The 113,222-nt window shown below is 71.9% G+C and carries 99 protein-coding genes, 2 tRNA genes and 3 pseudogenes (1 of these 104 running past the window's edge); 43 read left to right on the top strand and 61 right to left on the bottom strand.

What is annotated here, in order from left to right; translation table 11 throughout:
• The 3 genes from IF61_RS0117465 to IF61_RS0117455 form a co-directional block, all read left to right on the top strand.
• Positions 1–937, top strand: the 3' portion of a protein-coding gene (locus IF61_RS0117465) for a CobW family GTP-binding protein (protein ID WP_245684538.1). The gene continues 257 nt to the left of window position 1, outside the view; 937 of the gene's 1,194 nt are visible here — the last part of the coding sequence; its start codon lies beyond the left edge, outside the window; the stop codon is at positions 935–937.
• Positions 938–972: 35 nt separating this feature from the next.
• Positions 973–1,215, top strand: a complete 243-nt coding sequence (gene rpsR, locus IF61_RS0117460) for a 30S ribosomal protein S18 (RefSeq protein ID WP_030367337.1) — start codon at positions 973–975, stop codon at positions 1,213–1,215.
• 190 nt (positions 1,216–1,405) lie between these two features.
• On the top strand, positions 1,406–1,645 hold the full coding sequence (locus IF61_RS0117455) for a DUF397 domain-containing protein (protein WP_030367336.1): 240 nt from the start codon (positions 1,406–1,408) through the stop codon (positions 1,643–1,645).
• Between the two features lie 52 nt (positions 1,646–1,697).
• On the opposite strand, the gene IF61_RS0117450 is transcribed toward IF61_RS0117455, so the two are convergent.
• Positions 1,698–2,198, bottom strand: coding sequence for an ATP-binding protein (locus IF61_RS0117450; RefSeq protein WP_078660287.1), 501 nt, complete (start codon positions 2,196–2,198; stop codon positions 1,698–1,700).
• Positions 2,199–2,532: 334 nt separating this feature from the next.
• On the opposite strand from IF61_RS0117450, the gene IF61_RS0117445 reads away from it, so the two are divergent.
• The 4 genes from IF61_RS0117445 (at position 2,533) to IF61_RS0117430 (ending at position 6,290) form a co-directional block, all read left to right on the top strand.
• Positions 2,533–3,396 (top strand): helix-turn-helix domain-containing protein, encoded by an 864-nt coding sequence (locus IF61_RS0117445; RefSeq protein ID WP_030367334.1) that lies wholly within the window; start codon positions 2,533–2,535, stop codon positions 3,394–3,396.
• Positions 3,397–3,481: 85 nt separating this feature from the next.
• Complete coding sequence (locus IF61_RS0117440) at positions 3,482–4,939, top strand: aldehyde dehydrogenase family protein (RefSeq protein WP_030367333.1); 1,458 nt, start codon at positions 3,482–3,484, stop codon at positions 4,937–4,939.
• 86 nt (positions 4,940–5,025) lie between these two features.
• The gene (locus IF61_RS0117435) at positions 5,026–5,586 is read left to right on the top strand and encodes a DinB family protein (RefSeq protein ID WP_030367332.1); all 561 of its coding nucleotides are present in this window, start codon (positions 5,026–5,028) and stop codon (positions 5,584–5,586) included.
• A gap of 128 nt (positions 5,587–5,714) precedes the next feature.
• Entirely contained in the window at positions 5,715–6,290 is a 576-nt protein-coding gene (locus IF61_RS0117430) for a PadR family transcriptional regulator (RefSeq protein WP_043189550.1), read from the top strand.
• Here IF61_RS0117430 and IF61_RS0117425 read toward each other — a convergent pair.
• The gene (locus IF61_RS0117425) at positions 6,277–6,861 is read right to left on the bottom strand and encodes a Uma2 family endonuclease (RefSeq protein WP_245684537.1); all 585 of its coding nucleotides are present in this window, start codon (positions 6,859–6,861) and stop codon (positions 6,277–6,279) included. The genes IF61_RS0117430 and IF61_RS0117425 overlap by 14 nt on opposite strands.
• Before the next feature lie 190 nt (positions 6,862–7,051).
• Between IF61_RS0117425 and IF61_RS0117420 the strand changes: the two genes are divergently transcribed.
• The gene (locus IF61_RS0117420; RefSeq protein ID WP_030367329.1) at positions 7,052–7,636 is read left to right on the top strand and encodes a TetR/AcrR family transcriptional regulator; all 585 of its coding nucleotides are present in this window, start codon (positions 7,052–7,054) and stop codon (positions 7,634–7,636) included.
• A complete protein-coding gene (locus tag IF61_RS0117415; protein ID WP_030367328.1) occupies positions 7,636–8,502 on the top strand; it encodes an alpha/beta fold hydrolase in 867 nt (288 codons plus the stop codon). The genes IF61_RS0117420 and IF61_RS0117415 overlap by 1 nt, the downstream gene beginning before the upstream one ends.
• A 12-nt stretch (positions 8,503–8,514) precedes the next feature.
• On the opposite strand, the gene IF61_RS32405 is transcribed toward IF61_RS0117415, so the two are convergent.
• A complete protein-coding gene (locus tag IF61_RS32405) occupies positions 8,515–8,835 on the bottom strand; it encodes a UBP-type zinc finger domain-containing protein (RefSeq protein ID WP_030367327.1) in 321 nt (106 codons plus the stop codon).
• A 164-nt stretch (positions 8,836–8,999) separates the two neighbouring features.
• On the opposite strand from IF61_RS32405, the gene IF61_RS0117405 reads away from it, so the two are divergent.
• The 3 genes from IF61_RS0117405 (at position 9,000) to IF61_RS0117395 (ending at position 12,454) form a co-directional block, all read left to right on the top strand.
• Positions 9,000–10,628, top strand: coding sequence for a bifunctional 3'-5' exonuclease/DNA polymerase (locus tag IF61_RS0117405; protein WP_052392787.1), 1,629 nt, complete (start codon positions 9,000–9,002; stop codon positions 10,626–10,628).
• Positions 10,629–10,863: 235 nt separating this feature from the next.
• Positions 10,864–11,892, top strand: a complete 1,029-nt coding sequence (locus IF61_RS0117400) for a rod shape-determining protein (protein ID WP_030367325.1) — start codon at positions 10,864–10,866, stop codon at positions 11,890–11,892.
• A gap of 106 nt (positions 11,893–11,998) precedes the next feature.
• Positions 11,999–12,454 (top strand): tellurite resistance TerB family protein, encoded by a 456-nt coding sequence (locus IF61_RS0117395; RefSeq protein ID WP_030367324.1) that lies wholly within the window; start codon positions 11,999–12,001, stop codon positions 12,452–12,454.
• Between the two features lie 60 nt (positions 12,455–12,514).
• Here the strand turns inward: IF61_RS0117395 and IF61_RS0117390 are convergent, their stop codons facing one another.
• Together IF61_RS0117390 and IF61_RS0117385 are read right to left on the bottom strand one after the other, a co-directional pair.
• Complete coding sequence (locus IF61_RS0117390; protein ID WP_030367323.1) at positions 12,515–13,624, bottom strand: type III polyketide synthase; 1,110 nt, start codon at positions 13,622–13,624, stop codon at positions 12,515–12,517.
• 129 nt (positions 13,625–13,753) lie between these two features.
• Positions 13,754–15,175, bottom strand: a complete 1,422-nt coding sequence (locus IF61_RS0117385) for a cytochrome P450 (RefSeq protein WP_052392772.1) — start codon at positions 15,173–15,175, stop codon at positions 13,754–13,756.
• Positions 15,176–15,555: 380 nt separating this feature from the next.
• Between IF61_RS0117385 and IF61_RS0117380 the strand changes: the two genes are divergently transcribed.
• The 4 genes from IF61_RS0117380 to IF61_RS0117365 are packed head-to-tail and all read left to right on the top strand — an operon-like array spanning position 15,556 to position 18,576.
• Positions 15,556–15,741: a hypothetical protein gene (locus IF61_RS0117380; protein WP_030367321.1), complete on the top strand. Its 186-nt coding sequence runs from the start codon at positions 15,556–15,558 to the stop codon at positions 15,739–15,741.
• Positions 15,738–16,544: a hypothetical protein gene (locus IF61_RS0117375; RefSeq protein ID WP_052392771.1), complete on the top strand. Its 807-nt coding sequence runs from the start codon at positions 15,738–15,740 to the stop codon at positions 16,542–16,544. The genes IF61_RS0117380 and IF61_RS0117375 overlap by 4 nt, the downstream gene beginning before the upstream one ends.
• On the top strand, positions 16,541–17,488 hold the full coding sequence (locus tag IF61_RS0117370) for a DUF6895 family protein (RefSeq protein ID WP_245684536.1): 948 nt from the start codon (positions 16,541–16,543) through the stop codon (positions 17,486–17,488). Before IF61_RS0117375 ends, IF61_RS0117370 begins: the two co-directional genes overlap by 4 nt.
• Complete coding sequence (locus tag IF61_RS0117365) at positions 17,485–18,576, top strand: serine hydrolase domain-containing protein (RefSeq protein ID WP_245684535.1); 1,092 nt, start codon at positions 17,485–17,487, stop codon at positions 18,574–18,576. Before IF61_RS0117370 ends, IF61_RS0117365 begins: the two co-directional genes overlap by 4 nt.
• Positions 18,577–18,629: 53 nt before the next feature.
• On the opposite strand, the gene IF61_RS0117360 is transcribed toward IF61_RS0117365, so the two are convergent.
• From IF61_RS0117360 to IF61_RS0117340, 5 genes are all read right to left on the bottom strand, one after another.
• Entirely contained in the window at positions 18,630–19,550 is a 921-nt protein-coding gene (locus tag IF61_RS0117360; protein ID WP_030367317.1) for a LysR family transcriptional regulator, read from the bottom strand.
• Between the two features lie 220 nt (positions 19,551–19,770).
• On the bottom strand, positions 19,771–21,366 hold the full coding sequence (locus IF61_RS0117355) for a dipeptide ABC transporter ATP-binding protein (RefSeq protein WP_030367316.1): 1,596 nt from the start codon (positions 21,364–21,366) through the stop codon (positions 19,771–19,773).
• A complete protein-coding gene (locus IF61_RS0117350; protein ID WP_030367315.1) occupies positions 21,363–22,196 on the bottom strand; it encodes an ABC transporter permease in 834 nt (277 codons plus the stop codon). Before IF61_RS0117350 ends, IF61_RS0117355 begins: the two co-directional genes overlap by 4 nt.
• On the bottom strand, positions 22,196–23,137 hold the full coding sequence (locus IF61_RS0117345; RefSeq protein ID WP_030367314.1) for an ABC transporter permease: 942 nt from the start codon (positions 23,135–23,137) through the stop codon (positions 22,196–22,198). The genes IF61_RS0117350 and IF61_RS0117345 overlap by 1 nt, the downstream gene beginning before the upstream one ends.
• Positions 23,138–23,150: 13 nt before the next feature.
• The gene (locus IF61_RS0117340) at positions 23,151–24,692 is read right to left on the bottom strand and encodes an ABC transporter substrate-binding protein (protein WP_245684534.1); all 1,542 of its coding nucleotides are present in this window, start codon (positions 24,690–24,692) and stop codon (positions 23,151–23,153) included.
• 282 nt (positions 24,693–24,974) lie between these two features.
• Between IF61_RS0117340 and IF61_RS0117335 the strand changes: the two genes are divergently transcribed.
• Entirely contained in the window at positions 24,975–25,985 is a 1,011-nt protein-coding gene (locus tag IF61_RS0117335; protein WP_030367312.1) for a TauD/TfdA family dioxygenase, read from the top strand.
• Here the strand turns inward: IF61_RS0117335 and IF61_RS0117330 are convergent.
• Positions 25,957–26,775, bottom strand: a complete 819-nt coding sequence (locus IF61_RS0117330) for a 4'-phosphopantetheinyl transferase family protein (protein ID WP_078660286.1) — start codon at positions 26,773–26,775, stop codon at positions 25,957–25,959. The two genes, IF61_RS0117335 and IF61_RS0117330, sit on opposite strands and share 29 nt — an antisense overlap.
• Entirely contained in the window at positions 26,772–27,656 is an 885-nt protein-coding gene (locus IF61_RS0117325; protein WP_043189547.1) for a metallophosphoesterase family protein, read from the bottom strand. Before IF61_RS0117325 ends, IF61_RS0117330 begins: the two co-directional genes overlap by 4 nt.
• A 282-nt stretch (positions 27,657–27,938) precedes the next feature.
• Here IF61_RS0117325 and IF61_RS0117320 point away from each other — a divergent pair, with 282 nt between their 5' ends.
• Together IF61_RS0117320 and IF61_RS0117315 are read left to right on the top strand one after the other, a co-directional pair.
• Positions 27,939–28,694, top strand: coding sequence for a thioesterase II family protein (locus tag IF61_RS0117320; protein ID WP_030367309.1), 756 nt, complete (start codon positions 27,939–27,941; stop codon positions 28,692–28,694).
• Between the two features lie 43 nt (positions 28,695–28,737).
• Positions 28,738–28,811 (top strand) — tRNA-Thr (locus tag IF61_RS0117315).
• A 54-nt stretch (positions 28,812–28,865) separates the two neighbouring features.
• Here IF61_RS0117315 and IF61_RS0117310 read toward each other — a convergent pair.
• The 4 genes from IF61_RS0117310 to topA form a co-directional block, all read right to left on the bottom strand.
• Positions 28,866–30,554: an alpha/beta hydrolase gene (locus IF61_RS0117310; protein WP_030367308.1), complete on the bottom strand. Its 1,689-nt coding sequence runs from the start codon at positions 30,552–30,554 to the stop codon at positions 28,866–28,868.
• 222 nt (positions 30,555–30,776) lie between these two features.
• The gene (locus IF61_RS0117305) at positions 30,777–31,994 is read right to left on the bottom strand and encodes a DNA polymerase III subunit delta' (protein ID WP_030367307.1); all 1,218 of its coding nucleotides are present in this window, start codon (positions 31,992–31,994) and stop codon (positions 30,777–30,779) included.
• A gap of 349 nt (positions 31,995–32,343) precedes the next feature.
• Positions 32,344–35,760, bottom strand: a complete 3,417-nt coding sequence (gene tmk / locus IF61_RS0117300; protein ID WP_030367306.1) for a dTMP kinase — start codon at positions 35,758–35,760, stop codon at positions 32,344–32,346.
• Positions 35,761–35,894: 134 nt separating this feature from the next.
• Positions 35,895–38,756: a type I DNA topoisomerase gene (topA, locus tag IF61_RS0117295; protein ID WP_030367305.1), complete on the bottom strand. Its 2,862-nt coding sequence runs from the start codon at positions 38,754–38,756 to the stop codon at positions 35,895–35,897.
• Between the two features lie 496 nt (positions 38,757–39,252).
• Between topA and IF61_RS0117290 the strand changes: the two genes are divergently transcribed.
• Entirely contained in the window at positions 39,253–39,963 is a 711-nt protein-coding gene (locus tag IF61_RS0117290) for a hypothetical protein (RefSeq protein WP_030367304.1), read from the top strand.
• A 47-nt stretch (positions 39,964–40,010) separates the two neighbouring features.
• Here the strand turns inward: IF61_RS0117290 and IF61_RS0117285 are convergent, their stop codons facing one another.
• The 5 genes from IF61_RS0117285 to bldG form a co-directional block, all read right to left on the bottom strand.
• Positions 40,011–41,537: a DUF7059 domain-containing protein gene (locus IF61_RS0117285; protein ID WP_030367303.1), complete on the bottom strand. Its 1,527-nt coding sequence runs from the start codon at positions 41,535–41,537 to the stop codon at positions 40,011–40,013.
• A gap of 139 nt (positions 41,538–41,676) precedes the next feature.
• Complete coding sequence (locus tag IF61_RS0117280; RefSeq protein ID WP_052392770.1) at positions 41,677–42,252, bottom strand: hypothetical protein; 576 nt, start codon at positions 42,250–42,252, stop codon at positions 41,677–41,679.
• Positions 42,253–42,478: 226 nt separating this feature from the next.
• Positions 42,479–44,869 (bottom strand): sodium-translocating pyrophosphatase, encoded by a 2,391-nt coding sequence (locus IF61_RS0117275; RefSeq protein ID WP_030367301.1) that lies wholly within the window; start codon positions 44,867–44,869, stop codon positions 42,479–42,481.
• 529 nt (positions 44,870–45,398) lie between these two features.
• A complete protein-coding gene (locus IF61_RS0117270) occupies positions 45,399–45,851 on the bottom strand; it encodes an ATP-binding protein (protein ID WP_030367300.1) in 453 nt (150 codons plus the stop codon).
• A gap of 114 nt (positions 45,852–45,965) precedes the next feature.
• Positions 45,966–46,307, bottom strand: a complete 342-nt coding sequence (bldG, locus tag IF61_RS0117265) for an anti-sigma factor antagonist BldG (protein ID WP_030367299.1) — start codon at positions 46,305–46,307, stop codon at positions 45,966–45,968.
• A gap of 54 nt (positions 46,308–46,361) precedes the next feature.
• Here bldG and IF61_RS0117260 point away from each other — a divergent pair, with 54 nt between their 5' ends.
• Entirely contained in the window at positions 46,362–48,881 is a 2,520-nt protein-coding gene (locus IF61_RS0117260; RefSeq protein ID WP_078660285.1) for a DEAD/DEAH box helicase, read from the top strand.
• On the opposite strand, the gene IF61_RS37585 is transcribed toward IF61_RS0117260, so the two are convergent.
• The 7 genes from IF61_RS37585 to ssd form a co-directional block, all read right to left on the bottom strand.
• Positions 48,781–49,422, bottom strand: a complete 642-nt coding sequence (locus tag IF61_RS37585) for an Rv3654c family TadE-like protein (protein ID WP_078660284.1) — start codon at positions 49,420–49,422, stop codon at positions 48,781–48,783. The genes IF61_RS0117260 and IF61_RS37585 overlap by 101 nt on opposite strands.
• Before the next feature lie 7 nt (positions 49,423–49,429).
• Complete coding sequence (locus IF61_RS37025; RefSeq protein ID WP_030367297.1) at positions 49,430–49,744, bottom strand: TadE family type IV pilus minor pilin; 315 nt, start codon at positions 49,742–49,744, stop codon at positions 49,430–49,432.
• Positions 49,745–49,931: 187 nt separating this feature from the next.
• Positions 49,932–50,069 carry a DUF4244 domain-containing protein gene (locus IF61_RS35295; protein WP_107043061.1) on the bottom strand — a complete coding sequence of 46 codons (138 nt, stop codon included), beginning with the start codon at positions 50,067–50,069 and terminating at the stop codon, positions 49,932–49,934.
• 254 nt (positions 50,070–50,323) lie between these two features.
• On the bottom strand, positions 50,324–51,133 hold the full coding sequence (locus tag IF61_RS0117245; protein WP_030367295.1) for a type II secretion system F family protein: 810 nt from the start codon (positions 51,131–51,133) through the stop codon (positions 50,324–50,326).
• Positions 51,130–52,059: a type II secretion system F family protein gene (locus IF61_RS0117240; protein ID WP_078660300.1), complete on the bottom strand. Its 930-nt coding sequence runs from the start codon at positions 52,057–52,059 to the stop codon at positions 51,130–51,132. Before IF61_RS0117240 ends, IF61_RS0117245 begins: the two co-directional genes overlap by 4 nt.
• Positions 52,060–52,073: 14 nt before the next feature.
• Positions 52,074–53,231, bottom strand: a complete 1,158-nt coding sequence (locus IF61_RS0117235) for a TadA family conjugal transfer-associated ATPase (RefSeq protein WP_030367293.1) — start codon at positions 53,229–53,231, stop codon at positions 52,074–52,076.
• Entirely contained in the window at positions 53,228–54,340 is a 1,113-nt protein-coding gene (ssd, locus tag IF61_RS0117230) for a septum site-determining protein Ssd (protein WP_043189544.1), read from the bottom strand. The genes IF61_RS0117235 and ssd overlap by 4 nt, the downstream gene beginning before the upstream one ends.
• Before the next feature lie 454 nt (positions 54,341–54,794).
• Here ssd and IF61_RS0117225 point away from each other — a divergent pair, with 454 nt between their 5' ends.
• The gene (locus tag IF61_RS0117225) at positions 54,795–55,640 is read left to right on the top strand and encodes an HAD family hydrolase (RefSeq protein ID WP_030367291.1); all 846 of its coding nucleotides are present in this window, start codon (positions 54,795–54,797) and stop codon (positions 55,638–55,640) included.
• A gap of 367 nt (positions 55,641–56,007) precedes the next feature.
• Here the strand turns inward: IF61_RS0117225 and IF61_RS0117220 are convergent, their stop codons facing one another.
• Positions 56,008–56,826 carry a Fic family protein gene (locus IF61_RS0117220; protein WP_030367290.1) on the bottom strand — a complete coding sequence of 273 codons (819 nt, stop codon included), beginning with the start codon at positions 56,824–56,826 and terminating at the stop codon, positions 56,008–56,010.
• A 101-nt stretch (positions 56,827–56,927) separates the two neighbouring features.
• Between IF61_RS0117220 and IF61_RS0117215 the strand changes: the two genes are divergently transcribed.
• Positions 56,928–57,917: an ATP-binding protein gene (locus IF61_RS0117215; RefSeq protein WP_030367289.1), complete on the top strand. Its 990-nt coding sequence runs from the start codon at positions 56,928–56,930 to the stop codon at positions 57,915–57,917.
• Here IF61_RS0117215 and IF61_RS0117210 read toward each other — a convergent pair.
• Positions 57,898–59,127 (bottom strand): polysaccharide deacetylase family protein, encoded by a 1,230-nt coding sequence (locus tag IF61_RS0117210; RefSeq protein WP_052392769.1) that lies wholly within the window; start codon positions 59,125–59,127, stop codon positions 57,898–57,900. The two genes, IF61_RS0117215 and IF61_RS0117210, sit on opposite strands and share 20 nt — an antisense overlap.
• A gap of 285 nt (positions 59,128–59,412) precedes the next feature.
• Between IF61_RS0117210 and IF61_RS0117205 the strand changes: the two genes are divergently transcribed.
• The 6 genes from IF61_RS0117205 to IF61_RS0117180 all read left to right on the top strand — a co-directional run bounded on the left by IF61_RS0117205 (position 59,413) and on the right by IF61_RS0117180 (position 67,315).
• Positions 59,413–61,701 (top strand): SulP family inorganic anion transporter, encoded by a 2,289-nt coding sequence (locus IF61_RS0117205; protein ID WP_052392768.1) that lies wholly within the window; start codon positions 59,413–59,415, stop codon positions 61,699–61,701.
• 145 nt (positions 61,702–61,846) lie between these two features.
• The gene (gene acs, locus IF61_RS0117200; RefSeq protein ID WP_030367286.1) at positions 61,847–63,814 is read left to right on the top strand and encodes an acetate--CoA ligase; all 1,968 of its coding nucleotides are present in this window, start codon (positions 61,847–61,849) and stop codon (positions 63,812–63,814) included.
• A 190-nt stretch (positions 63,815–64,004) separates the two neighbouring features.
• Complete coding sequence (gene nhaA / locus IF61_RS0117195; protein WP_030367285.1) at positions 64,005–65,402, top strand: Na+/H+ antiporter NhaA; 1,398 nt, start codon at positions 64,005–64,007, stop codon at positions 65,400–65,402.
• A 66-nt stretch (positions 65,403–65,468) separates the two neighbouring features.
• The gene (locus IF61_RS0117190) at positions 65,469–65,936 is read left to right on the top strand and encodes a phage holin family protein (RefSeq protein WP_030367284.1); all 468 of its coding nucleotides are present in this window, start codon (positions 65,469–65,471) and stop codon (positions 65,934–65,936) included.
• Entirely contained in the window at positions 65,933–66,940 is a 1,008-nt protein-coding gene (locus IF61_RS0117185; protein ID WP_030367283.1) for an alpha/beta fold hydrolase, read from the top strand. Before IF61_RS0117190 ends, IF61_RS0117185 begins: the two co-directional genes overlap by 4 nt.
• Before the next feature lie 162 nt (positions 66,941–67,102).
• Positions 67,103–67,315, top strand: coding sequence for a hypothetical protein (locus IF61_RS0117180; RefSeq protein WP_030367282.1), 213 nt, complete (start codon positions 67,103–67,105; stop codon positions 67,313–67,315).
• 109 nt (positions 67,316–67,424) lie between these two features.
• On the opposite strand, the gene IF61_RS0117175 is transcribed toward IF61_RS0117180, so the two are convergent.
• The 3 genes from IF61_RS0117175 to nth all read right to left on the bottom strand — a co-directional run bounded on the left by IF61_RS0117175 (position 67,425) and on the right by nth (position 70,321).
• Positions 67,425–68,624, bottom strand: coding sequence for a MarP family serine protease (locus IF61_RS0117175; protein WP_030367281.1), 1,200 nt, complete (start codon positions 68,622–68,624; stop codon positions 67,425–67,427).
• An 81-nt stretch (positions 68,625–68,705) separates the two neighbouring features.
• A complete protein-coding gene (locus IF61_RS0117170; RefSeq protein ID WP_030367280.1) occupies positions 68,706–69,389 on the bottom strand; it encodes an NUDIX hydrolase in 684 nt (227 codons plus the stop codon).
• Complete coding sequence (nth, locus tag IF61_RS0117165) at positions 69,386–70,321, bottom strand: endonuclease III (RefSeq protein WP_397945287.1); 936 nt, start codon at positions 70,319–70,321, stop codon at positions 69,386–69,388. The genes IF61_RS0117170 and nth overlap by 4 nt, the downstream gene beginning before the upstream one ends.
• Positions 70,322–70,547: 226 nt before the next feature.
• Here nth and IF61_RS0117160 point away from each other — a divergent pair, with 226 nt between their 5' ends.
• Entirely contained in the window at positions 70,548–71,222 is a 675-nt protein-coding gene (locus IF61_RS0117160; RefSeq protein WP_030367278.1) for a Crp/Fnr family transcriptional regulator, read from the top strand.
• A 224-nt stretch (positions 71,223–71,446) separates the two neighbouring features.
• On the opposite strand, the gene IF61_RS0117155 is transcribed toward IF61_RS0117160, so the two are convergent.
• The 4 genes from IF61_RS0117155 to sp36 all read right to left on the bottom strand — a co-directional run bounded on the left by IF61_RS0117155 (position 71,447) and on the right by sp36 (position 73,953).
• A complete protein-coding gene (locus tag IF61_RS0117155) occupies positions 71,447–72,280 on the bottom strand; it encodes an MBL fold metallo-hydrolase (RefSeq protein WP_030367277.1) in 834 nt (277 codons plus the stop codon).
• Positions 72,277–73,164 (bottom strand): NUDIX hydrolase, encoded by an 888-nt coding sequence (locus IF61_RS0117150; RefSeq protein WP_030367276.1) that lies wholly within the window; start codon positions 73,162–73,164, stop codon positions 72,277–72,279. The genes IF61_RS0117155 and IF61_RS0117150 overlap by 4 nt, the downstream gene beginning before the upstream one ends.
• A 169-nt stretch (positions 73,165–73,333) precedes the next feature.
• The gene (locus tag IF61_RS0117145) at positions 73,334–73,798 is read right to left on the bottom strand and encodes a RidA family protein (RefSeq protein ID WP_030367275.1); all 465 of its coding nucleotides are present in this window, start codon (positions 73,796–73,798) and stop codon (positions 73,334–73,336) included.
• Positions 73,795–73,953 (bottom strand): Sp36 family protein, encoded by a 159-nt coding sequence (gene sp36, locus IF61_RS35290; RefSeq protein ID WP_086785308.1) that lies wholly within the window; start codon positions 73,951–73,953, stop codon positions 73,795–73,797. Before sp36 ends, IF61_RS0117145 begins: the two co-directional genes overlap by 4 nt.
• 92 nt (positions 73,954–74,045) lie before the next feature.
• Between sp36 and bagA the strand changes: the two genes are divergently transcribed.
• Both bagA and bagB read left to right on the top strand, forming a co-directional pair.
• Entirely contained in the window at positions 74,046–75,038 is a 993-nt protein-coding gene (bagA, locus tag IF61_RS0117135) for an ATPase BagA (protein WP_030367274.1), read from the top strand.
• Positions 75,039–75,076: 38 nt separating this feature from the next.
• Positions 75,077–76,741 carry an ATPase BagB gene (gene bagB, locus IF61_RS0117130; protein ID WP_078660282.1) on the top strand — a complete coding sequence of 555 codons (1,665 nt, stop codon included), beginning with the start codon at positions 75,077–75,079 and terminating at the stop codon, positions 76,739–76,741.
• A gap of 158 nt (positions 76,742–76,899) precedes the next feature.
• On the opposite strand, the gene IF61_RS0117125 is transcribed toward bagB, so the two are convergent.
• Positions 76,900–77,235, bottom strand: coding sequence for a WhiB family transcriptional regulator (locus IF61_RS0117125; protein WP_030367272.1), 336 nt, complete (start codon positions 77,233–77,235; stop codon positions 76,900–76,902).
• A gap of 384 nt (positions 77,236–77,619) precedes the next feature.
• Between IF61_RS0117125 and IF61_RS0117120 the strand changes: the two genes are divergently transcribed.
• Positions 77,620–79,854 (top strand): transglycosylase domain-containing protein, encoded by a 2,235-nt coding sequence (locus IF61_RS0117120; RefSeq protein WP_043189538.1) that lies wholly within the window; start codon positions 77,620–77,622, stop codon positions 79,852–79,854.
• A gap of 99 nt (positions 79,855–79,953) precedes the next feature.
• Here the strand turns inward: IF61_RS0117120 and IF61_RS0117115 are convergent, their stop codons facing one another.
• Positions 79,954–80,418: a GatB/YqeY domain-containing protein gene (locus tag IF61_RS0117115; RefSeq protein ID WP_030367270.1), complete on the bottom strand. Its 465-nt coding sequence runs from the start codon at positions 80,416–80,418 to the stop codon at positions 79,954–79,956.
• 213 nt (positions 80,419–80,631) lie between these two features.
• Between IF61_RS0117115 and IF61_RS0117110 the strand changes: the two genes are divergently transcribed.
• The 5 genes from IF61_RS0117110 to IF61_RS0117090 all read left to right on the top strand — a co-directional run bounded on the left by IF61_RS0117110 (position 80,632) and on the right by IF61_RS0117090 (position 85,585).
• The gene (locus tag IF61_RS0117110; RefSeq protein ID WP_030367269.1) at positions 80,632–81,558 is read left to right on the top strand and encodes a metallophosphoesterase; all 927 of its coding nucleotides are present in this window, start codon (positions 80,632–80,634) and stop codon (positions 81,556–81,558) included.
• A gap of 50 nt (positions 81,559–81,608) precedes the next feature.
• Positions 81,609–82,367 (top strand): Pr6Pr family membrane protein, encoded by a 759-nt coding sequence (locus IF61_RS32400; protein WP_052392766.1) that lies wholly within the window; start codon positions 81,609–81,611, stop codon positions 82,365–82,367.
• A 46-nt stretch (positions 82,368–82,413) separates the two neighbouring features.
• Positions 82,414–82,487 (top strand) — tRNA-Pro (locus IF61_RS0117100).
• A gap of 451 nt (positions 82,488–82,938) precedes the next feature.
• On the top strand, positions 82,939–84,186 hold the full coding sequence (locus IF61_RS0117095) for a ricin-type beta-trefoil lectin domain protein (RefSeq protein ID WP_245684532.1): 1,248 nt from the start codon (positions 82,939–82,941) through the stop codon (positions 84,184–84,186).
• A gap of 400 nt (positions 84,187–84,586) precedes the next feature.
• Positions 84,587–85,585 (top strand): hypothetical protein, encoded by a 999-nt coding sequence (locus IF61_RS0117090; RefSeq protein ID WP_030367267.1) that lies wholly within the window; start codon positions 84,587–84,589, stop codon positions 85,583–85,585.
• A 126-nt stretch (positions 85,586–85,711) separates the two neighbouring features.
• Here the strand turns inward: IF61_RS0117090 and IF61_RS0117085 are convergent.
• From IF61_RS0117085 to IF61_RS0117045, 8 genes and pseudogenes are all read right to left on the bottom strand, one after another.
• Positions 85,712–86,650: pseudogene (locus tag IF61_RS0117085) on the bottom strand (hydroxyacid dehydrogenase); the annotation flags it as partial.
• Positions 86,651–86,740: 90 nt separating this feature from the next.
• Complete coding sequence (locus IF61_RS35905) at positions 86,741–88,276, bottom strand: L-lactate permease (RefSeq protein ID WP_052392764.1); 1,536 nt, start codon at positions 88,274–88,276, stop codon at positions 86,741–86,743.
• Positions 88,273–90,354, bottom strand: a complete 2,082-nt coding sequence (locus IF61_RS0117075; protein WP_169748826.1) for an FAD/NAD(P)-binding protein — start codon at positions 90,352–90,354, stop codon at positions 88,273–88,275. The genes IF61_RS35905 and IF61_RS0117075 overlap by 4 nt, the downstream gene beginning before the upstream one ends.
• 44 nt (positions 90,355–90,398) lie before the next feature.
• Positions 90,399–91,406 carry a 2,3-diaminopropionate biosynthesis protein SbnB gene (sbnB, locus tag IF61_RS0117070; RefSeq protein WP_030367263.1) on the bottom strand — a complete coding sequence of 336 codons (1,008 nt, stop codon included), beginning with the start codon at positions 91,404–91,406 and terminating at the stop codon, positions 90,399–90,401.
• Between the two features lie 85 nt (positions 91,407–91,491).
• Positions 91,492–92,421, bottom strand: a complete 930-nt coding sequence (sbnA, locus tag IF61_RS0117065) for a 2,3-diaminopropionate biosynthesis protein SbnA (protein ID WP_245684531.1) — start codon at positions 92,419–92,421, stop codon at positions 91,492–91,494.
• 350 nt (positions 92,422–92,771) lie between these two features.
• A complete protein-coding gene (locus tag IF61_RS0117060) occupies positions 92,772–94,088 on the bottom strand; it encodes a lactonase family protein (RefSeq protein WP_078660277.1) in 1,317 nt (438 codons plus the stop codon).
• A gap of 11 nt (positions 94,089–94,099) precedes the next feature.
• Complete coding sequence (locus IF61_RS0117055) at positions 94,100–94,363, bottom strand: BBE domain-containing protein (RefSeq protein ID WP_078660276.1); 264 nt, start codon at positions 94,361–94,363, stop codon at positions 94,100–94,102.
• A 259-nt stretch (positions 94,364–94,622) separates the two neighbouring features.
• Positions 94,623–94,901, bottom strand: coding sequence for a dsRBD fold-containing protein (locus tag IF61_RS0117045; RefSeq protein ID WP_030367259.1), 279 nt, complete (start codon positions 94,899–94,901; stop codon positions 94,623–94,625).
• Positions 94,902–95,028: 127 nt separating this feature from the next.
• Here IF61_RS0117045 and IF61_RS0117040 point away from each other — a divergent pair, with 127 nt between their 5' ends.
• Together IF61_RS0117040 and IF61_RS0117035 are read left to right on the top strand one after the other, a co-directional pair.
• Complete coding sequence (locus IF61_RS0117040; protein ID WP_030367258.1) at positions 95,029–95,940, top strand: phenylalanine 4-monooxygenase; 912 nt, start codon at positions 95,029–95,031, stop codon at positions 95,938–95,940.
• 91 nt (positions 95,941–96,031) lie between these two features.
• Entirely contained in the window at positions 96,032–97,942 is a 1,911-nt protein-coding gene (locus IF61_RS0117035) for a S9 family peptidase (protein WP_052392763.1), read from the top strand.
• Positions 97,943–98,075: 133 nt separating this feature from the next.
• On the opposite strand, the pseudogene IF61_RS34240 reads toward IF61_RS0117035, so the two are convergent.
• The 5 genes and pseudogenes from IF61_RS34240 to IF61_RS0117010 all read right to left on the bottom strand — a co-directional run.
• Positions 98,076–98,630 (bottom strand): annotated as a pseudogene (locus tag IF61_RS34240) (SURF1 family protein); the annotation flags it as partial.
• Positions 98,631–99,012: 382 nt separating this feature from the next.
• Positions 99,013–100,131, bottom strand: coding sequence for an anti-sigma factor (locus IF61_RS32395; protein WP_052392762.1), 1,119 nt, complete (start codon positions 100,129–100,131; stop codon positions 99,013–99,015).
• On the bottom strand, positions 100,128–100,706 hold the full coding sequence (locus IF61_RS0117020) for a SigE family RNA polymerase sigma factor (protein WP_030367254.1): 579 nt from the start codon (positions 100,704–100,706) through the stop codon (positions 100,128–100,130). Before IF61_RS0117020 ends, IF61_RS32395 begins: the two co-directional genes overlap by 4 nt.
• Before the next feature lie 363 nt (positions 100,707–101,069).
• Entirely contained in the window at positions 101,070–102,176 is a 1,107-nt protein-coding gene (locus IF61_RS0117015; protein WP_030367253.1) for an aspartate-semialdehyde dehydrogenase, read from the bottom strand.
• Positions 102,173–103,444, bottom strand: a complete 1,272-nt coding sequence (locus IF61_RS0117010; RefSeq protein WP_030367252.1) for an aspartate kinase — start codon at positions 103,442–103,444, stop codon at positions 102,173–102,175. The genes IF61_RS0117015 and IF61_RS0117010 overlap by 4 nt, the downstream gene beginning before the upstream one ends.
• Before the next feature lie 366 nt (positions 103,445–103,810).
• Here IF61_RS0117010 and IF61_RS0117005 point away from each other — a divergent pair, with 366 nt between their 5' ends.
• Complete coding sequence (locus IF61_RS0117005) at positions 103,811–104,347, top strand: VOC family protein (RefSeq protein ID WP_030367251.1); 537 nt, start codon at positions 103,811–103,813, stop codon at positions 104,345–104,347.
• On the opposite strand, the gene IF61_RS0117000 is transcribed toward IF61_RS0117005, so the two are convergent.
• Positions 104,301–104,684 carry a hypothetical protein gene (locus tag IF61_RS0117000; protein WP_030367250.1) on the bottom strand — a complete coding sequence of 128 codons (384 nt, stop codon included), beginning with the start codon at positions 104,682–104,684 and terminating at the stop codon, positions 104,301–104,303. The two genes, IF61_RS0117005 and IF61_RS0117000, sit on opposite strands and share 47 nt — an antisense overlap.
• A 187-nt stretch (positions 104,685–104,871) precedes the next feature.
• Between IF61_RS0117000 and IF61_RS35285 the strand changes: the two genes are divergently transcribed.
• Positions 104,872–105,303: a hypothetical protein gene (locus tag IF61_RS35285; RefSeq protein WP_030367249.1), complete on the top strand. Its 432-nt coding sequence runs from the start codon at positions 104,872–104,874 to the stop codon at positions 105,301–105,303.
• Positions 105,300–107,084 (top strand): ATP-binding protein, encoded by a 1,785-nt coding sequence (locus IF61_RS0116990; protein WP_157848617.1) that lies wholly within the window; start codon positions 105,300–105,302, stop codon positions 107,082–107,084. Before IF61_RS35285 ends, IF61_RS0116990 begins: the two co-directional genes overlap by 4 nt.
• On the opposite strand, the gene IF61_RS0116985 is transcribed toward IF61_RS0116990, so the two are convergent.
• The 8 genes and pseudogenes from IF61_RS0116985 to IF61_RS0116955 all read right to left on the bottom strand — a co-directional run.
• A complete protein-coding gene (locus tag IF61_RS0116985) occupies positions 107,029–108,021 on the bottom strand; it encodes a hypothetical protein (protein ID WP_245684530.1) in 993 nt (330 codons plus the stop codon). The two genes, IF61_RS0116990 and IF61_RS0116985, sit on opposite strands and share 56 nt — an antisense overlap.
• A 302-nt stretch (positions 108,022–108,323) precedes the next feature.
• Positions 108,324–108,518, bottom strand: a complete 195-nt coding sequence (locus IF61_RS34230; protein ID WP_078660275.1) for a DUF397 domain-containing protein — start codon at positions 108,516–108,518, stop codon at positions 108,324–108,326.
• The gene (locus tag IF61_RS0116980; protein WP_030367246.1) at positions 108,515–109,324 is read right to left on the bottom strand and encodes a helix-turn-helix domain-containing protein; all 810 of its coding nucleotides are present in this window, start codon (positions 109,322–109,324) and stop codon (positions 108,515–108,517) included. The genes IF61_RS34230 and IF61_RS0116980 overlap by 4 nt, the downstream gene beginning before the upstream one ends.
• 150 nt (positions 109,325–109,474) lie before the next feature.
• A complete protein-coding gene (locus IF61_RS0116975) occupies positions 109,475–110,533 on the bottom strand; it encodes a methyltransferase (protein WP_030367245.1) in 1,059 nt (352 codons plus the stop codon).
• 122 nt (positions 110,534–110,655) lie between these two features.
• The gene (locus tag IF61_RS0116970; protein ID WP_030367244.1) at positions 110,656–111,312 is read right to left on the bottom strand and encodes a DUF5063 domain-containing protein; all 657 of its coding nucleotides are present in this window, start codon (positions 111,310–111,312) and stop codon (positions 110,656–110,658) included.
• Entirely contained in the window at positions 111,305–111,904 is a 600-nt protein-coding gene (gene recR, locus IF61_RS0116965) for a recombination mediator RecR (protein WP_030367243.1), read from the bottom strand. Before recR ends, IF61_RS0116970 begins: the two co-directional genes overlap by 8 nt.
• 79 nt (positions 111,905–111,983) lie before the next feature.
• Positions 111,984–112,328 carry a YbaB/EbfC family nucleoid-associated protein gene (locus tag IF61_RS0116960; RefSeq protein WP_078660274.1) on the bottom strand — a complete coding sequence of 115 codons (345 nt, stop codon included), beginning with the start codon at positions 112,326–112,328 and terminating at the stop codon, positions 111,984–111,986.
• Positions 112,329–112,537: 209 nt separating this feature from the next.
• Positions 112,538–113,222 (bottom strand): annotated as a pseudogene (locus IF61_RS0116955) (DNA polymerase III subunit gamma and tau); the annotation flags it as partial.

Here is a 113,222-nt window from a genome sequence, read left to right as displayed (position 1 = left end):
GCTCGCCGCGGCGGGCGCCTGCCGGCTCGCCGTCGTCGAGCTCTGGGACTCCGTCGAACCCAAGGCCATGGCCGAGGTCGTGGCCGCCCACGCGGGCGAGGACCTGCGGCTCACCGGCGTGATCACCGCCGTGGACCCCGCCCTCGTCCTGCCCGCCCTCGGCTGCGGCGACGACCTCTCCGAGGCCGGACTGGCCGCCGCGGCCGCCGACCAGCGCACCGTGGCCGACACCTTCGCCCGGCAACTGGAGTACCCGACGGTGCTCGCCCTGGCGGAGAACACGGCCGAGACCGACGACACCGCCTTCGGCGAGCCCGTCGCCCCCGCCGACGACGCCGACCACGCCCTCCTCGCCCAACTCGCGCCCACCGCACGCCGCATCGCCGCCGGCTCCGCCGAGCTCGCGGCCGCCGCGGTCGCCGGGTTCGACGTGGAGGCCGCCGCGGCCCGCCAGCACCCCGCCTGCGCACTGCTGCCGCAGGAGGCCGACGCGGACGGCGTCACCACGATCGTGTGGCGCGCCCGCCGGCCCTTCCACCCGGGCCGGCTGTACGCCGCACTTGAGGACCTGTGCTGCGCCGCCGCGCGCAGCCGCGGCCGGTTCTGGCTCGCCGACCGGCCGGACACGCTGCTCGCGTGGGACGCCGCGGGCGGCGCGCTGTGCGTGGAGAGCGCGGGACCATGGCTCGCCGCACTGCCCGACGCCGCCTGGGACATGGTGCCGCCGGACCGGCGCGTGGCCGCCTCCCTCGACTGGGACCCCGAGCACGGCGACCGCGTCCAGCACCTCGCCTTCACCTCCCCCGGGCTCGACGGCGACGGGTTGCGCGAGCTGCTGGCCTCCTGCCTGCTGACCGACGCCGAATACGCGGGCGGGCCCAGTGCATGGCGGCGGCTTCCGGCCGCATTCGACGCACTGCTCGATCCCGTTTCCTGACGCTCCCCCGCCTCTCCCCTCTTCAAGGACCTTTCATGACGCGCCGTCCCGACCGCCGCAAGGACCTCAAGCCCCGCCCCAATCCCCTGGAAACGGCGGGCATCACGTATATCGACTACAAGGACACCGATCTCCTGCGGAAGTTCATTTCGGACCGGGGGAAGATCCGCAGCCGGCGCGTGACCCGGGTCACCGTGCAGCAGCAGCGCGCCCTGGCCCGGGCGGTCAAGAATGCCCGCGAGATGGCACTCCTGCCGTACGCGAGTACAGGCAAGTAGGCGGCGCATTCATCGAAACACCTGGTCACGATGGTGTAGTCACGCTGAAGAAGTGTGAGAACACCGTAAGTGCACGTGCATTAGCTCATGCAGAAGCATGTGAACGCAGCTATGATCCGGGAGTAGTTGTCAACCCCACCATTCGCCGCCGGGCGGGCCGGGGTGCCCTGCAATTCTCCGGGAGAGTCCTGTGCCTGACGCGTACAACGGCATGGCCGCCGCGGACCTCGACGGCGTCGTCTGGCGGAAGAGCCGGCACTCCAACTCCCAGGGTTCGTGCGTGGAGTTCGCCAGGCTGCCGGGCGGTGGAGTCGCCGTGCGCAATTCCCGTCACCCGGACGGACCGGCGCTCGTCTACACGCCTGCGGAGATCGATGCGATGCTGCGCGGGATCAAGGACGGCGAATTCGACTATCTGGTGACCGACTGATCCGGTAGACGCGGTCCCACGGCCGGTCAAAGCCGCCCTCACTTACCCGCACTTACGCGTGCCGCTCCCGCGGCAACCGGAAGAGCGCCCACACGACCTTGCCGTGCAGCGCTCCCGCCAGCGGGTGCCACCCCCATGTGTCGCTGAAGGACTCCACGAGGAACAGCCCGCGCCCGCACTCCGCCGACGCGTCCGCCTCGCCCGCCGTCGGGCTCTCCTCGCTGGGGTCCCGTACGGCGCACACGAGCCGCGACGTCCACCGCATGAGATGCAGCCGGACCGGGGGCTCGTACGCGCCGCCGGATATCGGCTCAGGAGGAAGGGCGTAGCGCAGGGAGTTGGTGACCAGCTCCGAGACGACCAGCGCCACATCGTCGAAGAGTCCGCCCAGGCCCCACCCCTGAAGGGTCGTTCTGGTGAACGTGCGGGCCGTCCGGACCGCTTCGAAGCGGGGTGGGAGCGCGCAGGATGCCGAGTTGGAGACGGCCGATGGGGCGATCGGTGGCAGCCCTCGCCACAGGGGAGAGAGCACAGTCGATCCTTCGGTACCCATCCGAGGCACTCCTGGCAATCGTGGACGTGACACGCACGTGTGCGTTCCCCATCGTTCCCAATGCGCGTGGCGGATGCAAGGGCAGATGCACGTGCACATGGGGGGTTTGGGGGCGCACGTTCGCGTCCGTCCGCAATTCTTCCTACGCCCTCTTCCGTACGGCCTCCGACCTACTCCCCTCCGGGTAGCCGGATGCACACTCAATGCACACTCAACGAGGCGCGGAGATGGCAGACTTCACCGCCGGGGGTAGCGGGGGCCGCCCCCGGAGAGGGCGAGAGCGGCGAGCAGCGACAAGGCCGGTAACGGAACCGGAAGAGGAGGAGTCGCAAAGATGGCCACGAGCGAGTCGAGCGGTTCTGTGGTGCGCCGCATACTCCTGGGCTCCCAGCTCAGGCGGCTGCGGGAGTCGCGGGGCATCACCCGCGAGGCGGCCGGTTACTCGATCCGCGCCTCCGAGTCGAAGATCAGCCGTATGGAGCTGGGCCGGGTGAGCTTCAAAGCGCGCGACGTGGAAGACCTCCTGACGCTGTACGGAGTCACCGACGAGCTGGAGCGCGAGGCGCTGCTCGGGCTCGCCCGCGAGGCCAATGTCGCCGGGTGGTGGCACAGCTACGGCGATGTGCTGCCGGGCTGGTTCCAGACATACGTCGGACTGGAGGGCGCCGCCTCGCACATCGGGATCTACGAGGTGCAGTTCGTGCACGGGCTGCTGCAGACGGAGGGGTACGCCCAGGCCGTCGTCGTGCGCGGCCAGCCCGCGGCCGACGAGGCGGAGGTCGAGCGCCGCGTCTCGCTGCGCATGGAGCGCCAGAAACTGCTGTTCTCGGAGCGCGCCCCGCACTTCCACGCCGTCCTCGACGAGGCCGCGCTGCACCGCCCGTACGGCGGCGAGACCGTCATGCGCGGCCAGCTGCAGCACCTCATGGACATATCCGAGCAGGCCAACGTGACCCTGCAGGTGATGCCCTTCGCGCACGGCGGGCACGCGGGCGAGAGCGGAGCCTTCACCATGCTCCGCTTCCCCGAGTCGGACCTGTCGGACGTGGTCTACCTGGAGCAGCTCACGAGCGCGCTCTACCTCGACAAGCCCGACGAAGTGGCGCAGTACGGAAGGGTGATGGAGCGGCTGCAGGAGGACAGCCTCCCGCCGTCGGCCACCCGCGACCTGCTGAGGCGGCTGCTCCAACTCATGTGACACATCAGTACGATGACGTCCCATCAGGAGCGCGTTCCGGTTCGGGCGCGACGAGCGCCCCCGTATCTCCAGGCAGGGATGGCACATGTCCTACTTCGAAGAATTGGCCTTCCAGTACATCGACGGCGAGTGGCGGTCCGGCACCGGCTCCTGGGACATCGTCGACTTCAACCCGTACAACGGGGAGAAGCTCGCCTCCATCACCGTCGCCGGCGTCGCCGAGATCGACCAGGCCTACCGGGCCGCCGAACGCGCCCAGGCCGCGTGGGGCGCCACCAATCCGTACACCCGCCGGCTGGTCTTCGAGCGCGCGCTGCGCATCATCGACGACCGGGAGACGGAACTGGCCGCCGCGATCACCGCGGAGTGCGGCGGCACGGCACTGAAGGCGGCTTTCGAGCTGCACCTGGTGCGCGAGTTCCTGCGCGAGGCGCTCCACCTCGCGCTGCGCGCGGAAGGCCGGATCCTGCCGTCGCCGGACGACACCAAGGAGAACCGCCTCTACCGGGTGCCGGTCGGCGTCGTCGGCGTGATCAGCCCGTTCAACTTCCCCTTCCTGCTGTCGGTCAAGTCCGTCGCGCCGGCGATCGCGCTCGGCAACACGGTCGTCCTCAAGCCGCACCAGAACACGCCGATATGCGGCGGCGGGCTGGTCGCCAAGGTCTTCGAGGAGGCCGGGGTGCCGGCCGGCGTCCTCAACGTCGTCGTCACCGACATCGCGGAGATCGGCGACGCGCTCATCGAGCACCCCGTCCCGAAGGTCATCTCCTTCACGGGCTCCGACAAGGTCGGGCGGCACGTGGCCACGGTCGCCGCCGGCCACTTCAAGCGCACGATCCTGGAGCTCGGCGGCAACAGCGCGCTGATCGTCCTCGACGACGCCGACCTCGACTACGCGGTCGACGCGGCGGTCTTCAGCCGGTTCATCCACCAGGGGCAGGTCTGCATGGCCGCCAACCGGGTGCTCGTGGACCGCTCGGTGGAGCAGGAGTTCACCGAGAAGTTCGTCGCCAAGGTCCGCAGCCTCAGGGTCGGCGACCCCGGCGACCCCGCCACCCACATCGGCCCCCTCATCAACGCCGGACAGGCCGAGGCCATCGGCGCGCTCGTCGAGCAGGCCGTCGCGGACGGCGCGACCGCGCTCGTACGGGGCGGGGCCGAGGGCACGCTCGTCTCGCCGTCCGTCCTGACCGGCCTGAAGGCCGACGCGCCCATCCTCGGCCAGGAGATCTTCGGCCCCGTCGCGCTGATCATCCCCTTCGACGGGGAGGAGGAGGCCATCCGGCTGGCGAACGCCACTCCGTACGGGCTGAGCGGCGCCGTCCACACGGGGGACATCGAGCGCGGCGTGCGGGTGGCCAAGCGCATCGACTCCGGGATGATCCACGTCAACGACGGGACCGTCCACGACGAGCCGATCGTGCCCTTCGGCGGGGAGAAGGCGTCGGGGGTCGGGCGGCTGAACGGGGACTCGATGGTGGACGCGTTCACGACGACGAAGTGGATCTCGATCCAGCACGGGCGGACGAAGTTCCCGTTCTAAAGGACGTGTTCTAGGACCGGATCTGACCTCATTCGCTCCTAGCCTGATCCCACCACGACGGACCGAGAAAACAACGGGGGAGCCCCATGCCCACTCACGTGATCGAGAAGAACGTCGCCGACGAACGCGGCACGCTGCTGGACTTCGTGGAGGCCCAGCGGGGCGGCCTGCGCCGCGCGCTGCTCGGGCTGACCGACGAGCAGGCGGCGCTGAAGCCGAGCGCGAGCGAGCTGTCCCTCGGCGGGCTCGTCAAGCACGCGGCGCAGGCCGAGCGGAACTGGCTGCTGATGGCGCAGGGCCGGGGGGAGGAGACCGAGCACGACGAGTCGGCGTGGGCCGACGGCTTCCGCCTCCTGGAGGGCGAGACGGTCGCCGGGGTGCTCGCCCACTGGGAGAAGGTGGCCGCGGAGACGGAGGAGTTCATCCGCTCCGTACCCAGCATGGAGGACACGTTCCCACTGCCGGAAGCCCCGTGGTTCCCGGCGGACAGCCGGGTCTCGATGCGATGGCTGCTCCTGCACCTGGTCGAGGAGTTCGCCCGCCACGCGGGGCACGCGGACGTCATCCGCGAGTCGCTCGACGGGAAGACGGCGTTCGAACTGGTGGCGGAGGCGGCGGAGGCCTCCGGCGGCGGCCACGGCGCCTGACGGGAGCCGGCGAGGGCCTGACGCGGGCCCTGATGGGGGCTCCGACGGGGGTTGACAAGGACGGGGCCCCTCTGCCCGCCTACCCTGAGCATCCGAGCGATATCGGAGCGAGGGGAACGGAAGGCGAGATGTCGGCGATCCGGCTGCTGGTCCTGGGCGCCGTGCGGCAGCACGGGCGGGCGCACGGCTACCAGGTACGCAGCGACCTGGAGCTGTGGGGCGCGCACGAGTGGTCCAACGCCAAGCCGGGGTCGATCTACCACGCGCTCAAGGCGATGGCGAAGCAAGGCCTGCTCATCGCCCACGAGACGGCCCCGAGCGAGGCCGGCGGCCCTCCCCGCACGGAGTACGAACTGACGCCGGACGGCGAGGCGGAGTACTTCCGCCTGCTCCGGCACGCCCTCTCCGCCCACGACGAGAAGACCGACGTCCTCACGGCAGGCGTGGGCTTCCTCACCGACCTCCCGCGCGCGGAGGCCATCGCCCTGTTGCGCCAGCGGATCGCGGCCCTGGAGGAGTGGCGCGAGGAGATCCGCCGCCACTGGACCCCGGCGGAGGGCGAGGACTGGGGCCACATCGCCGAGATCATGGGGCTGTGGATCCACACGGCCGAGACGGGCGGTGAGTGGACCCGCGGCCTGATCGGACGGCTGGAGGCGGGGGCGTACGAGATGGCGGACGAGGCGAAGCTCAGACCTCGATGAGGCTGCGCAGGTCGATCTCGACGGGGAAGGGGACGTCGGTCTTGAGAGTGCTGCCGCGGCACTCGCTGTGAGGCGTGCAAAAGCCCTTCTCGCGGTGCCATCGGTAGAGGTGCGCCTCGGGAAGGCTGTCACCGTCACGCCCGATGCGCCAATAGGCGGCACCCGCCTCGATGTACAGACCAGGCTTGAGGAAGTGATCGCTGGTTCGGGTACCGGGGGACGTGACCTCGACGGCGAGGACGACCCTCTCGACAGGGATGCAGTCCAGCGTGAGCACGTCGAGGCCTTGCTTGTCGAAGACCACGATGCCGGACTTCACGACGTTGCGTTCGTCAATGGCAACGGCCCGGTCGATATTGACGGCGAGAGGCATGGTCCGGGCGTTCATCAGCGCCAGGAAGAGCCTGTCACGCACCTGGTCGTGCCACCAGTCGGTCATTTCCCGCACCGCAATGCCCCCGTCCACCAGCTCCCAGTCGAACTGCAGGACCAGCTCGCTCACCTGGTCGTACGCCCAGCCGTCCGCCGGCGGACACATCCAGTTCTCCGGGGTGGCCCTCACTGCTCCCATGGGCGAAATGGTGTGCGACATCGCGGTCACTTCTCTTGCCTACGACGGTAGTACCCCCCGCAAGGGTGAGGGCCGATCGTTTCCTCATGTCGCGAGCAGAGCACGCGCGCTATCCGCACAGGCGTTCACAAGGATGATCTAGAGGTGTTAGCTTCTTACCTAGAGACCCTAGGAAAGAGGAGGGGCGCCCATGGCCCGCGCAGGGCTCACCACCGCCAAAGTGACGGCCGTCGCCGCCGGCATGGCCGACGAGGCCGGGCTCGACAAGGTCACCGTCTCCGCGCTCGCGCGGCGGCTCGGGGTCAAGGACGCGAGCCTGTACTCGCACGTGAAGAACCTGCGCGACCTGCGCGTCCGCATCGGGCTGCTCGGCTCCGAGGAGATGACCGACCGCATCGGCGCGGCGGTCGCGGGGCGCGCCGGCAAGGACGCGCTCGTCGCCTTCGCCGACGCCTACCGGAGTTACGCCCTCGACCACCCCGGCCGCTACGCGGCGACCCAGATGCGGTTCGAGCCGGAAGAGGTCGCAGGCTCCGTAGGCTTCCGCCGCAGCGTCGAGCTGACCTACGGCATGCTCCGCGCCTACGACCTCGCCGAGCCCGATCTGACCGACGCGGGCCGCCTGCTGCGCAGCACCTTCCACGGCTACATCCACCTCGAACTCGGCGGCGGCTTCAACCACTCCCGCGACGTCGGGGAGTCCTGGGCGCGCACGCTCGACGCGCTCCACCAGGTCCTGGAGAACTGGCCGTCCCGACACGATGGGAGCAAGTGATGAACGAGCCCGCGGACAACCCCGCAATCGGCACCCTCGACGTGCCCGGCGCCACCCTCCGCTACGAGAAGCGCGGCAGCGGGCCGGTCCTGCTGCTGATCCCCGGCGCCGGTGCCGACGCCGGGCTCTACGCGGCCGTGGCCCGGATCCTCGCCGCCCACTACACCGTCGTCTCCTACGACCCTCGCGGCGTGTCCCGCAGCCCGCTGCACGGCCCGCTCACCGACCAGCAGGTGGAGGTGTGGAGCGACGACGCGTACCGCCTGCTCGAGCTGCTCTCACCGGACGCCCCCGCCGCCGTGCTCGGCTGCAGCGCGGGCGCGATCGCCGCGATCGGCCTGCTGGCCCGGCACCCCGAGCGGGTGCACCGCGTCATCGCGCACGAACCGCCGCTCGTGGAGCTCCTGGAGGACCCCGCGCCGCACCGGGCCCTGTTCGCCGAGGTGCGCGAGACGTTCCGCACGGAAGGGGTCGGGCCCGCGATGGCCCGCTTCAACGAAGGGCTCGGGGACGACCGGCCGGCGGAGCAGCACCATGCCGAACTGCCGCCCGAGATCCAGGAGATGGCGCCCCGGATGTACGCCAACCTCCCGGGCTTCCTGGAGCACATCCTGTGCCCGTTCACGTCCTGGGTCCCGGACCTCGACGCCCTCCGGCCGTCCGCCGGCAAGCTGGTTCCGGCGGCGGGTGCGGAGTCGCGCGAGCAGATGCCGCTCTACGGGCCTGCCGCCCGGCTGGCGGAGCTCCTCGGCAGCCCGCCGGCGGAGTTCCCGGGCGGTCACCTGGGCGTCACGACGCACCCGGCGGAGTTCGCCGGACGGCTGCTGGCCGCGCTCGCGAGGGAGCCGCAGCCGGCTGCGGTCTGAGCCGCCGGTGGTCTACCCCGGCACCAGCAGCAGCTCGTCCGCGTAGCACCACGCCCACTCCTCGCCCGGTTCGAACGACCGGGCGAGGTCGTGTCCGGGCACGGTGCGCGCGTGGGCGCTCGCGTGCCGGTTCGGGGAGCTGTCGCAGCAGGAGACGTGGCCGCAGACCAGGCACTCGCGCAGGTGCACCCACGTGCCGCCCGTGCGCAGGCAGTCCTCGCAGCCCTCCGTCGTGCTCGGGGTGACCTCGGCGGCCGCCTCGTCCAGGTGGGCGCAGTCCCGCCGTGTCGGGCGGCCCTCCACGTCCGCTCCCACCTTCCAGGTTCCGGTCATGTCCCCAACGTAGCCCGCGGTGACGCGGCCCGCGACAGCTCGGCCCGCGACACCGATCCCGCAGGTCAGGCCGATTGTCAGTGCCTCCTGGCAGGATCTTTTCCGTGAGGCTGGCGGTGGCGGAGACGGGCGACGGGGGTGTCCGTCTCCGCCCCGTCGACCTCATGGGGGAGCCCGCCGGGCCGGTCGAGTGGGCGGGCAGCCTGGCCGAGGCGGTGCGGGCGCGGCCGGGGGTCGAGCGGTGGGTGTGGCGGTCCACCGCGCACCATTACCCGCAGTTGCTCGCGGCGGGGCTGCGCGTCGAGCGGTGCTACGACGTGGAGGCCGCCGAGAGCCTGCTCATCGGTCATGAGGAGGGGCAGTCCGGGCAGCCCCGGTCGCTCGCCGCGGCGTGGGCGCGGCTGCGCGGGCTGCCCGTGCCCGCCGATCCGCCACCGCGGGCGGCCGGCGGGCAGCCGTCGCTGTTCGAGCCGGGGCCGGTGCCGCTGCCGCCGGGCACGGATCCGCTCGACGCCCTGATCGAGGTCCACGCCGCCCAGCTCGCCCGGGCGCGGGCGACCGAGCACCCCGGCCGGCTCCTGCTGCTCCTCGCCCTGGAGTCGGCGGGCACCCTGGTCGCCGCCGAGCTGAACCGCGCCGGCCTGCCGTGGCGCGCGGACGTCCACCGCGCGCTCCTGGACGAGCTGCTCGGCGAGCACTTCCCGGGCGGCCTGGAGCCCCGGCGGCTTGCCGCGCTGGCGGAGGCCGTCTCCCACGCCTTCAGCAAGGACGGCGAGGAGGTCCGCGTCCGGCCCGATCTGCCCGCCGACATCGTCCGGGCCTTCGCGCGCCGGGGCATCGCCCTGTCCTCCACGCGCGCGTGGGAGCTCAAGGCGATCGACCACCCGGCCGTGGAGCCCCTGCTGGAGTACAAGAAGCTGTACCGGCTGCACACCGCCCACGGCCGCTCCTGGCTGCAGACGTGGGTGCGCGAGGGCCGCTTCCGCGCCGAGTACGTGCCGAGCGGCTCCGTCTCCGGCCGCTGGACCACCAACGGCGGGGGAGCCCTGCAGATCCCCCGCGTCGTGCGGCGCGCCGTCGTCGCCGACCCGGGCCGGCGGCTGGTGGTCGCCGACGCCGACCAGCTGGAGCCCCGCGTCCTGGCCGCCGTCTCCCGCGACCCGGGCCTGATGGAGGCCGCGAGCGGCGAGCGCGACCTGTACGCGGCGCTGTCCGACCGGGCCTTCGCCGGCGACCGCGAGCGGGCCAAGCTCGCGCTGCTCGGCGCGGTCTACGGCCAGACCTCCGGCGACGGCCTGAAGCACCTCGCCGACCTGCGCCGGCGCTTCCCCGCGGCCGTCGCCCTCGTGGACGACGCGGCGCGCGCGGGTGAGGAGGGCCGCATCGTCCGCACTTGGCTCGGGCGCACGTGCCCGCCCGCCACCACGGCCCTGCCCGACGAGGCCGGCATCCCCCAGGCCGCCGGGGAGGACGACCGGCCCGGCTACGGCAGCACCCCGGCGGGCCGCGCCCGCGGCCGTTTCACGCGGAACTTCGTGGTGCAGGGCAGCGCCGCGGACTGGGCCCTGGCCCTGCTCGCCGCCCTGCGCCAGGAGCTCGCGGGGCTCCACGCCGAGCTCGTCTTCTTCCAGCACGACGAGGTCATCGTGCACTGCCCGGACGCCGAGGCGGCCGGCGTCACCGAGGCGATCCGCACCGCCTCGGCCCGCGCCGCGCGCGTCGTCTTCGGCGAGACCCCGGTGCTGTTCCCGTTCACGACGGCCGTGGTGGAGTGCTACAGCGAGGCGAAGTGACCCTGGGGGATGCGAAGCGACCCGGGCGCCGCGAAGTGCCCCCGGGCGACACCACGTGACCCCACGGGCCCTGATGGCCCGTCACCCCGCCCCACCCCGCCCTGGTGATCCGCTTCCCCCATGCGGCCCATTCCAGCGCGCACCCCGGCCTCCCGCCGCGCACGATGGCCCCAGGGGCGCCCGGCGGCAGCGGCCCGACCGTGAACTCCGACCGCCGTTCAGGGGAGGCCCTGCCATGACGTCCTTCAGCCTTGAGCAGCTGCGCCGGTGCACCGTCGCCGTGGACCTCGGAGCCGCCCGCACCCGGGTCTACCTCCGCGACAACGGCCTGATCGTGGACGAGCCGAGCATCGCCGCGATCAACACCCGGACCGGCTCGCTGATCGCGGTCGGGCAGCTCGCCGAAGGCATGGCGGGGCGCACGCCCGCGCACATCAGCGTCGTCCGGCCGGTCTCCGGCGGCACCGTCGTCGACATCGAGATGGCCCAGCGGATGCTCCGCAGCCTCGTCAGCGACAAGGTGCGCCGCGCCTGGCGGCGCAAGCCGATGCTGCGCGCCGCGGTGTGCCTCCCGCACGACGCGGACCCGCTCGCCCGCCGCGCCGCCGTCGAGACCCTGATGGGCCTGGGGACGCGGCGCGTGGAGCTCGTCGACACCCTCATCGCCGCCGCCGTGGGCTGCGGGCTGCCCGTCGAGCAGCCCGAGGCGACGATGATCGTGGTGTGCGGGGCGGCGTCCACGCAGGTCGCCGTCCTGTCGCTGGGGGCGATCGTGGCGGCGGAGAAGGTGCTGGTCGGCGGCGACGCCATGGACTACGCCGTCGTGGAGCACCTGCGCAGCCGCCACGAGCTGATGCTGCCGACCCAGGGCCTGCACCCGCTGCACCTCGCGCTGGCCGCGGACCCCGTGCAGGAGAGCGCCGAGGTTCGCGGCCGGGACGTGGCGACGGGCCTGTCCCGTACGGTCCTGGTGAACACCAGCGAGGTCCGCGAGGTCATGCACACGCCGCTGACCGCCGTCCTGGACGCGATCGGCCGCGTGCTGCGCGCCTGCCCGCCGGACCTCGTGGCGGACCTGGTCGACCGCGGCGTGATGCTCGCGGGCGGCAGCGCGGTGCTGCCCGGCCTGGACCGGATGATCGAGGACGCCACGGGGATGATCGTCCGGATCGCCGCCCATCCCGATGTGTGCGCGGTGCTCGGGCTCGGCGCGATGATGGAGGGCAAGGTGCAGCCGCTGCACCTGGATCCGCTGGCGTCGTAGACCCCGCCGCGCTATTCGGCACTTTGTCACTTTGGGAACTTGCGTACCCCTCTCCCCCGTTCTCCCCGTACACCCCCGTTGTTCTGTGTATGAGGAGAAACAGCAAATGGCGCTCTGGGACCGGCTCAAGGACTCCGCGACGGCGATGCAGGGCCAGCTGGTGGCGAAGAAGAACGACCTGAAGAGCGGTGCGTTCCGGGACGCGAGCATGGCCATGTGCGCCTTGGTGGCGGCCGCCGACGGTTCGATCGACGCCTCGGAGCGGCAGCGCGTCGCCTCGCTGATCGCCACCAACGAGGTGCTGCAGAACTTCCCGGCGGACGACCTGCAGGCCCGCTTCAACGACTACTGCCAGAAGCTCACGGCCGACTTCGACTTCGGCAAGGTCAGCGTGATGCAGACGATCGGCAAGGTGCAGAAGAAGCCGACCGAGGCCCGTGCGGTCATCCAGATCGGCATCGTCATCGGCGGCGCCGACGGCGACTTCGACAAGACCGAGCAGGCCGTTGTCCGCGAGGCCTGCTTCGCGCTGGGCATCAACCCGGCGGAATTCGACCTGTAGTCGGATCTGCGATCGGACCTGTGATCGGACCTGTGAACCGGCGCGTCATCCGGCCGGCGGCTACGCGGGCTGCGGCATCGGGCGGCTCGGCGGCGACGTCTGTTCCTCGCTCTCACCCCGGCCCGACGCGGTCCACGTCCCCAGCGAGATCTCCGCGGTGATGCCGGGGCCGAAGCCGGCGATGATGCCGCGGGCGTCGTGCGGCGCGCCGCCGTCCTGCCAGAGGCGCTCCAGGGCGTCGAAGATGACGGCGCTGGCGATGTTCCCGCGCTCGGTGAGCGTGGCCCGGCTGTAGCGGAACCATTCGGGCGCCAGGTCGAGGTACTTGCACAGGTCGTCGAGGATCCTCGGCCCGCCCGCGTGGACGATGTAGAAGCCCAGGCCGGAGACGTCCCAGTCGTGGGGCTCGGCCATGTCGCGCATGGCCGGGGCGAGCATGGCCATCGTGCCGGGCACGCGCTTGTCCAGCAGGAAGTGGAAACCGGTGTCGCGGACCGCGTAGGAGATCCAGCTCTCGGTGTCGGGCACGAGGTGGGAGCCGTTGCGCTCCAGGCGCACGCCCTCGCCGCCCTCGCCGCGCACCACGGCCGCGGCGAGGGCGTCGCCGAAGAGGCCGTTGGACAGGAGATTGCCGACGCCGAGGTCGGTGGGCTGGTAGAGCAGCGAACAGAACTCGCAGCAGACGATGAGGGCGTTGGCGCCGGGGTAGGCGGTGCAGAAGTCGTGCGCGCGGTTGATGGCCGCGCCGCCGGCCGCGCAGCCGAGCTGGGCGATCGGCAGCTGTCTGGTCGTCACCGGGAAGTCCATGTTGTTGATCAGCCAGGCCGTCATGGACGGCATCATGAATCCGGTGCACGAGGCGTAGACGATCAGGTCGATGTCGCGCGAGGTCAGCTGGGCGTTCTCCAGGGCCCGCCGGACGACGCCGGGGACGCGGGCCTTGGCCTCGGTCTCGTAGAGGTTGTTGCGCCAGGTGAAGCCGGGGTGCTTGAGGGTGTCCTCGATGGGCTGGAGGATGTGCCGGGTCTGCACTCCGGTGTTGCCGATCAGACGCAGCGCGAGCGGCAGCTGAGGGTGGTCGGCGTGCAGCGTCCGGGCCAGGTGCAGGGTCTCCTCCATCGTGATGACGTGCTCGGGTACGGCGATGGCCGGTCGGCAGAGCGTAGCCATGACTGCCTCCTTACCAAGGGACTTACCGGTCCAGGGGACTGACCGGGGGACTTACCGGGCGACGGGGCGTCGCCCTCGTGCGGGCGGCGGGCCGGCACTCCCCCGTCGGGGAGCGCCGGACCCGTCGCGCTACCAGGCCACGGGGAGGGCGAGCGGGAAACGCCAGATGGAGCCGGTGTTCCACCGCACTTCCTCCGCCGGGACGGCCAGGCGCAGTGCGGGAAAGCGGGCGAGCAGCGTGCCGACGGCGACCTGGAGCTCCATGCGCGCCAGCCGGGCGCCGAGGCAGTGGTGCGTGCCGTGGCCGAAGGTGAGGTGGGCGGGTGCGTCCTGCCGTTCGAGGTCCAGCTCGTCGGGACGGTCGTAGACGAGCTCGTCGCGGTTGGCCGCGAGGTACGAGACGTGGACGGTCTCGCCCGCGCGGATGGTGACGCCGTCCAGCTCCACGTCCTCCGTGGCCTGGCGGGGGATGCCCACGCCCTGCCGGTAGGGGATGAAGCGCAGGAGCTCCTCGACGGCGGCCGGCAGCAGCTCGGGGCGGGCCCGCAGGCGGGCCAGCTGCTCCGGATGGGTGAGCAGGGTGTAGACGATGTTGCTGATCTGGTGGGCGCTGGTGTTGTGGCCGGTGACGAGCAGGAGCATGCCCATCACCGCGACCTCGCGGGCGTCCAGGAGCTCGCCGTCCTCGCGGACCGCGGCCAGGGCGCTGAGCAGGTCGCTCCCGGGGTGCCGGCGGCGCGCGGCGGTCAACTCGGCGAAATACGCGCGGAGTCCGGCCTTCCCCTCGGCGGCCGCGGCGCCGTCGGGGGTGCCGGGGGCCATCATCGCCGTCGCCCAGCGGCGCAGCGGGGCACGGTCCGGCTCGGGGACGCCGAGCAGCTCGAAGACCGTGGTGAGCGGGAGGGGGGCGGCCAGCCAGTCGGAGACGTCGGCGGGGGAGCCGTGGTCGGCCATGGCGTCGAGCAGGGAGTCGACCACGCGCCGGGTGCGCGGGCGCAGCTCCTCGACCTGGCGGTCGCCGAACGCCGCGGCCACCAGGCCGCGCAGGCGGCTGTGGGCCGGCGGATCCATGAGGTTGATCGACTCGGCGTGGTCGACGAGGTCGGGCGTGACGCGCGGGAGGTCGCGGCCGATCAGGGCGGCGCGGCTGAAGCGGGGGTCGGAGGTGACGGCGCGGACGTGCTCGTGCCGGGTCACGAGCCAGGCGGTACCGGCGGCCGGGCCGCCGGGGCCTGCGGGGCCGCCGGCGGCCGCCGGGGCACCGGAGCTCCCCGGGATGCCGGCGCCCGATGCCCCGCGCGCGCCCGGAGCCGCCGCGCCGCCGGGACCGGAGCCGCCGAGGCCCGCTTCTCCGGCAGCACCGGCCCCTTCGCGCCCGGGACCTTCCGGATCGCCGGCGCCGGGCGTCACGGAATCCCCCGCGCCGTCCCCGCGGGGCATGGGGATGCGGGTGATCGGCGGCTCGCTGCGCAGCCGGGCCAGGAAGGGGTCGAACTCCAGGGCCTCATCGTGGCGGAACGGACAGGTCCACACCGACTCGGAGGTGGTCATCGAAGACTCCCATCCCAAGGGCCCCGCCCCGGTGGCGTGCCAGCTTATTTTCAGACCATGCCGCACCAGTCACCCCGCCACACCCCAGCCTTCGCAGTTCACCCGAATGGTGGAAATTTCAGAGAATCACCCGTCGCATCCCCCACTTTTCCCTTCTTTCTCACCACTCCCCCAGGCTCCACTCCGACTCCCTTCCACGCGCCCCTGAATTCCCCCTGGGAGCCCCCGGCCCCTCCTTCGCACCGGATGGAATCCCGTCCCCCGACTGACCGGCGTGTCCTGGGCCGGACTTCACGGAGAGCATGCTTAGCCTCATTTATCCGACATCACTGATTAAGTGATGAGAATTCAACCTGCATCGCCTTGAGGAGGCGCCGCACATGCTCACCCAAGAAACCCTCCGACCCCTCGCCTCACCGGCCGGGCCGGATGCGATCGGTTCCCTGATGGTGGAGCCGGAAGCAGCCGTCAGCGGGGCTCCGCTGCCCGCGCCGGAGGCCGCGGGCTTCCTGCTCGCACTCCTCCTGCTGTCGCCCAAGGAGCCGAAGGAGCCGAAGGGCAAGTGAGTTCCCGTGCGGCCTACGCCGCGGCGGCCGACGAGCTGGCCTCCCGCGTCCTCCGCGCCCTCCGGGGCACGGAGGACGCGGGGGACACGGCCCTCGTGGCCCCGCACCTCGACAGCGCCCCCGGCGCCTCCGGCGCCCCGGACTTCCCCGACTCCCTCGACTCCCCCGGCTCCCTCGCGGCCCTGGCCGCCGTGCGGGTGATCGGCGCCGACACCTTCACCCCGCACGTCCTCACCGGCGCCCCCTTCCACGCCTCCGACGCGGCCGCCGTGGCGCGCGCCTTCGAGGCGTTCCCCGTGCCCGGTCACAGCCCCTCCGCTCCCCCCGACGAGCGCACCGCGGCCTGGCGCGACTGGGCGACCGCCCAGCTCCTGGCCCGTACGCGCGGCTACGCGGGCAACCCGGTGCCCGCCACGCTGCCCGAAACGCGCGACGACCTCACGGACACCACCGACTGGCAGCGTTGGTCCGTCCGCATGGCACAGCTTGCGCCGCTCGCCACACCCGTCCTCGAAGGCCCCGTACGGGACGCCGCCCGCGACGCCGCCCTCCCCCTGAGCCGCGGGCTGACCCGCTCCGTGCTGCGCCGCGACTTCCCCACGGCCGTGCGCCTGCTGCGCTGGCTCGCCCTGCTCCGCCACGACGGCGTCGCCCTGCCCCTGGAGCCCGAACCCGTCCTCGACCACATCCGGCTGCTCGGCGGCGCGGGCCCGCGGACCGCGCTCGACCTGGCGGTCGCCGCCCACCTGCTGACGGGCCGGACCGAAGACGCACGCACCCAGCCCACGGAGGCGCCGGCATGACCCCTTCCGCTCCCGCCTCCGCCCCCGCCGCGATCCCCGCGCCCGTGACCGCGGCCGCGCGCTCCATGGCCGACCGCGCGCTGTCCTGGCTGCACGCCCACCGCGCGCTCGGCGCGCTCCCGCCCGGCACCACCGAAGAACTCACCGACCCCGACGGCGTCTACAAGCCCCTCGGGGAGACCACGCTCGCCGCATCCGTCATCCTGCGCGACGGCACGGCCGGACCCGGCCAACTGGCCGCCGCGCAGAACCTGATGGACTTCACCTGGCTGCAGCTGCGCAAGGGCGACATGCTCTACGAGCGCCAGCTGCGCCACACCCTGATGACGGACCCGCTGGAGATGTACGCGCACTTCGTGCGCTGCGGCTACCGGCACGCGAACATGGACCGGCTGCTGGCCCACCGCGTCCGCCTTCGCTCGGTGCACAGCGTCGAGCTGCTGCCCAACCGCCGCCTCGCCGTGGCCAACGCCGCCCGCATCGCCGGCCTCGACCACGGCGACGACTTCGAGGCCCTCGCCCGCGCCACGTGGCTGGGCGCCACCCCCGAGCCCTGGGCGATCAACTGGATCACCGCCTACGCGATGACCCACACCGTCTTCCACCTGACCGACTGGGGCGGCCGCCCCGAGGGCCTCCCCGCCGACCTCACCGCGTACGTCCGCACCTGGCTGCCCGTGTGGATCGACATCTGGCGCGAGGTCCGGCAGTGGGACCTCGTGGCGGAACTCCTCATCGTGGGCGCCTCCTTGTCCGAGCCCTACTGCAGGCCGGACGACTGGGAAGCCATGGCCGCCCTGCAGCACGAGGACGGCCTGATGCCCGCCGACGGCGATCCCGTCGACGACGACCCCGTCCGCAGGTTCAAGGAACACCAGCACACCACCGTCGTGACCGCCGTGGCGGGCTCCATCGCCCTGGCCCGGGCGGCACGAGCGCAGTGACGAATCCCCTGGAGACGCCCGCGCTGACCGCAGCGGCGGCGGAAGCGACGGCGGCGGCGGAAGCCGCGGCCGAAGGCCTCACCGCGCCGCCGCTGAACGCCCTGCTGCTGCCCCTGCCCGACGCGGCCCGGGGCGCGAGCGCCGTCGCGGTCGCCGCCGTGCGCGGCGACGAGCACATCGCCGTCTGCCGCGGGGCCGCCGAGGAGGACACCCGCTTCGAAATCGGCTCGCTGACCAAAACGTTCACCGCGCTGCTCCTCGCCGAGCTGGCCGCCCGCGGCGAGGTCCGCTACGACGACCCCCTCGACCGCTACCTGCCGGCCGGCGCCCGGCGCATCCCCGGCCCGCCCGTCACCCTCCTCCACCTCGCCACGCACACCGCGGGCCTGCCGCGGCTGCCCCCTGGGCTGCTCGCCCGCGCCGCCCGCACGGGATGGTTCCGCAACCCGTACGCCGCCTTCACCACGGACGACGTGCTGGCGGCTCTGCCCCGGACGCGGCTGCACCACCGCCCCGGCACCCACGTGCGCTACTCCAACTACGGCGTGGGCCTGCTCGGCCTCGCCCTGGCCCGCGCGGCCGGCGGCGGGCCCGGCGACTACCCGGCGCTGCTCGGCGAGCGCGTCCTGGACCCGCTCGGCCTGGCCGACACCGACTGCGACCCCACCCGCCCGCAGGTCGTGGGCCACTGGCACGGCCGGCCCCGGCCGCCCTGGCTCGTCCCCGGGCTGCCCGGCGCGGGCGCGCTGCGCTCCAGCGCAAGGGACCTGCTTCGCCTTCTGACGGCGCTGCTCGCGCCCGAGGCGGCCGCCCCGCCGAGCCTGCGCGTCGCGCTCACAGAGGTGCAGCGGCCCCGGCTGGCACTGCGGCGCTCGGGGCGCCGCCTGTGCCTCGTCTGGAACCTCCGCGTGCGGCCCGGCGGGCCGCTGCTGCACCACTCCGGGGGCACCCGGGGCTGCACGGCCTTCGCCGGCTTCCTGCCCGGCTCACGCACCGGCCTGGTGGCCCTGGCCGACACGGCCCCGGCACCGACGGGAACGTTCATCCAGACGGCGTACGAGACGCTGCGCGGGCTGGAGGGCAGGTAGGGAACGCACGGCTGCGGACCGTACCGATTCCGCCGGACCCTCACCGCGGGGCGTCAGCCGGCCCCGCCGGACACTCTCCGCGTGACCGCCGCCGCGAACTCCCGTGCCGCGGGGGACAGGGCCGACCACTGGCGGGCGGCCCAGCCCACCTCCAGGGGCGGGATGCCCGTGACCGGTATCAGGCGGACCGCGCCCGACGGGCCCACGAGGCCCGGCATGGCGGGTATCAGGGCGTGCCCGAGGCCCAGTTCGGCCAGGAGCAGGGCCGTGTCCCAGTCCGTGGCCCGGGTGGTCGCGCGCGAGGAGAGGGCGACCGCGCCGAGCACGTCCTCGACCTGCCGGCCGGAGCTCGTCCCGGCGGGCGGGCGGATGAGGCGCGTACGGGCGAGGTCGGCCGCGCCGAGCGCACTCTCGGCGGCGAGGGGGTCGCCGGGGTGGACGGCCAGCACCCACTCCAGGCTGATGACCGGCCGCAGCTCGACGCCCTGCGCGCCGGAGGCGCTGTGCGCGCCGTGCGCGCCGGGGTCGACGGACACCCAGGCGAGGTCGACGGCCCCCGAGCGCAGGGCGTCGATGCAGCGGTGGCTGGACCGCTCGGTGTGGAACTCCAGGCCGACGTCCGGGTACTGCCTGCTGTACTCCTCGATGGCCGCGCCCATCAGGTGCCGGATGGTGGTGGCGCCGGTAGCGATGACGACGCCGCCGCCCCGGCCGGTGCGCAGCTCCTCCAGCGTGCGCAGGCCCTCGCCGAGGGCGGTGAGCCCGTCGGACGCGGCCCGCTGGAGGATCCGCCCCGCCTCCGTGGGGACCACCCCCCGCGGCTGACGCTCCATCAGCGACAGTCCGACCTCCTTCTCCAGGCGCCGGACATGCTGGCTGACGGCGGACTGACTGCAGTTCATCTCGCGGGCCACGGCACTGAGGTTGCGGGCCTCGCACACCATGACGAACACCTTCAGGTCATCTAGCGTCACACGCCCACGATACAAGCTTTAGCTTGGATGGATCGTCTCAAGTCATAGGATTGACTTGGCAGATGGCCAGCCGCCATGATCTACGTGAAAAGCGGCGGCAACCTGTCCGTGGCTTCACACAGCAGCACAAAACGTTCCGCTGTTGCGCATGCACAGCAGCGGGCCGAGGCGTCGCTGCGGACAGGTGTCGACCAGGGCCCCGCGGGGGCGGTTCCGGTGCTCACCGCAGGACCGGTACGGCGTCCAGCAGCTGCCGCGTGTAGGGGTGCTCGGGCGCCACCCACACCCGCTCGACCGGCCCCCGCTCCACCACTCTTCCCTCGCGCATCACCACCACCTCGTCGCACAGGTAGCGCACGACACCCAGGTCGTGGGTGACGATGCACAGCGCCATGTCCCGCTCGGCGGTGACCCTGCTCAGGACGTCCAGGACCTGGGCCCGTACGGACATGTCCAGGGCGCTGACCGGCTCGTCGGCGAGGAGGACGGACGGGCGGGGGGCCAGGGCCCGCGCGATGGCGATGCGCTGCCGCTGCCCGCCGGAGAACTGGTGCGGGTAGCGTCCGGCCGCCTCCGCCGGCAGGCCCACGTCGGCGAGGAGCTCGGCCACGCGGGCCGCTGCCGCGGGCGAGCGGCGGTCCGGCAGCGGCTCGGCGACGATGTCCCGTACGCGCATCCGGGGGTCGAGGGAGCCCATGGGGTCCTGGAAGACCACCTGGAGGCCGCTGCCCGGCGCGCTGTCGCGCAGGCCGTCACCGGCCGCGTTCTCGACCGTCCCGGACGTGGGCCGGTCCAGCCCGGACAGCAGCCGCAGGAGCGTGGTCTTCCCCGATCCCGACTCGCCGACCACCCCGACCCGGGCGCCCGCGCGCAGCTCCAGGTCCAGGCCCTCCAGCGCCGTGAAGTGCGTCCGCGGGCCGAGGAGGCCGCGGCGGGGGCGGGCGTAGCGGCGGGTGAGGCCGCGGGCCCGGAGCAGCGTCCTCGGCTCGGCGGGGGCCGGGGGCCGCGGGGCCGGGACCGACAGGTCGGAGGCGCTCAGGAGGGCCTGCGTGTACGGGTGCTCGGGCTGCCGCAGCACCTGCTCCACCGGCCCGCTCTCGACGATCCGCCCGTCGTGCATGACGAGGACGCGGTGGCAGACGGAGGCGACGAGCGCGAGGTCGTGGCTGATGTAGAGGACCGCGGTGCCGCGCTCGTCGGAGACGCCCCTGATCAGGTCGACGATCTCCTTCTGGACGGTGACGTCCAGGGCGGTGGTCGGCTCGTCGCAGATCAGCAGGGCGGGGTCGTTGGCGAGGGCCCCGGCGAGGACGGCGCGCTGGCGCTGGCCGCCGGAGAGCTGGTGGGGGTAGGCGCGGGCGGCGCGGGCCGGGTCGGGCAGCCGCAGCCGGCCGAGGAGCTCGACGGCGGTGGCGCGGGCGGCGTCCCGGGCCGGACGCTCGCTCCGGGGCCCGTGCAGCCGCAGCGCCTCGGCGACCTGGGCGCCGGTCCTCATCACAGGGTTGAGGGCCGTCATCGGCTCCTGGAAGACCATGCCCGCGAGCCGCCCCCGTACGGTCGACAGCTCGCGGTCCGTGGCACCCAGCAGGTCGAACGGCACCCCGGCGAGACGGGCGCTGCCGCCGGCCCGCAGGCCCTCGCCGAGGAGGCCCAGCAGGGCGAGCGCGGTGAGGGTCTTGCCGGACCCGGACTCGCCGATGATGCCGACGCGCTCGCCCCGGCCGACGGTGAAGCCGACGTCCCGCACGAGCGGCGTGCCGCCCACGTCGACGGTGAGGCCCTCGACCTCCAGCAGCGCACTGCTCCCAGGGCTCACCGGACACCTTCCAGCGTGGGGTCGAAGCGGTCCCGCAGGCCGTCGCCGAGCAGGTTGAGGCCGAGGACGGCGGCGGCGACGGCGAGGCCCGGCCACAGGCACAGCTCGGGCTGCGAGAACAGCAGCTCCTGGGAATCGAGCAGCATGCGGCCCCAGGACGGAGTGGGCGGTGGCGTGCCGAGGCCCAGGTACGACAGGGCGGCCTCGGCGAGCACGGCGGTCGCGAAGGCCACCGACGCCTGCACGATGACGACGTCGCGGATGTTCGGCAGGACGTGCCGCAGGGCGATGGCCGCGCGGGTGCGCCGGGCGAGCCGCGCGGCGTCGACGTATTCGGCGGCCATGACGCGCAGCGTCGCGGCGCGGGCCACGCGCGCGAAGCCGGGGGCGGAGGCGATGCCGATGGCCACCATGGCGGTGAGCGTGCTCGTGCCGTAGACCGCCGCCAGCATGATGGCGAGCAGCAGGGCCGGGAAGGCCAGCAGGAAATCGCTCACTCTCATCAGCAGCGCGCTGAGCGGCCCGCCGGACATGCCCGCGGCGAGCCCCATGGGCACGCCGATGACGGCGGCGAAGCCGACGGCCACGACGCCGACGAAGACGGTCGTCCGCGCGCCGGTCATCAGCCGGCTGGCGACGTCCCGGCCGAACTGGTCGGTGCCCAGCACGTGTCCGCCGCCGGGCGGGAGCAGGCGCTGTGCCGCGTCCACGTGCGTGGGGTCGTAGGGCGTCCACAGGAGGGACAGCAGGGCGAGCGCAAGGACGAGAGTGACGAGGATTCCGCCCGCGGTGAGGGCGGGGCGGCGGGCGAGCGCATGGGCTGAGGGCATCAACGGCTCCGCAGGCGCGGGTCGAGCAGGTGGTAGAGCAGGTCGGTGACCACGTTGACGACGAGGACGGCCACCACCAGGACGATCACCACGCCCTGGACGACCAGCAGGTCGCGGTCGGCCACGGACTGCAGCAGCAGGTCGCCGAGGCCGGGGACGACGAAGACCCGCTCGACGACGACCGCGCCGACGAGCACGGCGGACAGCTGCAGCCCCAGGACGGTCAGCACGGGCACCGCGGCGTTGGGCAGCCCGTGCCGCCACAGGGCCGGCCACTGCCGGCGGCCCTTGGCGCGGGCCGTGCGCAGGAAGTCCTGGTGGAGGACGGTGAGGACGGCGGAGCGCACGTAGCGCGTGAGGACCGCCCCTTGGACGAGGCCGAGGGACAGGCACGGCAGCACGAGGTGCCGCGCCCAGGCGGCGGGGTCCTCGGCGAGCGGGGTGTAGCCGCCCGCGGGCAGGGCGCCCGCCCGGACCGCGAAGACGTAGACGAGCAGGATGCCGGCGAGGAAGGCCGGGATCGCGATCCCCGCCTGGCTGACGGCCGACAGCAGGGCGCCCGCGGGCCTGCGGTGCCCGGCGGCCGCGAGCACGCCGGCGGGCAGCGCGAAGAGGACGGCGACAGCCATGCCGCCGAGCGCCAGCCAGCAGGTGACGCCGAGCCGGTCACTGATCCGCGGGCCGATGGGGTCGTGGCTGATGTACGAGACGCCGAAGTCGCCGTGCAGCAGGCCCTGCGCCCAGTCGGCGTACTGCACGACGAGCGGCCGGTCGGTGCCGAAGGAGTGGCGCAGCGCGGCCAGTTCCTGCGTGCCGGCGTTGGTCCCGAGGACGACCTCGGCCGGGTCGCCGGGCAGGACGGACAGGAAGGCGAACACGACGAAGCTGGCGATCACGGCGCTGACCAGCAGCGACGCCGTCCTGCGCAGGAACACCCGCATCCCGGGACCGCTCCTACTTCTTCTTCGTCCAGTGGACGCCCGTGAGGTCGAAGCCCTCGCCGACCTGGTTGACCGGCAGGCCGGCGACGCTCTTGTCGGCCACCATCAGGTTGGGCATGAGGTAGAGCCAGTCGGCGGCGGCATCGTCGGAGAGCAGGCGGGCGGCGTCGCGGTAGCGGGCGGTCTCGTCCTCGGGCTTGCCGGAGTCGCCGTCCTTGAGGAGCTTCGCGTACTCCGGGTTGTCGTAGCGGAAGTAGTAGCCGGGGTCGGCGAACGTCCACAGGTCGCGCGGTTCGGTGTGGGCGATGACGGAGAGGTCGTAGTCGGCCTTGTTGTAGACCTCGGACAGCCAGCGCGCGGGGAATTCCAGGGGCTCGATCTCCGCCTTGAGTCCGACCTGGCCGAGCTGGGACGCAACGACCTGGGCCGCCGACATCGCGTACGGCATGTTGGGCACCCGGAACTTCACGGTCCGGCCCTCGGCGCCCGCGGCCTTCAGCAGCTGCCTGGCCTTGTCCGGGTCGTACGGATAGCGGCCGGTAAGGTCCTCGTACCAGGGGTCGGTGGGGCTGGCCATGGTGCCGATGAGCTTGCCGTGCCCGGCGCGGGAGGTCTCCACGAGCGCCTTGTGGTCGATGGCGTACCGCACGGCCTGGCGGACACGCTTGTCCTTGAACGGCTCGCGGGAGTTGTTCATCGACAGGACGACCTCGCCGGTGGAGGAGCCCTCGATGACCTGGAAGCGGTTGGTGTCGGAGAAGCGGGACAGCGACTCGGGGGCCTGCACCGTGCCGACGACGTCGATGCCCCCGGTGAGCATGGCGTTGTTCATCGCCCCGGCGTCCTTGAAGTACTTCAGGGTGACCTTGGACAGGGCGGGCGCGGTGCCCCAATAGGAGGCGTTGCGGCCGAGGACGATGCGGTCGCCGCGGCGGCGCTCGGCCAGCTTGAAGGGGCCGGTGCCGACGGGGTGGGCGGCGAGGTCGCTCACGCCCGTGCGGCTGAACATGGCGCCGATGCGGGTGGTCATGGCGTAGAGCCAGCCGTTGCTCGGGCGGTTCAGGGTGACCTTGACCGTGTGCTCGTCGGTCTTCTCGGCCTTGCCGACCACGTCCATCTGGCGGGCCGTCTTCAGCTTCCAGTCCTTCTTCACCCGGTCGATGGAGAACACCGCGTCGTCGGCGGTGAACTCGGCGCCGTTGGTGAACTTCACGCCCTTACGGAGGTGGAAGGTGTACGTCCGGCCGTCGTCGGAGCGCTCGTAGCGCTCGGCGAGCAGGGGCTGGACCTTCCCCTGCTGGTCGACGCGGACCAGGCCCTCGTAGATGCTGCCCAGAGTGGCCTGGGGGACGGCCGCGCCGTCGGTGGTGGTGAAGTCGAGGCTCGCGGGCTCGGCGATGAGGCCCACGGAGAGGGAGTCGGCGGAGGCGGAGCCGGCGGAGGACCCGCCGCCGGAGCCGCACGCGGCCGCGAGGGTCCCGGCTAAGAGGGCGCAGCCGGCCGCACGGGCGGAACGTCGCAGCGCTGACCCTGACCTGGCGGTTGACTTGGCCACTGTGTCTCCGTGTCTCTGCGGCTGCCCGTGCGTCTATCCGTGCGTCTATCCATGCGTCTGTCGCTGCGTTCCCGTGTCGCCGTGTCCTCCCGGAAACTAACCACCGGCGCGCGTTCCACACCATGGAAGCGGGAGCGAAGGTGATCGAGTTCACGCACAATCACGACACTCCGCCTCTGCCGTCGCTCCTCCACCAACTCCATTGACCGCGCGAAGACTTCGAATCATGATCGATGTGCCGCGCAACTGCCGCATGCTCAGCGAATCCCGAGTGGAGTCCGTATGCCTGCACCGTCCGCCGACGCCGTCCTCACCGAGCCCGTCACCGGGCCGGCCGCCTGGACGGCCGCCGACTTCACCGGCGAAAGCGACTGGGTGGTCACCCTCACCCCCGAGGAAATCGGCGACCTGGAAACGGCGCTCGCGGCGGCGAAAGCGCGCGGAATCCCGCTCGAACAGCTCACCGTCGCGGACTTTCCGCTGCCCGTCCTCGGCAAGACCTTCGAAGCCGCCGTCCAGGACCTGGAGTTCGGGCGCGGATTCACGCTCCTGCGCGGCCTCCCGGTGGAGCGGTGGACCCTGGAAGAGGCCCGCCTGGCGTACTGGGGCATCGCACTGCACCTCGGCAGCCCCGTCTCCCAGAACGCCGCCGGAGAGCTGATCGCCCACGTCAAGGACTACGGCGAGGGCGAGGTCACCGAATCCGCCACCCGCGCCTACCGGACCCGCTCCGAGCTGCCCTTCCACACCGACAGCTCCGACATCGTGGGCCTGCTCTGCCTGCGCCAGGCCGGCGAGGGCGGCGTCAGCACCCTCGCCAGCTCCATGACCGTCCACAACCACCTCCTCGCCCACCACCGCGAGCTCCTCGGCCTGTACTACCGGGGATTCGTCTACGACCGGCGCCTGGAAGAGGGCTCGGACGAACTCCCCTACTACCGGAACGCGGTGTACGGGCATTTCCACGGCAAGTTGAGCTGCCGCTTCTACATGACGCACTACATCGACTCGGCCGTGCCGAAGTCCGGAATCCCGCTGAGCGGAATCGAGCGGCACGCACTGCAGCTCTTCCAGGACATCGCGGGAATGGACGAGCACCGCATCGAAATGACCCTGCGCGCCGGCGACCTCCAGCTGCTGAACAACAACGTCGTCGTCCACGGCCGCTCCGCCTTCCGCGACGAACCGGGGCGCCGCCGCGACCTGCTGCGGCTGTGGCTCAACACCCGGTACGCCCGCGAGCTGCCCGAGGACTTCGCCGCGTTCAGGCGGGGGATGCCGCGGACCCGCTGACGGGTGCCGGTGGCCCGCCGGCCGGTGCCGCGGACCCGCCGGCCGGTGGCCCGCCCTGAGGACCCGGAGCGGGCGCAGGGGCGGGAACGACGGCGGGGGCGGGAGCGACGGCCGGAGCGGGAACGACGGCGGGGAGGGCGATGGCCGTGAGCACGAAACCGCCGCCCACGGCCCACCGGCCGGTGAACCCGTCCAGCCGGACACCGCCCACGACCGGCCCCGGCACCAGCAGCCGCGCGGAGAACGTCCCGGCATCCGGGTCGAAGTCCAGCTCCGCCTCCTCGAAGTCCAGCTCCTGCCCGGTCAGCGGATACCAGGTCTTGAAGACGCTCTCCTTGGCGCTGAACAGGAGGCGGTCCCAGTGCACATCGGGGCGGAGCGCGGTCAGCGAGCGGATCCGGGCGCGCTCCCCGGGCAGCGACACGACGTCGAGGACGCCGTCCGGGAGCGGCCCGTTCGGCTCGGCGTCGATGCCGACCGAGGCGAGCGCGCCGGAGCGGGCCACGACGGCCGCCCGGTAGCCGTCGCAGTGCGTCATGCTGCCGACGACCCCCGCCGGCCACTGCGGGGCCCCGCGGCGGTTGGGGACGAGGGGGACGGGCGGGAACCCCAGCCGGCCCAGAGCCGCACGTGCGCAGGCCCGTACGGCTGCGAACTCTTCCTTCCGCTTGGGGACGGCGCGGGCGACGACCGCGGCCTCCTCCGGGTGGAGGAAGTCCCCGGCCGACGCCGCCGGGCTGCCGGTGCTCTCCTCCGCGACGGCCTCCGCGGGCAGGATCCGCTCGATCACGAGGCCCGGCCTTCCACACCCTCGCCGACCGGCCGCGGCAGGATCTGCCGCAGCGGCTCGCGCGGCGGCCGGGGCTGCCACTCGCGCGGATAGCCCACGGAAACCTCCTCGAACCGCACCCCGTCGTGCCAGGTGACGCGTGGGATGTGCAGGTGGCCGTAGACCGCGGCGGCCGCGCGGAAGCGGATGTGCCAGTCGGCGGTCAGCTCGGTGCCGCACCACTGCGCGAAGTCGGGGTACCGCAGGATCCTGGTGGGCTCGCGGACCAGCGGGAAGTGGTTGACCAGGACGGTCCGGTGCGCGGGGTCGACGGCGGCCAGGCGGCGCTCCGTGTACTCCACGCGGGCGTGGCACCACGCGTCGCGGCCCGGGTACGGGTCGGGGTGCAGGAAGTGCTCGTCGGCGCAGACGATCCCGGCGTCGTAGGCGCGGCGCAGCGACTCCTCCTTGGTGTGCGCGCCGGGCACGCGGAAGGTGTAGTCGTAGAGCACGAAGAGCGGGGCCACGGCGACCGGGCCGCCCTCGCCGTGCCACACGGGATACGGGTCCTCGGGGGTGGCGACGCCGAGGCTGCGGCACAGCTCCACGAGGTGCCGGTAGCGCTTTTCGCCGCGCAGGTCGACCGGGTCGTGGGGGTGGGTCCACAGCTCGTGGTTCCCGGGCGCCCAGATCACCTTGGCGAATCGCTCCGCGAGCAGGCGCAGTGTCCATTCGATGTCCGCGTACTGCTCGCCGACATCGCCGGCCACGATGAGCCAGTCGGCGTCGCTCCGCGGCCGCAGCGTTTCCACGAGCGCGCGATTCTCTTTGTACGCGACGTGCAGATCGCTGACGGCCAGCAGATTTCCGCCGGTTACCGTGCCGGTCGCTGTGTTGGGCACTGTGTTTCCTTCTCGCCGATTCCCCTGGAATTCCCCGGGCGCCCCTGGAATCCCTCATTCAAACCGGAACAGCCGTGTGTTCCAGCGCACTTCGAGCCGGCACCACGCATGTCTGCACCCTACAAAGGAACCTAATACGTGCGGGGCGCCGGAAGGAACCCCCGGCCGCGGCGGACCCCTCCGACGTATGCTGCCCAGGACCCGAATGGCGTCAACGTCGGCTTCGACACCGGCTCCGCGGCCCGAAGCCCGGAGTCCGAAGCCCGAAGGGAAACCGGCACGATGGACGACAAGAAGTGGATCCGCCGATTCCATCCGGCGGACGAGGCACCGGTCCGGCTGGCCTGCCTGCCGCACGCCGGAGGGTCGGCGAGCTATTTCTTCCCGGTGTCGAAGGCGCTCTCCCCCTCGGTCGACGTCCTCGCGGTCCAGTACCCCGGCCGCCAGGACCGGCGCGCGGACCCCTGCATCGAGGACCTCGCCGAACTCGCCGACCGCACCGCCGAGGCCCTGGCCCCCGCGACCGACCGCCCCCTGGCCCTCTTCGGCCACAGCATGGGCGCGTCCCTCGCCTACGAGGTCGCCCTGCGCCTGGAGGAGCGGGGCACGACACCCGTCGCCCTCTTCGTCTCCGGCCGCCGCGCCCCCTCCCGGCACCGCGAGGAGACCGTGCACCAGCGCAGCGACGAGGCCCTCGTCGAGGAGCTCCGCAGGCTGAGCGGCACGGACGCCCAGATGCTGGAGGACCCGGACATCCTCCGGCTGGTCCTGCCGCCGCTGCGCGCCGACTACCGCGCCATCGAGACCTACCGCGCGCGCCCCGGCCTCCGCGTGACCTGCCCCGTCCACGCCCTGACCGGCGACGCGGACCCCAGGGCCACCCCCGACGAGGTCCAGGACTGGCAGCACCACACCACCGGCGCCTTCACGATCAACGTCTTCCCCGGCGGCCACTTCTACCTCAACGACCACCAGCCGGATATCGCCAAGATCATCTCGTCGGCGCTCGTGTACGGAGCACCCCTCGGAAGTGTGTAGACTTGGCCGCGCTGCTGAAGCCGGTCAGGCAAAAGGCAGCATTGCCGCCTTAGCTCAGTTGGCCAGAGCAACGCACTCGTAATGCGTAGGTCTCGGGTTCGAATCCCGAAGGCGGCTCCGATGAGGCCCAGGTCAGACACTGTCTGACCTGGGCCTTTTGGGTTCTCCGGCTTAGTTCGAGCAGCGCTGGCCGGCCGGGGGCGGGGTCGAGGTCAGCAGGTACGCGTTGACGGCCTTGTCGATGCAGGTGCTGCCGCGGGTGTAGGCGGTGTGGCCGTCGCCCTCGTAGGTGAGGAGGCGGCCCGAGGAGAGCTGCGAAGCCAGCGAGCGGGCCCAGCCGTAGGGGGTGGCGGGGTCGCGGGTGGTGCCGACGACGAGGATGGGCGCGGCGCCCGCGGCGGGGATGCGGTGCGGGGTGCCGGTGGCCTGGACGGGCCAGTATCCGCAGGTCAGGGTCGCCCAGGCGAGGGCCGTACCGAAGACCGGGGAGGCCTTCCGGAAGGCGGGGATCGCCTCCCGGACCTCGCTCGGGGAGCGGAAGGCCGGGGGCAGGTCCAGGCAGTTCACGGCCGCGTTGGCGTACATCAGGTTCTGGTAGGAGCCGTGGCCGTCGCGCTCGTAGTAGGCGTCGGACAGCTTCAGCAGGGGCCCGCCGTCGCCCAGGAGCCCCGCCTTCAGCGCGTTGCGCAGCAGGCCCCACGCCGCCTCGTCGTACATGGCGGAGATCACACCCGTGGTCGCGAGACTCTCGGTGAGCTTGCGGGACTTGCCGGTGGCGAGAGGCTTCGCGTCCGTCTTCTCGAAGAACTCGGAGAGGCGGTCGCCCGCCCGGTCGGGAGACGGGCCGAGCGGGCAGTCCTTGCGCCGGGCGCAGTCCTCGGCGAAGGACGTGAAGGCCGTCTGGAAGCCGGCGGTCTGGTCTCGGTTGACCTGCTCCGAGCCGAGGGCGGGGTCGAGGGCCCCGTCGAGGACGAGGCGGCCGACGCGGGAGGGGAAGAGGCCGGCGTAGGTGGCGCCGAGGAAGGTGCCGTACGAGGCGCCCACGTACGTCAGCTTGTCGTCGTCCAGGGCCGCGCGCAGGACGTCCATGTCGCGGGCGGCCTCGATGGTGGAGACGTGCCCCAGGAGCTTGCCGGAGCGGGAGGCGCAGCCGTCGGCGAACTTCGTGAACGCGTCGACGAGTTCCGCGGTCTCGGCGGCGTCGTCGGGGGTCTGGTCGACCTCGGTGTAGCGGTCCATCTCGGTGTCGGAGAGGCAGGTGACCGGTTCGCTGCCGGCAACGCCTCGGGGGTCCATGGCGACCATGTCGTAGTGGGCGCGGACGGCCGCGGGATAGCCGAGGCCCGCGTAGTGCTGGAGGTAGCCGACCGCCGAGCCGCCCGGCCCGCCCGGGTTGACCATGAGGGAGCCGAGGCGCTTGGCGTGGCCGGCGCCGGTGGCCTTCTTGCGGGAGACGGCGAGCTTGAGATCGTCCGCCCCGCGGGGGTGGTCGTAGTCCAGCGGGGTCATGAGAGTGGCGCACTCGAAGCCGCTGGTGCCGCAGGAGTGCCAGGTGAGCTTCTGGGCGTAGTAGCGGCGCAGGGCCGGGGGGAGGGCGGCCGGGAGGGGGGTGAGCGTGGGGGTGTCCCCCTTGCGGTACAGACCCCCGGGGGCCTCGTCCGCTGCGCCCGGCGCGCCGGCCGTACCCGCACCGAAATTCTCGAAGCCGGGGAAGCCGCTGCTCCGGCCGTCACCCGCGTCGTACGCTCTCGCCGCCGCCGTCGCCCGCGGCGAGCCGCTCCCGAGCGCACAGCCCGAGATCAGCAGCGCGGCGGCCGCGATGGCGGTGCCGGACGTACGGAACAGGCGGCTGGAATCCATCGGCGGTCCCTCTGCGTGAAGGCGTGGAGCTGCGCGAATGCGGGGGTGAGGTGCAGGGCAGCAAGGAGCCGGGCATTACGCAGCGTTACGGACGATCGCATGTGCCCCGACGGAGGGTATCGGCAGCTCTGCGGGCTGCCGCCAGCCGCCGGGCCCAGGAGGCCTCATATGAGTGAGAGTGCGTAACCGCGCATGCGCTCACCCTTCGTGCGCCCGTACCCTTCAGCCGGCGCGCAGCGCCATCGTCATCGCCTCGACCGCCAGCAGCGGGGCCACGTTCCGGTCCAGGGCGCGGCGGCAGCCGATGATCGCCTCGATGCGGCGCAGCGTCCGCTCCGGGCCCGACGCCCGGGCGACGCGCTCCAGCGCGTCCTGCATGTCCGCGTTGGCGACCTCGACGCGCGAGCCGAGCTGCATCGCCAGGACGTCGCGGTAGAAGCCCGTCAGGTCGACCAGGGCCAGGTCCAGGCTGTCGCGCTGGGTACGGGTGCTGCGGCGCTTCTGGCGGTCCTGGAGCTCCTTCATGGCGCCCGCCGTGCCGCGCGGGAGGCGGCTGCCCGTACCGGCCGCGGCGCCGAGCGCCGCCCGCAGGTCCTCGGTCTCCTTCGCGTCGACCTCCTCAGCGACCTGCTTGGCGTCCTCGGCGGCGGCGTCGATCAGCTCCTGGGCCGCCTTCAGGCAGCCGCCGACGTCGTCCACGCGCAGCGGCAGCTTGAGCACGGCCGCGCGGCGGGCGCGGGCCCGCTCGTCGGTGGCCAGGCGGCGGGCCCGGCCGATGTGGCCCTGCGTGGCGCGGGCCACGCGCGCGGCCATCTCGGGCTCGATGCCGTCGCGGCGGGCGAGGATGTCGGCCACGGCCGCCACCGGCGGCGTGCGCAGGGTGAGCAGGCGGCAGCGGGAGCGGATGGTCGGCAGCACGTCCTCCAGGGACGGCGCGCACAGGAGCCAGACCGTACGGGGCGCCGGCTCCTCGACGGCCTTCAGAAGGACGTTGCCCGCGCCCTCGGTCAGCCGGTCCGCGTCCTCCAGGACGATCACCTGCCAGCGGCCTCCGGCCGGGGAGAGCTGAGCGCGGCGCACCAGGTCACGGGTCTCCTTGACGCCGATCGACAGCTGGTCGGTGCGGACGATCTCCACGTCCGCGTGCGTGCCCACGAGCGTGGTGTGACAACCCTCGCAGAAACCGCAGCCGGGGGTCCCGCCGACGGCCCGGTCCGGGCTCACGCACTGCAGGGCGGCGGCGAAGGCACGGGCGGCGGTGGCCCGGCCGGAGCCGGGGGGACCGGTGAAGAGCCAGGCGTGCGTCATCGACCCGCCGCTCGGGGGCGCCTCTCCGGGCACCGACGCCGCGGCGGTGACGAACACATCCGCATCCCGCGCGGCCGCGGAGAGCTGCTCCATCACCCGGTCCTGACCGACCAGGTCGTCCCACACCGCCATGGCTGCCCTCCGCGTCATTGCCCTGCGACCCCCATTGTGAGCCACGGGACTGACAGGGGACGCCGGGCGAGGGGGCGGGGGCTTGATCGCCGGGCGCCTGGGGGGTGCCTGCCCGTCCGGCACCGCTGGACCGCGGCGTTGTGGCTGAGCGCCATCGCAGCGGAGATCTTCTCGCCTGACGGCGAAGCCGCGCCGGCGAACGGCGCCCGGCACTCGCATCCGGCACCGTCGGCCGGCAGCAACCCGGACGGAGCGGAGAGGCCCCGCCTCTCCATTCCGCCGCAGCGCTCAGCCGCAACGGCGCGGTCCGGCGGTGCCGAAACCACGCCCGTCCGGGCAAGACCCCGTCTCAGCGACCGCGGCCGCGGTCGCCCCCACGGCCGCCTTTACGGCCGTCGTTGCCGTCCTTGCGGCCACCCGGCTTCGTTCGCGGGCCGAGGAGTTCGTCCGCCAGGGTCGGGCGGTCGTCCTCCGAGCCGCCCGGGCCGGAGGTCTCCTCCGCCCAGCCGGGACGGCGACGGCCCTTCGCCGCGCCGCCCTGCGCGTCCTCGTCGGTCACCCGCGGCATCTCCCGCGTGCGCTCGGCGTCCGCGCCCGCGCCCGCGCCCGCGGCAGCGTCCGTCCGCTCCTCCGGCCGGAACAGCCAGTCGGGCACCCGGTCCGCGGGGTCTTCGGAACGCTCCTCCGGTCGTACGGGAGGCACCGGAGGAAGAACCTCCGTCACAGCGGTGTCCGCATCCGCAACCGGCGGCTGCGGCAGGACGGCCGTCTCCTCGGACTCCCGCGACGGCTTCTGCGACGTCTCCGGGGACGACGGCTCCTGATCGGGCTCCGACGGCCGATCCACACCCCACGTCACCCGCTGCGGGGCAGCAGGAGGAGGCGACACGGGCCACAGCGGCGGCAGCACCTCCGTCTCGTCCGACGCCCGCGCGTCGACACGAGGCCGCTCCACCGTGGGCGTCGTGTCGGGGCTGATCCCGGTGGTGAGGTCCATGTTCCGCGGGTCCGGCCGGTGGACGGACGGCGTCTGCACCGTCTGCGTCTCATCGGAGCTCCCCGCCGGCACCGCGGTCTGCCGCTCCTCCCGGGCGGTCTCCTGCTGCTCCTTACGGAGCGAAGGCCGCTCGACCGTCGGCGCCTCGGAAGCGGCTTCCGCCGCCGCACCCGCACCCGCACCGGAGGAGCCCGGCGCAGCCGAAGCGGCAGCCGCAGCCGCGGCCTCCGCCGCCACCCGCGCCTGCTCCGCCTTCAGCAGCGCCTCCTCCGCCTTGCGCTGCTTCTCCAGGCGGCGCTCCTCCGCCTCGGCCCGCAGCCGGGCCTCTTCCTCGGCCTGCTTGCGGAGCCGCTCCTGCTCGGCGGCGCGGGTCCGCTCCTCCGCCTCGCGACGCTTGCGCTCCTCCTCCGCCTGCCGGCGGGCCTCCTCGGCGAGACGCGCCTCCTCGCGGATGCGGGCCTCCTCGGCCTCGCGCCGCTTGCGCTCCTCCTCCTCGGCCCGGAGCTTGGCGAGCTGCTCCTGGCGCTCGCGCTCCAGCCGCGCCTCCTCCGCCTTGCGCGCGGCCTCTTCCTCGGCCTTGCGGCGGGCCTCCTCCTCGGCGGCCTTGCGGGCCTGCTCGCGGGCCTCGATCTCGGTCGCGGAGAGCGGCAGGGCCTGGTCGAGGCGGTGGCGTACGACGGTGGTGATGTCCTCGGGCGCCTGCCCGGCGTCCACGACGAGGTAGCGCGAGGGGTCGGCGGAGGCCAGGGTGAGGAACCCGGTGCGGACGCGGTCGTGGAACTCCATGGGCTCGGACTCGAGCCGGTCGGGCGCCTCGGTGAAACGTTCTCGCGCAGTCTCCGGGGAGACGTCGAGCAGCACGGTCAGGTGGGGGACGAGCCCGCCCGTGGCCCACCGGTTGATGCGGGCGATCTCGGTCGGCGAGAGGTCGCGCCCGGCGCCCTGGTAGGCGACGGACGAGTCGATGTAGCGGTCGGAGATGACGACGGCGCCGCGTGCGAGGGCGGGCTGGACGACGGAGTCGACGTGCTCGGCGCGGTCGGCCGCGTAGAGCAGCGCTTCGGCGCGGTCCGAGAGGCCGGCCGAGGAGACGTCCAGCAGGATCGCGCGCAGCCGCTGCCCGATCGGCGTGGCGCCGGGCTCGCGGGTGACCACGACCTCGTGGCCCTTGGAGCGGATCCACTCCGCGACGGCCCGCACCTGGGTGGACTTGCCGGCGCCGTCGCCGCCCTCGAAGGCGATGAAGAAGCCCGTGGCGGCGGGCGCCTGCTCGGGGTCGCCGCCGCGCAGCACGTCCATCAGGTCGCGCCGGAACGGTACTCCGTGGCGGTCGTCGGTCTTGCCGAGCACGATGGCGCCCACGGGGAGCAGCAGCGCGCCGACGAGCATCAGCGTGAAGGCCGCGCCGCCGTGCGCGAAGACGAAGCCGCCGCTCTCCAGCCGGTGCGGCCCGATGCCTGCGGCGAGCAGCGGTGCGGCGACGGCGCCCAGGGCCGCGGTGACGCGCACGACGGCGTGCAGGTGGTCGGTCGTGCGGGGCCGGCGGGCCTCCTCCGTCTCCTGGTCCAGGAGGGAGTGGCCGGTGTTGGCGGCGATGCCCGCGCAGACGCCGGCGAGCAGCACGAGCAGGAGCACCGTCGTGGGGTCGGGCACGAGGCCGGCGGCGAGCAGCGCCAGGCCGGTCAGCGCGATGGCCAGCGCGAGGAGCCGGCGCCGGGAGAAGCCGGGGAGCACCTTGACGGCGCTGCGGATGCCGATGACGGGGCCGCCGCTGAGCGCGAGCACGAGCAGCCCGAAGGCCACGGGCCCGCCGCCGAGGTCGACGGCCTGCAGGGCGGCGACGCCGACGGCCGCGGCGATCGCCCCGGCGACGGCGGCGCAGGCCAGGACGAGCACCGGGATGGCGCCCGTGCGGCCGGTGTCGGGGCCCTCGGCGCTGCGGGGCCGGCGCAGGCCCTCCAGCGGGGAGCGCACGCGGGGCCCCTTCGCGCCGGGCAGCTCCAGGAACCAGAGGATGGTGGCCGATCCGGTGAACAGCGCGGCCGCGAGGAATGATCCGAGGGCCGCCTGGTGCTGGTGGAACCAGTCGATGCCGGCCCCGAGCAGATTGCCGATCAGCGTGACGGCGAGGAACGCGGCCGCGGCGAAGGGCAGCGACACGAAGCTCGTCCGCAGCGAGAGGCGCCGCAGCGCGTCGTAGTGATCGGGCAGCGGCCGTACGGCGGAGCCCTCCACGGCGGGCGCGGGCAGGAGCGCGGGGGCCGCGCCGTCCTTGACGACGGTCCACACGCGCTCGGCGACGCCGACCACGAAGGCCGTGATCAGCAGGAAGGCGGGCGCACGGCTGCCCGTCCAGCCGAGCCACAGGGGCGCGACGACCAGCAGGGCGGCCCGGACGCCGTCCGCGCCGATCATGGTCCACCGGCGGTCGAGGGGACCGGCCGGGGCGATGAGCGAGGAGAGCGGCCCGAGCAGGACCGCGCCGAAGAGGAGGGTCGCCAGCAGCCGGGCCGCGAGAACCGCGGCGACGGCGAGGGCCGCGCCCCGGTAGCCACCGCCGAAGGAGCCCTCCGCGACGGCGGCCTGCAGCGACAGCAGCAGGAGCACGAGGAGGGCGAGGGAGTCTCCGACACCGCCGGCGAACTGGGCGTTCCACAGCCGCCGCAGCGGGGGGAAACGCAGCAGGGACCGGACGGCACGCTCGCGGGAGTCCGCGGCTAGGGCGCCGGAGGTGGAGGTCACCACGGTTGGCTGCTCGGCTCGCGTCATCCTGCCAGCCTATCCGGCTGCGCAGGGCTTCCGCCTTTTTGCCCGAACGTACGCCCGAACGAATGGATGCCCCACGGGGGCTGACGGAACCGGCCCCGCCTCCCCCCGGCGCGTGCCGGGGGGAGGCGGGCAGGTCACTCGGCGGCGGCCTCGGCGGCCGCGGCCACCTTCTTCGCCGTCGTCTTCTTCGCCGCGGTCGTCTTCTTGGCGGCCGTGGTCTTCTTCGCGGTCGTCGTCTTCTTCGCCGCGGTCTTCTTGGCCGCCGTCTTCTTGGCGGCGGTCTTCTTCGCCGGCGCCTTCTTGGCGACGGCCTTCTTCGCGGTCTTCTTCGCCGGGGCCTTGGCGCGCTTCTCCGCCAGGAGCTCGTAGCCGCGCTCCGGCGTGATCGTCTCGACGTCGTCGTCACGGCGCAGCGTCGCGTTGGTCTCGCCGTCCGTCACGTACGGGCCGAAGCGGCCGTCCTTGACCACGACGGGGCGCTCGCTGACCGGGTCGGTGCCCAGCTCCTTCAGCGGCGGCTTGGCCGCGGCACGCCCGCGCTGCTTGGGCTGGGCGTAGATCGCGAGGGCCTCGTCCAGCGTGATCGTGAAGAGCTGCTCCTCGGTCTCCAGGGAGCGCGAGTCGGTGCCCTTCTTCAGATACGGCCCGTAGCGGCCGTTCTGCGCGGTGATCTCGGTGCCCTCGGCGTCCTTGCCGACGATGCGCGGCAGCTCCATGAGCTTGAGCGCGTCCTCCAGCGTGACCGTGTCGAGGGACATGGACTTGAAGAGCGAGGCCGTGCGCGGCTTGACCGCGTTCTTGCCGGTCTTCGGGGTGCCCTCGGGGAGGATCTCGGTGACGTAGGGGCCGTAGCGGCCGTCCTTGGCGACGATCTGGTGGCCGGTGCCGGGGTCGGTGCCCAGCTCGAAGTCGCCGCTCGGCTTGGCGAGCAGCTCCTCGGCGTACTCGACGGTCAGCTCGTCCGGGGCCAGGTCGGTCGGGACGTCGGCGCGCTGGTGGCCCTCGGCGTCCTTCTCGCCGCGCTCCACGTACGGGCCGTAGCGGCCGACGCGCAGCACGATCCCCTCGCCGACGGGGAAGGAGGACACCTCGCGGGCGTCGATCGCGCCCAGGTCGGTGACGAGCTCCTTGAGGCCGCCGAGGTGGTCGCCGTCGCCGTTGCCGGCGTCGGCGGCAGAACCCTCGGGGCCGTCCGCGGAACCGAAGTAGAAGCGGCGCAGCCACGGCACGGCCTGGGCCTCGCCGCGGGCGATGCGGTCGAGGTCCTCCTCCATGGAGGCGGTGAAGTCGTAGTCGACGAGCCGGCCGAAGTGCTTCTCCAGCAGGTTGACGACGGCGAAGCTCAGGAAGGACGGGACGAGCGCCGTGCCCTTCTTGAAGACGTAGCCGCGGTCGAGGATGGTGCCGATGATCGACGCGTACGTCGACGGGCGGCCGATCTCCCGCTCCTCCAGCTCCTTGACCAGCGAGGCCTCGGTGTAGCGGGCGGGGGGCTTGGTGGCGTGGCCGTCGGCCGTGATCTCCCGGGCGGCCAGCGGGTCGCCCTCGGTGACCTGCGGCAGGCGGCGCTCGCGGTCGTCGAGCTCGGCGTTCGGGTCGTCCGCGCCCTCCACGTAGGCCTTCATGAAGCCGTGGAAGGTGATGGTCTTGCCGGAGGCGCTGAACTCGGCGTCCCGGCCGTCGCTCGCCCGGCCGCCGATCCGGACGGTGACGGAGTTGCCCGTCGCGTCCTTCATCTGGGAGGCGACGGTCCGCTTCCAGATCAGCTCGTAGAGCCGGAACTGGTCGCCGGACAGGCCGGTCTCGGCGGGCGTGCGGAAACGATCACCCGAAGGCCGGATCGCCTCGTGCGCCTCCTGGGCGTTCTTGACCTTGCCGGCGTACGTGCGCGGCTTCTCCGGCAGGTAGTCGGCGCCGTAGAGCTGCGTGACCTGCGCACGGGCCGCGTTCACCGCCGTGTCCGACAGCGTCGTGGAGTCCGTACGCATGTAGGTGATGAAGCCGTTCTCGTACAGCTTCTGGGCCACCTGCATGGTGGCCTTCGCGCCGAAGCCGAGCTTGCGCGAGGCCTCCTGCTGCAGCGTGGTCGTACGGAACGGGGCGTACGGCGAGCGGCGGTACGGCTTGGACTCGACGGAGCGCACGGCGAACGACGCGTCCGCCAGGGCGGCGGCCAGGGCGCGGGCATTGGCCTCGTCCAGGTGGAGGACCTGGGCGGAGTCCTTCAGCCGGCCGGTCGACCCGAAGTCGCGGCCCTGGGCGACGCGCTTGCCGTCGACCGAGGCCAGGCGGGCGGTCAGCGTCGACGGGTCGCTGTTGTCGCCGGGGCGGCCCGTGTCGAAGATGCCGGTGAGGTCCCAGTACTCGGCGGAGCGGAAGGCGATGCGCTCGCGTTCCCGCTCGACGACGAGGCGGGTGGCCACCGACTGCACACGGCCGGCCGACAGCCGCGGCATGACCTTCTTCCACAGGACCGGCGAGACCTCGTAGCCGTAGAGGCGGTCGAGGATGCGGCGGGTCTCCTGGGCGTCGACGAGCTTCTTGTTCAGCTCGCGCGGGCTGGCGACGGCGGCCTGGATCGCGTCCTTGGTGATCTCGTGGAAGACCATCCGGCGGACGGGGACCTTGGGCTTGAGGACTTCCTGCAGGTGCCAGGCGATGGCCTCGCCCTCGCGGTCCTCATCGGTGGCGAGGAAGAGCTCGTCGGACTCGGCCAGCAGCTCCTTGAGCTTCTTGACCTGGTCCTTCTTGTCGTGGTTCACGACGTAGATCGGCTGGAAGTCCTTATCGACGTTGACGCCGAGACGGGCCCAGGGCTCGCCCTTGTACTTCGCCGGGACCTCGGCGGCCCCGTTCGGCAGGTCACGGATGTGCCCGACGCTCGCCTCGACGACGTATCCGGGGCCGAGGTAGCCCTTGATCGTCTTCGCCTTGGCAGGCGACTCGACGATGACGAGTCGGCGGCCGCCCTTTGCGGTCTCGCTGGTCGGGGACAACTTCGCTCTTCTTCCGGTCGGCACTCGGTGTGGGCGCTGCGGTGACGCTGCGGAGTGTGACGGTACATCCCGCCCCCGTGTCAAACGGAAAAAGTCCGCAACGCCACTCGAACGGTAACCCGATGTACGTTCTAACCAGCACGGTATCCAACATCACACTCTTAGGGTCGTAATGAAGGCTACGTCCACTCCGCCCCCGGCGCCGCGCTTCGCCGGACCCCGGCTGCCCTGGCCAAGGGTCTGACAACGGAGGGGCGGTCGGCGGGCCGCGCGCCGCGGGAGTGCGGGCTTGGACCCGAAAGAGTCACCGGACCCCGGGACGATCCTTGACATGGCCCTGCCCGACGCGTCCGGCGCATAAGCGTCCGGCCGGGCCGCGGGCAGCAGGTTGTCCTGAAAACGATGTCCGGAATTGCGGTTCGTAAACGCGGGCGTGGAGTGGGGGCCGTCACGTGAGCGAGGCGGCGTTGTCAGTGGTGGGCACTTCAATGAGCACATGACCGCCGACGATCACGCCGCCGACATCGAGACCGTCCACGACCTCATACCGAGGCTGCCGGACCCGGCGGCGCTGCTGGCGCACTGCCGGGCCCTGGCCGTCCTGGACATCATCCTCGAACGGGACTATCCGCAGTACCGTGACCACGCCTTCGCCCCCCACTGGGCTGACGGCGTGGCGCTGGCCTCGATGGACAACGCCGGGGGCGACCTCTACGCGATCGCCTTCGGTCCGGAGGGCACGTTCCTGTACGGCTTCGACCACGAGTGCGTCGCCACACCGTGGCGTGAGGAGCCGCGCGCCCACTGGCCCGGGCTGCTCGGCGGGCTCCCCGCCGCGCTCGCCGCGTACCCGGCCGAGGAGGCGTTCCTCTTCGAGGGGTTCTTCGACGCCACGCTGTGCGCCTGGCACGTCGGCGGGGCGGACGGGTGGCAGTGCGGCCCCGTGAAGTTCGGCAAGGACGAGACGGACGGAGCCTGGCTCTTCGGGCTGCTGGCGGACGGCAGCGTCGAGGCCCGCGCTGAGGCCTACGCGGCGGACGCCGAGGACCACCTGGAGAGGGCCGTGGACCGCGCCGCGGTGGCGTCGGTCCTGGCCGGCGAACCCCTTACCGCACCCGTCGTCGCCGCGCTCAGCCCCTCGGCCGGGTTCGCCGACGTGGCGGCGGAGGTCGCCGCGCTGGGCTTCCCGGTGGTGGAAGCCCGGTGAGCGCAGACGCCTCCGTCCGCCCGTAGGCCTACTCCGCCTGCTCCCGCCTACTCCCCCGCCGGCGTCAGGAAGCCCTGTTCGACGAGCATCCTGATCGCCTCCGGCGTCCGGTCCCGCAGCAGCACCGGGTCCTCGCCGACCAGCTGGGCGATCGCGTCGAGGATCCGGCCGGCGGTGAGGGAGCCGTCGCACACGCCCGCGAAGCCCGCGCCGACGGTGTCCACCTTGGTGGCCCGCCGCATGCCGCGGTTCTGGCGCAGCACCACGTGCTCGGGGTCCTCCGCGCCCGGGAGGCCGACCTGCTCCTGCACGACCTCGCCGGCCAGGACGAAGCGCGAGGCGAGCAGCGCGGCGTCGTCGTGCGTGCGCAGGAAGTCCTGCCGGTCGAAGTGGTCGCGGACGGTGGGGCCGAGCGGCTGCTCGACGGGGTGCGGCCATTCCTCGGCGACCACGGACGGCCGGTCGGCGCCCGACTTGCGCAGCGTGATCCAGCCAAATCCGATGCCCTTGGTCCTGCGGGCTTCGAACTCGTCCAGCCACGCGTCATAGCGGGCCGCGTACTCGGCCGGGTCGGCGCGGTGGTCGCCCGCGTCGCGCAGCCACAGCTCGGCGTACTGGGCGACGTCCTGCACCTCGCGCTGGACGATCCAGGCGTCGCAGCCGCGCGGCACCCAGGAGGAGAGCCGCTCGCGCCAGTCCTCGCCCTCGACGTGCTGCCAGTTGGCGAGCAGCTGGCAGTAGCCGCCGTCGTTCAGCCGGTCGGCCGACTGCTGGACGAGGGTGCGGCACAGGTCGTCGCCGCCCATGCCGCCATCGCGGTAGGTCAGGCGGGCGCCGGGCGAGATGACGAACGGCGGGTTGGAGACGATCAGGTCGAAGGTGTCGCCGGCGACGGGCTCGAAGAGCGAGCCCTCGCGCAGGTCCGCCTCGGCGACGCCGGACAGCTCCAGCGTGAGCCGCGCGATGTGCAGGGCGCGCGGGTTGAGGTCGGTGGCGGTGACGCGCGTGGCGTGCTGGGTGGCGTGCAGGGCCTGGATGCCGGAGCCCGTGCCCAGGTCGAGGGCGCTGGCGACGGGCGTGCGGACGGTGATGCCCGCGAGGGTGGTCGAGGCGCCGCCGACGCCGAGGACGAGCTGCGCGCGGTCGACCCCGGAGGGGCCGGTCCCGCCCCCGGCGATGCCGCCGGCACCGCCGACGGCGCAGCCCAGGTCGGAGACGATCCACCAGTCCTGCCCGTCGGGACCGCCGTAGGGGCGCACGTCCACGGTGGCGCGGACGGCGTCCCCGTCACGGACGAGCCAGCCCCCGGCGAGGCAGTCGTCGGCGGGCAGCGCGGCCGCGACCCGCGCGTACGGGGCCGGCATCTGCAGCAGGAAGAGGCGGACCAGCGTCTCCAGCGGCCCGTCGCCGCGGGTGGCGCGCAGGGCCGGGACGGTCTCGCTGCGGGCGAGGGCGGCGTAGGCGGGGGCGCCCAGCAGGTCGAGGAGGCCGTCGGCGGTGAAGGCGGCGGCGAGCAGGGCGTCGCGCAGCCGGGAGCTGCGCGCGCGGTCGGCGGCGGGAAGGAGCGTACTCACGGGACCATTGTCGGGGGCGGCACCGGCAAACGCCGAAAGCGGCGGGGTGCGGCGCCGCGCCCCGGGGCCGCGGCCGCGCCGTGCCCCGCCGCGAGCCCGGCCCGGCCGGCGCCGGGCGCCGGGTCCGGCGACGCCGGGGTCAGCCCTTCGACGGCGACGGCGAGAGCGAGTTCTTCTGGCAGCCCGGCTGCTTGGCCATGGCCTTGCCGACGTCGCCCTCCTGCAGCTTCTTGAGCGCCTCGGAGCTCTGGCCGCTGAGCTTGGCGATGTCCCCGCCGATGCTCCTGAGCCCCTCGCCGAACTTGTTCTTGTCGCCGGTGTCGAGGGCGTCGCTCCGCTTCTTCAGGTTCGCGTACGCCGTGGAGAGGTCGTTGAGCGCCTTGACGGCGTTCTTCTGGCTGGTCTCGCCGTCCTTGACCGGCGGAGCGCCCGCGTCCTGCACCGCGTTGGCGAGCGCCTTGTACGCGTCGACGCTGACCTGGAAGCCCGCGGAGTCGGTCTGCTGGACCTTCTTGGAGTCCTCCTCGGTCTGGACGCTCGCGATCGACTTGTTGGCGTCCAGGATCTTCTTCACCTGGGGCTGCATCTGGTCGCAGACCTTCTTGGCCCAGTCGTCCAGCTTCTTCTTGCTCTGGTCGTCGTCGCCGCTGCAGCCGGTCAGCGCCAGCAGGAGCGCCGTACCGCCGGACAGTGCGGCCGCGAGCTTCTTGTTCACCGGATCGGTCCCTTCGATGGCTCTCGGCCCGGAACTTACACGTCCGAGCGGGACCACCCAGGTGGCGGGCACCCCGTATGCCCCCTTTTAAAGCCATTTGCACCAAGCGCAGCGTGTCATTCACCGCACCTGTTTCCCGGGCCGGCGGCGACGGACTGCATGCCACCGCCGCCGACCGGGGTCGAAGTGCCGGGGCGTCAGTTTCTTACAGCGCCGCTTCTCACTCTTACGACACCACCGCCGGATCGGCGGACTTCGCCGCCAGTTCGGCGTTCCCGTCGTCTCCCACCGCGACGCCGCGCCGCTTCGAGACGTACACCGCACCGACGATGACGACGATCGCCAGCGCCGCGACCCCGATCCGCAGGCCCTTGTTGGCGTCGACGCCGTAGGAGAACTTGACCACCGCGGGGGCGATCAGCAGCGCCACCAGGTTCATGACCTTCAGCAGCGGGTTGATGGCCGGCCCGGCGGTGTCCTTGAAGGGGTCCCCGACCGTGTCGCCGATGACCGTCGCGGCGTGCGCCTCGCTGCCCTTGCCGCCGTACTTCCCGTCCTCCACCAGCTTCTTGGCGTTGTCCCAGGCGCCACCGGAGTTGGCGAGGAAGACGGCCATCAGGGTGCCGGTGCCGATGGCGCCCGCGAGGTACGAGCCGAGCGCGCCGACGCCGAGCGAGAAGCCGACCGCGATGGGCGCCATGACGGCCAGCAGGCCGGGCGTGGCGAGTTCGCGCAGCGCGTCCTTGGTGCAGATGTCCACCACACGCCCGTACTCCGGCTGCTCGCTGTAATCCATGATCCCGGGGTGCTCGCGGAACTGTCGCCGCACCTCGTAGACCACCGCGCCCGCCGACCGGGACACGGCGTTGATCGCCAGCCCGGAGAAGAGGAAGACGACCGCGGCCCCGAGGACCAGTCCGACGAGGTTGTTGGGCTGCGAGATGTCCAGACTCAGACCCAGCTCCCCGGACTTCGCGTGCACGTCCTGCACGGCGGTGGCGATCGCGTCGCGGTACGAGCCGAAGAGCGCCGACGCCGCCAGGACGGCCGTGGCGATGGCGATGCCCTTGGTGATGGCCTTGGTGGTGTTGCCGACGGCGTCGAGGTCGGTGAGGACCTGCGCGCCGGCGCCCTCGACGTCGCCGGACATCTCGGCGATGCCCTGGGCGTTGTCGGAGACCGGGCCGAAGGTGTCCATGGCGACGATGACGCCGACGGTGGTCAGCAGGCCGGTGCCGGCGAGCGCGACCGCGAACAGGGCCAGCATGATGGACGTGCCGCCGAGCAGGAACGCCCCGTAGACGGCCAGCGCGATGAGCACCGCCGAGTAGACGGCGGACTCCAGGCCGATGGCGATGCCGGCGAGGACCACCGTCGCCGGGCCGGTCAGGGACGTCCTGCCGATGTCGCGCACCGGCCGCCGGCTGGTCTCCGTGAAGTACCCCGTCAGCTGCTGGATGAGCGCGGCGAGGACGATGCCGATGGCCACGGCCACGAGCGCCAGCACCCTGGGGTCGCCGGAGTGGGCGCGGATGGCCTCGTCCCCGATGCCCTTCAGATCGGCGTAGCTGGAGGGCAGGTACGCGAACACCGCGGCGGCAACCAGGGCCAGCGAGATGACGGCCGAGATGAAGAACCCGCGGTTGATCGCGCTCATCCCGCTGCGGTCGGTGCGACGCGGCGCGACCGCGAAGATGCCGACCATCGCCGTGAGCACGCCGATCGCGGGGACGAGCAGGGGGAAGGCGAGACCCGCGTCACCGAACGCCGCCTTGCCGAGGATCAGCGCGGCCACCAGCGTCACGGCGTACGACTCGAAGAGGTCGGCCGCCATGCCCGCGCAGTCGCCGACGTTGTCGCCCACGTTGTCCGCGATGGTGGCGGCGTTGCGCGGGTCGTCCTCGGGGATGCCCTGTTCGACCTTGCCGACGAGGTCGGCGCCGACGTCGGCCGCCTTGGTGAAGATGCCGCCGCCGACCCTCATGAACATGGCCAGCAGCGCCGCGCCGAACCCGAATCCCTCCAGCACCTTGGGCGCGTCGGCCGCGTAGACGAGGACGACGCAGGAGGCGCCCAGCAGGCCGAGGCCGACGGTGAACATCCCGACGACGCCACCCGTCCGAAACGCGATCTTCATGGCCCGGTGGGACACGGCCGTCAGATCCTTCTCCGGTTCGCCCGGCGCCGGAGTGGCCTCGCGCGCCGCCGCGGCGACCCGCACGTTGCTGCGCACGGCGAGCCACATGCCGATATAGCCGGTGGCCGCCGAGAACAGCGCTCCGATCAGGAAGAAGGCCGAACGCCCGATGCGCTGCGACCAGTTGTCGGCCGGCAGGAGCATCAGGAGGAAGAACACCGCCACGGCGAATACGCTGAGCGTGCGCAACTGCCGGGCGAGATAGGCGTTGGCGCCTTCCTGCACCGCCGCCGCGATCTTTCTCATGTTGTCGGTGCCCTCGCCCGCCGCGAGGACCTGCCGCACCAGGGCGACGGCGACCACGAGCGCCGCGAGCGCGACGGCTGCGATCACGATCACCATGGTGCGGTTGCCCTGGGTCAGTTCGGCTGCGAGATGCTGACTGAAGTCCACCTGTGAAGGGGTGAGGGGCCCCGCCATTCGTCCTCCCTAGACGTTTGGCACATGGGCGCGCAGCTCCTCCGCGCCATTGGTCCACGCGCACGGAACAGCAGCCACGCTCAGGCGTCCTGAGCTCAAGATGGACGGATTGTAGGGAGCCCGGCGAGATCAAAACAGAGCGCAGCAAAGGGAATTGGTCTGCGCAAGTGAAGATCGAGTAAATGATCCGCCGGATAAACGATCTCGGACGGAGATCGGCAATGGAGATCGGAATGAGGATCGGACGGGGATCTGACGGGGATCGGATGGAGATCCATTCCGGCGCGGGGAAACGATCAGCAAAAGATCGCGGAATTTCGGCTGATCCATTCACGGAAGATCCGGACGGAAGCCGGCGAAGGCAGGCGAAGGCAGGCCCGGGCAGGCGGGCTACGGCGGAGGCCGGTGAACATTTGTGAAGGCGACGGCAAAAGGACGTCGACGGGGGCGTCGTCGTGACGCGATCCCGGTGCAGCCCGGAGTTACGCCCGTCCGAGGAGGGCGGGCTACGGCAATAGGCCCGGTCGGGCTACGGCGCGACGGTCGCGGGGGCGATCGGCCAGCTCATACGGATCAGTCCGCCGCGCTCGTCCGCGGTCACCTCGACGTCGTCGACCAGGCCGCTGATGACGGCGAGGCCCATGTCGTCCTCGCTGTCGGCGCCGGCGTCCTCGTGCCCGGGCGCGGGGCGCTCCGAACCGTTCGCAGAGGCGAGGTCGAGGGGGGCGGGGCGGGGGGCGTCGTCCCCCACCTCGATGGAGAACTTCTTCTCCTCCTCGATCAGCGTCACCCGCACGGGGGTGGGCACCTCATGGGCGACGTGCAGGCCGACCGCGCGCGAACAGGCCTCGCCCACGGCGAGCCGGACCTCGTCCAGCACGGCCTCGTCCACGCCGGCACGGCGCGCCACCGCGGCCGCCACCAGCCGGGCGGTCCGGACATGTTCGGGAAGGGCACTGAAGAGCAGTTCGACGGTGGCCACGCCATCCCCCTCGGTCGTACGTGCCCTCTCCCCCTGATCCGGAAAAGGGCGGACTCACGAGGGGGCCGGGCCAGGGCCCGGGTTCCCCCCGCGTGACAGTCTTCCCCGGCGACCTCAGTCGGTCGCCTGCACCGCATCCTCCACCGAGGTGTGGATCGGGAACACCTTGGTGAGACCGGTGATACGGAAAATCTTGAGAATGCGCTCCTGGTTGCAGACCAGGCGCAGCGAGCCCTCATGGGCACGCACCCGCTTCAGCCCGCCGACCAGGACGCCGAGCCCGGTGGAGTCGAGGAAGTCGACGCCCTCCATGTCCACGACGAGGTGATAGCTGCCGTCGTTGACAAGCTCGACCAGCTGCTCACGCAGCTTGGGCGCGGTGTACACATCAATCTCGCCACCGACCCGGACAACCGTACGGTCGCCTACGGTCTCGGTCGACAGGGACAGGTCCACGGATCCTCCAGCACCTTGCATCGAGCGGTCGCCCCCCATGGATCGGCAGCCGCGATGGCATTCAATCACTTACCGGCAGGCGCGCACGACGCCTTGACGCCATTGTCCGTCACGCCAGTGACACACTCGGTGCCGATGGCCAACGATCAACTCCCGCCGGAGGCGGGCGTACATCCCGTTCCCCGGACAGTCCTCGACCGACTGACCGCCGGGGCCGACCGGGCTGCACGCATCACTCATACGGAGCACTTGCCCCCGCGTCCGGGACGTCATGCCCCCTGGCCTGAGCAGATCCGGCCGGAAGTGGTCGAGGCCGTCCGGGCCGCCGGCATCGAGCGGCCCTGGGCTCACCAGGCTCTCACCGCCGGGCACGCGCTGCGCGGCGAGTCGGTGGTCGTGGCCACCGGCACCGCCTCCGGGAAGTCCCTCGCGTACCTGGCGCCGGTCCTCAGCGCCCTGCTGGACGGCTCGGAGGCCCCGAACGGCCGCGGCGCGACCGCCCTGTACCTCGCCCCCACCAAGGCCCTGGCCGCCGACCAGCGGCGCGCCGTACGGTCCCTCGCCGAGCCCCTGGGCAAGGGCGTCCGGCCCGCCGTGTACGACGGGGACACGCCGGTCGAGGAGCGGGAGTGGGTGCGCCAGTACGCCAATTACGCGCTCACCAACCCCGACATGCTCCACCGCTCCATCCTGCCCGCCCACCCCAAGTGGTCCTCCTTCCTGCGCGCCCTGCGCTACGTCGTCATCGACGAGTGCCACACCTACCGGGGCGTCTTCGGCTCGCACGTCGCCCAGGTGCTGCGCCGCCTCCGGCGCGTCTGCGCCCGCTACGGGTCCGATCCGGTCTTCCTCCTCGCCTCGGCCACCGCCTCCGACCCGGCCACCGCGGCGACCCGGCTCACGGGCGTCCCCGTGGTGGAGATCACCGAGGACGCCTCCCCGCGCGGCGAACTCTTGTTCGCCCTGTGGGAGCCCCCGCTCACCGAGCTCCACGGCGAACGCGGGGCCCCCGTGCGCCGCACCGCCACCGCCGAGAGCGCCGACCTCCTCACCGACCTCGTCGTCCAGGGCGTCCGCACCATCGCCTTCGTGCGCTCACGGCGCGGCGCCGAACTCATCGCCCTGATCGCCCAGGAACGCCTCGCCGCCGTGGACCGCTCGCTCCCCGGGCGTGTCGCCGCCTACCGCGGCGGCTACCTCCCCGAGGAGCGCCGCGCCATCGAGCACGCCCTGCACACCGGCGAGCTGCTCGGCCTGTCCGCCACGACCGCGCTGGAGCTCGGCGTCGACGTCGCGGGCCTCGACGCCGTCCTCCTGACCGGCTACCCGGGCACCCGGGCCTCCCTGTGGCAGCAGGCCGGCCGCGCGGGCCGTACGGGCCGGGGAGCCCTGGCCATCCTGGTCGCCCGCGACGACCCCCTGGACACCTACCTCGTCCACCACCCGGAGGCGCTCTTCCGGCAGCCCGTGGAATCCACCGTCCTCGATCCCGACAACCCCTACGTCCTCGCCCCCCATCTGTGCGCCGCGGCCGCCGAGCTGCCGCTCACCGAGGCCGGCCTGTCCCTCTTCGGGCCCGCGGCCCCGGGCGTGCTCACCCAGCTCGAAGGCCGCAAGCTGCTCCGCCGCCGCGGCACCGCCTGGCACTGGACCCGCCGCGAGCGCGCCGCCGACCTGACCGACATCCGGGGCGGCGGCGGCCGGCCCGTCCAGGTCGTGGAGGAGGGCACCGGGCGCCTGCTGGGCACCGTGGACGCGGCCGCGGCCCACGCCTCCGTCCACGAGGGCGCGGTCCACCTCCACCAGGGCCGCACCTACCTCGTCCGCCGCCTCGACCTGGAGGACTCCGTCGCCCTCGTCGAGCAGGCCGACCCGCCGTACTCGACCACCGCCCGCGACACGACCTCCATCTCCATCCTGGAGACCGCCGCCGAGATCCCCTGGGGGGAGGCGCGGCTGTGCTTCGGCTCGGTCGAGGTCACCAACCAGGTCGTCTCCTTCCTGCGCCGCCGGCTGATCACCGGCGAGATCCTGGGCGAGTCCAAACTGGACTTGCCGCCCCGTACGCTGCGGACCCGCGCCGTGTGGTGGACCGTCACCGAGGACCAGCTAGACGAGGCCCGCATCGACCCCGAAGCCCTCGGCGGCGCCCTGCACGCTGCGGAACACGCCTCCATCGGCATGCTCCCCCTCTTCGCCACCTGCGACCGCTGGGACATCGGCGGCGTCTCCGTCCCTCTGCACCCCGACACGCTCCTGCCGACGGTGTTCGTCTACGACGGCCACCCCGGCGGCGCCGGCTTCGCCGAGCGGGCCTTCCACACCGCCGCCCGCTGGCTCACCGCCACCCGCGAGGCGATCGCCGCCTGCGAGTGCGACACGGGCTGCCCTTCCTGCGTGCAGTCCCCCAAGTGCGGCAACGGCAACGACCCCCTCGACAAGCGAGCCGCGATCCGCCTCCTCGCCCGGCTCCTCAGGGACGCCCCGGCCCCGCCGGAGGACACCCCGCCGGAGGACGCCCCGCCGAAGGAGGCCCCGCCGAAGGAGGCCCCGCCGGGGCCGGCCGAAGGCTGAGGCCCGCGGAGGCATTCCCCTGGAGTCCGAGACCCGGCAGACCGGGGTCCCAAAGGCGGGGGCCCGGCAGACCGGGGTCTCGGAGGCCCGGACCCGGAAGGCCAGGGTCTCGGAGACCGGGACCCGGAAAGCCAGGGTCTCGTAGGCCGGGGCCCGGAAAGCCAGCGTCTCGGAAACCAGGGCCTGTGAGGAAACCAGCAGCCGATACGGCCACAGGGGTGAACCCCACCGCTTCCGCGGGCCCCGCCCGCGACCGCACCCGGACGGCATACGGCCCCGCCCGGGCCTCGGCCGCGACCTCGGCGATCTCGCCACTCACTGCGCAGCGCACCACTCTCGTGCCCTGGGCGGCGGCCACCCGCCGGGCGAGGCCGCACGCGGCCTCCTGACCGTCGAGCGCGTGGTCCGCCGCGGCCAGCGCCGCCAGGTCCGCCGCGCCGCCCGCCCGGTGGCGGGCCACCACGGCCTGCCCCATGGCTAGCAGCGCCGCGAACACCGCGCAGAGCGCCGTGACCGCCACCGCCACCCACACCGTGGCCATCCCCCGGTCACCGCACCGTCTCCTCCGCAAGGGCCACCGCCTCTCCGCCCAGCCGCACGGCGAGCGGCCCCGCCGCGCGGGCTTCGACCCGTACCCGTACGAGGTCGCCCTCCCGTGCGACGGCGACACGGGCCCCCTGCGGCGCGGCGGACCGGGCCGCCGCGACCGCCACCGTCTCCGGATCCGACCGGGCGGCCGCCCGGGCACCTGCCCGGGCGGCGTCCACGCACTGGATCTGCGCGGCCGCGGCCATCAGCCCCCAGATCAAGGCCATGCCGAAGAGAATCAGTGCCGGAAGCACCATCGCGGCCTCAGCGGTCACATAGCCGCCGTCGCAGCGCCGGGGACGACTCCGGTGGCCTCCCGCCGCCGGGACTGCCGGAGGGCGCCGGCCCGGTCCACCGGCGGGACCGGCGAGGACGACCTCGCCGGACCCTCCGTCAGAACCCCGGTCCGGTCCAGTGCGTAGTGCCGGCCGACCGGCCCCGGGCGACTGACCGGACGCCCCGTCAGAACGGCGCATTGAGCGCCCTCCCGATGAGCCCCTGCAGAGCCGCGCTGACCGCCCCGCTCGTGACCACCTTGTAGAGCACGGCGGCGAGCGCACAGGCGGCTACGGTGCCGACGGCGTACTCGGCCGTCGACATGCCCGCATCGCCGCCCGCGAAGGCCCACGGCCTGCGTGTTCGCCACGGCACCGGCCACTGCCAGAGCTTGCCCCATTCGCCGGGCCACCACCGGCCCCGCTCTCCGCCCAGCGACCGGTACCTCGCCCGGACGGGCAGTCCCCCATGCGCCCCGCACCAGCCTCGGCGCACGGGCGTCCTCCGCGCTGTCATCGTCTTCCCCGCCATTGTCTTCCCCACCGTCATCGCTGCCATGACCTGCATCCCACTCACCGTCAATGTCCTTTCGTCAAACCACTCGCCAGACCGATCACTACGGGCACCACCCCGACCGTCAGGAACGCGGGCAGGAAGCACAGCCCGAGCGGGGCTGTCGCCAGGACGCCCGCGCGCCGGGCCCGTATGCCCGCCGCCCTGCCGCGCTCGGCCCGCAAACGGCCGGCGAGCCGCGACATGGGCTCCACTGCGGGCACTCCCGTCGCCTGCGCCCTCTCCAGACAGCGGGCGAGCCCCCGGGCGCCCGGAAGGCCGCCCAAGCGGCCCCAGGCCGTGGCCGGGTCGCCGCCGAGCCGGACTTCCGCCGCGGCCCGGGCGAGCCGTTCGCCCACCGGGCCGCCCAGTGACAGGCCGACCGCTTCGGCCGCCTCTCTGGGCCCGGCGCCTGCCGCCAGGCACGCGGCCATGAGATCGGCGGCCAGCGGAAGTTGCCTCTCGGCCTCCCCCGACCGGGTTTGTCCCGGGGCTTCGGCCGCCGGGTCGGCCCTCTTCGGGCGCCGTCGCCACCGCCACATGCCGTACGCGGCGGCGAGTCCCGCCACGCACCCGGCCGCTCCGCCGAGGAGGATGACCCCGGCGGCTCCGGTCCCCGCCGCGGGAAGCCAGTCCCGGGCCGCCGGCAGCCGGCCGGCACAGGCCCTGAGCCCCTGCGCCCTCGTGGCCGTGGCGGGTTCACGCCCGAACAGAGCGACCGCCCGGCGGCGGGCCACCGCTCTCCTGCGGATCCGGACCGCCGCGCTCACCGCGCAAGCGGACGCGACGCCCGCAAGAATCACCATCCACAGGCTGTGGATAACATTTGCGCTCACGAGATTTTCCCTTCCGCCGAGGGGCCGGGCCTGCCCCGCTCGCCGCCACGGTGGCCTTGGGGCTCACCTGCCGCCGCCCGCACGATCCGCCCGGTCCAGGCGATGCCGGTGCCCTCCAGGAGTCCGCCGAGGAGCAGACAGCCGAGCCCGGCCGGGGTGTGCAGCAGCACTCTCAGCGGCGCGGCTCCCAGCGCACTGCCCATCAGCAGGGCGAGCACGGGCAGCAGGGCCAGCATCACGGCGGTGGACCGCGCGCCCGCCAATTGCGACCGCAGCTCCTCCCGTTGGTCCCGCTCGGCGCTCAGCGCGGCAGCCACCCGTTCGAGCCCAGATGCGAGCCCTGCACCCCCGTCCACGGCCACGCGCCAGCAGGCGGCCACACCGTGCAGCCCCTCGGCCCCGGGGCGTACGGCCACGGCCCGCAGGGCCTCCGGCACGTCGCCGCCGAACCTCGCCGCCGCCGCAACGGCCGCCCACTGCGGGCCCAAGTCCCCCGCGGGCACGCCTGCCAGCGCCTGGCCGGGCTGCCTGCCCGCCCGCAGGTCGCCCGCGACCGTCCCGCACAGCTCGATCACTGCCGCCTCGCGCCGCTCCCGTTCGCCCTGCTCCCGCCGAGCGGCCAGCCACCTCCGTACGAGCGGGACGGCTGCGAGCGCTGCCACCAGCGGCAGCAGCGACGCCCCCGACAAGGCCACCCCACCGCCGACCGGAAGGCACATCAGCTCCCGCCTGTCCCGCGCCCACCGGCACAGCCGGCCGGCCCGCTCTCCCACCCAGGCGAGCGGCCACGGGACGGCGGGCGGGGCGGATCCGCCGCCCGCGAACAGCAGCCGGGCGCGGCGCAGCTCCCGGCCGGGGCCGGTCGGGGGCCAGGCCATGAACAGCGCGCCCAGCGCGGCGGCGCTCGTGAGCGCAGTCGGCGGCATCGTCCCTGCGCCGGTCACGGCGTCGCTCCGCCCCGCTCGCACAGCCCGGCCAGCCGGGCCCATCCGCGCGCCCGCTGAAAGCCCTCGGCGCCCCGGACGACGGCCGGTACGGTAGTGACGAATCCGGCAGGGTCCCGGTCGAGCACATGCACCTCGGCGACGCGCCGCCGCCCGCCGCGCTCCCGTACGAGGTGGATGACGACCGACAGGCCGGCCGCCAATTGGCTGTGCAGCGCGGCCCGGTCGAGACCGGCGGCCGAGCCCAGCGCTTCGAGCCGGGCGGGGACGTCCGCCGCGGCATTCGCGTGAACCGTGCCGCAGCCTCCCTCGTGCCCGGTATTGAGGGCGGCCAGCAGGTCCGTGACCTCCGCTCCGCGGACCTCGCCCACCACCAGCCGGTCCGGCCTCATGCGCAGGGCCTGCCGGACCAGGTCCCGCAAGGTGACCAGGCCCATGCCCTCCTGGTTCGCCGGGCGGGTCTCCAGCCGGACCACGTGCGGGTGATCGGGGCGCAGTTCGGCGGAGTCCTCGGCGAGGACGATCCGCTCGTCCGGCGCCACCAACCCGAGCAAGGTGGTCAGCAGCGTCGTCTTGCCGCTGCCCGTTCCGCCGCTGATCACGAACGAGAGCCTCGCTTCGAGCACCGCCCGCAGCAGCCTGTCCCCGCCCGGCGGCACCGTCCCGGCGGCCACCAGGTCGTCCAGGGTGAAGGCGCGGGGGCGCACGACGCGCAGCGAGAGGCAGGTGGAGCCGACGGCGATCGGGGGCAGCACCGCATGCAGCCGCGTGCCGTCGGGCAGCCGGGCGTCGACCCAGGGGCGGGCGTCGTCCAGCCGCCGCCCGGCGATGGCTGCGAGCCGCTGGGCGAGCCTGCGCACGGCCGTGGCATCCGGGAAGACGACGTCCGTGCGCTGCAGGCCGGCGCCCCGGTCGACCCAGACCTGGTCGGGCGCCGTGACGAGGACGTCGGTGACGTCGGGCTCGGCCAGCAGCCGTTCCAGCGGACCGGCACCGATCAGCTCGGAGCGCAGCCGGGCGGCGACGCCGAGAATCTCGGCGTCTCCCAGCAACCGCCCTTCCTGGCGCAGCGCCTCCGCGACCTTGGCGGGCGTGGGTTCGGCGCCGCTCTCGGCCAGCCTCAGCCGCACGGCCTCCAGCAGTCCGGCGCTCATGACGACGCCCGCTGGAGTGCCTCGAAGCAGGCCCAGAAGTCGGTGCAGAACCGGGCCAGCGGGCCGCGCTCGCCGCCCGGCGGCCGGCCCGCTGCGAGCGCGGCCGCCAGGCCCGTCTCCGGAGGGAGCTCGCCGGCGAGAGGCAGGCCGAGGAGGCGGGAGACCTGCTCTCCGTCGAGGCCGGCTGTGCGCGGAGCGCGGACGACCACCCGCAGGTCGCCGATGACCGCTCCGACAGTGGCGGCGACGCGGTGCGCCGCGGCCACGGCCCGCAGCTCCGCCAGCACCACCAGCAGGCCCGCATCGAGCTGTTCGACGGCTTCGAGGGCAGCTTCGTCGAGCCGGCGCGGCAGATCGACCACCACCGCCCCGCCCCGGCGGCGCGCCGCGGCCAGCACGGCCTTCACCGCTTCTGGCGGCACGGCCGTACAGGAGCTCCGGTCCCAGCTGAGCAGGCGCATCGAGTGGAGCTCGGGCAGGGCCTCCTCCAGCGCCCGGCACGCCACGCGGCCCCGGGAGTCGGCGAAGGCAGGCCAGCGCAGCCCGTCCACTCGTTCGCCGCCGAGCAGGACGTCGAGGCCGCCGCCCAGCGGATCTCCGTCGATGAGCATGGTGCGCCGCCCGTCGGCGGCGGCGCTGACGGCGAGGGCGCACGCCAGCGTGCTCGCACCCGCGCCGCCGCATCCGCCGATCACCCCGACGGTGAGGGCGGGCCGCCCGGCGCCTTCGACGGCGTCGGCGATCCGCTCGACGAGCCGGCCCTCGCAGCCGGGCAGCAGCGCCACATCCCGCGCGCCGATCTCCACAGCCAGCTGCCACACCCCGGCGTCGCCGCGGTCCCGGCCGACGAGCAGGACCGCGTCCCCGTGAGCCGCGAGGCGCGAGCCGCGCAGGCGGCGCGCGCACTCCTCCCCGACCAGGATCAGCGGTGGATCGAGGCCGGCGCCGCGGCGCGCTGGGGCGCCGTGCGCCACTTCGGGCACGGCGCCGGCCGCCGCGCACAGGCGCAGCAGGTCGTCGAGCAGCTCCTCGTCCTCGGCGATGATCAGTGGTCCGCGCTGCCTCCCGCCGGCGGCGGGCGGCCATTCGGATGCGCTGGATCCGGCCACGGTGTCCTCCCCGTCTCAACTGCGCGCTCTCGCATCCGCGGACATCGCGGAAGAGCGCGGGGAATCACCGTGCAGCGAACTGGAAAACAATGTGGATCTTGGTCAAAAACTGTGGACAACTCAGCCGCTGTGAATATCCCGGTCACCTATACCGGTGACTTCCACAGAGCAGCCCGCCGATTACGCTGCGTAGCGTGTATGAAGGGAGGAGGCAGCCGCCGGAACGGGCGGCGCGGGAGGGAGGAATGCCGGGTGAGGACCCGCAAAATACATCCGGACATGCGACGACCCCCGCCGGGGGGGAGAGCGGGGGTCGTCCCCACGGCCGACTCGGGGGGGGAGGAGTCGGACCGGGTTAGACACGGTCGCGAACGATCCGTGACTTCCATGGTGTACCCGAGAGCCTTCTCAGGCAAACCCACACGCCTCAGCTTACGCCGAATGGAGGGCGCCTATGCTCGGCATCGTGGAAAACCACTCGTTGCCCCGGACAGCCGCGTTCTTTGATCTGGACAAGACGGTCATTGCGAAGTCGAGCACGCTCACCTTCAGCAAGTCGTTCTACCAAGGTGGCTTGATCAACCGGCGTGCTGTGCTGCGCACGGCGTACGCACAGTTCGTCTTCCTCGCCGGCGGAGCCGATCACGATCAGATGGAGCGGATGCGCGAGTATCTCTCGGCGCTCTGCAGGGGCTGGAATGTCCAGCAGGTCCGCGAGATCGTCGCCGAGACCCTGCACGAACTCATCGACCCGATCATTTACGACGAAGCCGCTTCCCTCATCGAAGCACACCACACCGCCGGGCGCGACGTGGTGATTGTCAGCACCTCGGGCGCCGAGGTCGTCGAGCCCATCGGCGAACTGCTGGGCGCGGACCGCGTGGTGGCCACCCGCATGGTTGTGGAGGACGGCGCCTTCACCGGCGAAGTCGAGTACTACGCCTACGGACCCACCAAGGCCGAAGCCATCAAGGAGCTCGCCGAGTCGGAGGGGTACGACCTCTCCCGGTGCTACGCCTACAGCGACTCCGTCACCGACATCCCCATGCTCGAAACCGTCGGCCACCCGCACGCGGTCAACCCCGACCGGGCGCTGCGCCGGGAGGCCGTGGCCCGCGACTGGCCGGTCCTCTCCTTCAACCGCCCCGTCCGGCTCAAGCAGCGGGTGCCCGCCCTGTCGATGCCCTCGCGCCCCGCTCTCGTCGCGGCGGCCGCGGTCGGCGCGGCCGCGGCGACCGCGGGCCTGGTCTGGCTGGCCGGGCGGCGCCGGGAGCCGGGTGCCCGCATTGCCCAGGTTTAGTGCTAAATGCAAAGAACTGTGGCTCGACCTTCCGCTTCAGCGGCGACAGGAGTAGAAAGGACTTAACGGCCCGCGAGACCAGGGACATCCGGGAGGACGCCCTTCACGCACCACGGCCCCACGGACCGACGCATGAACGCCGGGCACCCACGCGACGCCGACCCGTCGATTACGGGCCAGCCGCACCAGGTGACGGGCAAAGTCCCCGGCCTGATGGGCAAATATCGTGCACGCATGGTAACCCGGCGAACATGCCAGCGGCGGTACCGGAGTTGACCGGTGCCGCCGCAACCCTGTCCGGCACTTCCTGCGCCCCGCGCGGCACCCCGCAGCGGCCGGACAGGCCGCCGCGGGAGGCGTCGTGGACTCAGGCGGCTCCGCGCTGGAGCGCCTCGCACACCGCGGTGCTTTCCCGCACACCCAGCTCGATCGCGCGGCCGCAGTGCGCGATCCAGGCCCCGACCCCCTCCGGCGTGCCCGACGCATAGCCGTCGAGCGCGGCCAGATAGGCCTCCGCACCCAGCTCGGCGTGGCCGACCTCGGCCGGGCAGATGGACTTGGGGTCGAGCCCGCTGCCCACGAGCACGATCCGCTCCGCGGTCCGCGCGACCAGGCCGTTGTATGAGCCGAAGGGGCGCAGGGCGAGCAGTTCGCCGTGCACCACGGCCGCCGTCACCAGCGCGGGCGCCTCCGTCCCCGCGAGGAGCAGCCCCGCCAGGCCCTCGAGCCGCCCGGCCACCTCCGACGCGCTGGGCACCGCCAGCCGGACCAGCGGCTCGTCGACGGGCTCCCCCTCCAGCCGGGGCCGGCCGACCGTCTCGTCCGGCCGTGTCCCGCCCGCGGCCACCAGGTGCAGCCTGGCCAGCACGCGCAACGGCGACTGCCGCCACACGCTCAGCAGCTGGCCCGCCTCGGCGGTCAGCCGCAGGGCGGCGCCCACCGCCCGCGCCTCCGTCTCGACGCCGAAGTCGGTGCGGCGGCGCACCTCTTCGAGCGCCCAGTCGGCGCCGGACAGCGCGGCCGAGCCGCGCGCGCCGCGCAGTGCGGCCTCGGAAGTGATCTCGTTGCTGCGGCGGCGCATCACCCGGTGCCCGTAGACGCGGTCCACCGCCTTGCGCACGGAGTCCACGGAATCGGCCACGCCGGGGAGCGAGGCCAGGGCGGCGAGCGGGTCGGTCGTACTCATGCGTAAGACAGTACGCACTTCGGGTCTACACCCCTCGAACGAGTGGTCTTCTTCACGCACTGCTCTCACTCCGTGCACCCTCCCACCTACGCTTGGTGAACATGAAGATCGCTTTCGTAGGGAAGGGCGGCAGCGGGAAGACCACGCTGTCCTCACTGTTCATCCGCCACCTCGCCGCGGACCGCGCCCCCGTCGTCGCGGTGGACGCCGACATCAACCAGCACCTCGGCGCGGCGCTCGGGCTGGACGAGGAGGAGACCTCCGCACTGCCCGCGATGGGCGCTCAGCTCCCCCTGATCAAGAACTACCTGCGCGGCAGCAACCCGCGGATCACCTCCGCCGAGACGATGATCAAGACGACGCCGCCGGGCGAGGGCTCGCGCCTGCTGCGGATCGCCGAGGACAACCCGGTCTACGACGCCTGCGCCCGCCCGGTCGAGCTCGACGGCGGGCCCGTACGGCTGATGGTCACGGGCCCGTTCACCGAGTCCGATCTCGGCGTCGCCTGCTACCACTCCAAGGTCGGGGCCGTCGAGCTGTGCCTCAACCACCTGGTGGACGGCCCCGGGGAGTACGTCGTCGTCGACATGACGGCCGGCAGCGACTCCTTCGCCTCGGGCATGTTCACCCGGTTCGACATGACGTTCCTGGTGGCCGAGCCCACCCGCAAGGGCGTGTCCGTCTACCGCCAGTACAAGGAGTACGCCCGCGACTTCGGCGTCTGCCTCAAGGTCGTGGGCAACAAGGTCCAGGGCCAGGACGACATCGACTTCCTGCGCGACGAGGTCGGCGAGGACCTGCTGGTGACCTTCGGCCACTCCGACTGGGTGCGGGCGATGGAGAAGGGCCGGCCGCCCCGCTTCGGCCTGCTCGAGGAGCACAACCACCGGGCGCTGCGCACCCTGCGCGAGACGGCGGACGGCTCGTACGAGCTGCGGGACTGGCAGCGCTACACCCGCCAGATGGTGCACTTCCACCTGAAGAACGCGGAGAGCTGGGGCAACGCCAAGACGGGCGCCGACCTGGCGGCCCAGGTCGACCCCTCCTTCGTGCTGAACGAGAGCTGGGCCTCTACTCCTCAGCCCGCTTGATGCGCCGGGCGGCGGGGAAGCGCTCCCAGCCGCCCTTGGGTGCCTGCCCGACGTCGAGCCCGCGCAGTGCCGACAGGAGCCTGTTGTCCTGCGCGTCGAGCCAGTCGGCCAGTTGTTTGAAGGACACGCAGCGCACCTCCTCCTTGGTGCAGACGGTTTTGATGACGCTCTCGACCGCCCGCATATAGGTGCCGCCGTTCCAGGATTCGAAGTGGTCGCCGATGAAGAAGGGGGCCCGGTTCCCGCGGTAGGCGCGGCGGAATCCGGCGAGGAGGCCGTCGCGCATCTGCTTGCCCCAGGCGCGGTGCAGGGCGCGGCTGCCCCGGGTCGTGCCGGACTGATTGGCGAGGAAGTTGTAGTCCATCGACAGGGTTTCGAAGTCCCGGCCGGGCACCGGGATGTCCTGCAGGGGGAAGTCCCAGAGCCCGCCCAGCTTGTGGGGCCACACCTGCCGGCCGCCGATCGAGCTCGCGTCGTAGCGGAAGCCCATGGTCTTGGCGGCCCGCACGAGGTTGCGCTGGCCTTCCAGGCAGGGGGCGCGGCCACCGACGAGCTCCTTGGCGTAGTCGAACGGAAGCGGATCCTCCTCCTTCAGGTCGGCGTTGGTCCTCCAGTTCCTCACCAGGGACCGCGCCTGCCGGATCTCGCTCTTCCACTCCTTGGGCGACCAGGTGCCGACCCCCCGGTCGGGGCCGCAGAAGTGGCCGTTGAAGTGCGTTCCGATCTCGTTGCCGTCGAGCCAGGCGCCGCGGAGCTGTTCCACGGTGTCCCTGACGCCTTTGACGGTGTTGAAACCGATGTCCGAGGCGCCGGGCCGGTGCCGGGGCGGTTTGTAGAGGCGCCGCTTGCCCGCGGGGAGCATGTACACGCCGCTGAGGAAGTAGGTCATCGTCGCGTGGTGCTTCCTGCCGACGGCGCGGAAGCGGGAGAACAGGTGCTGCCCGTCCTCGCCCGAGCCGTCCCAGGAGAAGACGACGAACTGCGGCGGCCTGTGCCCGGGCTGGAGCCGGTCGGGGGTGGGCTGTCCGGGCTGGGGACCCGTATCGGCGGTGGAACCGTCACCGATGAGGCGGACGGGACGGCGTCCGGCCTCGGGGTCGGCCGCGCCGCGCGGCGCGCCGGGGGCCGCGTCGCCCGAGCAGCCCGCCGAACCCGTCGCCAGGGCAAGGGCCGTGAGGCCGCCCAGCGCCACTTTCCATCCAGCGGCCATCAGCCACCTCTGCCTTCGCTGCCTGCCCGATCCGGCATCTCAACCTCGCACGCCCGACCCCCTATATCGGTATTACAGACAGATAAAATGACAAATTCACTCAATCGATGGAACCGCGCCTTTATTCGACCTTCCACTCTTCCCGGGATCTTTACTCTCCATTACGATCCGTTTACCGAGAGTTGAGTTAACCCCCGCCACCGCAGCCGCTTCCGCCGCTGCGCGCCGTGACCACGGCCGCGCCTTCAGCGCGTCCGCGCCGCCCCGACGAAGACGGGAACGCCCATGCAGCCTCAGTCACCATCGACGCACCACCCACGGGCAGCCACGGACGGGCCGGGCCCCGCCGACCGGTCCACCTGGCGCCGGGATCTCGCCGCTTCCTTCGTCATCTTCCTCATCGCCGTGCCGCTCTCCCTGGGCATCGCGCTGGCCACCGGAGCTCCGCTCCAGGCCGGGCTGGTGGCGGCTGCGGTCGGCGGAATCGTGGCGGGGCTGCTGGGCGGAGCGCCGTTCCAGGTCAGCGGCGCCGCCACGGGCCTGGTCGTGGTGACGGCCGAGCTGGTCCAGCAGTACGGCTGGCGGGCCACCTGCGCGATCACCGCGCTCGCCGGCCTGACCCAACTCGCCCTGGGTACGGCCCGAGTGGCCCGCGGGGCGCTGGCCGTCAGCCCGGCGATCGTGCACGGCGTGCTCGCCGGCATCGGCGTCACGATCGCCCTCGGCCAGCTCCACGTCGTCCTGGGCGACACCCCGAACAGCTCCGCCCTGGAGAATCTGGCCGCCCTCCCCTCGGAGCTGAGCCGTCCGCACCCTTCGGCCCTGCTGGTCGGGGCCGTCACGGCAGCCGTCCTGGTGGGCTGGCCCCGGCTGCCGGGCCGGGCCGGGCAGTGGCTGCGCACGGTCCCCGCCCCGCTGGCCGCCGTCGCCGTTGCCACCGGCGTCAGCACCGGCATGCCCGTCCCCCGCGTCTCCCTCCCCCAGTGGCAGCTGCAGGCACTGCCCGCCCTGCCGGACGGGCCGGTGCTGGGCGTCTTCGCCGCGGTGCTGACGGTCACGCTCGTGGCGAGCATGGAGTCGCTGCTGTCCGCAGTGGCCGTGGACCGGCTGCGTGCCGAGCGCGCGGGCCCGCAGCACGAGCCGGCCGAGCTCGACCGCGAGCTCGCCGGCCAGGGAGCGGCCAATGTGGTGTCCGGCCTCCTCGGCGGCCTGCCGGTCGCCGGCGGCGCGATCCGCGGGTCGGCGAACGTGGCGGCGGGGGCCGCCTCCCGCAAGTCCACCGTGCTGCACGGGCTGTGGGTGCTGCTCTGCGCCGGCCTGCTCACGACGGTCCTGGAGCTGATCCCCCTGGCAGCCCTTGCCGCACTGGTGATGGTGGTCGGAGTGAAGATGGTGAGCTTCGCGCACATCAAGCACGTACAGCGGCACCGCGAGTTCCCCATGTACGCGTCCACGCTCGGCGCCGTGGTGCTGTTCGGCGTCCTGCAGGGCGTCGCCGTCGGCATCGTGGTCACGGCCTTCCTCTCACTGCGGCGCCTCGCCCACACCCGCATCACCGTGGACGAGGAGAGCGGCAGCCACCTGGTCCGGGTCAGCGGGCAGTTGACGTTCCTGGCGGTCCCCAAGCTGAGCCGGGCGCTCGCACAGGTGCCGCCGGAGGCGCCGGCGGTCGTGGAGCTGGGCGGCTCGTTCATGGACCACACCGCGTACGACACCCTCCAGTCGTGGACGAACGCCCATCGCGCGCGGGGCGGCTGGGTCACGCTGCGGGGCCGTGGCGGACGGCCGATCGCCGAGCCGGCCAGCACGCACGCCTGCCGCCCCTGGACGCCCTGGCGCAACCACCACTGCACCCGGCCCGCCGCGCCGGCCGACACCCTCGCCCCACAGGGCGGACAGCAACTTCTCGGCGGCGTCAGCGCGTTCCAGCGCAACACGGCCCCGCTCGTACGGGCCGAGCTGGCGCGGCTCGCCCGCGAGGGTCAGTGCCCGACGCAGCTCTTCCTGACCTGCGCCGACTCCCGGCTCGTCACCAGCATGATCACCTCCAGCGGCCCGGGCGACCTCTTCACCGTGCGGAACGTCGGCAATCTCATCCCGCCGCCCGCCACGGACGGCTCGTGCGACTCCGTCGGTGCCGCCGTGGAGTACGCCGTGGAGGTGCTGAAGGTCGGCAGCATCACCGTGTGCGGGCACTCGGGATGCGGCGCGATGCAGGCACTGCTCGACTCCGAGGGCGGGGAGCCCGGCTCGCCGCAGACCACGCTCACGCGCTGGCTGCGCCACGGCCGCCCGAGCCTGGCCCGGACGCAGCGGATCGGGCGGCTCGGCCGCGGCGAGGTGGCGGTGGCCGACCGGCCCGTGGCCGACGCCCTCGAACGGCTCGCGCTCGTCAACGTGATGCAGCAGCTCGACCACTTGATGGCCCACGCCTGTGTCGCCCGCCGCGTGGCCGAGGGATCGCTCCAGCTGCACGGCATGTACTTCCATGTGGGCGAGGCGCAGGCCTATGTCCTGGACCCGCCCTCGCGCACCTTCACGGCCGTACGCCCGGAGATCCTCGACGCCGTCTGAACCCTCTTCTACAGGTCTAAACCATTTTTTATCAACAGCCCTTGTCAGGGTGTGCCCCGGGCTGGTGAGCTATGCCCCGGGACACTATGGGCACCCACGGGCACAGCACGGTCACCCAACGGGCACCCTGAGAAAGGGAGATGTCGTGAGCAACGAGAGCCTGGCCAACCTTCTGAAGGAGGAGCGCCGCTTCGCACCGCCTGCCGCCCTGGCCGCGAGCGCCAACGTCACCGCGGAGGCGTACGAGCAGGCGAAGGCTGACCGGCTGGGCTTCTGGGCCGCGCAGGCCCGCCGCCTGAGCTGGGAGACCGAGCCCACCAAGGTCCTCGACTGGTCGAACCCGCCGTTCGCCAAGTGGTTCGCCGACGGCCGGCTCAACGTCGCGTACAACTGCGTCGACCGCCACGTGGAGAACGGCCTGGGCGACCGCGTCGCCCTGCACTTCGAGGGCGAGCCCGGCGACACCCGCACCATCACCTACGCCGAGCTGCAGCGCGAGGTCTCCAAGGCGGCCCACGCCCTGACCGAGCTGGGCGTGCAGGCGGGCGACCGCGTCGCCATCTACCTGCCGATGATCCCCGAGGCCGTCGTCGCGATGCTCGCCTGCGCCCGGATCGGCGCACCGCACTCGCTGGTCTTCGGCGGCTTCTCCGCCGACGCCCTCGCCACGCGCATCAACGACGCCGACGCCCGCGTCGTCATCACCGCCGACGGCGGCTACCGCCGCGGCAAGCCCTCCGCCCTGAAGCCCGCCGTGGACGAGGCCCTCACCCGCCCCGGCACCGAGAACGTCCGCAGCGTCCTCGTCGTCCGGCGCACCGGCCAGGAGGGCATCGGCTGGACCGAGGGCCGTGACGTGTGGTGGCACGAGCTCGTCGAGCGCCAGCCCGAGGAGCACACGCCGCAGGCGTTCGACGCCGAGCACCCGCTCTTCATCCTCTACACCTCGGGCACCACGGGGAAGCCGAAGGGCATCCTGCACACCACGGGCGGTTATCTCACCCAGGTGTCGTACACCCACCACGCCGTCTTCGACCTCAAGCCCGAGTCGGACGTGTTCTGGTGCACGGCCGACGTCGGCTGGGTGACCGGCCACTCGTACATCGTCTACGGACCCTTGAGCAACGGCGCGACCGAAGTGCTCTACGAGGGCACGCCCGACAGCCCCCACCAGGGCCGCTGGTGGGAGATCGTGCAGAAGTACGGCGTCACGGTCCTCTACACCGCGCCGACCGCGATCCGCGCCGCCATGAAGTGGGGCGACGACATCCCGGCCAAGTTCGACCTGAGCAGCCTGCGCGTCCTCGGCTCGGTCGGCGAGCCCATCAACCCCGAGGCCTGGGTCTGGTACCGCAAGCACATCGGCGGCGACCGCACCCCGGTGGTCGACACCTGGTGGCAGACCGAGACGGGCGGCATCATGATCAGCCCGCTGCCCGGGGTCACCGAGACCAAGCCCGGCTCGGCCCAGGTCCCGCTCCCCGGCATCGCGGCCACGGTCGTGGACGACGAGGCCCGCGAGGTGCCCGACGGCTCCGGCGGCTATCTCGTCCTCACCGAGCCGTGGCCGTCGATGCTCCGCACCATCTGGGGCGACGACCAGCGCTACCTCGACACCTACTGGTCCCGCTTCGAGGGCAAGTACTTCGCGGGCGACGGCGCCAAGAAGGACGACGACGGCGACATCTGGCTGCTCGGCCGGGTGGACGACGTCATGCTCGTCTCCGGCCACAACATCTCCACCACCGAGGTCGAGTCCGCGCTGGTCTCGCACCCGAAGGTCGCCGAGGCGGCGGTCGTCGGCGCGACCGACCCGCAGACCACCCAGGCGATCTGCGCCTTCGTCATCCTGCGCGGCGGCGCCGACGCGGAGGAGGAGGGCCTGGTCGAGGAGTTGCGGGCGCACGTCGCCAAGCAGCTCGGCCCGATCGCCAAGCCCAAGCGGATCCTCCCCGTGGCCGAGCTGCCCAAGACCCGATCCGGCAAGATCATGCGCCGCCTCCTGCGCGACGTCGCCGAGCACCGCACCCTCGGCGACGTCACGACCCTGACCGACTCCTCGGTCATGGACCTCATCCAGTCCCAGCTCCCCGCGGCCTCCAGCGAGGACTGACCGCAGGGTCCACGATCCCCAGGAAGGGCGCCCGGCTGCTGCCGGGCGCCCTTCCGCTCGTTCCGCATCACTCGTTCCGGTTAAGGTGAGTGGTGGTCGCGTAAAAATCGCGACAAGAATCAGGGGCGCGCCGGGAAGTCTGGTCGGCACACAGCACACGTGTATCCGTCGACCCTGGAGGTCCCCCGCCGTGGCCGCGCCCAAGAACCGCCGTTCCGTATTCCTCGGCCGGCTACCGCTGCCCGAGCGGAACTTCCTCGCCGACGCCCTGCGTACCGAGACCGTCGGCGGCGTGCTCCTGCTCGTTGCCGCCGTCGCCGCGCTGATCTGGGCGAACACCCCCTTGCGCGACAGCTACGAGGCCGTGCGCGACTTCCACGTCGGTCCGGGCTCGCTGGGGCTGAACCTCTCCGTGCAGCACTGGGCGGCCGACGGTCTGCTCGCCGTCTTCTTCTTCGTCGCGGGCATCGAGCTCAAGCGTGAGCTGGTCGCCGGCGAGCTGCGCGACCCCAAGGCTGCGCTGCTGCCCGTCATCGCCGCGATCTGCGGCATGGCCGTGCCCGCGCTCGTCTACTTCACCGTCGTGACGAGCGGCAACGGCTCGACGGCCGGCTGGGCGGTGCCCACCGCCACCGACATCGCCTTCGCCCTGGCCGTCCTGGCTGTCATCGGCACGGCGCTGCCGTCGGCGCTGCGCGCGTTCCTGCTCACCCTGGCCGTCGTCGACGACCTGTTCGCGATCCTGATCATCGCGGTCTTCTTCACCCAGAACCTGAACTTCGCCGCCCTGGGCTTCGCCGTGCTGGGCCTGGCCGTCTTCTGGCTCCTGCTCCGCAAGGGCGTCCGCGGCTGGTACGTCTACGTGCCGCTGGCCGTCGTCAACTGGGCGTTGATGTACAACAGCGGCGTCCACGCGACCATCGCGGGCGTGGCCATGGGCCTGATGCTCCGCTGCCACCGCCACGAGGGCGAGCGGCACTCCCCCGGGGAACACATCGAGCATCTGGTGCGCCCCCTCTCGGCGGGGCTGGCGGTGCCGCTCTTCGCCCTGTTCTCGGCGGGTGTGGTGGTCTCCGGCGGCGCGCTGTCGGACGTCTTCACCAAGCCCGAGACGCTGGGCGTCGTCCTGGGTCTGGTCGTCGGCAAGACGATCGGCGTGTTCGGCGGGACCTGGCTCGCCGCCCGGTTCACCCGGGCCGAGCTCAACCCGGACCTGAAGTGGCCCGACGTGCTCGCCGTCGCCTCGCTCGCGGGCATCGGCTTCACGGTGTCCCTGCTCATCGGGGAGCTGGCCTTCGGCGCCGACCTGCTGCTGGCGGACGAGGTCAAGGCGGCCGTGCTCGTCGGTTCGCTGATCGCCGCGGTCTGCGCGAGCGTGCTGCTCAAACTGCGCGACAACAAGTACAAGAAGCTGTGTGCGGACGAGGACCGCGACGAGGACGCCGACGGCATCCCCGACATCTACGAGCAGGGCAACCCGGACTACCACCTGCGGATGGCGGCGATCCTCGAAGCGAAGGCCGCCGAGCACCGCAGGCTGGCCGAACTGGTCGCCGGGGACACCACCCGGGACGATGGTCCGGCATGATCTGAGAGGCTTTACATCCGCCGAAAGCCCGCGGATGACGTGGCGACGAAGATGAGGGAGCAGCCGATGAGCGCAGCCGACGACGGTGCGAACGGTGCGAACCGCACTCTCGGCCAGCTGGTGGCTACGGCCACCACCGAGCTGTCCGCGCTGGTGCACGACGAGATCGCACTGGCCAAGGCCGAGCTGCGGCAGGACGTCAAGCGCGTCGGCATCGGCGGCGGCGCGATCGCCGCGGCCGGCACGCTCGCGCTCTTCTCGCTGCCCGTGCTGAGCTTCGCGGCCGCGTACGGCATCCACAACCTCGGTCTCGGGCTCGCCTGGTCGTTCCTGATCGTCGGCGGTGCGTTCCTGCTGATCGCGGCGCTGCTCGGGCTGCTGGCGGTGGCCAAGTTCAAGAAGGTCAGCAAGCCCGAGAAGAGCATCGCGTCGGCGAAGCAGACGGCCGCCGTGCTGGGCACCGTCAAGCCGCACCCCCGTCCGCTGACCGACACGAGCCCCGCGGGCGCATCTGTGACACGCTCGACCGTATGACGGTGCCCGATACCTCCGCAGCGACTTCGTCACCTGATCCCCTCGTTCCGGCCGCCGCGCCGGGACCGGCCCCGACGGGCGTTCCGGGCGGCTCCGCCGCGTCGGTCGTCCGGCCCGAGGGGCCCTGGGTCCACCGGGACGTCGCGGCGAACGGCGCGCGGTTCCACATCGCCGAGATGGGCGACGGGCCGCTGGTCCTGCTGCTGCACGGCTTCCCGCAGTTCTGGTGGACGTGGCGGCACCAGCTGCCGGCGCTCGCCGAGGCGGGGTTCCGGGCGGTGGCCATGGATCTGCGCGGGGTGGGCGGCAGCGACCGCACGCCGCGGGGCTACGACCCGGCCAACCTCGCCCTCGACATCACCGGCGTGATCCGTTCCCTGGGCGAGCCGGACGCCGCCCTGGTCGGCCACGACCTCGGCGGCTACCTGGCGTGGACGGCGGCCGTGATGCGGCCCAAGCTGGTGCGCAGGCTCGCGGTCTCCTCCATGCCTCACCCGCGCCGCTGGCGTTCGGCGATGCTCGCCGACCCCCGGCAGACCTCGGCGAGCAGCCACATCTGGGGCTTCCAGCGGCCGTGGATCCCCGAGCGCCGTCTGGTCGCTGACGACGCTGCGCTGGCCGGGCGGCTGGTGCGCGAGTGGTCGGGGCCGCGGCAGCCGGACGACGAGGCCGTGGAGACGTACCGCCGGGCGATGTCGATCCCGTCGACGGCGCATTGCTCGATCGAGCCGTACCGCTGGATGGTGCGGTCGATGGCGCGGCCGGACGGCATCCAGTTCAACCGGCGCATGAAGCGGCCCGTACGGGTGCCCACGCTGCACCTGCACGGATCCCTCGATCCGGTGATGCGCACGCGCAGCGCCGCGGGCTCCGGCGAGTACGTGGAGGCTCCGTACCGCTGGCGGCTCTTCGACGGGCTCGGGCACTTTCCTCATGAAGAGGATCCGGTGGCGTTCTCGACCGAGCTGATCAACTGGCTCAAGGATCCGGAACCGGACCGCTAGGACCTGGCCGAAAGCCTTCGGGCCGGGCAGGCGGCGGATGGGCCACGCTCCGTAAAGCGAAGGGGAACGTCCGTTCTTCGAACGGCCAATTGCCCGGCGCATAGGCCGATTGAGCGACCCCCGGGCGATTACCGACCTTTCGGTCCGGGCACAGAGCACGGTATGGGCTGGACGCACGACTACCGTGACGTGACTCAGGAGCGGGGCGCCGAGGGCGACGCCGCGCTGATCGTGAGCGAGATGCCGGAGAGGGCCGTGAGGGGTGAGCACCGGCCATCCGCCGGTCACGATCCGCGCATCGGCATTCCGCGCATCATCCGGCGCCGCGCCCGCTGGGTGTCGGCGCGGCTGCGCCATCACCCGCGCGGCCGCTGACCTGCCGGGCCGCTGACCCGCCCGGCCCGCTCTCCGGCCGCCGCTCCGTGCAGCGGCCTGACGAGCCCCCGGGCCCCGGGCACGGCCCTGGAAGGGCCTGCGGAAGGGCTCAGAGGGCGCAGCCCTGGGTGTTGACCCGCTCGGTCGCCCTGCGGCCGCTGACGGCGTCACCGCGCACCTCGTCGGCGGTCAGGGCGTAGCCGGTCTCGGCGTCGTCGAGGGACTTGGCGAAGACCACTCCGTAGACCCGGCCGTCCGGCGTGAGCAGGGGCCCTCCGGAGTTGCCCTGGCGGACGATCGTGTAGAGCGAGTAGACGTCGCGGCGGACGTTGCCGCGGCGGTAGATGTCCGGGCCGTTCGCCTGGACGCGGCTGCGGACGCGCGCGGCGCGCACGTCGTAGGAGCCGTTCTCCGGGAAGCCGGCCACGATGGCGCCCTTGCCGCTCTCCGCGTCGGCTTCGGTGAACCGCAGCTCGGGCGCCTCCAGGTCCGGCACCTCCAGCACGGCGATGTCGCGCTTCCAGTCGTAGAGGACGACCTTCGCCTCGTACTGCCTGCCCTGCCCGCCGACCTGCACGGTCGGCTCGTCGACGCCACCGACGACGTGGGCGTTGGTCATCACCCGCTGCGGAGCGAAGACGAAGCCGGTGCCCTCCAGGACCTTGCCGCAGCTGGGTGCGGTGCCGACGACCTTGACGATGCTGCGCTGGGCCTCGGTGGCGACGGGGCTGCCCGCGAGCGCGGGGTCGGGGGCGGGCACGTTAGTGATCGGCTCGGTGGAGAAGGGCGCGAAGACCTGCGGGAAGCCGTTCTGCGCGAGGACCGTGCTGAAGTCGGCGAACCAGGTGTTGGCCTGCGGGGGCACCACCCGGGCGACGCCGAGCAGCACCTTGGAGTTGCGGACCTCCTTGCCGAGCGTCGGCAGGGACGTGCCGGCGAGGGCGGAGCCGATCAGCCAGGCCACCAGCAGCATCGCCAGGACGTTGACGAGCGCACCGCCGGTGGCGTCCAGGGCTCGGGCGGGGGACCAGGTGATGTGCCGGCGGAGCTTGTTGCCCAGGTGGGTGGTGGCGGCCTGGCCCACGGAGGCGCACACGATGACGATGACGACGGCCGCTATGGCGGCGGCCATGCCGGGGTTGGCGTCTCCGGTGGCGCTGTCCCAGATGACGGGCAGGAGGTACACCGCTACGAGGCCGCCGCCGATGAATCCGATCACCGACAGCACGCCGACCACGAAGCCCTGGCGGTAGCCGACGACGGCGAACCACACGGCGGCGATCAGCAGCACGATGTCCAGCACGTTCACCGGGTATGCCTCGCAATGATGTCGTCTGCGGTGTCGCCGGCCCGGGGCGCGGCGGGGGCCGGGATCACCGTCTCATGCCCGTCAGGCCCGCTGGTCCAGAGGTACCCGGCGATCGCGGTCCCAGGGGCGCTCCCAGCCCGCGTAGTGCAGGATCCGGTCGATCACACCGGCGGTGAACCCCCACACGAGGGCGTCCTCGACCTTGAAGGCGGGGCCGGTGTGGCCGCTCGGATGTATCGCGGTCGCCCGGTTCTCCGGGTCGGTCAGGTCGGCTACGGGGACGGTGAAGACGCGAGCGGTCTCGCCCTCGTCGACCGGCTCCACGGGGGTGGGCTCGCGCCACCAGCCGAGCACGGGCGTGACGACGAACTTGCTCACGGGGATGTACAGCTGCGGCAGGACGCCGAAGATCTGGACGCCCGCGGGGTCCAGGCCGGTCTCCTCCTCCGCCTCGCGCAGCGCCGCACGCACGAGCCCGCCGGAGGCGGGGTCGCCGTCCTCCGGGTCGAGGGCGCCGCCGGGGAAGGACGGCTGCCCGGCGTGGGAGCGCAGCGTCCCCGCACGCTCAAGCAGGAGCAGCTCCGGGCCCTTGGGGCCGTCGCCGAAGAGGACGAGCACGGCGGACTGCCGGCCACCGGTCTCCGGCGGCAGGAAGCGGCTGAGCTGATGGGGCTCGATCGTCTCCGAGGCACGCGCCACCGGCTCCAGCCACTCGGGCAGGCCCTCGGCGGTGACCGCGGCCCCTCGGCCGTACGTGCTCGTCATGCGTCGCCTCCCAGCGGCGGGGCCGGCAGGCCCGGGTAGTCGGGCGGGGGCTTGAGCCGCTGGCCGGGCTTGCCGCCCTTCTCGTACTTGAGGAGCTTCTTGGCCTTCTCGGGATCGGTCTCCCCCTCCCCGTACGAGGGGCAGAGCGGGGCGATCGGGCAGGCGCCGCATGCGGGCTTGCGGGAGTGGCAGATGCGGCGGCCGTGGAAGATCACGCGATGGGAGAGCATGGTCCACTCGCTCTTGGGAAAGAGCGCGCAGATCTCCGCCTCGACCTTCTCGGGGTCGGTGGCCTCGGTCCACTTCCAGCGCCGCACGAGCCGCCCGAAGTGGGTGTCCACAGTGATCCCCGGCCGGCCGAAGGCATTGCCGAGGACGACGTGGGCGGTCTTGCGGCCGACGCCGGGGAGGGAGACGAGGTCCTCTATGCGGCCCGGCACCTCACCGCCGAAGCGGTCGCGGATCGCGGTGGACAGGCCGATGAGCGACTTGGCCTTGGCGCGGAAGAAGCCCGTCGGCCGGATGAGCTGCTCCAGCGCCTCGGGGTCGGCCGCCGCCATGTCCTCGGGCGTGGGGTAGGCGGCGAAGAGGGCGGGAGTGGTCTGGTTGACGCGCAGGTCCGTCGTCTGGGCGGAGAGGACCGTGGCGACCAGGAGCTCGAAGGGATTCTCGAAGTCGAGCTCGGGGTGTGCGTAGGGATAGACCTCGGCGAGCTCGCGGTTGATGCGGCGGGCACGGCGGACGAGGGCGGTGCGGGACTCCGGCCCGGCACCCGCCGCGGCCTTCGGCGTCCGCGCGGCCTTCACGGCCTTCGCATCCTTCGCGTCCTTTGCGGAAGATTCTGCTCCGCTTTTCTTTTTGGCCTTGTTTGCGGCTTTCGCCGCCCCCGCGGGCACGCGTTCGCCCACAGCGGAATTACGAGGCGGAGTCACCCTTCCGGCCCCCTTGCCCTGTGCTCTCACCGGCGTATTGGACACCCGGCCAGACTAAGGCCCACCACTGACATCCGGCCCTCGCGCAGAAAAACCACAGCCCAATCGGACCCCTGCCGTAGGGCTTCGGGCGACGATGCGCGACACTTGTGTTTGATCACACAGTTTTACCGACGGGCATCATGGGGACCACGGTCCTCTGTGCATGTCGACAAGGAGAGAACTCGTGGACGACGTTCTGCGGCGCGCCCCGCTTTTCGCGGCGCTCGATGACGAGCAGGCCGCTGAGCTGCGCGCCTCCATGGGCGAGGCCACCCTCGCGAGGGGCGACGCCCTGTTCCACGAAGGGGACCCCGGCGACCGCCTCTACGTGGTGACCGAGGGCAAGGTGAAGCTCCACCGCACCTCCCCCGACGGCCGCGAGAACATGCTGGCCGTGCTGGGCCCCGGTGAGCTCATCGGGGAGCTGTCGCTCTTCGACCCCGGGCCGCGCACCGCCACCGCCACCGCCCTCACCGAGGTCAAGCTGCTCGGCCTCGGCCACGGCGACCTGCAGCCCTGGCTCAACGCCCGCCCCGAGGTGGCCACCGCCCTGCTGCGCGCCGTCGCCCGCCGGCTGCGCCGCACCAACGACTCGATGTCGGACCTCGTCTTCTCGGACGTGCCCGGCCGTGTCGCCAAGGCCCTGCTCGACCTGTCGCGCCGCTTCGGCGTGCAGTCCGAGGAAGGCATCCACGTGGTGCACGACCTCACCCAGGAGGAGCTGGCCCAGCTGGTCGGCGCCTCCCGCGAGACGGTCAACAAGGCCCTCGCCGACTTCGCCGGCCGCGGCTGGCTGCGCCTGGAGGCCCGTGCGGTGATCCTCCTCGACGTGGAGCGGCTCGCGAAGCGCTCCCGCTGACGCGAGCCGTGCGGGGCGTGCACACCGCACGCCCCGGGCGCACGGCGCGACGGGAGCGCCCTCCGGCGCGCCCACAAGCTCGGAAGGCCCCTGCCGCGGACGGCAGGGGCCTTCGGCATGCGTGCGCACTCCGCACGCACAGGCAGCTCACGAGGGCACGGCCATTCCACTGGACCAGTCCGTGCTCCCCCACGTTCACCGGACCAGCCCGGGCTCCCCCGCGTTCACTGGATCAGCCCGTGCTCCCCCAGGTACTCCAGCTGCGCCCGTACGGACAGCTCCGCCGCCGGCCACAGGGAATGGTCGACGTCCGCGTAGACGTGGGCGACCACCTCCGACGGCGTGCTGTAGCCGCTCTCCACGGCGGTCTCCACCTGGGCGAGCCGCTTCGCCCGGTGCACGAGGTAGAACTCGACGGCGCCGCACGCGTCATCGAGGACCGGGCCGTGGCCCGGCAGCACCGTCCCCACGCCCTCGTCCACGGTCAGCGCGCGCAGGCGGCGCAGCGAGTCGAGGTAGTCGCCGAGCCGACCCTCGGGATGGGCGACGACCGTCGTGCCGCGGCCCAGCACCGTGTCGCCGGTGAACACCGCCCCGTCGGCGGGCAGGTGGAAGCAGAGCGAGTCGGCGGTGTGGCCGGGCGTGGAGAGCACGTGCAGCTCCAGCCCGCCGGTGGTGACCACGTCACCGATGCCGAGGCCCTCGCCGCCCAGGCGCAGCGCCGGGTCGAGGGCCCGTACGTGCGTGCCCGTCAGCTCGGCGAAGCGGGCGGCACCGCCGGAGTGGTCGGGGTGGCCGTGCGTGAGCAGAGTGAGGGCGATGCGCTTTCCAGCCGCCTCGGCGGTCGAGACGACGGCCTGCAGGTGGGTCTCGTCCAGCGGTCCGGGGTCGATGACGACGGCAAGGTCGGAGTCCGGTTCGGCGACGATCCAGGTGTTGGTGCCGTCGAGCGTCATCGGGGACGGGTTGGGCGCGAGGACGCAGGTCGCGCGGGCGGTCGCGGGGCCGCCGAGGGCCCCTGCGCGGGGCCGGCCGGGGAGTTCGGTCGCGGATGTCATGAGTCGGCCTCCGAAGGTCCCGAGGGTTTCATGGCGACGTGCCGGGTGAATTCGTCGTGTCCGGGCCAGCTCAGCACGATCTCCCCGCCTTCGAGCCGCGCTCGGGCCAGGACGGGGGTGAGATCCCTGTCACGGGCGGCGGCCAGGGCGTCGGTGGCGCTGCCGTACGGGCGCAACTGGCGCAGCGTGGAGATGGTGGGCGGCATCATCAGCAGCTCGCCGCGGTCGAAGCCGTCGGCCGCCTCGGCGGGGCTGATCCACACGGTCCGGTCCGCTTCCGTGGAGGCGTTGCGGGTGCGCTGTCCCTCGGGAAGGGCGGCGACGAAGAACCAGGTGTCGTAGCGGCGCGGTTCGAACTCGGGCGTGATCCAGCGCGCCCAGCCGCCCAGGAGGTCGCTGCGCAGGAGCAGGCCGCGCTGCACGAGGAAGTCGGCGAACGCCAGCTCGCGGCTGACGAGGGCGGCCCGCTCGGCCTCCCACTCGGGCCCCGTGGTGTCCGCGACGACCGTGCCGGGGGTGGGGCCCGCGAGCAGCACCCCCGCCTCCTCGAAGGTCTCCCGGACGGCGGCGCACACGATGGCCTGGGCGGAGGCAGCGTCGACGCCCAGGCGCCGGGCCCAGTCGGCGGGGGCGGGGCCGGCCCAGGGCACGTCCCGCTCGTCGCGCGGGTCGACGGAGCCGCCCGGATACGCGTACGCGCCTCCGGCGAAGGCCATGGAGGCGCGTCTGCGCAGCATGTGGACGGCGGGGCCGTCGGCTCCGTCGCGCAGCAGCAGGACGGTCGCGGCGCGGCGGGGGCGTACGGGGTCGAGCTCGCCCCGTGTGAGCGCTCTGATCCGGTCCGGCCACTCCGGCGGATACCACTGGCCGTTCGAAGTCGACATGGCCGGATGCTATGCGCTCACGGGCGGATGTTCGAGGGGACGAGGACCGGGGGCGCCGCCGCCGGCAGCCCTGTCCGGGCGGGGCTCAGCCCCTGCCCGGCTCCGCCCCGGCCCCGGCCCGGGCCCGGAGCGGACTCAGGCCCGGAGCGGACTCAGGCCTGGAGCGTGCTCAGGCCTGGACCTCGACCACGAACTCGACCTCGACCGGCGCGTCCAGCGGCAGCACCGCGACGCCCACGGCCGAACGGGCGTGCACGCCCTTCTCGCCGAGCACCTCGCCGAGCAGCTCGCTGGCGCCGTTGAGGACACCGGGCTGGCCGGTGAAGTCGGGGGCGGAGGCGACGAAGCCGACGACCTTGACCACGCGGACGATGCGGCCCAGGTCACCGATGACCGACTTGACCGCCGCCAGGGCGTTCAGCGCGCAGACCGCCGCGAGCTCCTTGGCCTGCTCGGGGCTGACCTCGGCGCCGACCTTGCCCGTCACCGGGATGGAGCCCTTGACCATGGGCAGCTGGCCGGCGGTGTAGACGTACGCACCGGAGCGCACGGCCGGCTGGTAGGCGGCGATCGGCGGCACGACGTCGGGCAGGGTCAGCCCGAGCTCGGCGAGCCGGCTCTCGACGGCGCTCACGGCTTCGGCCGCTTGAGGTAGGCCACCAGCTGCTCGGGGTTGTTCGGCCCCGGCACGACCTGGACGAGCTCCCAGCCGTCCTCGCCCCAGGTGTCCAGAATCTGCTTGGTCGCGTGCACGAGCAGCGGCACGGTGGCGTATTCCCATTTGGTCATGGGCCGACTGTAATGCCTCCCACCGACAACGAATGACCTCATGTCGCCACCTGGCGCCACAAGGGCGTTGCCGACGAATTAGGCTCCGATTCATGAGCAGGCTCCATGTCGTCAGCGGCAAGGGCGGAACCGGCAAGACCACGGTCGCCGCGGCACTCGCGCTTGCCCTCGCCGCCGAGGGCAAGCGCACTCTCCTGGTGGAGGTGGAAGGCCGTCAGGGCATAGCCCAGCTGTTCGAGACGGAGGCGCTGCCGTACGAGGAGCGCAAGATCGCGGTTGCGCCGGGCGGGGGCGAGGTGTTCGCCCTGGCCATCGACGCCGAGCGGGCGCTCCTCGACTACCTGCACATGTTCTACAAGCTCGGCGGCGCGGGGCGGGCTCTGCGGAAGATCGGCGCCATCGATTTTGCGACAACCATCGCGCCCGGGCTGCGCGACGTCCTGCTGACCGGCAAGGCCTGCGAGGCGGTGCGCCGCAAGGACCGCACGGGCCGCTTCGCCTACGACCACGTGATCATGGACGCCCCGCCCACCGGCCGCATCACCCGCTTCCTCAACGTGAACGACGAGGTGGCCGGGCTCGCCCGGATCGGCCCGATCCACAACCAGGCGCAGGCCGTCATGCGGGTGCTCAAGTCACCGGAGACGGCAGTGCACTTCGTGACGCTGCTGGAGGAGATGCCCGTCCAGGAGACGCGCGACGGCGTTGCGGAGCTCCGCGCGGCGGGCCTGCCGGTGGGCGGTGTCGTCATCAACATGGTGCGGCCGGAGATATTGGACGCAGCGGCCGTGGAGGCCGCCGCGAACGGCCGGCGGACCGCCGTCGCGCAGGCCCTGTCGCACGCCCTGGAGCGCACCGGGTTCGGCGGCGCGCGCAACCCCGGCCTCGCCGAGCAGCTCGTCGACCCGCTGCTGACCGAGGCCCGCGAGCACATCGAGCGGCTCGCCCTGGAGGAGCGCGGCCGCGCCGGCATAGCGGAGCTCGGCCTGCCCACGTACGAACTGGAACTGCTCGGCGACGGCGTTGACCTGGCGGGGCTCTACCGCATGGCGCGCGAACTGCGGAAGCAAGGAGTGGCGCGTTGACAGCAGAGCCGACAGTGACAGCAGAGTCGGCAGCAGGAGTGCCGGCCCAGCGGAAGGGGCTCGACACCGCTTCCCCGGCCTCCCGGACTTCCCCGGCTTCCCCGGCTTCCCAGCGGACGGGCCTCGACAGCACCTCCCGACGGAAGGGCCTCGACACCGCTTCCGTCCTCGCCATCGACCCCGTGCTGGACAACCCCCGCACCCGCATCGTGGTGTGCTGCGGCTCCGGCGGTGTCGGCAAGACGACGACCGCGGCGGCCCTCGGCGTACGGGCCGCGGAGCGCGGCCGGAAGGTCGTCGTCCTGACGATCGACCCGGCGCGCAGGCTGGCGCAGTCGATGGGCATCGAGGAGCTCGACAACGTGCCCCGCCGAGTGCCCGGAATCGACTCGTCCGCCGGTGGCGAGCTGCACGCCATGATGCTCGACATGAAGCGGACCTTCGACGAGATCGTGGAGGCGCACTCCGACAAGGAGCGCGCCCGGGCGATCCTGGAAAACCCCTTCTACCAGTCCCTGTCGGCCGGCTTCGCCGGCACGCAGGAGTACATGGCCATGGAGAAGCTCGGTCAGCTCCGCTCCCGCGACGAGTGGGACCTGATCGTCGTGGACACCCCGCCGAGCCGCTCCGCGCTCGACTTCCTGGACGCCCCCGGGCGGCTGGGGTCGTTCCTGGACGGGAAACTGATCAAGCTGCTGGTCGCGCCGGCGAAGCTCGGCGGGCGGGCCGGGATGAAGTTCCTGGGCGTCGGCATGTCCGTGATGAGCGGGCCGCTGAACAAGCTGATGGGGGCCCAGCTCCTTCGCGACGTCCAGACGTTCGTGGCCGCCATGGACACCATGTTCGGCGGTTTCCGCACCCGCGCGGATGCCACGTACCGGCTGCTGCAGGCCCCCGGGACGGCCTTCCTCGTCGTCGCGGCGCCCGAGCGTGACGCACTGCGGGAGGCGGCGTACTTCGTGGAGCGGCTGGCCGCGGAGCGCATGCCGCTGGCGGGGCTCGTGCTCAACCGGGTGCACGGAAGCGCGGCCGGTCAGCTGACGGCGGAGCGGGCGCTGGCCGCGGCGGAGGCGCTCTCCGAGGGGCTCACGGATGAGCTGGCGGACTCGCCGACGGACGCGCCCGCGGACGCGCCGACGGGCGCTCCGGAGCCGACTCCGGCAGGAACATCGGAAAATCTTGCCGCCGGCGGCATTGTGGATCGTGACGGCGGGCAAGCTGGGTCACGTACCGCCCGCGTCGCAGGCACCGACGCTCCCACAGCCCCGCCTTCTCCGTCCTCTCCGTCCTCTCCCGAGAGCGGCCTCCCCCAGCCGGCATCTTCGGGAGAATCGAGCGACGCTACGGAGGGTGGCGCTTCGGAAGCCGACGTCTCCAAGTCGGAAACCGACGTCTCCGGGTCGGAAACCGGCGCGTCCAAGACAGCAGCAGGCCTGCTGCGGCTGCACGCCGAGCGCATGCAGGTGCTCGACCGCGAGCGCCGCACGCGTGACCGCTTCACCTCTCTGCACCCGGAGGTAGCGGTGGCGGAAGTGGCCGCCCTGCCCGGCGATGTGCACGACCTGGCGGGGCTGCGGGAGATCGGCGAGCGCCTCGCCGCCCAGCCCGCCGCCCCGGCTCCCAGGGCTGCCTCGGCTGCTACGCCCGCTCCGTCGGCGGACGAGCCGCACGCCGAGCGGACTGAGGCCGAGCGGACTGAGTGAGCCTGCACGGCGTCATCCAGGCCGTCATCCCGTAGGCGCGATCCAGCACGCCGTGATCCCGTACGCCTGACCCGGCACGCCGTGATCCTGTACGCCCGTCAGGGCATCGGCGTCGGTACCGACATCGGCACCGGCGTCCGTATCGGCACCCGTACCGGCTACCCGACCGCCGCGTACTCGCCGTACTCTTCGTCGCCCAGCGCCAGGATCCCCGCCCCGCGCTCGTATTCCGTACGGGCGGTCTCCAGGAGCCTGCGCCACGAGGTGACCGTCGGCCGGCGCCGCAGCAGCGCCCTGCGCTCGCGCTCGGTCATCCCGCCCCACACGCCGAACTCGACGCGGTTGTCCAGCGCATCCGCCAGACACTCCGTGCGCACCGGGCACCCGGTGCATACCGCCTTGGCCCTGTTCTGTGCAGCGCCCTGAACGAATAGTTCATCCGGATCGGTAGTGCGGCAGGCTGCCTGCGCACTCCAGTCGGTTACCCAGCCCATGCTGGCGCCGTCCTCTCCCGAATCGGGGCTCCCCCACGGCGGCAGCGGCATATTCACCGTTGCCAGTTGAGGACGTTACGGAAGGCAGGCAGGGGGCAACACCCCCTTCGGGCCCAATCTTGGATGGCCCGAACGGACTATGCGTACGCGGCAGATCACCCAACGGAGTGAGCGAACGACATTACCGACCAGTCCGCCATATCGGGGCAGGTCACCCCGGTCGCAAGACCCAGGGAGTGACACGGACGGCAATTCGGACACATCTCATCACCCACAAGAGTGAAGGCAGAGATGATGCCGAATCACACCGCAGTGACTGGCGTGAAACAGCGTAGGCGAACACACGGGCGTCTGTCCGCCGAATGAGAACGTAGGCTTCCCTCCATGGGTAAGAAGCGCTCGGGCGAGGGGTCCAACAGGACCCGGATGGCCGCCAAGTTCCTAGGTGTCAGCGTGCTCTCCGGAGCGGTTCTGGCGGGCCTGGCCCTGCCTGCCGTCGGGGCCTTCGGACTGGTGGCCAAGGAGTCCGTCGAGGGGTTCGACGAGATCCCGGCCAGTATGAAGACACCACCGCTCAGCCAGCGCACCACAATCCTGGACGCCGAGGGCGGCGAAATAGCCAAGGTCTACTCGCGGGACCGTACGGTCGTACCACTGAACGAGATCTCCCCGTACATGCGGAAGGCGATCGTCGCCATCGAGGACGCGCGCTTCTACGAGCACGGCGCGATCGACCTCAAGGGCGTGCTCCGCGCGGTCAACAAGAACGCCCAGTCCGGTGGCGTCTCCGAGGGCGCCTCCACCCTCACCCAGCAGTACATCAAGAACATCTTCGTCGAGGAGGCCGGCGACGACCCCGACAAGGTCGCCGTCGCCACGCAGCAGACCCTCGGCCGCAAGGTCAAGGAGCTGAAGTACGCCATTCAGGTGGAGAAGGAGCTCGGCAAGGACCGGATCCTCAACAACTACCTGAACATCACCTTCTTCGGGCAGCAGTCCTACGGCGTGGAGGCCGCCTCCCAGCGCTACTTCAGCAAGCGCGCGAAGGACCTCACCCTGGCCGAGTCGGCGATGCTGGCCGGCATCGTCCAGTCGCCGAGCCGCTACGACCCCGTCAACGCCCCGAACGAGGCCGTCAAGCGCCGCAACACCGTGCTGCAGCGCATGGCCGAGCTCAAGGCCGTCACCCCGGAGGAGGCCGCGGCCGCCAAGGCCGAGCCCGTCAAGCTGAAGGTCACCCGCCCCAAGAGCGGCTGCATCACCGCCGTCAGCGGCGCGGGCTTCTTCTGCGACTACGTCCGCGAGGTCTTCCTCAAGGACCCGGTCTTCGGCAAGACCAAGGAGGCGCGGGCCAAGCGCTGGAACGAGGGCGGCATGACGATCCGCACCACCCTCGACCCGCAGACGCAGAAGTCGGTCCAGAAGTCGATCACCGACCACGTCTACCAGTCCGACTCCGTGGCCACCGCGATCTCGATCGTCCAGCCCGGTACCGGCAAGGTGCTCGGCATGGGCCAGTCGCGCCCGTACGGCTTCGGCGACCACCAGACGCAGATCAACCTCTCGGCCGACAAGAACCGGGGCGGGTCGAACTACGGCTTCCAGACCGGTTCCACCTTCAAGCCGATCCTTGCGGCGGCCGCCCTGGAAGAGGGCATCTCGCCCAACAAGTCGTACGCGTCGCCCTACCAGATGCCCTACCCGGAGGCCGTGGACACGTGCACCGGCACGTGGAAGAACTCCGGCGGCGAGACGGTCAGCAACGAGAACCGGAGCGAGGTCGGCCCGTACGGGATGCGGGAGGCGACCGCCAAGTCGGTCAACACGTACTTCATCCAGATGATCGGCGACATCGGCACCTGCCCGGTGACGAAGATGGCGGAGAAGCTCGGCCTGAAGCCGGCCTCCGGCGCCGACATGGACCAGGTCCCGTCGATCGCGCTCGGCACGCAGGGCATGTCCCCGCTGACCATGGCCTCCGCGTACGCCGCCTTCGCCAACGGCGGTACGTACTGCACGCCGGTCCTGATCACCTCGGCCACCGGCCCGAACGGCAAGAGCCTGCCCGTGCCGAAGACGAAGTGCTCGCGGGCCATGTCCGAGCAGACCGCCGACACCGTGAACACGCTCCTCAAGGGCGTCGTCGAGGACGGTACGGGCAAGGAGGCCGGTCTGTCCGGGCGCGACAGCGCGGGCAAGACCGGTACGACGGACGGCCGTAAGGCCGCCTGGTTCGTCGGCTACACGCCCAACATGGCCGGTGCGGTCTGGGTCGGCGGCCCGGGCAAGGACGTCGAGATGGAGAACATCACCATCGGCGGCCAGTACCACGACAAGGTCTACGGCGGCGACACCCCCGGCCCGATCTGGCGCGACGCGATGGCCGGCGCCCTGGAGGGCAAGGAGGCCCCGAGCTTCGACACGGTGGCGGTCGGTGGTGGCGGCAGCGAGCGCGGTGACACCGACAAGGGCGGCACGGCCGGCAACGGGCGCGGCAGGAACAAGCCGGGCAACAGCAGCAACAAGCCGGGCGGTGGCAGCGGCAAGACCGGTGGCAATGGCGGCAACGGCGGCGGGCGTCACAACCAGCCGGGGCCGGGCCAGGACGGCGGCCGCTGACCGGCAGCTAAGAGCAGGCGCGTGAACGCATGAGAAGGGGCGCTCGGACCGAAACGGTCCGGGCGCCCCTTCGCGTATGTCTGTATGCCTGGCTGTGGATCAGCCGGCGAGGAGGCGCTTGACCTCCGCGGCGACGCGGCTGCCGTCGGCGCGGCCGGCCACCTTGGGGTTCACGATCTTCATGACGGCACCCATGGCCTTCGGCCCCTCGGCACCGCCGGCCTTGGCCTCGGCCACCGCCTCGCTGACGATCGCGGCGATCTCCTCGTCCGACAGCTGCTTCGGCAGGTATTCGGCGAGGACCTCGCCCTCCGCGCGCTCCCGCTCGGCCGAGTCGGCACGGCCGCCCTTGTCGAACGCGTCCGCGGCCTCACGGCGCTTCTTCGCCTCGCGGGTGATCACCTTCAGCACCTCGTCGTCGGAGAGCTCACGGGCGACCTTGCCCGCGGTCTCCTCGTAGGCGATGGCGGAGAGGGTGAGCCGGAGGGTGGAGGAGCGCAGCTCGTCACGTGCCCTGATGGCGGTGGTGAGGTCGTCGTGCAGCTTGGACTTGAGCGTGGTCATGCCGCAATCTTCGCATTGGGCGACGCCCGCCGCGCTGCATTAACTCAGCGGGGCGGGCGGTATCGACTCGGCGGGGACAGGCGGACCGGCCCGGTCAGGCCGGGATGGCCGGGGACGGCCGGGGACGGTGGCCAGGTATGGGCAACTCGTGAACACCCCGGATATCCACAGCCCGTGAAGGGCAAGTCCCCATGGTCTGCGACCATGTACCCCATGCGCGCTCGATACGGAGTACCCCTGGGAATCGCGGCAGCAGGCGCGGCCGGCCTCGCCTACGCCGCCGGCTTCGAGGTCCGGTCCTTCCGGCTGCGGCGGGTGACCGTGCCCGTGCTGCCGGCCGGGATGCGGCCGCTGCGGGTGCTCCAGGTCTCCGACATCCACATGGTCTGCGGACAGCGCAAGAAGCAGCGCTGGCTGCAGTCGCTCGCGGGCCTGCGCCCGGACTTCGTGATCAACACGGGGGACAACCTCTCCGACACGGAGGGCGTGCCCGAGACGCTCGACGCGCTGGGCCCGCTGATGGAGTTCCCGGGCGCCTACGTCTTCGGCTCGAACGACTACTACGGGCCCAAGCCGCGCAACCCCGCCCGCTATCTGCTGGAGCGGGTCAGCGGCCGGCACGGCCTCAACGGCAACGCCCCGGTGGTCGGCGTGCCCCGCAACCCCTGGGAGGAGCTGCGCGACGGCTTCGACGCTGCGGGCTGGGTCAACCTGACCAACACCCGCGGCGACCTCAAGGTCGCGGGCTACGACATCGCCCTCACCGGCCTCGATGACCCGCACATCAAGCGCGACCGGTACGCGGAGGTCACCGGCGGTCCCCGCGAGGACGCGGACTTCTCCATGGCGGTCGTCCACGCCCCGTACCTCCGGGTCCTCGACGCCTTCACCGCCGACCGCTACCCGCTGATCCTCGCCGGGCACACGCACGGCGGCCAGCTGTGCATCCCCTTCTACGGGGCGCTGGTCACCAACTGCGACATCGACCCCGAGCGGGTCAAGGGCCTGTCCACCCACAAGGCCGGCGGCCACCGCTCCTACCTGCACGTCTCCGCAGGCTGCGGCACGAACCGCTACACCCCCGTCCGCTTTGCGTGCCCCCCGGAGGCCACGCTCCTCACCCTCGTCCCCCGCGACTGAGCCGCGGCGGGGCCGGGGAGGTTTCCGGAGCTCGCCCGTACGGTGGAGGGATGATCGACCCGACCCCCTCCACCACCCGGCGCGGCACGACCGACGCGGCGGGCGTTCCCGCCGCCGCGGTCGTCCCGGCCGGCCGCCGCCCCTTCGCGGCGGCCTTCCGCGCGCTCGTGGCCCTGGCCGCGCTCACCGGCATCGTCCTGGACACGATCGAATCGGACGACCTGGGCAGACTCTTCAGCTACTTCACGATCCAGTCCAACATCCTGGTGGCGATCACCTTCGCCTGGGCCGCCCAGCGCGCGTGGACGGCGCGCCCCGCCCTCTCCCCGCGGATCGCGGGCGCCGCGCTGCTCTACATCTCGATCACGGGCCTGGTCTTCCATTTCGTGCTCTCGAACGACTCCAGCGGGTTCGCCATGACCAGCGAGCGCACGCCCCTGGAATCGATCGCCAACCAGCTCCTCCACACCGTGACCCCGCTCACGGCCGCCCTCGACTGGCTCATCCTCACGGCCCCCGGCGGCTTCCTCCTGCGCCACGCCGGGCAGTGGCTGGTCTACCCCCTCCTCTACCTCCCGTTCGCCCTGGTCCGAGGCGCCCTCCTCGACCCCGGCACCGACGGCCGCTACCCGTACCCCTTCCTGGACGTCGACCTCCAGGGCTACGACGGCATCGCCACCAACGCCGTCACCTTCGGCCTGGCCTTCTACGCCCTGGCCCTCACCCTGCTCCTCCTCGACCGCGTACGCCCCCACCTGCACGGCTCCCGAAACCGGATTTCGCCTACGGGCTCCAGTCCGCTAAAGTAGAGCTCGTTGCGCCGGGGACCTGCGAAATCAGGGACTCGGAGAACATCGGGGTGTAGCGCAGCTTGGCAGCGCGCTTCGTTCGGGACGAAGAGGTCGTGGGTTCAAATCCCGCCACCCCGACAGCTGAAATAGCAGGTCAGAGGCCTGATCCACGAAAGTGGATCAGGCCTCTTCTGTTGTGCGCGACTAACCGCGTGGCTACGGCCCGAGTGCGGCCTCGGGCCGCTTCTCGGTCTTCCCGCTCTCCCGAGGAGCAGGCCGAGCGCCGCACCGCGATGTGCGGCGGAACCGCCGGCTTCGTTTCCGGGTCCCCTTCAAGGTCGACGTGGTCCCAGCAGAGGGGCCGATCTCTTCGGCATGGCCGCCTGTGAGCGACGACACAACGATGTGCGCGTAGAGCGGGGAGTCCGCCGCGGAGATCATCGCGGTTGCCGGACGGCCTAGGATCGCAGCGCCCCCGGGCGGGTGGAACGGTCACCGTCCGGGGCGACCAGTGAAGCAACGGGGAAAGGCCGATCAGAACATGCGACTTACCGGCAAGCGCCGAATAGCCGTCGCCGCTGCGGGTGCCGTGGCGGCAATCGCTGCGACCGTGCAGTTCTCGCCCGGCGCCTTCGGCACTGAGAGCTCCGAGAGCACTGCCCCGGAGACCGCCGCGGCACCGGCGAACGAGCCGTCCGGACAGGCTGATTCCGGCGTCTCTACGACCGACGGGACCGTCTTCGACAACGGTGTGATGTCGCTGGGCACGGCGCCCGCGCACACCAGGGCGGCGGTGGCCGCGGCTCCGCAGGGCGAGGGGTGGAAGCTGGCCAACGGCATGGCCAAGTCCCTGCCGACCGGCTACACGATCAAGTTCTACGACCAGCAGTCCGTGGACTGGCTGGGCCGCTACGTGAAGGCGTCCGCAGCCGACCTGAAGCGCATCACCAACCTGCCCATCTCCGTCGACACCACGCCCGTGGGCTGGAACTACTCCCGGCCCAAGGGCGAGATCGTCATCGGCGTGCTCAAGCGCCCGTGCGTGCCGCCGGCGGACAACGGCCAGACCGGCTGGAAGATCGTCCGCGACGGCTCGGGCACCCCCAACCTGAGCTGCGGTCTCATCTCCTCGTCGGTCCCGGGCACCGTGACCAGCGGGCACGCCTACATCGACAGCGAGTTCTTCACCAAGGACGGCAAGCCCGCTCCGTCCTGGGGCGAGACGTTCATGCGCAACCACATCAGCCACGAGCTCGGCCACACCATGGGCCTGACGCACGCGGACCGCAGCGCGACGCGCGGCGACTGCGCCACGGGCACGGACTCCGGCGAGAAGCCCGTGATGTGCACCGCGAACCACGGCTACCAGGACGGTCGCGTGGGCACCTACATCCAGCAGTTCGACGCGCAAGGCCTGCGCTACCTCGCCGCCGGCGCCGGCGTGGCCGTCCCGCCCCAGGGCAAGGTGACCGGCCTCGGCGGCAAGTGCCTCGACATCAAGGGCGGGAAGGCGGTCAACGGCACGCAGATCCAGCTCTACACCTGCAACGGATCGGTGGCGCAGTCCTGGATCCTGGGCAAGGACGGTACGTTCCGCGCGCTGGGCAAGTGCCTGGACAACGCGCGCAACGCGAGCACCGACGGCAACAAGATCGAGCTCTTCGACTGCAACGGCGGTGCCTCGCAGCGCTGGTCGGTCAACGCGAAGGGGCAGATCGTGCACGTCGCGTCCGGCAAGGTCCTCGACGTGACCGGCGGCAGCACCGCCAACGGCACCAAGGTCCAGCTGCACGCCGCCAACACCTACAAGCGCCAGCTCTGGACCGCCCCGAAGTAATAGCCGTCGGCTTAAGAGACGGCCCACGGCCGTCGTCAGGACCTGCACACCGTGGCACTTGCTCCGGTAAGCGCCCTCTCAGCGCCTACCGGGGCCGGCCACTCTCAGTCCTGTGCACTGCAGGCGAATCGTGTCCACCCAGCCTGAGTTCGGGACGCCCGGCCGATGACGGTGTCTCGTCGGCAGCCCAATCCCTGTTCCAGCGAACCAGGCAACCTGCTTGTGGCGCGCGATGCGTACGTCCTAAGCTGAGAGCAGGTAAGGAGCCCGGGACAGTACCTGGGCCACCACCGGTCCCTTCGAGGCACGGAGCGTCGGAACGCGCCCTCGCCACCGCCTCTCTCCATGTCCTTCCGTGGCCACCGAGCCATCATCGACCCGGTGGCCGAGAGGCTTCCTCATGACTATTTACTCCCAGCACGCGAACCGCGGGAAAACGCAGATCCTGGCGACCTACCAGGGACCGGGCGGAGTTGTGTCGTCGACTGTGACGAGCCTGAGCGCCCCCGGCCTGGCAGAACCGATCACCGACTCGCTCAACCGGATCTCCGCTCTCGCGACCATCCCCCTGAGCATCCATGATGTCCGAGACCACAGCGTGGCCAGCTATCCGACGAAACACCTCGCAGCGTTGACCGACCGGGCTTCACGTGCCGATCTTCTGAGTGGCGCGCACAGCCTGTGGTACGAGTACGCCTGTCTGGAACTCCACCAGGCATTGGTCGATTTGGACGCCGCTCTGGCTGCGGTGCCCGAGCCGATCGCGATCGCGATCAACGCGGAACTGGAACTAGAAGCACGCGAGTTGCGCGAGGCACTCGCCGAGTACTCGGAGGGAGTGCCTCTACCTGAGGCTGAGAGTCGGCGGTACTGGGACTTCGGCCAGCCATTCGTGACGTATGACGGCGGAATGTACATGCTCAGCCGTGAGGCGCGTGAGCACTTGGATCGTCTCGAAGAGGGGATCACCCCAGAGGAGCGCGAGAAGGCCGTCGCGGACCTACGAGTAATGGTCACCGCCTACTCTCGGTACTCCGGCGTCCAGGCTGGACTGGAACAGACCTACCTCGAGATCTTCGCTGAGCCGGACGGTTCAGACGGTTATTACCTGTCAGTCCACGTGCCGGAGCCCGGCGACAGCGGCAACAATTCTTGGGACATCGAGATCGGCCTCTGGGAACCCGATGAGCCCGATGTGACCTACGAGGAGTGCAGCAGCGCGACAGGTAACACGGTGCTCCGCTGCGTACTCCCCACGACGCCAAGCGCTGATGAGATCGCCGATCTGCTGAATCAGCTCGAAGAACAGCCGGATCTCCTCGCTGAGTGGGCCGAGACGCGTGTCGGAGCGGCGCTCGCGGGGACGAAATTTGTTGTCACCGAGGGCTGCGACGACTGAGCCTCGAGCCTCCTGACGACGACTGTCCCAGAGGCCAGCGGGGGCAACGTCGGGCCCGGCCCCAGCGGAGCCGGGCCCTCGTGTCGTCGAGCGTTAGCTGAGGGCCCCCGCGAAGGGGCGCGGGGTGTTTACCGCGTCCGGGACCGGGGCGCCCTTCAGGGCCAGGGATACCGATCTCGCCACCTGGGTGCCCGCCTTCTCCTGGGCCTCTCGGGTCGAGGCGCCCAGGTGCGGGGTGACCACCACGTTGTCCAGGGTGAGGAGGGGGGAGCCCGCGGGCGGTTCGTTCTCGAAGACGTCCAGGGCCGCGCCCGCTATGCCGCCGGTGCGCAGGGCGTCGGTCAGGGCGGACTCGTCGATGATGCCGCCGCGGGCGACGTTGACGAAGTACGCGGTGGGCTTGGCCTTACGGAGTTCCCGGTGGCCGATGAGGCCGGTCGTCTCCGGGGTCCGGGGGAGGTGGACCGTCACGAAGTCGGCGCGGGTGAGGAGGTCGTCGAGACCGGTCAGCTCGATGCCGAGTTCCGTGGCGCGATCCCCCACCACGTACGGGTCGTACGCGATGACCTTCATGCCGAAGGCCGTCAGTCGCTCGGCCACCAGCACGCCGATGCGGCCCAGGCCCACGATGCCGAGCACCTTGCCCGAGAGTTCCACGCCCGTGAAGCGGCTGCGTTCCCAGGAGCCCTGTTTCAGGGCGTGGCCGGCCTGCGGGACGTTGCGGGCCGCTGCCAGCAGCAGTGCGCAGGTCATCTCCGCGGCGCTGACGATGTTGGCCGTGGGGGTGTTGGCCACGAGGACGCCCGCGCGGGTGGCCGCGTCCACGTCGACGTTGTCGAGACCGACGCCCGCCCTGCCGATGACCTTGAGGCGGGGTGCGGCCTCTATGACCTCCGCGTCGGCGCGGGTGCCGCTGCGGACGAGCAGGGCGTCGGCGTCCCGGACTGCTGCCAGCAGCGCGGCCCGGTCCGTACCGTCGACATGGCGGATCTCAACGCCTTCGCCCAGGGCGTCGACCGCCGCAGGCGAGAGCGGGTCCGCTATCACGACTATCGGGGGATTCATTCCAATTCTTCCGTTCTTTCGTTCTGCCGTTCTTTCGTTCTTCGTTCTGCCGTTCTTCGTTCTGCCGCGCTTGCTTCTTTCGTTCCTCTGTTACTGCCACACGACCGCTATCGCCCCCGTCGTCAGGAACACGAGCGCATGCACCGACAGCACCGTGCGCAGGACCCACCGCGTGTCGACCGGCCGGCTCGTCGCCGTCTCCACTTCCGCCGGAGCCTGCAGCACCGGCGTCGCCGTGCGGCCCCCCGACGCGGATACGGATTCCCGCACCGGCACGACCGCCGCGGCCGCCGGCCCCGGCGCGTTCTCCGCCAGCTGCGCCGCCAGGACGACGCGGGCGCTGGAGGCGCCCGAGGCGAGCGCCGCGCTCACGTTCTGCACCGCCACGAGGTGGCCGGTGGAGTAGCCGAGGGCCTCGGCGGTGTTCGCCTGGCCGGCGGCGAACATCGCGTTGGCCCCGGTGTTGGAGCCGGCGAGGAAGCCGCCGATGGCGCCGATCCAGGGGGCGAGCACGAGGTAGGAGGAGCCGATCGAGGCGCAGGCCTCGGCGAGCTCCCGGCTCATGCCGGTCACGGTGAGCAGGGTGCCCAGGGTCAGGAACACGACCGTCGTGAGGGTCACCTGCCACCAGCGGCCGAGCGCCGCGCGAGAGGCCGTGCCCAGCACGGGCTCACCGGCCCCCAGCAGCTTGGGCGTGAGGGCGGCGGTCAGGAGCAGCCAGCCGCCGGGCCCGGCGACGACCGTCCACCACCCTTCCTTGACGCCCGCCGACTCCAGGATCAGCCGGCTCACCAGGAGGCCGGCGACGAGGAAGGCGTACGGGGAGAGTGTGCGGCCAATGGACTCCCGCTGCGCGCCCGCGCCGTCCTGCTCCAGCAGCCGCGAGACCAGCAGCAGGACGACCATGGTGACGAGTCCGCCGAGAACGCCGGCCAGCGGTACGCCGATGAAGGTGTTGACGGCCCAGACGGTGCCCCAGAGGGCCGCCACGGCCAGGATCAGGTCGCCGGCCGAGGCCACGGCACGGCGCACGCCGAGCGCGACGATCAGCGCGGCCGATCCGGTGATGAGGAAGACCGGCGCGGAGAGGAAGGCGGAGTCGATGCCCAGTTGCTGGAAATCGACCCCGCCGAGCTCCGCCGCGACCAGGCTGCCCGGCGCCAGGGATCCCCAGGGCACCGTGACCAGCCCCAGCAGGCCGACCACCGCGGCTTTCGCCGGCGGCAGGCCCAGTTGGCGCAGGAGGGGGATGGCCACGATGACGCCGATGCCGAATCCGGTGAGCGACTCGGCGAAAGGCGTCACTCCAAGCATGACGAGCAGCACCGCACGGCTGGGCGAACTGCAGGCGCTGCCTATCCAGTTGCCGAGCCGGGACTGTGCGCCGGTACGGGTCATCAGCTCGCTGAGCAGGATGCCGCCGAAGAGGATCGCGGCCAGTTCGACGATCGTCGGCAGCATGTGCTGTTCGGCGTGGCCGAGTTCAGCAAGCGGTGTCCGGAAAGACGTGGCCGTGATGACGATTGCGGTCGCCAGGGCCGACAGGGCCGCGTAAAGGGCGCGAACCCCGAAGGCGAGGAGTCCCAGCGTGACCAGGATGGGGAGGGTTGCGAGAGCAGCGTTCACAGAGCCACCTTTGCGGATGATGTCTCTGTGGGTGACTTCTTTTCGGACACCTCTGCCGCAGTCTCGCCCCCCGCCTCGCCCCCCGCCTGTCCGGCCGCCTCTCCCGCCGCCGCGAGCATCTCCACCACGCTCCTGTGCGCGTCGCTCAGCGCCCGCGAGAACCCGCCCGGCGACGGCACATAGTGGTTGTAGAACGTGGTGCCCTCGGACAGCGGACCGAGCACCCACATGCGCTCGTCCTCCACACCGTCACTCCCGACCGGGTGCAGGTTTCGCGTGAGGTCCACGCCCCGGCTGTTCGCCACGGCGGACCGGTGCCGGCGGATGGTGCCCGTACGGACCAGTCCGGCGAGCAGCCGGCTGCCCGTGTGCTCGACGTCCGGCTGACCGGACGTGGCGTGGCAGAGCCAGTCGGCGGTGGCGGAGTACGGCTCGGTCAGCCGCGTGGAGGACAGCCGCCAGTACCCGCCCGCCTCGTCCCAGGCCACCTCCGGCTCGGGGCCGAACGGGACGGCGGCCGTCCCGGCCCGCAGCAGGGCGAGCAGCTCCTGGTGCCGGTCCAGCTGGGGGCCGGTCACGGACCGGTTCAGTACGGCGGTGAAGGATCCGTAGAACTCGTCGTGGGACTTCTCGTCGAGCCCCGCGAAGTCGACGGCCCTGCGGATCAGCTCACGGCGGTCGCGGAGCACCTCCAGCGCGGCCTTGAGCGGGCTGCCGGCCAGGCCCTGCCCGGCCTGCTCCAGGTCCTCCGCGAGGCGCCCGCCGTACCAGTCCTGGTAGGCGCGGCTGCCGGAGAGGCCACCCGGCTCGGGGAAGAGCAGCTCCTCCGGGTCCAGGAGCCCGAAGGCCGTGCGGTGCTCGGCGTCCAGCCTGTCCAGCTCGGAGTCCAGGCGCCCGGCCGCTACGGCCTCGCGGAGGGCGTCCGCCGTACGGTCTCCAGCCGTACGGTCCTCCGCCGGCCCTTCCTTGGTCTCCCAGTCACCGTCACCATCACCGTCACCATCACCGTCGCCACTGAGCAGTCCCGCGCAGCGGAGGTGGAAGGCGATGCGCATCTCGGTGCGGATGAGGGGCAGCAGGTCGCCGTGGAGGCTCAGGCCTTCCTCCGGCGCGTCGGCCCGAAGGCGGTCGACGGCCTCCGCCGTGAACACCAGGGGCTCGTACAGCCGGCCCTGGCGGTTGGCCCGGGGGCGGGCGCGGAAGGGCAGCCCCGTACGGGAGTACAGCAGGATGCGGGGCTCGGCTCCGCTCGGGACGTACTGCAGCGTCCCGTCGACCGTGGTGTACCTGCCGCCGCGGCCGAGAGTGAGCGCTGCGAGGGCGTCCATGCCGGACAGCCCGGTGCCCGCGAGGGCGACCGTCTGTCCGGGCCGGATGCCGGCGAACCGGCTCACCGGCGGGTAGATCTCGCGGACCCTGCGGTGCTCCCCCGGCGGCCGGTCCTGCGCGGGCAGGGCGGCCGGCGGGGTGTGTCCGGTGGTGAGGAAGACGTACGGAGCGGTCAGGACGCCGCCGTCGTCGAGGACGACACGGCGGTTGCCGTCGGGCAGGACCGTGAGTTCCGCGGCCTCGGTCCGGTGGAACCGGATCAGCAGGTGCCCGGGCGCGCGGTCCACGACCCGCTGGAGGAACCACGAGAGGTACTCGCCGAGGATGCGGCGCGGAAGGTAGTCATCCTCGCGTATCTCGCGGCCTGCGGGGCCTGCGGGGCCTGCGGGGCCTGCGGGGCCTGCGGGGCCGAGCGTGTAGCCGTCTTCGGCCAGCCGGAGACCGCGTTCACGGACCCATTCGTACAGGTTGGGCCCGCGGTCGCCGACAGTGTCGCCGACCGTGGCCTCCTCGGGGAACGGCGAGACCTGACTGCATGTGGTGTTGAGCAACAGGTAATCCGGCTGGGCCGGGTCGTGAATGCCGACGGCGTCGCACCGGGGGTCGACGATGTCGACGGTGAAAGGCCGGCCGCCCCATTCGGGGGCCGAAGTCAGGGTGACGATCCGCTCCAGCACACCGAGGCCTCGGGAGCCGCAACCGATGATGCAGACGCCGGATTCCGTGGACGAAGCACGTTCCGTGGACAAGGAAGAGAAGGAAGAGGTGGGAGAAGTCTTGGAAGAAGTCATTGTCACCACCGGCGCGTCTCGCCGAAGAAGTCCGGCACCTCGACGGCCTCGCCGCTCTCCCGCGCCGTGCGGTAGACGTGCATCCCGACGGCGAGGTCGAGGACGCCCAGCCCGAACGGGGAGAAGATCACCGGACGGTCCTCGACGGGCCGGACGTCGCCGCGGATGACGTCCGCGAGCGTGCCGTCGATGAAGTCGCGGTGGCCGTACTTCTGCTCGGCCAGGTGCGGCGAGGTGTTGGCGGTCATGCAGTGGCCGACGTCGTCGAGGATGTTCTGCGCGCCCAGGATGATCTCCGGGCCGATGTCGCGCAGCGAGACGTTCAGCACGACCTGGCCGGCGGCGAAGGCTGCGGGGTCCGTGATGTACGGCTCGCCGGCCGTGGTGGCCAGGACCACGAGGTCGGAGCCGGTCAGGGCGGCCGTCAGGTCGTCCTCCGTGGTGGTCCGGTGGCCCAGCGAGGAGGCGGCGTACTCGGCGAAGGCCTTGCTGTACTCGGGCAGCCGGTCGTGGATGACCAGCTCATCCACGGACCACTCCTGGGCGGTGAAGAACTCCAGGATGTTGCGGGCGATGATGCCCGCGCCGACGATGGTCAGCCGCCTGGCGGTGCGTCCGCCGGTCAGCTGTTCCGCGGCCAGGACGGCGGAGGCGGCGGTACGGGCCGCGCTGATCTGGGAGGCCTCCAGGCAGGCGAAGGGGTAGCCGGTCTCGTAGTCGTTGAGCAGGAGGGCCGCGGAGGCGCGCGGGAACCCCTTGGTGATGTTGCCGGGGAAGCTGCTGATCCACTTGATGCCCGCGACATCAGCCTTGCCGCCCAGGTAGGCGGGAAGGGCGATGATGCGGCTGTCGGGCTTGTCGGGGAAGCGCAGGAAATAGCTGTTGGGGTTGACCGACTCGCCCGCGTGGTGGGTCAGATAGGTGTCGCGCACCTCCGATACGATCTGCTGCCGTGTGCGGCCGATGATTTCTCGTGCGGTCTTTCCGCCGATGACGCTGAACTCGAACATCGCTATCCCTTCAGGACATTAGGACTGAGGACTGAGGACTGCGGACCTGCAGAACCGGGCAGCTTCGGAACACTCATCAGCACGACTACGCCGGAACCCGCTGCCCGAACCGTTCCTGCACCCACGCGTCGTCGTAGATGGTGCTGAGATACCGGTCGCCGAGGTCGGGCGCGATCGCCACGACCCGGGCGCCGGACGGGATTCCCGTCCGCTGACGCTCGACGGCGGCCAGTACCGACCCGGTCGAGCCGCCGGCCGCGATGCCCCGCTGCGCGGCCAGCAGGCGGCACATGTGGACGGCTTCGATCTCGGGGACCATGACCACGTGCTCGATCTGTTCCGGGTCGAAGATCTCGGGCCGCCTGCTGGTGCCCAGCCCCGGTATGTGGCGCCTTCCGGGCGGGGTTCCGAAGGTGACGGAACCGACGGTGTCGACGGCGATCACCTTTGTCTGCGGGGAGTTCTCCCGGAAGTACGCGATGCAGCCCATCAGCGTCCCGGTGGTTCCGGCCCCGACGAAGAGATAGTCGATGTCGAGCCCCTGCTTGACGATCGCGGCTGCCGTGCGTTCGTAATGCGCCCTGGGGTTGGCCGGGTTCGCGTACTGGTTGGGCCAGACGAGTACGGGATCGGCGGCGATGCGCCGGTGGATGTAGTCGATACGGGATTGCAGATAGCCCCCGTTGCTGTCCCGCCGGTCGACGGACACGACCTCGGCCCCGTAGGCCCGCATCAGCGCGATGCTGTGGGCGGAGGTGTTGGGGTCGACCACGCAGGTGAAGCGGTAGCCGCGGGCGGCGCACACCGAGCTCAGCGCGATGCCCAGATTGCCGGAGGAGGATTCGATGACGTGCCCGCCGGGCGCCAGGAGGCCCCGGTCCTCCGCATCCTCGACCAGGCCGACAGCGGCTTTCATCTTGATGGAACCGGCCGGGTTGAAGCCTTCGACCTTGAGCAGGAGATTGACTCCTGATATGAAGCCGGACAGGTCGAGAAAAACGTCGTCCAGAATCATTTCGTGAGTGCTCTGATAGATCATTGATCGCCTCGCATTTCCGCGTACCCCGGGGTTTCCCCGTGTCCCGGGCGGGCCGGCGTGGCGGCGGGCTGCGGCAGGTGGGAATATCACCGGCCTGCTCTGTTCCACCGGCCTGCTGTTACGGGCGCGTCAGCGCAAGAGGCGGCAGGAGAGGCAGTAAGAAACGCGTACTCCACATGAGATCCCCCCGTTGCGCGGCGGCAGGCCGGGCCGCCACTCCCTGGTGATCAACTCTGGCCCGGGCGCGCCGCGTCGGTCCACGAGAACCCATGACGACAAGTCGTCAGTCGAGTTCTCGTCACCCGCCGAGAAGGGGATAAACAACGTCAAAAGCGAACCAGCGCGCAGGCTGCGCCCGGGGCGGGGTACGGGGCTCCGGAAGGAGTCAGCCGACCGCTGCTCGGATCGGCCCGGAACACCGTCACGGAGCCCGACCGCTGGTTCGCCGCGAAGAGCAGGCGCTCGTCGGGGGAGAAAGCGATGTGGCGCGGGAAGTCGCCGCGTACGGGCACGGTGTTCAGCAGGCGCAGCCTCGCGCCGGACGCCTCGACGGCATAGCGGGCGATGCTGTTGTCCCCCCGGTTGGCGAGGTACGCGAAACGGCCCGACTTTCCGACCAGGAGCTGTGCCGGATAGTTCCTCGTGCCGCCGGTACCGGAGCCGGTGGGGCTCGTGGGGCCCGGGCTGAGGTCACCCGTCGCCGGGTCGTAGGCGCAGACGACGACCGTGTTGTCGAGTTCGTTCGCCACATACGCGAACTTGCCGCGGGGGTGGAATGCCAGATGGCGCGGTCCCGCTCCCGGGGCGAGACTCACCTGGGCAATTCGTGTGAGCCGTCCGGCAGTTGGGTCGAGGCGATACGTGTACACCGTATCGTTGCCGAGATCCACGGCGAGGACGAATCGGCCGTCGGGGCTGGTGATGATCTGGTGGGCGTGCGCACTTTCCTGGCCCGGGCCGGGCGGGGGGACGAGGTGGGCGACCACGTCGGACGGTTCCGCCAGGGCGCCCGTTGCGTCGATCGGGTGAACGGCCACGCTGCCGGAGAGGTAGTTGGCGGTCAGCAGCCAGCGGCCGCTCGGGTGGACCGACAGGTGGCACGGCAGGGCGCCGCCGGTGGTCCGCGTCCCCAGGATCCGGCGGTCGGCCAGCCGGACGGCCGTCACAGTCCCGTTCTGCTGCTCGTCGACGGCGTAGAGGGTGTGGCCGCGCGGGTGCAGCGCGAGGTAGGACGGGTCGGCCACCCCCTCGATCACGCCTTCCGCGGTCATCCGCCCCGTCCGCCGGTCGTACGAGGCGAGGCCGATGCCGATGCCGGGACCGCCGTCCGGCGCGGATGTGTACGCGCCGAGGAGGACGAGGCCCGGGGGCGCGGGCGTGGGATGGGGATGGGGCGGGGGTTTCGGCTGAGGCTTCGGATGCGGATGTGGATGCGGCTGAGGCTTCGATTGGGACTTCGACTGATGCCGAGGACTGCGCGGTGACGGTTCAGCCGCGGAAGACCGGCCGGCCCCGAGTACTGCCCCCGCGGCAATCCCGGCGAGCCCCGTCAGCAGTCCCCGCCGACCGGAGGCGCGTCGTTCCGGCGCCGATTCCCGTTCAGGCTCGTGAACGGCCTGCTCTTCCGGCTCATCAATGGCCATCTCGGCTCTCGTCAGGGAAGGCGGATCGACTGCTTGTGGTGGAACTGCTTGTGGTGGAAGTGGTTCTTCGGGTCCCAGTACTTCTTCACCTCCTGCGGCCGGGCGTAGTTCCCCTCGTAGTAAAGCCTGGGATAAGCGGGATCCGGGTCGGACGCCACGCCGGGATCGGGGTCGGAATGGTTCACGTACGCGCCGTACGCGCCGTACGCGCCGTACGCGCCGCGGCCGTGGACGGCGTCGCTGCGCAACGGCGGCCGTGCCCGGGGCCATGGCATGGATCCAGCAGCCGTACGAATGGACCTGCAGGAGGGTCTGCGACATGTCCGCGCCCCTCACCTCCGTGGTGAGCCACTTGTGGATGGCATCGACCTCGTGCGGGGTGAAGGGCTTGCGGAAGGGCTTGCGGCGCCAGGCCGACTTGTACTTGCCGCGCCGGTTGTCGACGCGGGCCGGCGGGGTGGGGAGATTACGGTGATGCGCCGGCCCGCGCTCAGGGCCTGGTGGACGGCGAGCAGCGCCGCCGTGTCGTCGTGTTCAGGAGGCGAGAGACCCCTTGACCGGTTGATGCGTGTGCGACTCGATGTCGTGCGCGGCGTTGTCGAGCAGCTTGTTGGTGAGGTCCGCGAGAGCGCGGGCCGCGGCGAGTTCGTCGCCGATGGCGGGGTCGTTCTGGTCGGCCGGATTGCACCGGGCCACGCCGTGCCCCACTAGTTGCCGTTGCCCGCTCTTGCCGATCAGCGTGGCGTCGGCGGTGACCTTGCGGCCCTCTTCAGTGATGTCGATCTGGGCGTTCCACGCCGTCTTGGTCGTCATGACAAACCTCCTGTACGCAGGGCGGCCCACAGTCCACGCTGGCACCGGTACGGGCCCGGCGCATCTCAAGCCGCGATTCGACGGACGGAGGGTTACTCTCTGATTCCCTCTGGGCACCTTGTGTGTCATGAGTCATGTCTGGTCACGCACGCCGGTGACGCCCGAGGGCCGGCTCGGCACGGCGGCGCAGCACCCGGGACGGAGCGACAGCCTGTATCTGCAGCGGCGGAACGCGGTGGCGCGGCTCGCCCGCGGGCACCGCGTGGGGGACCCTTCCCCGGCCGTGGAGTACACCGAGGCCGAGCACGCGACGTGGCGCACGGTCCACGGCGCGCTGGGCGGGGCGCACCGGGCGTACGCCTGCCGGGAGGTCCTGGACGCCGTGGAGGCGGCCCCGATCCCGGCCGACCACGTACCGCAGCACGCCGAGGTCAGCGAGCGACTGAAGCCACTGACGGGGTTCGAATTCACACTCGCGGGTGGTTTCGTGGAGAACCGGCGCTTCCTGGGAGCGATGGAGGACGGCTACTTCCACGCCGTGCAGTTCGTCCGCCATCCGTCGGTGCCGCTGTACACGCCCGAACCGGACGTGATCCACGACGTGTTCGGCCACGGCATCCACCTCGCGTCGCCCCGGTTCGCGGAGCTGTACCGCATGTTCGGGCGTGCGGCGATGCGCCTCGATACGCCCGAGGCCCTCGACCTCATCAGCCGGGTGTACTGGTTCACGCTCGAGTTCGGCGTGATGGCGGATGCGGGATCGGGGGACGGGCCGGCGGCGGGCCCGCCCAAGGCCTACGGGGCGGCGCTGCTGTCCTCGTACGGCGAGCTCGCGCGGCTGGACCGGTGCGAGGTCCGGGAGCTGGACGTGCACGCGGTCGTCGCGACTCCCTACCGGGTTTCGGGCTACCAGCCGGTGCTGTTCGGCGCGCGGTGCCTGAACCACCTCACGGACTTGCTGGCCGGTTTCCTGGCGGACTTCGACGACGACACGGGCGACCGGCTGGGCCTGCGCCCGGTGCCGGGCGACCGCTCTTGACCGTGCGGCAACCCCTAAGCGGAATGGGAGTTTTCCACAGGCTGGGGGCTCGTCTGGACGCCCGGCCCGGGCTCCGGCGCAGAATGGGTCCATGACTGAGAGCAACGGGGCCGAGCTGAACGACGAGAGGCCCGGTACGGCCATGCCGGACTGGGAGAAGCGCTTCCGGGCGCCGCGGGTCGGGCTGCCGAGATGGGCGCAGGAAGCCCCCGACCGTGCACTGTTCGTGTCGAACGTGACGGGCACCTTCGAGGTGTACGCGTGGGACAGGGCGACGGGCGGGCAGCGGCAGGTGACCGACCGGCCGAACGGGACGACGGGCGGGGTGCTCCCGCCCGACGGCGAGTGGATCTGGTGGTTCTCCGACACGGACGGGGACGAGTTCGGCGTGTGGATGCGCCAGCCCTTCCACGGCGGTCCCGACGAGCCCGCCACGCCCGGTCTCGAGCCCTCCTACCCGGCGGGCCTGGCCCTGGGCAGGGACGGCACGGCCGTGGTCGGCCGGTCCACGGACAAGGGCGGGTCCACGGTCCACGTGGCGCGGGCGGGTGCCGCGCCCGTGGAGATCTACCGTCACGCGGAGTCGGCGGGTGTCGGCGGCATGTCGCACGACGGCACCCTGATCGCGATCGAGCACACCGAGCACGGCGATGCGATGCACTCGGCCGTCCGGATCGTGCGGCCGGACGGCAGCACCGTCGCCGAGCTGGACGACACTCGGGGCGGCACGGAGGAGCTGGGCCTGGCCGTGATGGGCTTCGCGCCGGTGGCCGGGGACTCGCGGCTGCTCGTGGGGCATCAGCGGCGGGGCCGCTGGGAGCCGATGCTGTGGGACGCCGCCACGGGCGAGGAGACGACGCTGGCCGTCGACCTGCCGGGCGACCTGGACGCGGGCTGGTATCCGGACGGTTCGGCGCTGCTGATCGAGCACAGCTTCCAGGCCCGCAGCGAGCTGTTCCGCTACGACCTGGCCGGGGGCTCGCTGACCCGCCTCGACACCCCGGCGGGCACGGTGTCGGGCGCCCTGCCGCGGCCGGACGGGAGCGTGGAGTTCCTGTGGTCCTCGGCCGCCGAGCCGTCGGCGGTGCGGTCCACGACCGGGCAGGTCGTGCTGGATCCGCCGGCGCTGCCGGGCGGGGTCGGCCGGGCGCCGGGCTCCGTGCCGGTCGAGGACGTGTGGGTGGAGGGTCCCGGCGGCAAGGTGCACGCCCTGATCCAGAAGCCGGAGGGCGACGGGCCCTTCCCGGCGGTCTTCGACATCCACGGTGGGCCGACCTGGCACGACAGCGACGCCTTCGCCGCGGGCCCCGCGGCCTGGGTGGACCACGGCTACGCGGTCGTCCGCGTCAACTACCGGGGCTCGACGGGCTACGGCCGGGCGTGGACGGACGCGCTCAAGCACCGGGTGGGCCTCATCGAGCTGGAGGACATCGCGGCCGTCCGGGACTGGACGGTCTCCGCGGGGATCGCCGACCCCGAGCGGCTGGTGCTGGCGGGCGGGTCGTGGGGCGGCTATCTGACGCTGCTCGGCCTGGGCACCCAGCCCGAGGCCTGGGCGCTGGGCCTGGCCGGCGTGCCCGTCGCGGATTATGTGACGGCCTATCACGACGAGATGGAGGCCCTGAAGGCCCTGGACCGCACGCTGCTGGGCGGCACCCCGGAGGAGGTTCCGGAGCGCTACGCGGCCTCGTCACCGCTGACGTACGTCGAGCAGGTGCGGGCGCCGGTCTACATCTCCGCGGGCATGAACGACCCGCGGTGCCCGATCCGCCAGATCGAGAACTACGTGGAACGGCTGGAGCGGCGCGGCCACCCCCTGGAGGTGTACCGCTACGACGCGGGGCACGGCTCCCTGGTGGTGGAGGAGCGGATCAAGCAGCTCCGGCTGGAGATTGCTTTTGCGGAGCGTCACCTGGGCCGCCCGGCCCGGAATCGTCCGGAGCCTGCCCGCCCGGAGTCGTCTCGCCCGGAGCCTGCCCGCCCGGAGCCTGCTCCGGAGTGATGCCGAGGGCCTGGTCCCGTGCGGCCTCCGCTTCGCGGCGGAAGAGCCTGGCCCACATGAACAGCACGAAGCCGGCGAAGACGAACCACTCCCCGGTGTAGCCGAGGTTCTGGAAGGCCTTGAGGTCCAGGCCGCTGCCCGGGGCGGCGGCGGGGGGCACCGGGGTCATGGCCCCGTCCGCCGCCGTGGCGGTGATCCACGCGTCGTGGACCCCGTACGGCACGACGTTGACCAGTGAGGCGGCGCTGATCACGCCGAGCTGGCCGGCGGGCAGGCCGCCGCCGGAGCGCACGCCCTTGGAGCCGGGGCTCTCCGAGGACTGGAGGGCTCCGGTGACGGTCACGTGGCCGGCCGGCGGGGCCGGGACCTTGGCGGTGTCGGCCTTGGCGTCCGCGTCGCCGGGCAGCCAGCCGCGGACGACGGGGAGGGCCTTGCCGTCGTCCGTGCGCAGGAGGGTCAGCACGTAGAAGCCCTCGCGGTCGTCCAGCATCCGCTCCGGCACGAGCAGCTGGTGCTCGGCGTCGTAGCGGCCGGAGGCGGTCGCCCGGCGGCCGGAGGTCTCGGTCGTCACCGGGAGGAGGTCGCGCAGCGGCTCGGCCGCGGCCTCGCGGGCGTCGTCGGCCTGCGTCTGCTGCTCGCGGTGCGAGTCGACGCGCGTTTCGAAGCGGCCGAGCTGCCAGCTGCCCATGAAGAGACAGAAGGGGATGGCCACCACGGTGAAGACGTTGATCGCCCACCAGCGGGGAGTCAGCAGGAACCGATACACACCACCACGGTACGGGCACGGCCACGAGGGCCGGCACCGCCCCCTGCCGTGGCGCCTCCGCCAGGATCACGGCCACGCGGCGGTTGCGGTGCCTGTTCATTCCGCCGGGCCCTCGCCTGTCCATTCCGCCGGACCCTCGCCCGTTCATTCCGCCGGGCCCTCGCCGCTGTGGTGCGGTGCCGTTGGGGCGGACAGCGTTTTCGCCGCCTGGCGGAGGCTTCTCGGGGCGCCCTGGGGGCACCCTCAGCGACGGCTGGAGAAGGCAGCCGGAGGTGGCACACCAGGACGCGGCAGCCCGGCGGCCTCAGCTCGCGGGGACGATCGGGCCGGTCCGGTAGACGGTGCCGGCGCAGGCGTCGTCGATCTTGGCGTCCGCGATCGCGGGCTCGCCCACGTCCGGGGTGTGGCTGAGGACGATGCCCGGCTGGGGCGTGGGCGGCGGCGAGTCCGGCGCGACCGGCTGCTGCTGGGTCGCCGCGGAGGAGCCGGCCGGGGAGGCGCTGGCGCCGCCGCCGGCGGAAGGCGCCGGGGAGGCGCCGCCGCCACCGGTCTTGGCGCAGCCGTTGCGCCCGCCGTCGCCGGCCGGGATCCAGGCGAACTTCACCTCGTAGGCCTGCCCGGGCTGCAGGATGACCTCACTGGGCTCGGACGTCGGGTCGGGCAGGCCGGTCGCGGCGTCGCCCGGCGTGTGGTCCACGACGGAGACGCGCCCGCTCTCGGCGCTGCCCCGCGGGTTCGCCGCGACGGTCCCCGGCCCGCCCACCGTACAGACGGCGCGCGAGACGTTGACCACGCGGAAGGCGCCGTAGACGCGTCCGTCGCGGTCGGCCGGGCCGACCGTGCCGCTGCCCTTGCCGAGCTGGTCGCGGTCGCAGGTCGGGGAGACGGCGGCGAAGGTGTTCGTGGGCGCGGGAGGGATGCCTGCGGGGGAGGATCCGGCGGGCTTCGGTTCGTTGCCCTTCTTCCCCTCTTCCTTGCGCTCTTCCCGCTTCTCGTCGTGGTTCCGGGCCTCGCCCTCGTCGGGCCGCCCGGCGCCGTCGCTCACCCCGTCGGGCTCGGTGTCCGGCTCCTCGGGGGTGTGCCGGCTGCTGGCCGTATTGGCGTGGCGCTCCTCGACCGCGTCACCGGTGGTGGCGACGTGGACGACGGCGGGCAGGGCCGTGCCGCCGAGGATCAGCGCGGCCGCGGCGCCCACGAGGGCCTGCCTGCGGCGGGTGCGCCGGGCCGGCACGGCGCGCCGGATCTGGTCCAGCGAGTCGGGGGCGGGCTCGATGTCCCCGACGGCGCCCTGCAGCAGCTGCCGGAGCGTCTGCTCGTCCATGCTGCTGTCGTGCGTATCGCTCGTACCGCTGCCGTGCATGTCCGGCATGTCCCCGCCGTGCTCGTCGGCGGGACCGGGCCCGTCAAAAGGGGGGCGGGTCATGCCGGAGCCTCCATGGCGACGCGGAGCGCCGCGATACCCCGCGACCCGTACGCCTTGACCGAGCCGAGCGAGAGGCCCAGGGTCTCGGCGACCTGGGCCTCGGTCATATCGGCGAAGTAGCGGAGGACGAGGACTTCCCGCTGGCGGCGTTGCAGTCCACGCATCGCTTTGATCAATTGGTCGCGCTCCAGCTGTTCGTACGCACCCTCTTCGGCGCTCGCCATGTCGGGCATCGGCTTGGAGAGCAGCTTCAGCCCGAGGATCCGGCGGCGGAGCGCGGAACGGGACAGATTGACGACAGTCTGCCTCAGATAGGCGAGGGTCTTCTCCGGCTCCCGGACCCGGCCGCGCGCGGAGTGCACTCGTATGAAGGCTTCCTGGACCACGTCCTCACAAGAGGCGGTGTCGTCGAGGAGCAGCGCGGCAAGGCCGAGCAGGGACCGGTAGTGGGCCCTGTAGGTCTCGGTGAGGTGGTCGACTGTGGTGCCCGCTGCCATCGCTTCGTCAGCGTCCCCCCGCTGGGGCGGGATCTGGGCGGCGGGCCGGGCGGTCGGCCAGGGAGCGATCACCGGCATGCCGCCCGACGGGTGGGAACGCGGACGCAGTGCACTGCCGCCGCGCCTCGGGGCGGTTGCGATGCTGATGACCTCTGCCACGCCTGTTGGACACGCTTCCCCCCCTCAGGGTTGTACACGCGAGGCACCGCGTCTGACGATGCGCCGCGTGACGATGCGTCATATGCCCTCATGCGTACCAGCTCTTCCTCAATGCCCCGGTTTTGATGCCGCCCTGAGAGACGGCAGCAAAGACGCCCCCCGGCCCGCTGGTGGTTGCAGTGGGCGGGGAGCGCATCGTCGAACACTTCATCTACCCAGTTCAAGAGGTCTGGACCAACGACTTGATCACAGGACCTTCAAGACCTTCACCACTTCTCCAGACTAGGGAGTGGTCAGCTCCGCCGCCACGCATTCGGCGACCTGAGCCGTGTTCAGTGCCGCTCCCTTGCGCAGATTGTCGCCGCAGACGAAGAGGTCGAGCGCCTGCGGGTCGTCCGGAGACCGGCGCACCCGGCCGACCCACGTCGGATCGGTGCCCACCGCGTCGGCGGGCGTGGGGAACTCCCCCTCGGCGGGGTCGTCCACGAGCACGACCCCCGGCGCGCTCGCCAGGATCTCGTGGGCCTGCTCCACCGTGACCTCGTTCTCGAACCGCGCGTGCACGGCCAGCGAGTGCGTGGTGATCACGGGGACCCGTACGCACGTCGCCGCGACCCGCAGCGACGGCAGCCCCAGGATCTTGCGGGACTCGTCCCGGATCTTCAGCTCCTCGGAGGACCAGCCGTCCTCCCGGAGCGAGCCCGCCCACGGCACCACGTTCAGCGCGAGGGGCGCGGGGAAGGGGCCGAGCCCGTCGCCGACCGCCCGGCGCACGTCGCCGGGCTGCGTGCCCAGCGGGGAGCCGGCCACCGCGGCGAGCTGCGTCCGCAGCGTGTCGACACCGGCCTTGCCCGCCCCGGAAGCCGCCTGGTACGAGGAGACGACCAGCTCGCTGAGGCCGAATTCGGCGTGCAGCGCGCCCACCGCGACGATCATCGACAGCGTCGTGCAGTTCGGGCTCGCGATGATGCCGCGCGGCCGCACGCGCGCCGCGTGCGCGTTCACCTCGGGCACCACCAGCGGCACGTCCGGGTCCATCCGGAAGGCCGCGGAGTTGTCCACGACAACGGTGCCCTTGGCGGCGGCGATCGGCGCCCACTGCGCCGAGACCTCGTCCGGCACGTCGAACATGGCGACGTCGACGCCGTCGAACGCTTCCTCGCTCAGCGCGACGACCTCGGTCTCCTCGCCCCGCACGGTGAGCCGGCGCCCCGCCGAGCGCGGGGAGGCGACGAGCCGGATCTCGCCCCACACGTCCTGCCGCGTGGAAAGGATCTCCAGCATGACCGTACCGACGGCGCCGGTGGCGCCGACGACGGCGAGCACCGGCTTACGGCCCGCACCGGCACCCGCGAAGGTGCCGGTACGGGCCGCGGGGCCGGAGGTCATCGCCCGGTGCCTCCGTAAACGACGGCCTCGTCGTTCTCGCTGTCCAGGCCGAAGGCGGAGTGCACCGCGCGGACGGCCTCGTTCACGTCGTCGGCACGGGTGACGACCGAGATGCGGATCTCGGAGGTCGAGATCAGCTCGATGTTCACCCCGGCGTTCGAGAGCGCCTCGAAGAACGTCGCCGTGACGCCCGGGTTGGTCTTCATCCCCGCGCCGACCAGCGAGATCTTCGCGATCTGGTCGTCGTAGCGCAGCGAGTCGAAGCCCACGCGCGCCTTCGTCCGCTCCAGCGCCTCGACGGCCTTGCGGCCCTCGGCCTTCGGGAGGGTGAAGGAGATGTCGGTCAGGCCGGTGGACGCCGCGGAGACGTTCTGCACGATCATGTCGATGTTGATCTCGGCGTCCGAGATGGCCCGGAAGATCGTCGCGGCCTCGCCCGGCTTGTCCGGCACACCGACGACCGTGACCTTGGCCTCGGAGGTGTCGTGCGCGACGCCCGAGATGATCGCGTGCTCCATCGACTGGTCCCCTTGCGGTTCGTTGCTGACCCAGGTGCCGCGCAGTCCGGAGAAGGACGAGCGGACGTGGATCGGGATGTTGTAACGGCGTGCGTACTCGACGCAGCGGTGCAGCAGCACCTTCGAGCCGGACGCGGCCAGCTCCAGCATGTCCTCGAACGAGATCCAGTCGATCTTGCGGGCCTTCTTCACCACCCGCGGGTCGGCCGTGAAGACGCCGTCGACGTCCGTGTAGATCTCGCAGACCTCGGCGTTCAGCGCGGCGGCCAGGGCGACGGCGGTGGTGTCGGAGCCTCCGCGGCCCAGGGTCGTGATGTCCTTGCTGTCCTGGGACACGCCCTGGAAGCCGGCCACGATCGCGATGTTGCCGGAGTCCACCGACTGCTGGATGCGGCCCGGCGTGACGTCGATGATGCGCGCCTTGCCGTGGACCGCGTCCGTGATGACACCGGCCTGGCTGCCGGTGAACGACTGCGCCGCGTGGCCGAGGTTTTTGATCGCCATCGCCAGCAGGGCCATGGAGATCCGCTCTCCGGCGGTCAGCAGCATGTCGAACTCACGCCCGGCAGGCATCGGCGAAACCTGCTCGGCGAGATCGATCAACTCGTCCGTCGTGTCACCCATCGCGGAAACCACGACGACCACCTGGTGGCCGTTCTTCTTGGCTTCCACGATTCGCTTGGCAACCCGCTTGATGCCCTCGGCATCGGCAACGGAGGAGCCTCCGTACTTCTGCACGACAAGGCCCACGTGCGCTCCTCGCAGCTCTGTGTAATGCGGTCGGCTCAGTCTAACGAGCGGCCGGATTCAGCCATGCCGATATCGCATGCTGAGACGTGTCGCCCGCGTCATGATCGTGAACGGTACGCCGTCGGACCGCCCATGATCGCTCTTGCCCTCTACGGACCGAGCCACTCACTTTGTGAGCTGCACCATACGGGGTTCGGTGCCGTGCGGAGCGCCCGCGTCAGCGCCGACGCGTCGGAGGCGGCGGTGCAGACGAGGTGGTCGGCGTCGGGTCCGCGGGGCGTCGCACTCGCCGTTCGAACACGAGTAGGGCGAGCTTCACGGACTCGGCTTGCACCTCACGTTGCGTGAGGCTGAAGGGTGGTGCGCATGAGCGACTACTACAACGCGTTTGAGATGAGTCCTGTGCCCGCTCCCGGCCCGGATGCGGTTCCACCGGAGCCCTTCCGTGGCATCTACGGAATGCCCGCGTTCGTGACGATCCCCACGAGCGATCTGGCGGCGTCGGTGGACTTCTGGATTCGTGGGCTCGGTTTCTTCGAGCTGTTCAGCATCCCCGGCAGGCTCGTGCACCTGCGCCGGTGGGCGTTCCAGGACGTACTCCTCGTCTCGGCGGCGAGTGTTCCGGAGCAGCCGCCGGCGATGAGCTTCAGTTTCGCGGGCGTGCTCAACCAGGTCGATTCCCTTGTCGAGGCCTGTCGTGCGTTGCGCCCGAACTCGGTCGAGGGTCCGCGGGACACCCCCTGGAACACCCGCGATGTGGAGGTGATCACCCCCGAGAACGCGCGGATCGTTTTCACTGCGGCGAAGCCCTTTGACCCGGCCAGTCAAGAGGCGCGGAACCTTGAAGCCATCGGGATCACCCCGCCGGGCGACGGTCGCGGCGACAATGGTGAGCATCCCTGACGCCACTGACGCCGGTGGCGGGACGGGCCGGCGGGAGGACGGACATGACGTCGCGGAGCGTCTCGTCGGAGACGTCCGGCGTCGGGGGCATCACGTCGCTGAGGATGAGCACGTCGGAGCCGTCCTCGCCTCGGATGTCCGGGTGCAGGCCGTTGCTGAGGAAGGTGATTCCCTCGCGGTGGTGCTCCATCTCCAGCACGCTCCGGGCCCCGGCGAACTCGACGACAACGGCCGTGCCGGCCGCAACGACGTGCTCCGTCGCCCACGGCTCGAAACAGAGCCACAGGTCCCGCTCACCAGCGCGGACCGTCAATCTCGAAGCGATTACGTCACTCACCCGTTCCTCCTCCTGCCCCGGATGCCCACGAACAAGCCGGTCAAGAAGGTACTAACAACGCCTTCCGGGCCGCGCACCCGGCCCGGGTGCGCAAAGCGGGCGCCCGGGACCGCCCAGCGATAACGAAGCCGCGACAAACGGCACTTGGCCGGTTCGGTACTTCTCGGCCATGGGGACAACGTCGTATATGAGCGGACAGATGCAGGCGCGTTGGGGTGGGGCGGCCGCGGCAGTGGCTGTGGTGGGGCTCGCGGTGTACTTCGCGCTGGTGGGGTGGGACGCGGCGCAGCGGTGGGCCACGGTGCTCGGGTTGTTCGTGGGGCTGGCGGGGCTGTGGGTCGCGGTGGCCGGCTTGCGCCGCCGGCGGCGGGAAGCGGCGGGCGGTCAGGGGGTAGTCGGCAGCTCGGTCGGGGGCGGGGTGGCACAGGTCCACCGCACGTGCGGGAACGTACGCATCCGGCATGCGGGTGGGCCGGGGGCGGTATCGGGTACGCCGCTCGCGCCGGGCCCTGCCGCGCCCCCGGGGGACGGCCAGACCGTTTCCGGCAGCGCGGCCGGCGGGCCGGTCGACCAGGTCCGTGAGACGGACGGAGATGTCGACATCGAGCAGGGCCCGTGAAGTGGCCGAGGCGCCGCCCGGCCGCCGGGCCGGAGGCACGTAGCCGCGGCTCGTGGGTGGCGGGATCGATCGTCTACGGGTCCGTGGTGCAGGTGACGGGAGTGACGGGCGATGTGTCCGTCACCGGCGGGGAGCCCCCGCTGTACCGGGTGGACACCTTCCCCTCGGCCCGCCCCCGGCTGACCGTCGAGGAGGCCCGCGCCCAGCCGGCCCGGCTGCTGCTGGCCCGGCAGGGAGTCGTCCCTTTTACGGGGCGGTCCGCCGAGCTGGCGCGGCTCGCCGAGTGGCGTGACAGCACGAGGCCGGTCTCGGTGCTGCTGTTGCACGGACCGGGCGGCCAGGGCAAGACACGGTTGGCAGCGCGGTTCGCAGCACTGAGCTGTGACGCGGGCTGGGACGTGCTGCAGGCGCGGCATGCGAGTGACCCGGCGCCGGTGGGGTCCGCGGCGTGTCGCGCCGACACGACCGGACGCGGAGTGCTGATGGTGGCCGACTACGCCGAACGGTGGCCGGTCACCGAGTTGCTGGAGCTCATGCAGGACGCAGCACGCCAGGAGGGCCGCCCGGCACGGGTACTGCTGGTGGCCCGGCCTGCGGGTGTGTGGTGGCAGCCGTTCGCCAATCGGCTGGACCGGATGGGCCTGGCGACGGGCCAATTGCCGCTGTCGACACTGGCGGATGACCCGATCACGAGCGCGGGAGATCTTTTCGCGGCGGCGCAGGAGCAGTTTGCAGCCGCCCTGGATGCGCCCGGGGCGCGCGGTGTCACCCCGCCATCCGTCCTCCTGTCCAGAGGCTCCGAATTCCGGTCGGTCCTCGCCATCCACATGGCGGCGCTGACAGCGGTCGACCTCGTACGCCGTAATCCGGAGAAGGCTCCGACCGACCTGAACACTCCGGCCCAGTTCTCCGCCTACCTCCTGAACCGTGAACGTGACCACTGGCAGACGCTGCACGCCAACGGCCGGGTCGCGACGCCCCCGGACGCGCTCGGCCGAGCCGTATATACGGCGGCTCTCACAGGTGCCGTGACATACCAGGACGGCCGTGCGGCCCTGACGGCGATCGACGCCTGCCAGGACGGGGACGCCGCCCGGCTCTTCACGGACCATGCAGTGCCGTATCCGTCCTCCGCCCCGCACGCCGGGACCGTGCTGGAACCCCTCTATCCGGACGTCCTCGCCGAGGACTTCATCGCGCTGACCACGCCTGGGCATGAGGTGGAGGACTACACACCGGACCCGTGGGCCACGGGTGCCGCCAGCGGGCTCCTGACCCGCAAGGGCGGGTGGTCGGGGTGGACCCGGCACGCCCTCTACACGCTCGCCGCCGCCTCGGCACGGTGGCCTCATCTGGCCGAGCACGAGCTCGCACCGCTGTACCTCACACGGCTGGACCTGATGCTCGCCTCGGACGACGCCGCCCTTCTGGGCCTCACGGTGCTCGCGTCTCTCCCCGACGGCGTCCTGCAACGGGTCGGGGAGCAGTTTCCGCACCCACAGCACGCCGACTACGCGAGCATCGCCGCGGTGAGTGCCGGGTTCGCGGCCAAGCTGCTCGTCGACGTTGAGGACCCGTACGTGCGAGCCACGGCCTACCTCCACCTCGCCGCACGACACTGGCTCGCAGGCTGTCACGATGATGCGCTGGCCGCAGCCGAGCAGGCCTTGGCCGCTCTGCGGCCGCTCGCCGTGGACGACCGGGTCATGCGCATCGTAAGCATGCTCAAAGCGCGGGCCCTTGAAGCCCGCGGTCGCGCTGAGCAGGCCGAGCAGGGGTGACCCCCCACTTGCGGGTTGCTTTCCGGCTCAGCGCATCGCCCGGCCGCCGCCGGACCAAAGACGCCCTCAGGCCCGCCACGCGGCGGCGGACGTCCTCGTCGCGTTCGGCATCGGCATCGGCGTCCGCCGTGGCGCCGCCGTCCCCCTCGTACGGGCTCGGCGGCAGGCAGGCGCGGCACAGGCCTTCCGTGAACGCTTCCGGGGGGCCTGGGACGCGGCACGTCCTGCACTCCACCTTCTCGGCGGGCACCGGACCGGGCGGGTCGGCGGGCTCGTGGAACGGTTCCGGGGGGATTTTGTCGATCAGGCGGCGGCGGGCGAAGGCGCCCGCGCAGTGGACTTCCAGCGGCAGGCCCGACGACACGGCCCGGACGACGTCCGCCTCGACCGCTCCCCGCGCGAACCATTCCGTCACCAGCGGCTCCAACTGCGCGCACTCCGACGCCGACAGCGTCAGGCGGCGGTCGCCCGTACGGCCCAGCATCGCCAGCGCCTTGTACGCGCGGGAGCGGGCTGCCGGGGGCTGTGCCCGTACGGGTTCGGCTTCCAGCGCGGGTACGGGTTCGGGTCCGGGGGTCGCGTCAACCTGCTCGGGCGGTGCGTCGCCCTTCAAAAACCTCTTCCACCACGCGTCGTTCCGCGGCGTCCGCGAGAAGTACGTACGGAACACCCACTGCGTACGGCCCTCCCCCACCGGCTCGCGGCGGCGCAACAGGTGCCCGGCCTGTACGAGGTACTGGAGCGCGGTGCGGATGGCCTGCTGGCCGTACGCCGCCAGTTCCTTGGCCAGAGTCTTCACGTCCATGGCCGCGCCCTCGGGCAGGCGGTCCAGGTAGCCCGCGACGGATGCCTCGCGGGCGGGCAAGTGAGCGAAGTCGTCCGCGCGGCGGGGCGCCTGGCCGGGTGCGGAACGCTTTCCGAAACCGGGTCGGGCCATGGGGGGCGCGTACGGGAGCGCGTCAGCGCTAAGGTTGGCAACAGCCATGAGGATCGTCCATGTCGATCTTGATGGTCAGACCCCCGTCTGGTGTTGCTAGCACCGGCGGGGGTCGCTTGTTGTTGCGCACGCTACACGGCCACAGCGGATCGTCGCGACCCGAACACGTAAAGTCATGTCACTTGTGGTATAGGCGAGTTCGGGGCCCGCCGCCACCACGCCATGGGTGGGAGGGTGGGCTTCAACCTCCCCGCCCATTCCTTGCATAAAAGGCTCGAATCTCGACGCCCGACGCCCGAAGCTCAGTCCGACGCCTCGGACGCGTAGGTTATGAACGCTTCCCAGGCGTGTCCCGGTATCGACAGCCGCGGGCCGGCACCCCCGAGCTTCGAGTCTCGGACTCGCATACCTTCACTCACTGGGGCAACCTCCACGCAGTTGAGTTGCGAATCACCGTCGCTGTAGCTGGACTTGAACCATTTCAACCCGTCCCTCACAACCCCTCCATCAACGTACTGATGAACCGCCTGGACTCTTCCTCGCTGAGGGCCTGCATACGGAGCATGGCGAAGCGCTTCGCCATGGTGCTGACCCTCTGCGCTTCTGAGTCCAGCGAGCTGACCCCTTGGCACTCCGTGTAGACGAATTGCTCGCACTCCGGGCTCTCCAGGAGCGTAAACGCGCCACCCATCCCCGGGAAGTAGCCCTGCCCAACAGGCAGAACCTGGATGAACACGTTTCGCTGCTCCCCCGCCTCGAGCAACTTGCGGAGCTGCCCCTTCATCACCTCAGGGCCGCCCACCATGGTGCGCAGAGCCGCCTCGTAGATGACGAAGTTGAACAGCACCGTTTCCTCGTCGAGCCGCTCCTGCCGCTGCGCACGGTGCCCGACGTCGGCCTCGATCTTCTCTTGGGTGCGGGGAGGAATGCGCACGGTCATGAGCGCTCGTGTGTACTCCTCGGTCTGCAGCAAACCGGGGACAAGGACGAGCTCGAAGCCTTGCACCGCGACTGCCTCGGCCTCCGCGGCCAGGAACTCCGGTACACGCGTGAGGTCCCTCTCCGGCAGCAAGTACTCCTCCGCCGCAATCAGGAACCCCTTTGCCCCGCACAACTGGTCCGCCACCTGCAGCAGTCGCAGCGTCGGCCGCCGCCGCCCCTGCTCCATCGACTTCACGGTTTCGACGTCGTAGTTGGCCTCTGCCGCCAACTCCTCGCGTGTGACGTCTGCTTGCCCTCGCCACATCTTGATCTGGCCGCCGCAGTACCGCCATGCAATGGGGGGTCGGGAATTGCGCAGCATCGTCGCCGTTCACCTCACGGTCCGTACCGACATGGTTGCGCCAGAGGCTAGGCCCGGCCAGCCGGATACGAGCCAGAACGGCCAAAGTTCCCCCGCACGAGTGTGCGTGTGCGGGGGAACGTTATCGCCGCGTCAGGGTTGGCTGCCGGGTTAGACCGGCACCGCCTCGATGATCGAGGCGAAGTTGGGGGCGGAGATGATGCGGTCGATCCTGAAGCCCGCCTCGCCGAGCAGGTCGCGGAACTCCTGCTCCGTACGCTCGCGGCCCGTAACGAGCGCCAGCATGATGATGTCCAGCGCCTTGGCGAAGTGCGGCTCGTTTCCGGGCGGAAGGACCGCGTCGACGGCCAGCAGCCTGCCGCCCACGGGGATCGCCGCGCGGATCGCGCGCAGGATGCGCAGGCAGTCCTCGTCCTTCCAGTCGTGCAGGATGTGCTTCAGGACGTAGATGTCGCCGCCGGGCGTCACGGACTCGAAGAAGCTGCCGCCGTCCGTCCGCCAGCGGCCGGCGATCTCCTTGGCGCTCGGGCCCTCGTCCAGGAGGTGCGCGGCCACCGTCTGCTCCTGGTCGAACAGGACGCCGGTGAGCCCGGGGTTTCGGCTGAGCACAGCCCGGACCAGGCCGCCACGGCCGCCGCCGACGTCCACGACCGTGCCGGTGGCGGGGAACTCGTACGTTTCGGCTATGAGTTCGTCTTCCGGGCCGGACATGCTCGCCATGCCCGTGTCGAAGGACTGCTGGGCGTCGGCGTTCGTCCGCAGGTAGTCGAAGAAGGGCATGCCGTACGCCGTATCGAACGGCGTCCTGCCCGTACGGAGGGTGTCTTCCATGCCTGCTGCCGATCGCTGGAAGACTTCGTCGGTGATCCAGACCATGCCGGTGTGCGCCGAGGCGGGCACGTCCGTACGGAGCGGCTCAGCGTCCGGGGTGAGGGCGAAGGCGCCCTGCTCGTCTTCTTGGAAGATGCCGCGCGTGGCGAGCAGCCGCAGGACGCGGCGCAGCGTGGGGCCGTGGAGGCCGGCGCGCCGGGCGAGCTCGCCGCTCTGCAGCGGGCCGTCGGCGAGGTGGTCGGCGACGCGGTGGACGGCGACGGCGCGCAGTGCGGAGGCGTAGAAGTGGCCGAGGGAGACTTCGCTCAGCTGGGCGGAGAATGCGGGGTGGTCGGCGGGGTGGTCGGGAGGGTTTCCAGTGCCGGGAGTGACGTCCATGTCCTCTTCCCCTCGTTGGTGAGCGACCGGCCCGGGAGCTACCGGGTCAGGCCCACTCGCAGGCTACGAGGGGAAGGCGGCCGGGGACATCGAATCCTCAACGATGGCCGAAGTCGGACCCGTCAGACGCCGTGCAGCCCCAGCGGGCCCGCGATCTCCGCTTCCATCACGCGTCCTGCCTCCTCGGCGAGCCGCTCTTCCGTCGCCACGGAGTCGGTGTCCAGGCCGCCGAGCTCGTCCAGGGGCTGGTCGAGGCGGACGTGGGCGACCAGGGACTGGAGGGCGCGGAGGGCGGCCGAGGCCGTCGGGCCCCAGTTGGACAGGTACGAGAACTGCCACCACCACAGGGCCTCGCTGACCCGGCCGTCGCGGTAGTGGGCCATGCCGTGCCGCAGGTCGGTGATGATGTCGGCCAGATCGTCGGAGATCCGGGAGGCGACGGGGGCGGAGCGCGGCACGTAGGGGTCGAAGATCTCCGAGTAGACGTCCACGGGGTCGAGGAGCCGGGCGAAGCGCTCCCGCAGCTCGTCGACGTCCGGCTCGGGGCCCACGTCGGGCTCGTAGCGCTCGTCGGGGAGGAAGTCTTCGTGCGCGCCGAGCCTGCCGCCGGTGAGGAGCAGCTGGGAGATCTCCAGCAGCAGGAAGGGCACGGCGCTGTCGGGCTCATCGCCGCGCGACACCTCGGCGACGGCGACGATGAAGCTCTCGATGGAGTCCGCGACCGAGACCGCGAAGTCGTCGGGGTCGCGTTTGGCGTCATGCAGCGTTGCGTCAGACATCGAGGAGTCGTCTCCCTTCGAAGGCACGCCCGAGCGTGACCTCGTCGGCATATTCAAGGTCTCCCCCTACAGGGAGGCCGCTGGCCAGCCGCGTGACCTTGAGCCCCATGGGCTTCACCATGCGGGCGAGGTACGTGGCGGTGGCCTCACCTTCCAGATTGGGGTCGGTGGCCAGAATCAGCTCGGTGACCGTGCCGTCCGCGAGCCGGGCGAGCAGCTCGCGGATGCGCAGATCGTCGGGACCGACGCCCTCGATGGGGCTGATGGCCCCGCCGAGGACGTGGTAGCGGCCGCGGAACTCTCGCGTCCGCTCGATGGCGACGACGTCCTTGGACTCCTCCACGACGCAGATCACCGCGGGGTCGCGACGCGGGTCCTGGCAGACCCGGCACCGCTCCTCCTGGGCGACATTGCCGCAGACCGCGCAGAAGCGGACCTTGGCCTTGACCTCGGTCAGGGCGTGGGCGAGCCGGCGGACGTCGGCCGGCTCGGCCTGGAGGATGTGGAAGGCGATCCGCTGCGCGCTCTTGGGACCGACGCCGGGCAGCCTGCCCAGCTCGTCGATGAGGTCCTGGACCACGCCTTCATACACGGATCGAATGCTCCTTCTTGGTTTGTTCCGGCGTCTTGCTTTGTTCCGGCGGGTTCAGCAGGGGTGGACTGCCGTCAGATCAGAACGGCAGGCCGGGGATGCCGCTGCCGCCGCCCAGGCCCTGGGCGAGCGGGCCGAGCTTCTGCTGCTGCAGCTGCTGGGCGGAGGCGTTGGCGTCGCGGACGGCGGCGAGGATGAGATCGGCGAGCGTCTCGGTGTCCTCGGGGTCGACGGCCTTGGGGTCGATCGCCAGGGCCTGGAGCTCGCCGGCGCCGGTGACCGTCGCCTTCACCAGGCCGCCGCCCGACGTGCCCTCCACGGGCGTACGGGCGAGCTCCTCCTGTGCCGCGGCGAGATCCTGCTGCATCTTCTGCGCCTGCTGGAGGAGCTGCTGCATGTTGGGCTGGCCACCACCGGGAATCACGAGTTCGCTCCTGGCTTTCGACGACGTTTGTCTCGGTAGCCCGAGCCTACGTGGTCGCCGCCTCCGGCGCCCCATGCCGGACGAAGAAGAACAGGGGGCGCCTGGGGGCGCATGCGGCGCACCCAGGGGGGTTCCGGTGTTGTCGCTGGTGGGGCGGGTCGCGGCCGGCCCCCGGTGTGCTCGCCTTACTCGTTCGCGATCTCTTCGATTTACTCGTTCGCGATCTCTTCGATGACGGTCGCGCCCAGCTCGCGGACGATGAGGTCGTGGCCGGTCAGGGCCGTCTCGTCGAGGTCGGGGTCGTCCTCGGCGGGCATGTCGTCCTCGGGGGCGACGGGCGGCGGCTCGGGCTCGCGGTACGCCTGGGCCGGCGGGGGCGGCGGAGGCGTGGGGGACGCGGGCGCCTGGTACTGGGGCTGCGGGGCTGCCGCCGGGGCGGGGGCCGCGGCGGGGCGGGGGGCGGCGTGCGCGGGGGCCTGCGGGGCGTACCCGGCACCGTTGAAGCCGCCGCTGCTGAAGCCGCCGGCGAAGCTGCCGGTGGGGGAGCCCGCGGGGGCGCCGGCCCCGACGACGAGTTCGATCTTCCACTGGACCTGGCCCTGGTAGGCGTCGCCGATCGCCTGGCGGAGGACCTCTTCGCTGCCGCTGTTGGCGAAGCTGTCGCGCGCGCCGACGTTGGCGAAGCCGATCTGCAGGGTCGTGCCGTCGAAGCCGACGACCTCGGCGTTCTGGCTGAGGACGATCCAGGTGAAGCGCCGGCGGTTCTTGACCGCGTCCAGGATGGCGGGCCACATCTGGCGGACCTGGTTGGGGTCGCCTACGGAGCCGGGCTGGGTGCCCGCGCCGGCTGCTGCGCCGGCTCCGGCGGCAGCGGGGGCGGGGGTGGGTGCGGCG

The sequence above is a fragment of the Streptomyces roseoverticillatus genome, assembly GCF_000719265.1.
Lineage (GTDB): Bacteria > Actinomycetota > Actinomycetes > Streptomycetales > Streptomycetaceae > Streptomyces > Streptomyces roseoverticillatus.
This window is presented reverse-complemented; position numbering and strand designations above follow the sequence as displayed.

Excerpts from the sequence above, each read along its gene's own strand:
- IF61_RS0116985 (WP_245684530.1), bottom strand. The coding sequence starts at position 108,021 with ATGGCCCGACCCGGTTTCGGAAAGCGTTCCGCACCCGGCCAGGCGCCC.
- IF61_RS0117335 (WP_030367312.1), top strand. The coding sequence starts at position 24,975 with ATGCCTGCACCGTCCGCCGACGCCGTCCTCACCGAGCCCGTCACCGGG.
- IF61_RS0117290 (WP_030367304.1), top strand. The coding sequence starts at position 39,253 with ATGACCGCCGACGATCACGCCGCCGACATCGAGACCGTCCACGACCTC.
- IF61_RS0117440 (WP_030367333.1), top strand. The coding sequence starts at position 3,482 with ATGTCCTACTTCGAAGAATTGGCCTTCCAGTACATCGACGGCGAGTGG.
- IF61_RS0117060 (WP_078660277.1), bottom strand. The coding sequence starts at position 94,088 with ATGGCCATTGATGAGCCGGAAGAGCAGGCCGTTCACGAGCCTGAACGG.
- IF61_RS32405 (WP_030367327.1), bottom strand. The coding sequence starts at position 8,835 with ATGACCGGAACCTGGAAGGTGGGAGCGGACGTGGAGGGCCGCCCGACA.
- IF61_RS0117180 (WP_030367282.1), top strand. The coding sequence starts at position 67,103 with ATGGGCTGGACGCACGACTACCGTGACGTGACTCAGGAGCGGGGCGCC.
- IF61_RS0117240 (WP_078660300.1), bottom strand. The coding sequence starts at position 52,059 with ATGCCGCCGACTGCGCTCACGAGCGCCGCCGCGCTGGGCGCGCTGTTC.
- IF61_RS0117390 (WP_030367323.1), bottom strand. The coding sequence starts at position 13,624 with ATGGCTACGCTCTGCCGACCGGCCATCGCCGTACCCGAGCACGTCATC.
- rpsR (WP_030367337.1), top strand. The coding sequence starts at position 973 with ATGACGCGCCGTCCCGACCGCCGCAAGGACCTCAAGCCCCGCCCCAAT.
- bagA (WP_030367274.1), top strand. The coding sequence starts at position 74,046 with ATGAGCAGGCTCCATGTCGTCAGCGGCAAGGGCGGAACCGGCAAGACC.
- IF61_RS0117110 (WP_030367269.1), top strand. The coding sequence starts at position 80,632 with ATGCGCGCTCGATACGGAGTACCCCTGGGAATCGCGGCAGCAGGCGCG.
- IF61_RS0117055 (WP_078660276.1), bottom strand. The coding sequence starts at position 94,363 with ATGCCATGGCCCCGGGCACGGCCGCCGTTGCGCAGCGACGCCGTCCAC.
- IF61_RS37585 (WP_078660284.1), bottom strand. The coding sequence starts at position 49,422 with ATGGCCACGGTGTGGGTGGCGGTGGCGGTCACGGCGCTCTGCGCGGTG.
- IF61_RS0117450 (WP_078660287.1), bottom strand. The coding sequence starts at position 2,198 with ATGGGTACCGAAGGATCGACTGTGCTCTCTCCCCTGTGGCGAGGGCTG.
- IF61_RS0117185 (WP_030367283.1), top strand. The coding sequence starts at position 65,933 with ATGACGGTGCCCGATACCTCCGCAGCGACTTCGTCACCTGATCCCCTC.
- IF61_RS35295 (WP_107043061.1), bottom strand. The coding sequence starts at position 50,069 with ATGTCGACGGCCGAGTACGCCGTCGGCACCGTAGCCGCCTGTGCGCTC.
- IF61_RS0117155 (WP_030367277.1), bottom strand. The coding sequence starts at position 72,280 with ATGACATCCGCGACCGAACTCCCCGGCCGGCCCCGCGCAGGGGCCCTC.
- IF61_RS0117205 (WP_052392768.1), top strand. The coding sequence starts at position 59,413 with ATGCAGCCTCAGTCACCATCGACGCACCACCCACGGGCAGCCACGGAC.
- IF61_RS0117445 (WP_030367334.1), top strand. The coding sequence starts at position 2,533 with ATGGCCACGAGCGAGTCGAGCGGTTCTGTGGTGCGCCGCATACTCCTG.
- IF61_RS0117115 (WP_030367270.1), bottom strand. The coding sequence starts at position 80,418 with ATGACCACGCTCAAGTCCAAGCTGCACGACGACCTCACCACCGCCATC.
- IF61_RS0117435 (WP_030367332.1), top strand. The coding sequence starts at position 5,026 with ATGCCCACTCACGTGATCGAGAAGAACGTCGCCGACGAACGCGGCACG.
- IF61_RS0117385 (WP_052392772.1), bottom strand. The coding sequence starts at position 15,175 with ATGACCACCTCCGAGTCGGTGTGGACCTGTCCGTTCCGCCACGATGAG.
- IF61_RS0117400 (WP_030367325.1), top strand. The coding sequence starts at position 10,864 with ATGACGTCCTTCAGCCTTGAGCAGCTGCGCCGGTGCACCGTCGCCGTG.
- IF61_RS0117020 (WP_030367254.1), bottom strand. The coding sequence starts at position 100,706 with ATGCCGGTGATCGCTCCCTGGCCGACCGCCCGGCCCGCCGCCCAGATC.
- IF61_RS0117040 (WP_030367258.1), top strand. The coding sequence starts at position 95,029 with ATGAGTCATGTCTGGTCACGCACGCCGGTGACGCCCGAGGGCCGGCTC.
- IF61_RS0117210 (WP_052392769.1), bottom strand. The coding sequence starts at position 59,127 with ATGGCCGCTGGATGGAAAGTGGCGCTGGGCGGCCTCACGGCCCTTGCC.
- sbnA (WP_245684531.1), bottom strand. The coding sequence starts at position 92,421 with ATGATTCTGGACGACGTTTTTCTCGACCTGTCCGGCTTCATATCAGGA.
- IF61_RS0117035 (WP_052392763.1), top strand. The coding sequence starts at position 96,032 with ATGACTGAGAGCAACGGGGCCGAGCTGAACGACGAGAGGCCCGGTACG.
- IF61_RS0117425 (WP_245684537.1), bottom strand. The coding sequence starts at position 6,861 with ATGGGAGCAGTGAGGGCCACCCCGGAGAACTGGATGTGTCCGCCGGCG.
- IF61_RS0116970 (WP_030367244.1), bottom strand. The coding sequence starts at position 111,312 with ATGTCTGACGCAACGCTGCATGACGCCAAACGCGACCCCGACGACTTC.
- IF61_RS0117215 (WP_030367289.1), top strand. The coding sequence starts at position 56,928 with ATGAAGATCGCTTTCGTAGGGAAGGGCGGCAGCGGGAAGACCACGCTG.
- IF61_RS0117015 (WP_030367253.1), bottom strand. The coding sequence starts at position 102,176 with ATGACCTCCGGCCCCGCGGCCCGTACCGGCACCTTCGCGGGTGCCGGT.
- sp36 (WP_086785308.1), bottom strand. The coding sequence starts at position 73,953 with ATGACCAAATGGGAATACGCCACCGTGCCGCTGCTCGTGCACGCGACC.
- IF61_RS0116980 (WP_030367246.1), bottom strand. The coding sequence starts at position 109,324 with ATGCTGCGCAATTCCCGACCCCCCATTGCATGGCGGTACTGCGGCGGC.
- IF61_RS0117405 (WP_052392787.1), top strand. The coding sequence starts at position 9,000 with ATGGGGGAGCCCGCCGGGCCGGTCGAGTGGGCGGGCAGCCTGGCCGAG.
- IF61_RS0117395 (WP_030367324.1), top strand. The coding sequence starts at position 11,999 with ATGGCGCTCTGGGACCGGCTCAAGGACTCCGCGACGGCGATGCAGGGC.
- IF61_RS0117170 (WP_030367280.1), bottom strand. The coding sequence starts at position 69,389 with ATGACGAGCACGTACGGCCGAGGGGCCGCGGTCACCGCCGAGGGCCTG.
- IF61_RS0117420 (WP_030367329.1), top strand. The coding sequence starts at position 7,052 with ATGGCCCGCGCAGGGCTCACCACCGCCAAAGTGACGGCCGTCGCCGCC.
- IF61_RS0117320 (WP_030367309.1), top strand. The coding sequence starts at position 27,939 with ATGGACGACAAGAAGTGGATCCGCCGATTCCATCCGGCGGACGAGGCA.
- IF61_RS0117005 (WP_030367251.1), top strand. The coding sequence starts at position 103,811 with ATGAGCGACTACTACAACGCGTTTGAGATGAGTCCTGTGCCCGCTCCC.
- IF61_RS32400 (WP_052392766.1), top strand. The coding sequence starts at position 81,609 with ATGATCGACCCGACCCCCTCCACCACCCGGCGCGGCACGACCGACGCG.
- IF61_RS0117380 (WP_030367321.1), top strand. The coding sequence starts at position 15,556 with ATGCTCACCCAAGAAACCCTCCGACCCCTCGCCTCACCGGCCGGGCCG.
- IF61_RS0117260 (WP_078660285.1), top strand. The coding sequence starts at position 46,362 with ATGGCATTCAATCACTTACCGGCAGGCGCGCACGACGCCTTGACGCCA.
- IF61_RS0117275 (WP_030367301.1), bottom strand. The coding sequence starts at position 44,869 with ATGGCGGGGCCCCTCACCCCTTCACAGGTGGACTTCAGTCAGCATCTC.
- IF61_RS0117150 (WP_030367276.1), bottom strand. The coding sequence starts at position 73,164 with ATGTCGACTTCGAACGGCCAGTGGTATCCGCCGGAGTGGCCGGACCGG.
- tmk (WP_030367306.1), bottom strand. The coding sequence starts at position 35,760 with ATGACGCGAGCCGAGCAGCCAACCGTGGTGACCTCCACCTCCGGCGCC.
- IF61_RS0117125 (WP_030367272.1), bottom strand. The coding sequence starts at position 77,235 with ATGGGCTGGGTAACCGACTGGAGTGCGCAGGCAGCCTGCCGCACTACC.
- sbnB (WP_030367263.1), bottom strand. The coding sequence starts at position 91,406 with ATGTTCGAGTTCAGCGTCATCGGCGGAAAGACCGCACGAGAAATCATC.
- IF61_RS0117045 (WP_030367259.1), bottom strand. The coding sequence starts at position 94,901 with ATGACGACCAAGACGGCGTGGAACGCCCAGATCGACATCACTGAAGAG.
- IF61_RS0116975 (WP_030367245.1), bottom strand. The coding sequence starts at position 110,533 with ATGGACGTCACTCCCGGCACTGGAAACCCTCCCGACCACCCCGCCGAC.
- IF61_RS0117345 (WP_030367314.1), bottom strand. The coding sequence starts at position 23,137 with ATGCGGGTGTTCCTGCGCAGGACGGCGTCGCTGCTGGTCAGCGCCGTG.
- IF61_RS32395 (WP_052392762.1), bottom strand. The coding sequence starts at position 100,131 with ATGACCCGCCCCCCTTTTGACGGGCCCGGTCCCGCCGACGAGCACGGC.
- IF61_RS0117090 (WP_030367267.1), top strand. The coding sequence starts at position 84,587 with ATGACTATTTACTCCCAGCACGCGAACCGCGGGAAAACGCAGATCCTG.
- IF61_RS0117235 (WP_030367293.1), bottom strand. The coding sequence starts at position 53,231 with ATGAGCGCCGGACTGCTGGAGGCCGTGCGGCTGAGGCTGGCCGAGAGC.
- IF61_RS0117430 (WP_043189550.1), top strand. The coding sequence starts at position 5,715 with ATGTCGGCGATCCGGCTGCTGGTCCTGGGCGCCGTGCGGCAGCACGGG.
- IF61_RS0117220 (WP_030367290.1), bottom strand. The coding sequence starts at position 56,826 with ATGAGTACGACCGACCCGCTCGCCGCCCTGGCCTCGCTCCCCGGCGTG.
- IF61_RS0117370 (WP_245684536.1), top strand. The coding sequence starts at position 16,541 with ATGACCCCTTCCGCTCCCGCCTCCGCCCCCGCCGCGATCCCCGCGCCC.
- IF61_RS0117310 (WP_030367308.1), bottom strand. The coding sequence starts at position 30,554 with ATGGATTCCAGCCGCCTGTTCCGTACGTCCGGCACCGCCATCGCGGCC.
- IF61_RS0117120 (WP_043189538.1), top strand. The coding sequence starts at position 77,620 with ATGGGTAAGAAGCGCTCGGGCGAGGGGTCCAACAGGACCCGGATGGCC.
- IF61_RS0117415 (WP_030367328.1), top strand. The coding sequence starts at position 7,636 with ATGAACGAGCCCGCGGACAACCCCGCAATCGGCACCCTCGACGTGCCC.
- IF61_RS35285 (WP_030367249.1), top strand. The coding sequence starts at position 104,872 with ATGAGCGGACAGATGCAGGCGCGTTGGGGTGGGGCGGCCGCGGCAGTG.
- IF61_RS0117305 (WP_030367307.1), bottom strand. The coding sequence starts at position 31,994 with ATGGCGGTGTGGGACGACCTGGTCGGTCAGGACCGGGTGATGGAGCAG.
- IF61_RS0117350 (WP_030367315.1), bottom strand. The coding sequence starts at position 22,196 with ATGCCCTCAGCCCATGCGCTCGCCCGCCGCCCCGCCCTCACCGCGGGC.
- IF61_RS0117225 (WP_030367291.1), top strand. The coding sequence starts at position 54,795 with ATGCTCGGCATCGTGGAAAACCACTCGTTGCCCCGGACAGCCGCGTTC.
- IF61_RS0117190 (WP_030367284.1), top strand. The coding sequence starts at position 65,469 with ATGAGCGCAGCCGACGACGGTGCGAACGGTGCGAACCGCACTCTCGGC.